This window comes from Prochlorococcus sp. MIT 0801 (assembly GCF_000757865.1).
Taxonomy (GTDB): Bacteria; Cyanobacteriota; Cyanobacteriia; order PCC-6307; family Cyanobiaceae; genus Prochlorococcus_B.
The window spans coordinates 115,344-230,686 of the sequence record NZ_CP007754.1 but is presented as its reverse complement, the minus strand read 5'-3'; the positions used below and the strand labels follow the sequence as shown (position 1 = coordinate 230,686).

Sequence of the window (115,343 nt, the reverse complement as noted above, 5' to 3'; positions counted from 1 at the left end):
ATTAGCTCTAAGCTGTCCATAACGTATGGCAACCCTAAATTCTGAATTTTGATTTTTATCTATCCACCCAATTGGAGAAGCATATGTTTTACGGTCAAATGGTTCTAAAGCTCTCAACCAACTCAAAGATTTATTCAGAGGTAATCCTGCAACAGCAGGGGTTGGATGAAGTGCTTCAACTAAATCAAGAGGAGATTTCTCTTTAACAGAGGCTTGAATAAGAGTATGCAAATGAATTAAATGGTCTTGAGTCATTAATTTTGGTTGAGATGGATAACTTGCTTTAATACCTCTTTTTAAAAGTTGTTCGACAATAGAATTAACTACAAAATGGTGTTCTCTTAAATCTTTAGAGGAAGCAAGCAATTCTCTCCCATCATCACCTTTTTTTGCAGTACCAGCTAAAGCATCGATTAATAACTGATTTTGATTGAGACTTATCAATCTTTCAGGCGATGCACCAAAAAATGACTCATCATGATTTTTTTGCCATAGGAATCGACAACTATTAGTTTGCTGAACTCTTAAACGAGCAAGTAAATGCAGTGGATCTAATGGTTTTCTTAGGGAGAGATGTTGTCTCGTAGCCAATACAAGTTTATCCAAATCACCTGCATTTATTAATTCGATCCCTTTAGCCAACGCATCTCGATATTGCGATTTCCAATCATCTGAGAAATTATCGACTAAGAAATTTTCTTTTTCATCATTGACAATTCGGACTGGTGATTTATTTATCTTTTCTCGAATTGACCATAATTTTTCTATAGCTTCACGAACATCTGAAGGATTTTGGGCAACTGAATTTAAACGTAACCATGTTAATCCATCTTTTGCGGTTAATTGCCACTTAGGCAAAACAGCCTGTAGGGAAAATTTATCATCTATTGATTTTTCATTACTTTTAATTTGATCAAAGAAAGAAAATGAAAATAAAATCCTTGAGGCTGAAAATGCTGGACTTGGAGAAATTTCTATTAATCGAGTAAAAATCTCATCACTAAATCTTTGTGCATTTTCAAACCTCTTTGGTCCAGATAAATCCAAAGATTGACAATGACCTCCGGCAGAAAGGCACAATCCGGGAGAGAGATCCCAAAGAAATCTAAACTGATGTTTTTCAGCAATTAAAGGTAATGTCGTTAAAGGATCTGTTTGACTTACAGGAACAGAAATGCTCAAGATACATTCATCAACTTTTCTTACACTCCATTTCTGAAGAGAACTAACTAAAAGCTCACTAAAGACGGGTTCTAAATTCATAACCAATTAGACCCTTTATAAATAAATAAACCAATGCATGAACTGCTGCCTAGTCTTAAGGGATACACCAAGAAACAAACAGGAAGGATTAGTTTATCAGTGAAGTCTTCTACAACTGACAGAAAACATCTTTGGCAAGCTGCAATTAAGTGGCCATTGTATTCAGTCGCAATAATGCCCGTAATTGTATCTGCAGGATGGGAGCTAGGAAATAGCGGCAATATTCGGCTGGGACAATTCATCGGTTTTCTAATTGCCTCAATCTTGATCTTGCTTTGGGAAAACCTTACCAATGATCTTTTTGACGATGAAACTGGTGTTGACAAATACAAATTCCACTCGGTAGTAGCTTTAACTGGTAGTAAAAGCACTGTAAGTCGAGTTGCATATTTTTCTCTTTTATTAGGTTTATTTATAATATTTATCCTCGCTCTAAAAAGTAAAATAACAGTACTTTTTTTAGTCATAATTTGTTGTTTCCTTGGATATTTATATCAAGGGCCACCATTTAGACTGGGGTATAAGGGGCTGGGAGAACCCCTTTGCTGGATTGCATTTGGACCACTTGCGACAGCTGCAGCACTAATTGTTATTTCTCCAAAATCTAATTTTGATACCACCCCCTGGGGAACTTCACTAATTGTTGGAGCAGGTCCCGCCATGGCGACCACTTTAGTTCTATTCTGTTCGCATTTTCATCAAATCAATCAAGATGCTGCTGTCGGTAAAAAATCACCCTTAGTTATTTTAGGCACTCATCGAGCGGCAGAATTTTTACCGTGGTTCGTTGGTCTAATATTTTTATTAGAATTACTACCTGTACTACTTGGAATATGGCCAATAACTACTCTTATATGTTTAATTAGCCTTCCTTCAGGATTAGATCTTATTAAATTAATTAAAAGACATCACAACCAACCTGAGCGTATTAAAAACAGTAAGTTTTTAGCTTTACGCTTTCAGACAATTAATGGTTTATGCTTGAGTATAGGTTTTGCTATATCCTCATTTTTTTATAATTAATTTTTGATTTTATTGAATCATGAAATTAATAATTAATATCAAGCCATTTTCATTTCAACTAACAAGAAAGTTAATAACCTCGCAAGGAATTATTCATAACAAGGTAGGTTTATTGTTGCAAATAAAAGACTCAAATGGAAATTACGGATGGGGGGAAGTTTCACCTATTGAGAAAAAGGAATTAGAAAAAAGTATCGAAAGTCTTGATTTTATTGGGAAACAAACTACAAAAGATTCAATAGAAAATTATTTATTTGAATTGCCAGGCGCACTTGCTTTCGGATTAGGGTCCTGCTTAGCCGATTTAGAAAGTCTCACTCAAAGGAAGTTAAATCTTGAAGGTTTTGACGTCGCAAAATCAACTTATCTTTTACCTACAGATATTGATCCATTAGAGTCAATACGTAAATATGTAGATGAATCAAATGAGAAGAAAAGTTCTTGTACAATAAAATGGAAAGTATCTCACCTAGAAAATAACTTTAAGGAAGAAAAAACATTACAAAAAATCTTAGACATTTTACCAAATAATTTTAAACTTAGAATTGATCCAAATGGAGGTTGGAGTCGCCAAAAAGCACAAGAATGGATTAACGAACTCAAAAACGAACCTCGTTTGGAATGGATTGAACAGCCACTCCCATCAAAAGATATTGAAGGTTTATTTTCATTGGCCACTCAAATTCCAATCGCACTAGATGAATCTTTGGTTGAATTTCCATATTTACGAAAAACATGGAAAAGTTGGCAAATACGTCGCCCTGCATTAGATGGGGATCCTAGATTACTGTTAAAAGAAATAGAACAAGAAGATAGTCAAACAGTCATAAGCACAGCTTTTGAAACTGGTATTGGGAGAAGGTGGGTTAATCACCTCGCTGCCAGACAAGTCAAAGGGGGAAAGCCTTGTGCACCTGGACTTGCACCTGGATGGTGCCCAAAAGGCCCACTCTTCAACAACAATCCGAAATTAGTCTGGGAAGCCGTATGACCAAAATTGCAGTTGTAGAATGTATTCCTGAAAAAAACCTGGACTGTTCAAAAGAAATTTTAAAGAATTTTGAAAAGCATAACTGGGTATATCTAGCGCCTCCAAAAGATCAAACGAAAATCCCCACATCGTCAACCTTACCTGAAGGAGAAGGAATAATCATTTCAAGCGGGGGCAGCCTTGGAGGGCCAAATCTTTGTTTCCAATCACTTAAAAATCTCACTAATTCGGCTTTATCAACCGGAAAGTGGTTAAAGAATCATGGCCTTAAGCCAAATGAATGCATCATTCTCAATTCACTACCTTTGCATCATATAAGTGGTTTCATGCCTTGGTGGAGACATCAGACTTGGGACTCTGGGTATTACTGGATTTCAAATTCTATAATGCATAAACCACTTCAACTTAAGCAATTTAGTGAAGCATTAACTAATAAACATAGACGTCCATTAATTACATCCCTAGTTCCAACTCAATTATTATCTTTGATAGATAATACTGATGGTTTAAAATGGCTTCAATCCCTTGCTGTGATATGGGTTGGAGGAGCTTCCATCCCTATAGACCTTGCTGAAAAAGCACGCAGAAAGTCTATTAATCTAGCTCCTTGTTATGGGGCCACCGAAACAGTAGCAATGGTGACTTGCCTTAGTCCTAAAGACTTTTTAAATGGAAGTAATAGTGTTGGGTTCCCTCTCGAAGATGTTGAGATAGAAATCAACAAAAGAAATTCACTTAAGATTAAAACCAGTAGAATTGCAACTTCAAAATGGAAGACTAATAAATTCGAATCAATTAAAGACTCAAATGGATGGTGGGAAGCAGGCGATCTAGCGCAATACATCACTCTCGACAATAGAAAAGCAATACAAATCCTAGGTAGAAGAGATTCAGCTATAAATTCGGGCGGTGAAACGATTTTTCCAGAAGATATCGAAATGGAATTAATGAAAATAATCTCAAAAAATCAAATCCCAATTAAAGATATTTTTGTACTAGGAGTTAGTGACAAGAAATGGGGACAACGTTTAGTTGCATTAACAAAATTCAAAGGGAAAGAACTAAACAGATATCCAATCATTTCACTTCTGAATGATCTCATTGAAGACTGGCAACCATCCAAAAAACCACTGAACTGGTACGATTGTCCAAAACTTTCAAGAAATATCAATAAAAAATGGGAAATAAAAAAATGGCAAGATTGGATAGCCTTTAATAAACCTATTAACTAAAAATTCGAACTAGAATCATGAAGCCACAAATTTATTTGTTTAGATAATGCACATTTTTTTCTAGTAATTGGATTTATCGATACATGTTTTATATTTGTCGAACCGATTTGCTCTCCATTCTTTTTAAATTTAAATCTAAGTACAAATGAAGACTCATTTATCTTCTCTGGATACAGTTCGATATTGATAGTATCTCCCACATAAAGTGGTTGAAAGTAATTTGCTTCACAATGAACCACTGGTAAAGCTACATCCAGTTGGCTTGTATTGATTTGGGTTGAAGGGAAAATTTCTTGTAAAACTATTCCAAATTTTTCTAAACTTTCTTCCCAAGTTTCATGACACCATCTGAACAATTCAAGGAAATGCACCACACCAGCAGCATCTGTCTCACCAAAACGAACTGTTCGATTCAAACATAACCATTCTCTAGGATTACGCTTTTCCAAAAGACCTATCTATCAACAGAACCCATAATCACATCGATCGAACCTAATATAGCCATTATGTCAGCGACCTTAGCTCCCTTAAGTATGTGAGGAAGTATCTGCAAATTATTAGAATCAGCTGCTCTAATTTTAAACCGCCAAGGAGTTACATCATTATTACCTTGAATAAATACCCCTATTTCACCTTTGCCAGACTCAAGACGTGTATATAATTCACCATTAGGGATCTTAAAAGTAGGTGCCACTTTCTTCGCTATATATTGATAATCAAACCCCGACAAATCACCTTTTTTTCCCTCAACTGTTCTTTGTGCCTCAAGATTTTCTGTTGGCCCTCCAGGAATCATCTCACAAGCTTGTCTTAATATTTTCAATGACTGTCTCATTTCTTCAATACGAACTCTATATCTTGCATAACAATCTCCCTCTTTCTCCCATGCAATATCCCATTCAAAATCGTCATAACATTCATAGTGATCTACTTTTCTCAAATCCCATGGAACACCCGCTGCCCGAAGCATTGGGCCAGAAAGGCTCCAGTTAATCGCTTGTTCTTTCCCTATGACTCCTAAACCTTCTATACGTCTTCGAAAAATAGGGTTATTGGTTATCAATTTTTCATACTCATCAATTTTGGGACCAAACCAGTCACAAAAATCTTTGCATTTTTCTAACCAGCCCCAAGGTAAATCACATGCAACGCCTCCAATACGGAAATAATTATTATTAATCAATCTTTGACCAGTTGCAGCCTCCCACAAATCGTAAATCATCTCTCTTTCTCTAAAAATATAGAAGAAAGGAGTTTGCGCTCCTACATCAGCCAAAAATGGGCCTAACCATAGTAAATGGTTAGCGATCCTATTCAACTCAAGCATTATCGCTCTGATATAACTTGCTCTCTTGGGTACCTTTATATTTGCTAAACGCTCAGGGGCATTAACAACAATGGCTTCATAAAACATACCAGCCGCATAATCCATACGGCTTACGTATGGAACAAACATGACGTTTGTTCTATTCTCAGCAATTTTCTCCATCCCTCGATGCAAGTAACCAATAACTGGTTCACAATCAACAACATCCTCTCCATCAAGGGTTACGACCAATCGCAACACCCCATGCATTGATGGATGATGTGGCCCAAAGTTGACCACCATTGGCTCCGTACGCGTTTCAAGCTGCGCCATTGGGCCAAAACAAAGCAATGTCTAAATACTAGTGAAAACTTATGAAAGAAGGGCCAATTAGTTCAAGTTCTAACTTTAATCATGTCCCTGTAATGGGGAAAGAAATAATTCAATCACTAAAGGAATTGCCAAGTGAATTGACAAAACAAGGATTAATTATTGACGCCACAATTGGAGGAGGGGGTCATTCAGCTCAAATACTAGAAAATTTCCCAGGAATCAAAATTATTGGGCTTGATCAAGACCCAATGGCAAGAGAAGCAGCATCAAAAAAATTAATAAAATTCGGGACAAGAATAAAAATAATCTCTACGAACTTCGCAGACTTTTCACTTGATGAACAAGCCATTTGCGTCTTAGCGGATCTTGGTGTTAGTAGTCATCAACTGGATGAGCCTTCAAGAGGTTTTAGTTTTCGTTTAAATGGTCCAATAGATATGCGAATGAATCCCGAAGAGGGTTCAAGTGCAGCCGAACTTATTGAAACTCTCTCTGAGCAAAATCTAGCTGATTTAATATATGAATTAGGCGAAGAAAAACGATCTAGGCGTATTGCAAGAAAAATAAAAAATGATCTAGCTGAAAATGGATCATACTCTGGAACTCAAGACCTTTCTTATGCAATTGCAGGCTGCTTCCCCCCCAAGCAAAGATATGGTCGAATTCATCCCTCAACAAGAACTTTTCAGGCTTTAAGAATAGCTGTGAATAATGAATTAGGCTCTCTCGAAAGTTTACTTTTAAAAGCTCCAAACTGGTTGTTAGAGAATGGATTATTTATGGTAATGAGTTTTCATTCACTAGAAGATAGAAGAGTAAAATCGAGCTTTAAGACAGACAATAGATTGAAAGTACTATCTAAAAAGCCTATCAGAGCAAGCCCAGAAGAGATAGAATTAAACCCAAGAAGTAAAAGTGCAAAGTTAAGAATTTCTGCAAAGAAATTCTTAACTTAGGCTTAAATTATTGTCTAAGATTAATCACTATATTCGTAATAATATTAATAGCCTTGTTGATATCTTTCTCCGTAGTATTTCTCCCAATACTCATCCTTATTGACGCCTCAGCATCTTTTTTGCTGAGCCCTATCTCCTGCAGAACATGAGAAGCTTCACCATTACTACAAGCTGAACCACTAGTACAAAAAATAAACCTTCTTAATTGACCATGCAATTGACTTCCCTTCACGCCAGGGAAAGTGATATTGAGATTATGAGGCAATCTTTGATCAATAGATCCATTAACTATCAATCCAGAAATATTCTTTTTTAATCCACTCAACAATAAGTTTCTAAAAAACAAAAGTCTCTTGTTCCTCTCATCCTGATCATTTTTTGTTATTTCGACTGCCTTTGCAAAGCCAACAATTAACGGGACAGGGAGCGTGCCAGATCTTAATCCAAGCTCCTGACCTCCTCCATATTGAGAAGGTTCAAGAGGGAATCCTTCCCTAATCACCAAAGCCCCAATACCTTTAGGTCCATAGATTTTGTGAGCACTCAAACTCATCAAATCAATGCGAAATTTATCGGGATCTAAATCTAAGTATCCAAAGGCTTGAGCGGCATCAGAATGAAAAGCGATTCCCTTTCTCTTACAAAAAGATCCAATGTCACCAATAGGTTGCAAAACCCCTATCTCATTATTTGCAGCCATGACGCTAACCAGAAAAGTATCTTTTTCAAAAGCTTCAGAAAGTTGTTCAATATTGATTAAACCCTCTTTATTCGGTTGCAATTCTGTCAAGCGAAACCCTTCTTTTTGAAGCTGCCTAAGCGGATCAAGGACTGCATGATGTTCAGTTGCAACGGTAATTATGTGTCCAGGTTTTCCAATCAGTTGTGCTTTAGCTCTTGCATGTCCAACTAAACCCAAATTATTCGCTTCTGTTGCCCCACTAGTGAAAATTAATCTTTTCGGATTGATATTCAAATATGAAGCTATTTTTTCACGAGATACTTCAACTGCAGCTGAAGCAAAAACACCGGATCGATTATTAGTATTAGAGGGATTACCCCACAACTCATTCCAATAAGGAGCCATCTCCTCAACAACCTTCGTACAACATGGTGTTGAAGACTGAAAATCAAAAATTAGGTGATTATTATCCATTGATTCATTCGTTAATCTAAATAATAAGAGAGGAATAAAGGTTAATATCCTCCTGAAAGCTCTAGAAGTCCAATTTTATGAGTGACCCCAATCCATCAACACAAGAAATTTCTCAAACTCCAAGGATATTACTTGTCGATGACGAGCCCGGTTTAAGAACTGCTGTTCAGGCCTATCTTGAAGATGAAGGTTTTCAAGTTACAACCGCTGTCGATGGAGAAGAGGGATGGGAAAAAGCTCAAAAAATGATCCCTGATGTAATTATCAGTGACGTCATGATGCCTAGATGTGATGGTTATGGGCTTTTAAACAAAATTAGAGAAGATGAAAGACTTGGAGGTACACCTGTCATTTTCCTTACTGCTAAAGGTATGACTGCTGATAGGACTCAGGGTTATCAAGCAGGTGTAGACGATTACATGCCAAAACCATTTGATCCAGATGAGCTAGTTGCAAGAGTTAAGAATGTAGTTCAGCGGCAAGAGCGACTATTAACTGAAGCAGCCAGATTTGCTAATGCTGATGTTGGCCAAATGGCAAAACAGATTACAGAAATAAAATCAATGCTTAGCCATGGGGATAAAAACCACTCACGCAAAGATGATTCGATTCCTAATTTCACCCCAAGAGAGGCAAGCGTTTTGCAACTAGTAGCGGAAGGTTTAATGAACAAAGAAATTGCAAGACAACTTGAGACTTCTATCCGCAATGTAGAGAAATATGTGAGTCGATTATTTATTAAAACCGGTACTTCCAGTAGAACAGAACTAGTTAGATATGCACTTGAAAATCATTTAGTTACCTAAATATGTTTTGAAAAATTAAAATTTTAGTTCTCTAGGATTTCACAAATTCTATTAATTTCGAAAAATAAAAAGGAGCTTGATTCAACTTGCTTTTGACAACTTTAAAGCCAGATTGCTTTGCAGCTTCGATAATTCCGGACTCCCTTAATGTATATGCCCTAGTAGTTTTACTTGGTCCGGGGAATAGCTGACCAATACCTTTCAAAAGGGCTAGTAAAGGAGTATAGGGGGCAAAGCTAACAATTAATCTCTCATCAGATAATTCACATAGATGTTTCACCATTGCCTCAGCCTCCTGTTGAGGGTAGTGAATGAAAACATCTAAGCAAACAACTGTATTAAATGAACCTTTTAAATTTTCTAAATCAGATGTTCGAAAATTCAGCTTATTGAAGTCCAAACCTTCTTCCTTTGCCCTACTTTTTGTCTCGTTTATCATGGCTTCAGAAATATCACTTAAATGAATTGATTTAGCACCCAATTTTGCCAATGGAATACTTAAACTACCAACACCACAGCCAGCATCACAAAAACTTTTATCCTTGATATTGTCATACTCTTTCAACCAACTAATGACATCATCAACTGTCTTTTGGTGACCTATCCTTATATTTTTTTGCACTTTATTTACATCATCACTTTCGCTATATATTCGATTCCATCTATCAAACCCAGTCCCATTAAAATATTCAGTGACTTCCGCCTTTTCATTTTTCTCAATTTGCGTTGTCATTTAATCAGATAATTACCTCTTACCAATCTTACGCAGCCAACTGCCAAGACAACTGATGATTACAAGAATTCATTTTCCATCTAAGTAAAGACTTAATATTCTTTCCAATAAAAAAAGATTTTGCAGTCATTTTGTTCTGACTTAATACCATACGTGGAGCAAGTGTTGCCATCCAAATAGCAGCAGAGGGATCATTAATCCAATTTGCTATTTTTTTGCATGCGTCTAGTAAAGGCAAAGTGGAACCTGCAATTGTTTCATTTGGAAGTCTACATAAACCATTTTCTACTGTTATCAAGCGTTTATCCCAATTAAACGATCCATCTCCTAAACCATAAGCTGATATTGCATCGCTAACTAAAACAATTTGCTTTGGTGCAAGTATCTTTAAAAGCCTAATCATATCTGAATGAACATGAACACCATCACCTATCAATCCTAGGAAAATATCGTCTCTTCTTGCAGCCGCTCCTATAGGTCCAATAGCTCGATGATGTAAACCTTTCATTGCATTAAAAGTATGCGTAATCATGCTCACACCATTATTAAAAGCTTTTATGGCTGAATCAAAATCAGCTGAAGAATGTCCCAGTGAGACAACGATATTTAATTCTCTTAGACGAGAAATTACATCCAAAGAACCTTTTAATTCTGGAGCCAATGTCATTAGTGCTATGTCGTCCTCAAATCCCTTTATTCTCTCATTTAAGGCAGAAATACTAGGTCTACAAATACTTCCTGTGTCATGTGCTCCAGAATATGTCTCACATAAAAAAGGTCCTTCCATATGGGCGCCAAGTAGTCGACATCGATTTGTTGAAGTATATTTTTTCGTTTCCTTTAAGACCTCCATTCCTAATTGAAATTGATCTAGAGAACAACTAACAAAAGTTGGACAAATTCCTTCAACTCCATCTAGCCAAAGTTGATCAAGCAATGTTAATAATTTAGGTATTTTATTAAAATTTAAATCTGTAAATGAGATCCCTAAACCTCCATTCATTTGAAGATCAATGGCTCTAGGACTTAGCCAATCTCCATGCCAATCTTCGTCATAACTTGATTCCTTCTTGCAAGTTTTATCAATAGAAAGAATAATTCCATGTTCATCTAAAACTAGTGAAAATAAATTCTTTTCATCTTCGCTTTTCTCTGGTTGAGGTACTTTAATGTTTGTAATTTTTCTCATTTCTTAAAAACTAAAAATAATTAATGCAGAATTCTTAAATAATTGGCATTATAAAAATGAGATTTATAGAATTGACAATTGTCTTTAACTGAAGCTAATACATTTAAGCAAGTAGCTGTAGTAATGGGTAGTGATTCAGATCTTAAAACTCTTAAGCCTGCGGTGGCAATTCTAGATCAATTTGGCATATCTAATGAAGTAAGGATTCTGTCTGCTCATAGGACTCCAAAAGAAATGATGGATTTTGCTCAAATGGCAGAATCAAATGGTTTTGGAGTGATAATTGCTGGGGCTGGCGGGGCTGCTCATCTACCAGGAATGATCGCATCTCTTACAACTCTTCCTGTCATAGGCGTTCCCGTCAAGAGCAAGGCACTATCAGGGATAGATTCAATGTATTCAATCTTGCAAATGCCCTCAGGCATCCCCGTAGCAACAGTTGCCATAGAAGGGGGCCTAAATGCTGGCCTTTTAGCTACTCAAATTTTAGCCATCAACAATACTGAATTAAAGAATAAATTAAACGCCTACAGATGTGAGCTGCACGACCTTGTCGTTAAAAAAGATCACACACTTAAAGAGATTGGAGCTATAACTTATCTAGAAAAAATGTAATTAATTTTCCATTAACTTAGAAATTTTTGAAATAATCTTTCTTTCAACAAGCAAATTAATAACTATATCTACACATTGATCAATCTCTAGATTTCCAGTATCAATTTTCAATTCTGGAGACTGAGGTTCTTCATAAGGACTTGAGATTCCAGTAAAATCTTTGATGTCTCCGTTTCTTGCCTTGGCATAAAGCCCTTTTGTATCTCTTGTTTCACAAACCCCTAGATCAGCTGAACAATATATTTCTATAAAATCATTCTCTCCAACTAAAGATCTTGCATTATCGCGATCGACTCTAAATGGAGATACGAATGCAGTTAAAACAATGATTCCAGCGTCAAGAAATAGTTTAGAGACTTCGCCAATTCTTCTGATATTTTCTTCCCTATCAAGATCAGAAAATCCCAAGTCTTTGCATAAACCATGTCTGATGTTGTCACCATCTAAAACATAAGTTGAATAACCATCTTTGTGTAGAGCTACATTTACTGCATTGGCTAGTGTGCTTTTTCCAGAACCAGATAGACCTGTAAACCAAAGTATTGCGCTGCGATGTCCTCTTTGCTGAGATCTAGCTTCTCTATCAACTGAAGATTGGTGCCAAACTATATTGGTGGCTTTTGATAGAGGACTTTGAGAGTTTTGTTCCATGAATGCAGACTAATTGTTTACTATTCTCCATGTTGATCGACACAGTTTATTGTTAACCTCCACTTTGTTTTGGCCTAAAACCCTCCTTTAAAAGAAAATTCTGAGCTTTTGATATTTGATCTCCTTGTAACTCTAAAAAATCACCTTTAACAGCCCCACCTGTTCCGCAAGCTATTTTTAAATTCTTAAGAATTTTTTTTGCCTCTACTTGCTCTAATTCAAGTCCTTTGATGACAGTAACAAGTTTTCCTTTTTTTCCAGATCGAGTTCTTTCTAAACGAACTTGTCGCTTTCCTTTAGGAGTAACACTATTTTGAGTGTTACTCCCTATTGTCTTAAGAGGGTCATTAAACTCACTCCAGCCACCTTTGGACATTTTTTGCTTTTTGGCTGGTAATTATTTTCTTAATCTAAGGTGACAGGTACACTCCCAACACAATTTAAAGATTCGGATTTATCTCCTTTAACAAGGCCAAATGCTCTTGGTCGATTTGGTAAGTATGGGGGGCAATATGTTCCTGAAACTTTAATACCTGCTCTTATTGAATTAGAGCAAGCTGCTAAAGAAGCATGGAAAGATTCTTCATTCAATTCAGAACTAAATCATTTACTAAAAACATACGTAGGAAGATCAACTCCTCTTTATGAAGCCACAAGACTAACTGAACATTACAGAAAAAATACATTAAAAGGTCCAAGGATTTGGCTTAAAAGAGAAGATTTAAATCACACAGGCGCACACAAAATAAATAATGCACTTGGGCAAGCTCTTCTTGCGATTCGGATGGGGAAAAAAAGAATTATTGCTGAAACTGGAGCTGGTCAGCATGGAGTTGCAACTGCGACAGTCTGCGCTCGTTTTGGATTGGAGTGCATTATCTATATGGGCAAAGAAGATATGAGAAGACAAGCCTTAAACGTATTCCGAATGCAATTGCTTGGAGCCTCAGTGAGGCCAGTAACAAGTGGAACAGCAACACTCAAAGATGCAACCAGCGAAGCTATTCGGGATTGGGTTACTAATGTTGAAACGACTCATTATATTCTCGGTTCAGTTGCAGGCCCACATCCATATCCAATGTTGGTCAGAGATTTTCACGCAGTTATTGGAGAAGAAACAAAGCAACAATGTAAACAAGCTTTTGGGCGGTCTCCCGATGTTCTTCTTGCTTGTGTTGGTGGGGGATCGAATGCGATGGGTCTTTTCCATTCTTTTGTTGAAGACAAAAGTGTGAGAATGATTGGAGTTGAAGCTGCGGGAGATGGAGTCGAAACAGGTCGCCATGCAGCGACAATTACTGAAGGAAGAATAGGAGTGCTCCACGGCGCGATGAGTCTCTTACTACAAGACAAAGATGGGCAAGTTGAGGAGGCTCATTCCATTAGCGCAGGTCTTGATTATCCAGGGGTTGGGCCGGAGCATAGTTACTTAAAAGAAATTGGACGTGCTGAATATGCTGCTGTTACTGACACTGAAGCCATAGAAGCGCTGCAATTAGTTAGTAAATTGGAAGGTATTATTCCTGCTCTAGAAACTGCTCATGCATTTGCCTATCTAGAAAAACTTTGCCCAACTCTCAATCATAATTCTGAAATTGTCATTAACTGCTCTGGCAGAGGGGATAAAGACGTGAATACAGTTGCTGAAAAACTAGGATCAGAAATATAAAATAACAGCTTATTAATACCTTGGAACAGATTGATCAACATCTGTGCTCCAAGCATCTATTCCTCCGACAAGATTCCAAACACTTTTAGCTATTCCTTGTTCTAGAAGCCAAATACCAAAATTCAGACTTCTCACACCCGCATGGCAAATAACGACAACAGGCTGATCCTTCGGCAACAGTTCACCTATTTTGTCTGACCAGTTTGCAGCCTTGCTCAAAGGTAGATGTAATACTGAGAATGAAAATGAGGCAATAGCAATTTCATTATCCTCCCTCACATCTACAATAAATGGTTTTTCAGAAGAATCATCTTCTAAAATTTTATTTAACTCTTTTGGAGATATATTTAAAGGAATATTCTGGTTCATATTTGTGATTCTAAGTAAAGATTAAACTTTCTATTATCAAAGCTCAAAAAGGATACAAACGCTCAAATAATGACAAATGAAATCACTTCAATCTTATTTTTTAATATCTGCAATAGTAATTTTATCAATTTTGACTGGGATATTTATCTGGCGCAATAAGCATCTTACGCAAATCCCTAAGTTCAATGAAGAATCATTCAATGCTCCGGTTTCCTCAAAATATATACCAAAGAATACTGATCTCGTATTCCACTGGAAACTGAATCCAGGCTTAATTCCAAAGTACATCGAAAATTATCAAGATAAAGTTAGTAAACACGCCATAAACAAAAAAGTAAGTTTTATCAGAGATTCCTCTTTTCAATTAATTGGCTTTAATTTTGCAAAAGACATCTCAAAATGGGTAGGAGATTATGGGAGCTTTGCAGTATTTGATTCAAACAAAAAAACTATAAATGATTGGTTGATGGTCTTAGCAATAAAAGAAGATGTAAATATTAAACAAGAATTAGAATCTATTTTAGAATCAAAAGTTGTTGATGAGAGTACTAATCAAAGCAATAAAATCAGCACCTCAAAAACAGAAATAATTTCAAAACAAATTAATTTAAACAACTCAATCTACTTTGCAAATGATGAAGATAATCTTTTAATATCATCCAATCCTAATATCATACAATCTTCAATAGAAAAATTAGATAGCAATATAATAAATACAAAAAAAATGTATAAGAATATTCAATTAAAGGATAATCTTAAAGACGGATTGTTATTATTAGAAATGTCTCCAAAAAAGATTTTAAATCTTATTGGTCAAGAAGAAGATTTATTGAATATAAATAATGTAGATAATTTACTATCTTCTGTAAATGTAGATAAAAATAAATTAAATATAGAAGGGATATTAGCTTATAATGTTCAGACTAAAATGCCAGTTAAAGATATTAATTATAATTTAATTGATATAAAAAAAGAATCTGAATTGCCTGAAGATTTCATATTGGTTGACAACCCCAAGCAATATTTCCAGAAAGATTCTTTCCATCCATATCAAAAGCTCATAGCATCTCTTATTAAAGAATCAACAACCTCAGATTATTCTAAGCTCTTTAAAATAATTCTTGAAAACTCTCAAGGAAATTTGATTTGGATAAATGATAAAGACTGGTTAGTTTTAACTAGGAAATCTGATACGAGCAAGGCAGAGATAAATGATATACTAAAAAAAGAAAACTTTTTGAATTCAAGTCTAGATTTTAGAAGCAGAAAGCTAGAAATTTGGTCAAAAATAAGTACAAATGAAAATAAAAAATATGAGCTAAAAGAGAACATTGAGGCAATTGTCGAAGAAGATGACAAGACTTACATTTGGAGTCAAAACTTATCTTCTATTTCAAATTTTGATAATACAGCTTACCTACAGAATTATTCAGATAATGAAAAGAAGATAGAAGAAGTTAATGATTTTAATGATGTACTGAGAATACATTTAGGGGAAAAAAAAACTAAGGCAATTTTAAATAGTTTCTATCCATATATCTTACTTAAAACTATGTTAGGAAATACACTAACCACCCCTCAGAATATTGATATATCTATTGCAGTCCCTACAATTAATTATCCAGACTTCATTAAAGTTAAAATCAACTTAAAAACAAGTTAATAAAAAGTTTAAAGTGCTATATTAAAATCATAGTTTAATTCTATAAAATACAGTTCAAGTTGAAAATTTTTCAATTGAACAGAAAAATTGTTTTGCAGGAGCTAAAGCCATAGATAACGAAAAAAAGACAACTAATTTGGTTCTAAAGCCAGGTTTGGAAGGGGTTCCAGTAACCAACTCAAGGATATGTGAAATCAATGGGACAGATGGAAAGCTTAGTTACAGAGGTTATCCAATATCTGAGCTAGCCCAAAAAAGTAGTTTTTTAGAAACTGCATTTCTTTTGATTTGGGGAGAACTTCCTACTGAAAATGAGCTTGAGAAATTTGAAAAGGACGTTCAAATGCATAGACGAGTCAGCTTTAGGATTAGAGATATGCTCAAGTGTTTTCCAGAGTCTGGGCATCCTATGGATGCTCTTCAAGCAAGTGCTGCATCTCTGGGGCTCTTTTATTCTCGAAGAGCAATTGATGACCCAAAATATATCTACGACGCAGTAGTGAGGTTGATTGCAAAAATTCCAACCATGGTTGCTGCTTTCGAGCAAATAAGAAAAGGAGACGATCCAATTCAACCTCAAGATGATTTACCGTATTCTTCCAATTTCCTTTACATGCTCACCGAGAGGGAGCCAAATCCTATTGCAGCAAGAGTTTTCGACAGATGTTTAATTCTTCATGCCGAGCACAGTCTCAATGCAAGTACTTTTAGCGCAAGAGTAACTGCAAGCACGCTTACTGATCCTTATGCTGTCGTCGCTTCTGCGGTTGGAACATTGGCCGGTCCTCTTCATGGAGGGGCCAATGAAGATGTTATTGCGATGCTAGAAGAAATTGGAAAACCTGATGAAGCTTCTTCATTTCTCAATGATGCAATTGCAAAAAAAAGGAAAATCATGGGCTTTGGGCACAGGGAGTATCGTGTCAAAGACCCTAGAGCAACAATTTTACAAGCCTTCGCAGAAGAACTTTTCTCGGAATTTGGTAAAGATGAAATGTATGAAGTAGCCAAAGCACTTGAAGAAGAGGCTATTTCCAAGCTGGGGCCAAAAGGTATATTCCCAAATGTTGACTTTTATTCCGGACTTGTTTATCGAAAGCTTGGCATTCCTCGAGATTTGTTTACACCAGTTTTTGCTATTTCCAGAGTTGCTGGTTGGTTGGCTCACTGGAGAGAACAACTTGGAGCAAATAGAATTTTCAGGCCATCACAAATTTATGAAGGAGCAAAAATGAGAAATTGGAAGCCTCTTGAAAGCAGATAATTTAAAATTTATATTTTTCGAATTTAAAATTCAATCAAAATTACACTAACCTTGGTAACAGAATATAAATAAGAAGTGGATTCAGGTATAGACCTTGAAATGAGTTTTACTCAAGGTGTTCAAAACCTTGGTTTATCTCATGAATTAGCACATCTTTTATGGATCCCTCTTCCAATGCTTTTAGTATTGGTATCAGCTGTCATTGGTGTATTAGTAACAGTTTGGCTTGAACGAAAAATTTCTGCTGCAGCTCAACAGAGAATTGGGCCTGAATATGCCGGTGCACTTGGTATTCTTCAGCCAATGGCAGACGGTTTGAAACTCCTAGTAAAAGAAGACATTATTCCGGCAAGGGCTGACAATGTTCTTTTTACAGTCGGTCCAATATTAGTTTTAGTGCCGGTTATTCTTTCTTGGCTAATTGTTCCTTTTGGTCAAAATCTTTTAATTAGCAATGTAGGTATAGGAATCTTTTTGTGGATTGCCCTAAGTAGCATTCAACCAATTGGTTTACTGATGAGTGGCTACTCTTCCAATAATAAATATTCATTATTAGGTGGACTAAGAGCTGCAGCTCAATCAATTAGTTATGAAATTCCGCTAGCACTAGCGGTTTTGGCAATAGTTATGATGAGCAATTCACTAAGCACAGTTGACATAGTTGAGCAACAAAATACTGCTGGCTTACTTAGCTGGAATATATGGCGACAACCTGTAGGTTTTATTATTTTTTGGATCTGTGCATTAGCTGAATGCGAGAGACTACCTTTTGATTTACCAGAGGCAGAAGAAGAGCTTGTAGCTGGTTATCAAACTGAGTATTCAGGTATGAAATTTGCTCTGTTTTACTTAGCTGGATACATAAATCTTGTTTTATCTGCTTTACTTGTTTCTGTTCTGTACTTGGGAGGATGGGGTTTCCCAATCTCAATTGATTGGTTTTCATCATTAATAGGTCTTTCAATTGATAATCCATTAGTTCAAATTTTTGCTGCGTCTCTTGGAATTGTAATGACAATCCTTAAGGCTTATTTACTGGTGTTTTTAGCAATCTTATTGAGATGGACTACTCCAAGAGTTCGTATTGATCAACTACTCGATTTAGGCTGGAAGTTTCTTTTACCTATTTCTTTGGTCAATTTACTTGCAACTGCTTCACTTAAATTGGCATTTCCGATGACATTTGGCGGATAAAAGAAAAACAACACAATAGCTAGCTTTTTAAGTAAAAGTACCTACATTTAATTGAAAAAAGCTGTATAATGGTTAGTGTAAATAAAGACCGCCGGCATCTAATTTAATATGCTTGGTTTCCTTGAAAAAGTTGCCGACTACACTAAAGAAGCCATTAGTGCAGCAAAATATTTAGTTGATGGACTAGGAGTTACGTTCGACCACATGCGTCGAAGGCCTGTTACGGTTCAATACCCTTACGAAAAGCTAATTCCCTCTGAGCGTTATAGGGGGAGGATTCACTATGAATTTGATAAATGCATTGCTTGCGAGGTTTGCGTAAGGGTATGCCCAATCAATCTCCCAGTTGTTGATTGGGTAATGAATAAAGAAACCAAGAAAAAAGAATTGAGAAATTATTCTATTGACTTTGGTGCATGTATTTTTTGCGGGAATTGCGTTGAATATTGCCCTACAAATTGTTTATCAATGACAGAAGAATATGAACTGTCTGCATTTGATAGACATAGCCTTAACTACGATAATGTTGCTCTTGGAAGACTACCAACAAGCGTAACTTCAGATCCATCAGTTCGTCCTCTCAGAGAATTACCCTATTTGCCAAAGGGCATAATGGACCCTCATGAATTACCTGCGAACCAACAAAGAGCAGGTAAGCTTCCAAGTCAGATTATAAAAGAACTGCAAGCAGAGAAATCACAAGAAGAAGGTAATAATAATTATTCGGATATGGTTCCAAATAAATTAAATTCTACTAACCAATGAATATCGCTTATTCAACAGAATTAATTTGCTTTTTAATTCTAAGTGCTGTAATAGTTTCTGGAAGTTTGGCGGTTGTTTTATTAGAAAATATTGTTTACTCAGCCTTTTTATTAGGTGGAGTCTTTATGGCTGTAGCAGGTTTATATCTTTTGCTAAATGCTAGTTTTGTCGCTGCAGCTCAAATTCTTGTATATGTAGGAGCTGTAAATGTTTTGATATTATTTGCAATTATGTTAGTTAATAATAAAGAAAAGTTAGAACCAATTAAAGGTCTTAAAACTAGAAAGTTGATATCTGGTGGCGTTTGTGGTGGATTATTAATTCTATTATTGCGGGTTAGCATTACCACCAAATGGAACTTGCCAGGTCCAACCTCTGTTGGCGAAGAAGCAACTGAGAGAATAGGAGAACATCTATTTACAGATTATTTATTACCTTTTGAACTTGCTTCGATTCTATTATTAATGGCTATGATTGGAGCAATTGTATTAGCAAGAAGAGATGTATCCATTTCAACAGCTGATATAAATAATTTAAAGAATCAAAAGTCCTTAAGTGATAAGAAAATTCCTCTTCTTTCCGAAAATAGTATAAAATGAATTTAATTATATACATAACATTTATATACTAAATATGTTAGAAAATTCTATTGTTCCAGTCCCTCTTCAGGCTTATCTCATAATTGCTGCATTCCTTTTCTGTACAGGTGTATGGGGATTAATAAATAGTCGAAATGCTGTTCGTGTTTTAATGAGCATAGAATTAATGTTAAATGCAGTGAATATAAATCTTATGAGTTTTTCATCCTATATAGATGGATCAGTAATTAGAGGGCAAGTATTTTCAATTTTTGTTATTACCGTAGCAGCAGCAGAGGCAGCCGTTGGACTAGCGATACTACTTTCATTGTATAGAAATAGAGTTACTATTGACATGGAAAGTTTCAATCTACTCAAATGGTAGATATTTTTAATGACAACAAGTCTGATCTGGATCTTATATAGATCAGATAGCGATACTGCATACAAAGAAACCTTAAATTGTAAAAAAATAATTGAAGGTTATGGGAAAAAAGTTTTATTTTCCGAAATAAGCACAGAAACCAATAATATTAATCAATTATTTTTAGCATCTGATGTATTGCCAGAGATCACTATTGTTCTGGGAGGTGATGGAACAGTTTTAAGGGCCGCAAGATATTTATCCCCGAAAAACATACCTATTTTGAGTTTTAATGTTGGAGGAAATCTAGGTTTTTTGACCCACGATCGTCATATCTTAAAGCAAGAAACTTTTTGGGAAAGAGTTTCAAATAATAGATTTAATATCCAAAAAAGAATGATGCTTGAAGCAACAGTCTTTAAAGAAAGTAACAACAATGAAACCACAATTAAAAAATCATTTTTTGCTCTAAATGATTTTTATTTACGATCTTGCACAGATGAGATTTCGCCTACTTGCAGCCTCGCACTTGAAATAGATGGTGAAGCTGTAGATAAATACAAGGGCGATGGACTTATCTTCTCTACTCCAACAGGTTCTACTGCTTACTCTATGGCCGCTGGAGGACCCATTATCCATCCATCTTTGGATGGAATTATAGTGAGCGCTATTTGCCCTATGAGCTTAGCCAGTAGGCCAATTGTGGTCCCTCCTGAATCTCGATTAGTAATCAAACCCATAAGAGGTATGAGACAAAAAATAAAGTTATGGTTAGATGGATCCAGTGGATGTTCAATTGAATCTGACGACACATGCTTAATAAAGAAATCTAATCACTCAACCTCAATAATCATTTTAGATGAAAATCATTCTTATTATAAGACAATTACTCAAAAGCTTCATTGGGCAAGTAGCCTGAACGATCCTCACAAATAATTAGTTATGGGCATAGAAATAGAAAGGAGATTCTTAGTTAAAAATGAAGATTGGAAAGATCAGGTAATACTAAGTGAAAGTTTTAGTCAGGCCTACTTAAATGCAAGTGTAGATGAATGGGCTACTCGAGTAAGGATAATAGATAATAATAAAGGGTACATAACATTAAAGTCCTCTTTAAATGAATTAATAAACTATGAGTTTGAATATTCAATTCCTAGAAAAGATGCTATTGAATTAATACAATTATCTAAATATAAAATTGCTAAAACTCGATATCAGCTAAATATAAATAAAAAAAATTGGGTGGTTGATGTTTTTGAAGAGTCAAATTCGTGTTTAAAAATTGCTGAAATTGAATTGAATTCTGAATCAGAAGAAATTCAAGTCCCATCATGGTGTGGACAAGAGATAACTGGGATCAAATCATTGAGCAATGCTGCTCTTGCGAAAGCACCAATTTCTGAATTGTCAGTAAAAGATAGGATAAAAGCCAAAAGCTTCTAAACAAAAAGGCAGCTTGTCCTTTAGATTGTCTTAATAATCGTTAGATGGTTTCCAGCGATTTATGCGTCCTTTGCAAGAGGTATAACTTGTTTGGTCTTTATGACACAGAGGGTATCCTTCGAATCACTTGCTCTGACAAGGAAGCTTGCTTTGCATATGCAAAGTTATTTGAGTTGTCATCTATAGAATTTTCTGTAATGCCCTTATCAGATCTTATTGAGGACGAAAATAATTATAAATTCTAAGAATCTGTTTCATCTGGCAATGAACAACAGTTAAATCCATCTCGGCAGATTTTTCCATGATCCATTGCCCAGTTCAACAAAGCCACTCTGTTTTTCGAACCTGTTTTTGTGAACATATTGCTGACATGATTGTCTACAGTTCTTTTACTAATTGTCAGTTTTTCAGCAATCTCCTGATTAGTCAGGCCATCTGCAACTAATCCAATGATCTCCATCTCCCTGGCTGACAGTCCCATGTGGGACGAATTAGCGATCTCTCCTGTAAACATTCCCCTCACTCACAACTCATTAATTAATACTACTTAGATTAGGGCCTTTAATCACCGATAGTAATTATCTAGTAAAAAATACATGTGAAATCTAAACTTCAAAATCGTCTTGAATCTGGCCTATCAGCTGTTACTGCTGAAATCATGCCTCCTAGAGGAGGTAATACAGCTTTAGCTCTTTCAAAAGCCATCAAATTAAAAGACCTTGTGCATGGTTTTAACGTTACAGATGGCAGCAGGGCAATTATGAGAATGAGTAGCCTAGCCCTATGCAAGCTGCTTTTAGAGGCGAATCTTGAACCAGTCTTACAATTATCATGTAGGGATAGGAATCGAATCGCATTACAAGCTGAATTACTAGGAGCACATGCTCTAGGGATAACAAATATCCTCTGTTTAACAGGCGATCCTGTACGAGTAGGAGACCAATCTCAAGCCAAATCGGTTCAAGATTTCAACTCAATAGAACTTATTAATCAAGTCACATCACTTAACAAAGGAATAGATCCCGTGTCTGATTTATTACCTGATGGCCCAACTGATTTATTCGCTGGAGCTGCAGCTGATCCAAATTGCAGAGGGTTTGATGGCTTACGAAGGAGAATCGAACTCAAAAAAAACGCGGGTGCAAATTTCCTTCAAACTCAAATGGTTATGGACCCAAAAGTACTTGAACGATTTTGCAAGGAAATCACAGAGCCTATGAAAATCCCTGTTTTAGCTGGGGTTTTTCTACTCAAATCTTCCAAAAATGCACAATTCATTAATCGTGTAGTACCAGGAGCATGCATACCCGAATCAATTATTTCCAGACTTGAAAGTTCATCAAATCCTATTGATGAAGGCATATCAATTGCTGCTGAGCAAGTAAAAAGTTTTCTAGGTATTGCTCAAGGAGTTCACATTATGGCCGTTAAAGCAGAACAACAAATACCGATGATTTTAGATAGAGCAAATATTAATTAGTAGAACCAATCAGATCAGTACCTAATAATTCAGCCATTGCTTTTTGTTGGGGTGACGGTTCGCCTAAGTCCTGTCTTCTGGCATCAGTTATCAACCAATCTAAAGCAGCTTCCTGTAAATCAAAGTGATCACCTTCTTTACCAACACAATATCTACCAAAGACTAACTTCTCCACAAGTTGAACTCCTGGCCCAATTAATGAATAATCAAAGATTATTGAATTATCAATTGTTGCTCCTTCACAAATACAACAACTTGGACCAATCATAGAAGGCCCAACGATAGTTACACCATCTTCAATCCTTGTCATTCCACCAACATAGATTGGTCCTTTCACATTTATTTTATCCCAATTAGCTGCAACATTTAAACCAGTATAGATTCCAGGTCTCACTTGCTTTCCGGGTATTTCAACCTGTCTAACATCACCTTTAAGTACATTCCTAATTGCTCTCCAATAATCTGGTACTTTGCCAATATCAACCCACTCAAAATCCATGGCTAAAGCATAGAAAGGTGCTCCTTCTTCTACTAATTTTGGAAACAAATCTGAGCCAATATCAAAGGGTTTTCCAGATGGAATATAATTAAAAATTTCAGGCTCAAATAAATAAATTCCAGTATTAATCTTATCGCCTAGAGCATTCTCAATAGAAGGTTTTTCTTGAAAAGCTTTAACTCGATCTTCTTCATCAGTTACAACAACGCCATAACTACTTACTTGATCTTTTGAGACACGTTTAGTTATCAAACTAGCCAATGCACCTTTTTCTTTATGTCGTTTTACTGCTTCAGATAAATCCAAATCAATTAGTGCATCACCACACAAGACGACAAAAGTATCATCAAAAAACTTTTGAAAATCTTGAATCTTTTTCAGCCCGCCCGCGGATCCAAGTGCATCACCAATTAATTCTCCGTCTTCAATACGACCTTCAAAGCTATATGCAATTTCAACTCCAAATCTTTGTCCATCTCGGAAATAATTTTCTATTTCCTCTGCTAGATGTGAAACATTGACCATAACCTCAGTAAAACCGTGCTCCTTGAGAAGTTCCAACAGAAACTCCATTACAGGTTTCTGAAGGATAGGAATCATTGGCTTTGGAATCACATGTGTGATCGGCTGAACTCGGGTTCCTTTACCAGCGGCCAGGATCATCGCCTTCATAGGCGGTTTAATCTATCTGAACAATGCCAACATAGAATGCTGCCTCCACAAAGAGCTAAGCAGCAGCCGGCGAGACATCTGTCACGTCTAGAGAAGCGATGGGAAGTTGAGCAACCATTCCTGGTTGCAAAAGCCTCTTTAGACTTATAGGAGAGAACAAAGAACCTTTTTGAACAATCTCCACCTTGCCCTGAGAGCATAAAAATAATAAAGCCCAAAAGACCCCTACTCTATCTGTATCCAAATCATCTGAGGCCGAATTTTCTTTCCAACTCTCAACTAATAATTCAAAATCAACCCAATGCAAAGCTTGCTCCCACTTATTTATGAAAATCGCTAGCGCAGCAGTGGTTTCAGGCAATTTTTCTCGATGAGCAAGAGATGAAACCTGAGCAATAACCTCCCTATTACTTAATTTTTTTTGTCGTAACTTTCTACGATTATTCAAATCATCATTTTTCAAAGATTCGGCAATTGTCTCAAGCTGATTTATTAATTCTCCAAGAGTAACTGGCCTTCTAAATGGAGGAGGTGCAACTGGCCTTCTAAAAAGATGTCTCTCTGGTCGAAGAGGTAATTGGAAACTGTCATCTAGCCAACCCTGTTCACCAAAATCGAAGTCTGAATCAGCTTCAACTTCCATATCAACGGTGAACATTTCAGCTTCAAGGACCTCCGCCTTTAAACCAACCAAAACAGAAGCCGCTAAAAAGGCCTCACTACTCTGAGCCAGATCAACCTCATAACTTCCACCATTTTGGCTGAAATGTTGTGAAATCTTTTTTGGAATTTCAATACGCTGTTTAAGTTGGTCCAAAAAACCATCTACAACTGGAATAACATCCACATCCCAAGGATCTATATCTCCTCTTTCAGCAGCATCTTGCAATAAGCGAATAGCAAGTCTCGCGCCAGAATCTGCAGATTGAGTTAAGAAATCAACTGGCAATTAGCACTATTAATCTATAAGCAAGTTATCTCTATATTGGATGTAATGCCAGGTGAAATAATTTTCAATCTAAAAGAGGCGCTTCAATAGTCCCAATTGATAAGTTTGTATTGCTAATAATTGTTGCTCGATCACTTCTAATTCTCTCAACGGCTAACAAATCTCTTTTAACCAATCCATCAATTGATGAAATATAAGTATCAGTCATAATTTTTGGATACAAACCAATTCCAATAATGGGAACTAATAAACAAGCAATAATATAGATCTCTCTAGGTTCAGCATCTACTAACTTTGCTTTAGATATTAACTTTGCATTCTCTTTACCGAAGAAGATTTCTCTGAGCATCGATAATAAATATATAGGTGTCAAAATGACTCCAATTGCTGCTAATGAAGCAACAACAATCCTAAATGGGAGAGTATAAACTTCATCTGTTACGAACCCAACAAAAACCATTAATTCTGAGATAAACCCACTCATTCCAGGTAAAGCAAGAGAAGCGAAAGCACATGCTGTCCATAAAGCAAACATAATCCTCATATTTTGACCAATACCACCCATTTCATCTAATTGAAGGGTGTGAGTTCTGTCGTAAGTTGCACCAACGAGGAAAAACAAGCTTGCTCCTATTAAGCCGTGGCTAACCATTTGCAACATTGCACCACTAGTACCTAAAGAGCTAAAGCTTCCAATACCTATTAAGACAAAACCCATATGACTTATTGAGCTGTAGGCAATTTTTCTTTTTAAATTTCTTTGAGCAAAAGAAGTTAAAGCTGCATAAATAATATTTACTACTCCCAATACAATTAACAATGGAGCAAATTGAGCATGAGCATCTGGCAGTAATTGTGCATTAAATCTAAGGAGAGCATATCCACCCATCTTTAACAAGATGCCTGCTAAAAGCATATGTACTGGAGCAGTGGCCTCTCCATGGGCATCGGGCAACCAAGTATGTAGAGGAACAATAGGAAGTTTGACCCCAAATGCTATTAACAAGCCTGAATAACAAAGCAGTTGAAAACCCCTCCCAAAATCTTGCTGAGCCAAATGGGTATAACCGAAATCTGGTACCCCTCCTCCTTGAAAGAAACCCATCGCAAGACCAGCAAGGAGAATAAATAACGAGCTTCCTGCTGTATAGATAATAAATTTGGTCGCCGCATATTGCCTCTTCTTTCCGCCCCAGATTGCAAGGAATAAATAAACGGGGAACAACTCCAATTCCCAAGCGAGAAAGAAAAGCAACATATCTTGAACTGCAAAGACAGCTATCTGGCCGCCATCCATGGCGAGAATTAAAAAGAAAAATAATTTTGGCTTATAGCTAACTGGCCATGCCGCCAAAACGGCAAGAGAAGTTATAAAGCTTGTAAGCAATATCAATGGCATTGATAAGCCATCTGCGCCAACAGACCAAGTCAATCCAAGATCAGGAAGCCAGCTAACTTTTTCATATAATTGCAGGCCTTCTTGACTTGGATCAAAGCCTTTGAAGTAAGCAGCGACAGTAATTAGAAAAGTAATTAAAGCAATTATTAGTGCATACCATCGAACTTCTTTCCCCTCTCCTCTATCTGGAATAAAAGGAACAATCAATGCTCCAACAATGGGAAACAATATGGATAAACTTAACCAAGGGAAATCGGCTTGAATTGGCTCAGAAATTAACATTGTTCCTAGGTTCAAACTTGTATTGAGAGCGAATTCCAAGACTCGAAATTAATCACCACTTTTTGAGTTTAGAAATTATGAGATTATTGGCACCCTCTAGATAGGGGATGAAACACACACCTAAAAAAATTATGTAAAAATCATGCACCGATAACTCCAAAAAGTGCAACCAGAGCAATTACTCCTCCAAAAACAATCAATGCGTAAAACTGAGCTCTTCCTGTCTCAAAATATTTAAGACCTTCTCCACTACCAAGAGTCAATAATCCTGTCAGATTGACAACTCCATCAACTACTTTTGCGTCTACTTCTAGTACTTCTCTTGCGAGTTTTCTACTGCCTTTTACAAAAATTTTCTCATTAATATCATCTAAGTACCATTTTTCCTGAAGAAATGAATTAATTTGAGGGTACTTCTTGGATAGAGAAACACCAAGATCAAGTCTTTTTAAATAATAAGTTAATACAGCCAATAATATCCCTGCAGATGAGATTGCGACAGAGGCAATTGCAAGTGGAAGGAATTCTCCCCAACTAAACTTTTCTGCAGCTTCAACAGCTTCCACAGGATCTAACAAGTTTGCAAAAATACTGTTCCAGGGAACACCTATAAATCCAATCAAGACAGAAGGAATTGCCAAAACTGCCAAGGGAAATGTCATGGGCCAAGCAGATTCATGTATTTTGCCAATTTTATGATCTTCATGATCTTCATCTTTCTCTTTACCTGCTAAAGAAAGCAATGAAAGCTGCATCTCTTTATTTTCGCCACGAAAGTCTCCCTCAAAAGTTAGAAAATAAAGCCTAAACATGTAGAAAGCTGTCATTCCTGCCGTTAGAAAACCAATAAACCAAAGAATTGGAAAAGCATTAAAGGCTTGACCAAGAATTTCATCTTTACTCCAAAAACCTGCGAGAGGAGGTATGCCACTTATAGCAATGCAACCAATGAAAAAAGTTATTGCTGTAATAGGCATTTTTTTACGTAGGCCCCCCATTAATCGCATGTCTTGAGCAAGAATTGGTTCATGACCAACGACTTCCTCCATGGCATGAATAACTGAGCCTGAACCAAGGAATAACATGGCCTTAAAACAAGCATGAGTGACAAGGTGGAACATTCCTGCAACTGGTGCACCACATCCCATCGCAAGCATCATGTATCCAAGTTGAGAAACTGTGCTATAAGCCAAACCTTTTTTTAAGTCCATTTGAGTCAAGGCGATCGATGCACCTAGGAAACAAGTGACAGTTCCAATAATTGCAATAAATAATCCAACGAAAGGGAACTGGCTAAACAAAGGATCAAGCCTTGCTACTAAAAAAACTCCCGCAGCAACCATTGTTGCTGCATGGATCAGCGCAGATATGGGGGTTGGGCCTTCCATTGCATCGGGCAACCAAACATGCAAAGGAAATTGTGCAGACTTAGCCATGGGCCCCATAAAAACAAGTATGCAAAGAGTCAAGGCCGCCCACATTGGTACTGTCCCAGAATCAACTGCCACTGATAAACCATCAGCGATGCCATGAAAATCAAAACTACCTGTTGCCCAAAAAAGACCCAAAATACCAAGCAACAAGCCAAAGTCACCCACTCTATTTACAATAAAAGCCTTTTGAGCTGCATGGGCAGCACCGTCTCTGTCATACCAAAAGCCAACTAATAAATATGAACACATACCAACCAATTCCCAGAAAACGTATATTTCAAGCAAATTTGGACTAACAATTAGGCCAAGCATTGAGCTGCTGAATAAAGCTAGATAAGTAAAAAAACGAACATACCCAGGATCATGCGCCATATAACCATGGGAATAAATCATTACCAAGAAAGCAATTGTAGTTACAAGAGCGAGCATCACTGCAGCTAGAGGATCAATCACATATCCCATTGGCAACTCAAATGAGCCTGCACTTGCCCAAATAAACAAGTGTTCAACTGGAGGCTGACCTGAGAGTTGTTCAGCTAAAACTGCATAGCTAATAAATGCCGAAGCACCTACGGAAGTCAAAAGGGTTATTGCAACGGGTTTCCTTGAACGATTAAAAAGATCGTTAAAACTAATTAATCCCAACCCAATCAAAACTGCCCCACAAAGAGGAAGAAGTGGAATTAACCAAGCAAAATCTGCAGCCGAGTGCATCCAGCTAAATCATATTGAAATAAGCTTAGGCAATTCTTGCTAGTAATTCAGTTAAATCAAAAGAGAGAAATCTCTGAGCTCCAACAGAAATAAATTTATGGGACCACCAGAAAAAAAATACTGCAATAAGAATCCCCATTTGAGAGGGCCTAAGAAATTCTTTTATTTGTAATTTTTGTCGTCCATCCAACACTGCCAGGAAAGGCACGACTGATGTTTTTTTCTTGATTTCATCAAATTCTTTTCCGAATCTGAGAGTAAGTCTTTTATCACCATGCCAGATAGCAAATAAATGGTGGGCAATCAATCCCATACAAGTTACAAGCATAAAACTTGTGCCAATCCAAAGTAAATGTGCAAAGCACCAAATAATTTGACCAATTGCCTGGGGATGGCGAGTTACTCTAATAATTCCTGATGCGTAAATTCTTACTTTGGGCTTTAAGACAGCCGGGATTTCTAAAAGGTTATAAGTAGCTGGGTACAAAAAAAGAAAACTAACTGCACTTAATATCCAAATCACAGGAATTAGTTCGCTAATCCCTTGAAAGTTCCAAAATCTCACTCCATCGTAACGATGAGCAATAAAGTAACCAACCAAAATGACAGCTGAAGGAATACTTACAAAAGCAAAAATCAATCTCCATGCTCTTGCTCCAATCACCTCTTCTGCTTTCACCCTTAAAGCCGCTCCACCACTATGAATAACAGCAAAACAAAATAAAAGTAATATCATCACAAAACTGGAACCATGAGTATCTGAAAGTGTCATTAGTCGTATAAAAACCTCTTAATAAATTATTAGATCCATACCGGATCAACAGTTGGAGTTGTTTTTCCCTACATTTTATTTTAATAACTGCCATGAAGGCCTGCCACCATGGTTGAGATCCCATTCACTCTTGATCAGTTAAGAATCCTTAAAGCAATCGTTGATGAGGGGAGCTTTAAAAAAGCTGCTGACAGTCTCTTTGTTACGCAACCGGCTGTAAGTTTGCAAGTCCAAAATCTAGAAAAACAACTAGATATTGCCATATTTGACAGAGGTGGAAGGAAAGCCCAACTAACTGAAGCTGGAAAGCTTCTTCTAAATTACTGTGAGAAAATTTTAGGGGAATGCCAAGAAACTTGCAAAGCAGTTGAAGATTTAAATAATCTCAAAGGGGGATCTATCACTATTGGAGCTAGTCAAACTACTGGTACTTACTTGATGCCAAGGATGATTGGACTTTTTAGACAAAAGTACCCAGAAGTTTCAGTTCAACTTCAAATTCATAGCACTAGAAGAACAGGATGGAGTGTTGCGAATGGCCAAATAGATATTGCTATCATCGGAGGCCAACTTCCACTAGAGTTAAATGAATCCCTAGAAGTTATTCCTTTTGCAACTGATGAGTTAGCTCTTGTTTTACCGACTAATCATGCATTATCGAAGTCAAAAGAACTCACAAAAGAAGATCTTTATAGTCTTAGGTTTATTACCTTAGACAATCAATCAACCACAAGAAAAGTCTTAGATCAACTCTTGGTCTCTTCTGGATTGGACGTCCAGAGGTTACATATAGAAATGGAATTAAACTCTCTTGAAGCCATAAAAAATGCTGTTCAATCTGATCTAGGCGCAGCTTTTCTCCCCATAGTGTCAATTGAAAGAGAATTATCCGGAGGAAGTATTCATAGACCAATTGTTGCAGATCTAGAAGTCAAAAGAGAACTAAAAGTAATCACCAATCCTGGCAGATATTCATCTAGAGCTGCCGAAGCCTTCACACAAGACATATTGCCTTTATTTGCTAGTTCATTTTCGCCACTATTTATTCCTCAAAATTAAAATTGTATAGCCTCTTTATTGATACCAACAGCATCTTCTTCAGCACCTCTAATTATAAATTTATTTTCATTAACATCTGCTTGATAAACACAACGCACAATTGGCTGGTCTCTAATTGAACCTATATAGGCAAATGTATTCATTCTCTGCTTGCATTCTCTAACATCTTCATTATTTATAGCTCCTTGCTTTTGCAAAACAGTCCAATTTTCTCTTCTAATGACACAACCTGGTTGAAGAGCAGGTTGTGTCACAAAGCTTGTAGAGGGGTTTAGGGTCGTGTACATTTCAACATCGATAACAAAGGCACTTGCACCGTATTGTCTGCAAAAGTCGGGATCCGGAACTGCCATATCTAGTTGTTGCTGACTTGCAATATTTCCCTGGCCACCTGAAGTTGTGCTTGTGATTAGGCTTCCTATACCCACGCCAATTACCAATACTCCAGCCAAAATAGCAATTGTATTAGAGTTGATTTTTATACCACCACTGCCTCCACCTCCATCTGAGGGACCTGAAGATTTAAATCGACTATCTCTTGATACATATTGATCTCTAACATTTGAATCTCTTCTAGAGTTAAATCTGTTCCCTTCTTTTCTTCTCGCTAAATCTGATCTTCTACGAGATGATGGTCTTCGATTATTAGGACCTTGATTCATAATAAGTCTTTAGTTCGAGGTAATCCCATGGAATAGTTCATTACCTTACTGCTTGGGTTATAACTAAGTTCTCCGTCTTTAAGCAACTTTCTAATAAAATCTTCAAGCAAGGATCCTATTCTTCTCAAGCTGTAATCACTTAATTCTTTATCGGCTTGCAAGTCCACTAATTCACGAAAATAATCTTGAACCTTTTTTATAGATTGATCGCTCCAAAGAAATTCATTATCGGGATCAATATCTAAAGTCAAATGCCCATTATCTAAAATTAAATCATTATTTTCGACTACTGCAGTAAATATTCTGACATGTCTCGTTGTGCATTTGAGAATAGTATCGCTCATGAATTTAAAACAACAAACCAAAATATATACTGCAAATTTAACGACCTAAACCCTTGTTGGGTGGTCTTAATCACTAAAGTTGTTAAATACTCTTTTATTTAGGTATGCGCGTAGCAATCGCTGGAGCCGGATTGGCAGGACTCTCATGTGCAAAATACTTAGCCGATGCTGGTCATACGCCATTTGTTTATGAGTCAAGAAACGTACTTGGTGGAAAAGTTGCTGCTTGGAAAGATGAGGATGGAGACTGGTATGAGACTGGACTACATATATTTTTTGGAGCTTATCCAAACATGCTTCAGCTTTTTAAAGAGCTAAATATTGAAGATCGTCTTCAATGGAAAAGTCACTCAATGATTTTCAACCAACCAGAAGAACCTGGTACATATAGCCGTTTCGACTTCCCTGATCTTCCTGCTCCAATAAACGGAGTGGCAGCGATTTTAAGCAACAATGACATGCTTAGCTGGCCTGAAAAGATTTCGTTTGGAATAGGACTAGTACCAGCCATGTTGCGCGGCCAAGATTATGTAGAAGATTGTGATAAGTACTCTTGGACGGAATGGCTGAAAAAACAAAATATACCCGAAAGAGTAAATGATGAAGTTTTTATAGCAATGAGTAAGGCACTTAATTTCATAGGTCCTGATGAAATTTCCTCAACGGTTTTACTAACTGCATTAAACCGCTTCTTACAAGAAAAAAACGGATCAAAAATGGCATTTCTTGATGGAGCCCCACCAGAAAGGCTTTGTCAACCAATTGTTGATCACATTAGAGCTTTAGGAGGCGACGTTTTTCTAAATAGCCCACTCAAAAAAATCAATTTAAAAGAAGATGGATCTGTTGAAAATTTCTTAATAGGTAGTGCCAAAGAATCTCATGGGAAAGAAATACAAGCGGACGCATATGTCAGCGCAATGCCCGTTGATATTTTTAAAACAATTTTGCCAAATGAATGGGCCTCTCAAGATATTTTCAGAAAACTTGAGGGACTTCAAGGAGTTCCAGTTATCAATATTCATCTTTGGTTTGATCGAAAACTTACAAATATTGATCACCTGCTATTCAGCAGATCTCCACTTTTGAGTGTTTATGCCGACATGAGCATAACTTGTAAAGAATATGAAGATCCAAATCGTTCAATGCTTGAATTAGTTTTTGCTCCTGCAAAAGATTGGATCGGTCGTAAAGACGAGGAAATAATTGACGCAACAATGCAAGAATTGAAGAAACTTTTTCCCATACATTTCTCAGGGGAAGATCAAGCTAAATTGCGAAAATATAAAGTAATAAAAACACCAAAATCAGTCTACAAAGCTGTTCCTGGATGCCAAGATTTAAGGCCAGATCAAAAAACTCCGATAAGCAACTTTTTCTTAACTGGTGATTACACAATGCAAAAATACCTCGCGTCGATGGAAGGTGCAGTGTTAAGTGGAAAAATATGTGCAGAAAAAATCCAAATCTCGACTGACATAGGTTCAGGTTCTTCTTAGTCTTAATGTATAACAATAAGAATTTATTGAAAATTGCAATTCAAGATTTAATGCAAACTAAAAAACTTACAAACTTCTAATTTTGGCGCAACCTTCTTTTAATCTAGAGGATGCCTACGAGGCTTGCAGAAAAGAAACTGCACAATGGGCCAAGACCTTCTACCTTGGCACCATGTTGCTGCCCCCTGCTAAACGCAAAGCAATCTGGGCTATTTATGTTTGGTGCCGTAGAACAGATGAGCTAATGGACAGCATTGAAGCTCAAAAAAAATCTAGAAATGAGTTATCAGATCGACTGAATAAATGGGAAGACAAAACAAAAAATATTTTTGCTGGTAATACCGAAGATGATCTTGATGCTGTCCTATCTGATACTCTTCAAAAATTTCCTCAGTCTATTCAGCCATACATAGACATGATTGAAGGCCAGAGAATGGATTTATATACAACCAGATACAAAACCTTTGAAGAACTTGAACTGTACTGTTATCGAGTCGCTGGAACTGTTGGGTTGATGACACAAGGCGTAATAGGAATTGATGCTGCCTATACACGTAACCCAAATTTGCCACCGCCTAATACTTCACGAGCAGCAATAGCTCTAGGAATCGCGAATCAACTAACAAATATTCTCAGAGATGTTGGAGAAGATAGGTTTAGAGGCCGCATTTATTTGCCATTAGAGGATTTAGAAAAATTTAATTACTCCGAAGAAGATCTAATGAAAGGAATAATCAATGAAAACTGGAAAGCTTTAATGGCTTTTCAATTAGCCAGAGCCAGAGATTGGTTCCAAAAATCTGAAGAAGGTATAAAATGGCTTTCCATAGATGCAAGGTGGCCTATATGGACCTCATTAAGGCTATATAGGGGAATATTAAGTTCAATTGAAAAACTTGATTATGACGTCTTTAGCAATCGAGCTTATGTAAAGGGATGGGTTAAAGCTGTAAACATACCCATCTCATATCTGATAACTATCAACGATGAAAAATATAAACTTAAAACACTAATTAATTGAACTTTTAAGAGGGAGTTTTTTGATTAGCTAAAAGATCCTTTAACTTTGATAGTTCTCCAGCCCATCTTGGATCTGGAGCTTCTTTAATTGGCGCATCGCTATGTACAACTTTCTTAACATCTTTACGATTAGAACCTTTATTTACATTGTTAGCACCAGCTCCTCTTCTTGAATTACTGGAATTTGAGTCTTTTCGTTCAGAACGCTCAACCCTCAATTTGTTGCCGTTAAATTCATAGCCATTAAATTTTTCAATCAGCTCATTTGAGACATTCTCATCTTTGACATTAGCGAAACCAAATCCTCTACAAGCCTTGGTATCTCTATCAAAAACAGCTTTAAATTTGATTCCATCTCCAATGGATGTTAGGAGGGCTTCAAGTTCTTTAACATTGACATTCTGCGGCAAATTACCGACGTAAAGGCGAACACTCATTTAGAAAAAAAGGAAGATAAGAAGACGACGGCATGCGGCCGAGATTACTTTGATTTGTGTAGTTAATCACAAAAAGGGTGAATTCTCTAGGGTCCATTTACGAGCGACCTCCAAAGCCTCGCTGTCAGTGAAGAACCTTCCATAAGCTTTTTCCTTAGAAAGATGTCTAATGAGATCTCCCAAGAGCGGGCCAGGGGGGAGTCGAAATATTTTTTGAAGCACATGGCCGTCAAGGGGGGAAGAAGGGTGAAAGAGGGGGTCAGAGGGGTCTTTCCAGCGTTCCAGCCAAGGGTCTGCATGTATTTGTTTCAAAAAAAGGATGAAAGAAGGCAAATCCTCTTCCAAATCAACGTGAAGTTGAAATCTTTGATCTTCGGAAAAATCATCTAAATCTAAATTATTAATTTTTTGAACCCAAAGCCTCAAGTTCTTGCATCTTTTAATTTCATTTTTACTAAACGTCAATCTGGACAAGCCCTCATCACTGAGTAAAAAGATTAACTTTGCAAAAAAACTTCCAAATAGTGGATTTTTTGAGGCAATATCTTTTCTTTTTAGCTCAGTATAGTCAAGATTATAGTCATTCCAATTTTTCAATAATTGCAGTTCTGAATATGTTTGCCAAACTGAGGAATTCCATTTTGAATGAACAATTTTCAAGATTTCCATTTTTATCCTCTCAGGTGCAACATTATTTAATTTTTCTACATTATTTTTTAGGAACCCTTTAGTTTTTTCTTCTAACTCAAAATCTAATTCACACATTAATCTGAAACCCCTAAGAAGCCTCAAAGGATCATCAAGCAAGTTCTTCTTGCTTATCGCAACAATTTTCTTACTTTTTAAATCATCCATTCCCCCCATCGGGTCATAAATTTCTGGCTTTTCTTTGAGCTTTATAGCTATTGCATTTATTCGAAAATCTCTTCTTAATAAATCATCTTTAAGATTCTCTCCTACTTGTCGAGCAAAATCTAGAGTCCATCCATTAATCACTAATCGAGCAATATCTCTCTTTTCATCTAGCTTTATAAAAGTGGCATTAATCTTTTTAGATAAATTCTCGCTGAACTTAATAGCATTTATTGGAATAACAAAATCCAAATCAGGTTTTGGACTCAATTTGTTCAGCAATGAATCTCTAACAGAACCTCCGACCAGAGCACTTTCAGGAGGCAAATCATCTATGGATATTGGCCAATCTTTTTGGTTTAGATCTCCATAAAGATCATTTGATAGTAAAGTGTGTTTAATTATCAAAATGACACCAAGATTTCATCTGAACAGTTATGTGCATTTGTGTTGATTGTGCTTGGGTAGATAGTTGTAAGACCTACTACACAGTTGAGGAAAATCATGGGGTCAGGCATCTTTCTGAAGATCCAGATTTTCAGGGAAATAATCCAAAAATTCACATCAATATTTTTGATATGCCTGAGAATGAAATAGGAATCGAATGGGATGTTAGAGGATGCGATAGTTTTCAACCAGATCAGGGAAAATGGAGCAGGCTCCGTCCAGGAGAAGAAATTCCAAAATAATACTTATATCAAATTAATTGCAAAATTTCTACACCTCAAAATCAAAATATTTATTAGCCTTACATAGCACATCAGAGTCTTTTGGGATTGCAGTTAAGGATATAGAGAATAAAGAAAAAATAATAAAAAGCGCTGTATTCAATATTGGACGAGCATTATCCAATAAATTATTTAATTGTATAGAAACAATTCTTCCTAGGAAATTTTGGAAGCAAATAATTCGAATTTCAGTAGCAAAAGGGCCTGGAAGTTATACCAGCACAAGATTAACTATCTCAATGGCTAGAACAATTGCTCAGCAAATTGATTGTTCCCTCGATTCGATGAGTTCCTTTCATTTAATGGCTCCAAGACTTTACAAATATCTTGATCAAGATCAAATTTCTAGTCCATTTTGGATAAAAGATATTTTGCCACGAAGAGGCATTGTAGCTGGTAAATATGAATTCATTAAAATTGACCAAGAGTCAGATTTCTATGAATTTAATGAAATAATTCCTCCACAATTGATAAGCAATGAAAAACTAATAAATCCATTTATTAAGCCTTCAAATAATATAGAAAAAGATATTATTTCATTGATCAATTTTTCTGAATATTGTCAGAAATCAAACTTTGATTCTAATTGGAAAACAATCTTACCCATCTATCCAACTTCGCCAACCGATAATCAAAAATAAAAATTCATAAGTCCCAATATTTTCTAATCTTTTAGAGATCACTTAATTTCAGATATTCTGTATTAGGCCTTCATCCAACATTGAATTTATAGATATTTGAATTTCTTTAGTTGTTGATATTAAATCTTCTCTTTTCTTTGTTTCAGGAGGGGGAATTAATTCACCAACTCTTAAGTGAATAGATACAAGTCGGGGCAGAAGAGATCCTTTAGGGAAAGCTCTGTGACTATTAACTATTGCCACAGGAAGGATAGGGGATCCTGTCCTCGCTGCCAGGAGAGCAGCTCCTGGTTTAGGATCATTAACTCTCCCATTTTTTTGTCTGGTTCCATCCAAAAACACACCTGTAGCCCAACCTTCGCTTAATCGATTAGATGCATTTCTAATTGCCTCTCTATCTCCAGCTCCTCTCTTAACTGGATAGGCCCCGCAACCAGAAATTATGAATGACAATATGGGCACCTTGAAAAGTTCAGATTTTGCCATGAAAGCCACCGGTCTACCTAAAGCATGACCCAAAATCGGGGGGTCCAGATGAGAACCATGATTAGAAACAACAACAACTCCACCTGTTTTGGGTAAATTCGAAATCCCTAATGTTTTACCTCTAAACAAAAAGCGAAAGATCGGAAAAGCGAAAAAATAACTGACGCATCCATAAACTAAACTTTGTCTAGGTCTATTTTTATGGATTTTTTCAACTCCCTTCACAACTCTAAATTGTTCCAAAATCAATAACCCAAATCACTTGAATTTGATATTTGACTTGTCAATACACCTTTCATTGATCGTTTAGCAAGACCACTAAGAACATTTCCAGGTCCAATCTCGACCAATGTCGTTATTCCCTCTTTTTGCATTTTATGCATAGTCTCTCGCCACCTAACTCCAGTAGACATTTGTTTTTTGAGGCGATCCTTCAATATGTCACCATTTAGGGTTGGAGTTGGATCCACATTGCTAAGAACTGGAATTTGAGCATCTTGAAAAGTTACTTGATCAAGTTCTTCAGCAAAACTTTGAGATGCTTCAGTCATAAATTTGGAGTGAAAAGCACCTGAAACTTTTAAAGGGATTGCTCTTTTACATTTTAAATTATCAGCCACTTTCCTTACTGCCTCTGGAGAACCAGATAAAACAACTTGAGATTCACTATTGTCATTGGCTATTGCAGCTCCCTCAGTTTCTCTAATCAAATCATCTAATTCATTTCGATCAAAGCCCAAAACAGCAATCATTGCTCCTCCTCCGGCAACTGCCATCAATTCAGATCTTTTCTTTAATAACAATAAAGCCGTCTTCGCATCTAAAACATCTGCTGAATAAAGACCAACTATCTCTCCAAGACTGTGCCCTGCAATTAGTTGAGTCTCCCTTTCTTGTCTTTTTAAATCATCAACCAATAGTGACTCAACAACAAAAAGTGCAGGTTGAGTATTTCTAGTATCGTTTAAATCATATATTTCTTCGTTAGGGATACCCTCGCCACAACAGATTTTCCAAAGATCTCTTCCAAGAATTTGAGATGCCAATTCAAATCTATCTCTCGAACCAGGCAAATCTAGTAAGGAATTTGCCATTCCTAATTTTTGAGAGCCTTGTCCAGGAAAGACCCAGGCGATAGTCATGATTTTCTAGATTAATTGTTAAACAGCTTAATGGGGACCATGCCAATAAAACAAAGCGGCTCCCCAACTCAAGCCAGCACCAAATCCACTACATGCTATTAAGTCTCCGAATTTAATCCTATGATCTCTAACTGCCTCATCAAGCATCAATGGAATCGTTGCTGCTGAGGTATTCCCATAATATTTCAAATTTGAAAGCACTTTTTCGGATGGTATTGAAAATCTTGAGGCTACAGCATCAAGAATTCTTTGATTAGCTTGGTGCAATAAGAGCCAATCTATATTCTCAGACTTAATTTGATATTTTTCTAAGATTTCTCCAAGAATGATTGGAACTTCTTTAACTGCAAACTTATAAACCTCCTTTCCCTCCATTTTGATTGGCAAATATTCACCTTTTTGATGAGTAGCTCCTTTAACTAAATCTAAAAAAATATTTGATTGAGCAAGGTTTAAGCAACCTCCTTTACTTCCATCTGACTTCAAATCGTATCCAATCAAACCACTTTCATCACCAGAATTCTCAAGAGCTACTGCTCCTGCGCCATCTCCAAACAAAACACACGTCTTTCTATCATCCCAATCTACCCATTTTGATAATTGGTCTGCTCCAATCACAACAGCTCTTTTAATAGATCCAGAAGCTAAATATTGTGAGGCAGTTACCAAAGCAAATAAAAAACCACTACAAGCAGCAGTTAAATCAAAAGCGAATGCATTGGAAGCTCCCAAATTTGATTGAATTTTAGGGGCCGAGCCAAATAAATCTTCTGGAGTCGATGTTGCAAGAATTATCAAATCGATAGTTTTCACATCCCAATTAGCCATTTCAACGGCATTCAGTGCTGCATCAGTAGCTAACTCAATCAAAGACTCATGATCTCCAATAATCCTTCTTTCGCTAATACCAGTTCGACTTTGAATCCACTGATCATTAGTATCCACTCTCTGACCAAGTTGATCATTACTAATTACCTTTTGTGGGGTAGCGCTTCCGCACCCCACAAAAGATATTCCTGAGTCCCATTGAGAATTGCTAATCAAATCTAAAAAAAGCTCTCATTTCATAAGTCAATCACATAGTAGGACAGTTCTAATCAGAGCTTAAGACTTCTGGTTTATTCAAATCCGCTAAATCATCCATTACTCCATGACTTGCCGCTGAATGCACAACTCTTAAAGCACTTAAAACAGATAAAGCTTTACTTCCTCCGTGACCAATAACACAAATTCCATTAATTCCTAAAAGCAAAGCCCCACCATGTTCTGCATGATCTAGGCGTTTCTTTATTCGTTTTAAATTATTTCTTAAAAAAGCAGAACCAACTTTGCCTCTTCTTCCTCTCGGCAACTCAGCTCTTAAAACTCCCAAAAGTACGCTTCCTACTGATTCTAAAAATTTAAGCAAAATGTTTCCTGTAAATCCATCACAAACCACAACATCAAAATCGCCTGATAAAACATCTCGCCCTTCACAATTTCCAGAAAAGCAAAAACGTTCTTCCTCGTTTAAAAGTTTGTAAGTTGCTAGAGACAGATCATTACCCTTACAAGATTCTTCGCCAATATTTAATAATCCTATTCTTGGCTTGTCTACCTGCAAAACATCTCGACTGTATATATTTCCAAGAAGGGCAAATTGATGCAAATAGGTTGGTTTGCAATCCATATTTGCTCCAACATCTAAAACCAATACAGGTTGGCCAGGGTCTTTAGTTGGGAATAATGCTCCAATTGCTGGACGATCAATTCCTTTTAAACGTCCCAATTTAAAAATAGCTGAGGCCATCATTGCTCCAGAGTTCCCAGCGGAATAGACACCCATCGCTTTTCCTTCTCTAACCAATTTCATTGCAATATTTATGCTCGCATCCTTTTTTTTACGCACTGCAGTGGCTTCTTCATCCATGCCAACGGAGAGACCACTAGAAATTAATTGAAATTTTCCATCTTCAATCGCTTTGTCTAGAGATTCTTTTAAGCCAAATTCAATCGCTGCTTTTTCTACTTTCTCAATTTCACCTACAAATTTAATTTTCAAAGGAAGTAGAGACAAAGATTTCAAACATCCATCAAGAATTGCTCCAGGTGCATAATCTCCTCCCATTCCATCGACAGCGACCCAAATTCTTTGGGAATCTTGAATTGCATTTTTCTCATCCGTACTTTCTCCACCTTGGAGCCTTCTAAGGGGATCAAACACAAATGGTTCTAATGTACTTCTAGCAATTGATCCAGCATTCGTAACAACGGAACCAGCATTAGAAACAACTGTTCCTGCCACATTACTTGCTGCTGTAGCTGAGCTTGTTGCAGTGTCAACAAGGCTTGTTACAGCTGAGTTTCGGCGATACCAAATCACCAATCGTCTAATTGCTTTAGAACGATTTGTTTTATTATTTAGGTGATTTTTTTCCACTTATTTATGATCCTTCAGGAATCATAGAGTCAACAATTCTTTGAAAAAGATAACCTGTTCCTCTTGCAGTAAGTATCAGTTCTGGATTTGCAGGATCATCTTCAAGTTTTGATCTAAGTCTAGAAATATGAACATCCACTACTCTCGTATCAACATGTCTTTCAGGTGTATATCCCCACACTTCTTTAAGAATTTCACCTCGACTAAAAGGTTCTCCTGAACGACTAACCAACAATTCTAAAAGACTAAATTCCATACCTGTTAATCGAATTCGTTCATCGTTTCTATAAACCTGACGCTTATTTGTATCAATCTTTAAATTCATAACTGCAATGACACCTGAATTAGGTAGTCCTGCTATTTGTTCTTTCTCTACTCTTCTTAATACACATCTAATCCTAGCTTCTAATTCTTTTGGGCTAAATGGTTTAACAACATAATCATCAGCACCTAGCTCTAGACCAGTAATTCTATCTGCAACATCTCCCAAGGCTGTCAGCATGACTATTGGAACATCTGATTCCTTTCTTAGTTCCTGGCAAACTCCATATCCGTCTAATTTAGGCATCATGACATCTAGTACAACCAAATCAGGCTCACAATTCCTGAAAAGATCTAAAGCCTCATTTCCATCACAAGCAGTCACTACCTGATAGCCAATCATGGATAGGCGAGTTTCTAGGATCCTCCTAATACTTGCCTCATCATCAGCTACGAGGATGGTTTCCTTTGAGGGACTTGTGGCCGTCATTTGTTCCTTAGCTTTGGCGGCTGCGACAAGATCTTAAGCGAAGGTTCACCAACATTTAAAGATCACTATCTTTATTCAACTACAGCCAACTTCCTTTTTACAAATAAGTGTCTCGTTCTGTCTCTATTTATGTCTGTCAAAGTTGCGGTGCACAAACCAGGCAATTCTTTGGCCGCTGCAACAATTGTGGAGAATGGAACTCAATAATAGAGGAAAAAATTAATCAAAAATCAGATAAATCTTTTTACACAAAGATTAATTCTTCTAAGGAAAAATCTCCCTATCGTTCAGAACTAATAAGCCAAACAAAAAACCAACTTATTGAACGCATTTCAAGTGGATATGAGGAATTAGACAGGGTACTTGGAGGTGGCTTAGTGCCTGGATCACTTGTACTAATTGGGGGAGATCCAGGTATTGGGAAAAGCACTCTCATTTTGCAAAGTGCGACTGAAATGGCTCGTCAAAGATCAGTCCTTTATGTGGCTGCTGAAGAATCTGCTCAACAAGTAAAACTTAGATGGAATCGAATTGAGGATTCTGAGTCCAATCTTCATTTACTCTCAGAAACAGATCTAGAGCTAGTTATTAAAGAGCTTGATCATTTAAAACCTGACGTTGCAGTGATTGATAGTATTCAAGCTTTGCATGATCAAAATTTATCAAGTTCACCGGGCTCAGTAGCCCAAGTGAGAGAATGTTCAGCAGCTTTGCAGCAAATTGCTAAGCGACAAAACATTTCTCTTTTGATCATCGGGCACGTAACGAAGGATGGAATGTTAGCCGGACCAAAAGTTCTTGAGCATCTTGTGGATGCAGTACTTACTTTTGAGGGAGATCGATTCGCTTCTCACAGACTTCTAAGAGGGGTGAAAAATCGCTTTGGTGCCACTTCTGAGCTTGGAGTATTTGAAATGCAAGCAGATGGATTATCGGAGGTACCTAATCCAAGTGAATTATTTTTAAGCAAAACCTCTGCACCTGGAATTTCAACAATTGTTACTTGTGAGGGAACAAGACCATTAGCCATCGATATACAAGCACTGTTAAATCCCACGAGTTATGCAAGTCCAAGAAGAACCACAACTGGTATTGAGATAAACAGGCTTCATCAAATCTTGGCAGTTCTAGAAAAAAATATGAATCTTTCACTCTCAAGATATGACTGTTATTTAGCTGTAGCTGGGGGATTAGAAGTCGAAGAACCTGGTGCTGATTTAGGAATAGCTGCTGCAATAGTTTCAAGCTATAAAGATATTGAACTTGAGGAAGGTGTAGTTTTTATAGGAGAAATAGGTTTAGCTGGTCAATTAAGATTAGTAAGACAAATGCAACAACGAATTAATGAAGTTATAAGACTTGGATATCACACATTAATTATCCCAGAAGGAATAGATACGAGTGAGTTTGAAACGAATCAAAAATTAAAAATATTAAAAGCTTCGAATATTAATCAAGCTTTAATCTATGCTTTAGATAATAGTTAATCCACGTTTTAATGACTTATAAATAAACATCAACATTTCCTCTGCCAGTAGTCTTCAGCCAATTTTCTATATCTAAATATCCTCCAGGGTATAAACGAACAGCTTTACTCCAAACTTCAGCTGCTTGATCGAACCAGATATCACACTCATCTTGATTACCATTTCTTTGAGCCATTCTTCCTCTTTTTTCATAGATTAATCCCATATTTTTTAAGCAAGATGGCTGTTTGGGATTTTGTCCCAAAGCTTTTTTATATGTATTTAGAGCTCTCTCTTCATCTCCATTACTCATATAAATTATTGCCATGTTTTTTAATGTCTCTCCTCTATCAACTTGATTGTCCTCAAGTTTTAAGCTCTCTTCGTAATACTCCAGAGCCTCTGAGTAATCTCCATCATTTTGAGCTGCCAAACCTTTTCTGTAATAAAGATAGGCTTCTTTTTCTTTGGAGTCGATTGGCATCACTTTCACTATTCCCTCAGCCATCTTCGTGAAGGCCTTATCAAGAAAATTGTCTTTGTTTTGACTTCTAGGCACGATTGAACAAATATCAATACATACAATTCTATCCTGCCTGAAAATAAAAAAAATGTATAGAAATAATGAAACTAATTTTTTTGTATTAATAAATTATTAAATAAATGCAACATGCTTTTTATTTATTAAATTTAGAATAGGTATCCAAAATTTATATTCCCTTGAGCAACAAAAAGATTGCCCAAAGCAAAAATACAATTCTGCTGGATGTAGATGGAATGAAATGCGGAAGTTGCGTACAGGCAGTTGAAAAAATACTTAAAAACCACCCAAACATAAATAGTGCAAGCGTTAATTTAGTTACAAAAACGGCTTTTTTAGAAATTAAAGATCCTAATAATCCCCTTTACGATGTAATACAAACTCTTACCTCCAAGGGTTTTCCATCCAGGGAAAGACCTAATCAAACAATTTTAAAAGATACAGAGTTAGAGAGAAACGAAAATCAAAATTTATGGAATAAATGGCGACAACTAATAATTGCTATTTCATTATTAATCCTTTCAGGGTTGGGACATTTAGTAGAGGGTCAACAAATATCTTTTCCACTTATTGGTTCATTACCTTTTCATGCTGCACTTGCAACATTTGCTTTATTTGGACCGGGTAAAGCGATCCTAAGAGCAGGACTAAAGTCCGCAATCATGCTTACGCCGACTATGGATACCTTAGTTAGTCTTGGTGTGATGAGTGCTTACATAGCAAGCATAATTGCTTTAATTTGGCCGACAGTTGGCTGGCCATGTTTTTTCAATGAACCGGTTATGCTGCTTGGATTTGTTCTATTGGGACGTTTTTTAGAGGAAAGAGCACGAGTCAACACTGGCACAGCGTTAAAACAATTAGCAAAATTACAACCCGAAACAGCCAATCTAATCTTAGACAATGACGAAATTCGTGAAATTAGAATAGGTGCTCTAAGACCAGGAGAAAAAATTCAATTATTAGCTGGGGATAGAATCCCAGTAGATGGCTTAGTTATAAAAGGAAATTCGGCAATAGATATATCTAGTTTAACTGGCGAGTCTTTACCGCTAGAAGCAACACCAGGGGTCGAGCTGCCCTCAGGCAGCCTAAATTTAGAGTCAACAATTACTTTAGAAGTTCAAAGAATTGGAGCTGAAACGGCAATAGCTAAAATAATAAGTTTAGTTGAAGAAGCCCAATCTAGAAAAGCACCAATTCAGGGATTAGCAGACCAGGTGGCAGGTATGTTCTGCTATGGGGTAACAACTCTTGCTTTAATAACTTTTCTTTTTTGGTGGAAAATAGGGACGAGGATATGGCCAGAAGTTTTAGAAGTATCTAATACAGGTTTCATGCATAGCCATAACTTGCATGATCATTTAATGAATATATCTCAAACACCTATTGGACTCTCGTTTCAATTGTCAATAGCTGTTTTAGTTGTGGCCTGTCCATGTGCACTAGGACTTGCCACGCCAACGGTAATAACAGTTGCCTCTGGGGAAGCTGCTAAACGAGGATGGCTGTTCAAGGGTGGAGATGTCATAGAAATGGCATCAAAAATAAGTCAAATTATTTTTGATAAAACAGGTACTCTCACGATTGGAAGGCCTTTAGTTGTTGGCTACTGGAATAACAAGGAGTCAGAAAGAAATTTCATGCTCAAATTGGCGGCAAGCATTGAACAAGAAAGTCGGCATCCGCTGGCCCAAGCAATTATTCAAGAAGCACATAAAAAAGAAATCAAACTAGAAAAAGTGTCAAGGTCATCCACGTATCCAGGTAAAGGCTTAGCTGGCAAACTTAATAATTTAGAAGGACTCATAAGAGTCGGCACTCCGGAATGGATCAAAAGCGAAGGAATTGAATGGAATGAAATGATTGAAAATAATTTCAAGCTTTCAAAAACAAAAGCTCAATCTATAGTTGCAGTTGCTTTGGATAAAAAATTATTAGGTTTTTTCTTGATTGAAGACCAAATAAGAAAAGATGCTTTTCTTTCAATTAATAAATTACGCTCAAGAGGTTTTTCATTAAGTTTGTTTAGTGGTGATAGAGATTCAGCCGTTTTATCTATAGGGGAAAAATTGGGATTTAGTGCAAATCAAATTAGATGGCAAATGTTACCCTCAGACAAGCTTAATAAGTTGAACTTATTAAAGAATAATGGTTTAGTCGCGATGATCGGTGATGGAATTAATGATGCTCCAGCTCTTGCCGCTGCAGACTTGGGAGTAGCGATAGGAACCGGAACTCAAATCGCTCAAGATTCTGCTGATCTTGTTCTACTTGGAGAAAACTTGGAATCTCTTCCAAATGCTTTAAATCTATCCAAGCAAGCAATGCTCAAAATAAAACAAAACCTTGCATGGGCATTTGGATACAACTTAATTGCTTTACCAATTGCTGCAGGATTACTTTTACCGTCTTCTGGCTTATTACTATCTCCTCCCTTAGCGGCTTTACTTATGGCTTTGAGCTCTATAAGTGTTGTACTTAATGCTTTATCTTTGAAGTCAAAATGAAAGGAAAGTTTATTGTTTTTGAAGGTATTGATGGCTCAGGCAAAACTACTCAAATCAATCAATTATCCAAATGGCTTATTAGTACCAACCTCATACCTGAAAACAATAAATTAGTTATCACTAGAGAGCCAGGAGGAACTAAATTAGGAAAATCAATAAGATCGCTTCTACTAGATACTTCTATAGAAAAAAGTCCAGATTCTATTACTGAGCTTTTGCTTTATGCCGCAGATAGATCACAACATATAAATGAAATTATTCGCCCAACTTTGGATAGAGGGGATTGGTTAATAAGCGATAGATTTTGTGGATCAACACTTGCGTATCAAGGTTATGGAAGGAAGTTAGATATCAATTTAATTAAAGATCTCGAAGCCATATCCACACAGGGCATTGCTCCAGATATTACATTTCTATTAGACATACCTATTGAAGAAAGTATAAGAAGAAGAATAAATAGAAAAGATGATCGCATAGAAAAAGAAGGTAGAGAGTTTTTATCAAATGTTTCTCTAGGCTTTCAAGCATTGTCCGAGGACAGTAACTGGAAAAAAATATCTGCTATTAACTCTAAAGAAATTATCATGTCCGAGATTAAATCTGAGATCAAGAAATTAATAAAAGACAAATAAAATGGACGATTTTAAAAATATATATGGGCAAGAGTTAGCAATTAAAATTTTAAAATCTGCTATTTCAAAAGAACATATTTCTCAAGCTTATTTATTTTCTGGTCCAGAGGGAGTTGGAAGAAAAAAAACTGCTAAAATATTCATCAAAGCTATTCTTGACAAAAATCAAGAAAAAGAAAGTACAAAAAGAAGAATAAATAGTAATAATCATCCTGACTTATTATGGGTCGAGCCATCTTACATAGTCCAAGGTCAAAGTATTTCTCAGACAAAAGCAAGGTTAGATGGTATCAATATGAAGTCGCCTCCGCAAATAAGACTAAATCAAATTAAAGAAATAATAGAATTTCTAGGGAAAAAGCCATTTGAATCAGAAAGAAGCATAGTAATAATTGAAGATATTGAAAGAATAAATGAATCTGCATCAAATGCATTATTAAAAACTCTTGAAGAGACATATAAAGGATTATTTATTCTTATCACTCAAAGACCAGAGAAATTATTATCAACCATTAGATCCAGATGTCAAATAGTTCCATTTATACGCCTGGATGATTATCAATTAAAGAAAATTATTGAGAAATCAGAAGTTGTTCAAAAAACAGATGATATTCCTAGTGACAAAATTAGAGAATTAATCAATTTTTCATATGGATCTCCTGGACGCAGTATCGTAAATCTTCAATTTTGGTTATCCTTTTCAACTCCATTAAGACAAAAGTTAGAAATCAAATTAAATAATCCAATTGAGTTATTGAAATTAGCCAAGGAAATCACTGATGAACTTGACATAGAGCAACAACTATGGCTTATTGATTTTCAACAAAATAGGGCTTGGATAAAAGAAAAAAATTCCAGTATTGTCATACAACTTGAAGAACTGAGAAAACAATTATTGAAATTTGTTCAACCTAGACTTGCTTGGGAAGTAACTTTATTAGAAATAAATTTGCTTGATTAAGCAATCACTCTTTCATCCTTATTATTTTTTAAAGAGTTATTTTCTCTCGCCTGAGTTATTAATGGTTGAATTTCCCTTATTTTTTCCCCTGTTGGTAACTCCAAGCAATATCCAGCACCATAAACAGTTTTGATGAATTTTGGTTTTCTTGGGTCAGGTTCAAGCTTGGTTCTTAAATGTCTTACATGGACTCTAATAGTCTCAATATCATCGTCAGGCTCGTAACCCCACACTTCTTTTAGGATTAATGAAGGGGCAACTGTCTGACCATGCCTTTGCATTAAACAATGGAGCAATTCAAATTCTAAATGAGTCAAACGAACTGGAGATTCGAACCATATCGCCTCAAATCTTTCAGGAACAAGTGTAAGAGGGCCGTAATTGAGTATTTCTTGCTGATTATTACTTCCTAATGGTGCTCGATTAGTTCTTCTTAATAACGCCTTTATCCTTACTTGTAATTCCTCGAGTTCAAATGGTTTTGTGATGTAATCATCTGCACCAGAATTAAAACCCGTAACTTTGTCTTTGATTCCACCTAAAGCTGTAATCATAAGAATAGGTATTGCGGATGTTCTCTCATCTCTTCTTAAACGCTGACAAAGAGTTAAACCATCAACTTTAGGAAGCATCAAATCAAGAAGAATTAAATCAGGAGCGTATTGCAAAGCGAGAGCTTGACCCTTGATTCCGTCCTCAGCTTTTTGGACATCAAAACCAGTGTGCTCAAGATGCCCTGCAACCAGATCTCTCATGTCTTGGTCGTCTTCAATGAGTAAAATGCAAGGCTTCATTAATAATTGCCCAAATTAAAAAGTACCCGCAGTTGCGACTACTCAAGATTCATATGATTCTCTCAAAATTTTGTTTTTATTGCAGAATTCGACAAACTTGGTTTTCCATAGGTTAATCAGCAACTATAACTAGTATCACTGGTTTTTTATCCCTGAAAAGGCGAAAAGTCATTGCACTGTCTTTAGAAAGTCTTCCGATTCCAAGGCTTTACTGTTAAGGAATTCTCAAAACTTTCATAAAAAATCTAAAAAAATTCTATAAAAAATTTTAAATTAAAGATAAAGAAACTTTTTTTTCAAACTTAAAAATCAACAAATTTATTCTTATGTAAAAACAAATTTACATTTACCTTTAAAAACTCCCCGGGCGGGATTCGAACCTGCGACCAATCGGTTAACAGCCGATCGCTCTACCGCTGAGCTACCGAGGATTACAACATTAAGAACTTACCCTTGCCAGCTACCTAAGGGCAAGTGATTTTATTTCTTGGAACACTTTTGAACCAGAATTCCAACTGCTGATAGCTCCATTTTTAAGAATTGCCGCTCCATCACAAAAATATAATTCTTCCAATCGATGAGTAACCCATATTGCTGTAATTGGATCAGCAGAGGAACTTGTCAATTTTTTCATAACTTTCAAAACTGAATTTTGACTTTGAGGGTCCAATAGAGCTGTGGGCTCATCAAGTAAAAGTAAATTTGAATTGCTAACAATTGCTCCAGCAAGAGCTAAACGCTGCTTTTGGCCACCACTTAAAGTATGAATAGGCCTATCCAACATTTCACACAAGTCCACTTTTTCAAGAGCAGAATGAATTAAGTCCAATAGATTAGTTTTGGGAATGGTTTTAGGAACGCTAAGCATCAACTCACTTTTACATGTTGGCATAAGCAATTGGTGATCTGGATTTTGATAAACCATTGTTGGGCTGAGAGAACAGAAAATTTTTCCGCTCTTAGGTCGAATCCCTCCATTTATCAAGCGAAACAAGGTGCTTTTACCGCTTCCGTTTTCACCAACCAGCATCCACAAACCAGGTTTTACAATTGAAAAAGAGCATTGATCTATGACTTTGACTCCATTGGGCCAAGAAAAAGAGACTTGATCAAATTCCAAATAGCCAGACGAATTGGTTCGTTCCAAAATTGAATGACTCCTATTGTTTCTTAATTCTGGAGTGAAAATCCAGGCCGTTTGCTAGTGCTGCTACTAGTCTTTTCATAAATTTGTACAGCTGTAATTTCGCTTACAAGAAAAGTAATTCTTTTATCTTCTACTTTTTCACAAGTCAATTCTAGGAGCCTTGGATTACCATTTTTGATAGAATCTATTACTTCAGAATAAAGCCTCTTTGCATCTCCATGCTCTTTTCTCTGAACCACCAAAGGCATAGGACTTAGTTTAATAGTAAGCTCAATACAATACACTTTTCAGAAGAACGTTATTACTAATTTATTCTTACAAATAAAAGCAGAAGAAGAGAAAAATATGTTAATAATAATATTTTATTTAATCATTACATGTATATAGATCCCAATCATTAGTTTTCTTAATTACTTTGCATTTACTTTTATTTTCTTCGTCGAAACTTTTGATTTGTTTTCCTGAATACCAATTTAAACTTGGACGCTCAAAGCTATTTCTAATAAAAATTTTTTGATTAGGAAAGTCATGTATAAATTCAGCTACAGGTCTTACATCCCAGTTTTCATTTATTTCCCATAACCAAAATTTAGAACTCACAAAAAAGAATAAACCTATTATGCTTCCAAAAATCAAACCAATAAAACCCATCTTTCTAATATTCTTTCTTGAATTAGATAATGATAATCCCCCAAAAAACCAAGCTAAACTAATAAAAAAAATTGCATAAAAGTAACCTTCTCCAACGTTGAGAATCTTTAACTTAATTAATAAAGAAAAAGCAAATAAGCATAGTCCAATCAAAGAAAGTATGTACGGAATCTTTCTTAATATTTTTTTAGTGAAAAAATAACCATTCTCTTCTCTTTGAATTAACCAAGAGACGGGGGGGCCGCAGACCAAAGCAAAAGGCAACCAAAATGGATGTATATACCAAGGAAGTTGCATCTTTAGAGGTAAAATACTTCCTGCAATAATTATCTGAGTACTAAAAGCCCAAACTCCCCAACGAGTATTAAGGCTAAAGCATGCCCACAAAAAACCAATTGGCCATACAAGAATCCAAGGCCATCCCCCTTCAAATATTTCAATTATTGGTACCAAAACTCCTAGCTCACTACCTGAGCCTTTTTCAAATAAAACTCTTCCTGCTCCATCTCCCCACCACAACCAGAAAGCTCCTGAACCATAGGAAACGAAATTCCATAAATGCCAAGCAAAACCAGGAATTAATCCATAGAAGAACCAGGCCCATGAAAGATTATTTGAATAATTTTTTGATTTATATTCCCAAATCAAAGGTAACAAAGATGCAAATAGTGCAGGGATAATTACAGGGGCTTTAAGTAAAAGCATGAAACTGCAGGCAAATCCAGCTCCTAAAAAATTAAATTTAGTAGACCTATTATTTTTTATAGATGACAAGCAAAACCATAAAAGTGCAATGGCACTAAGCTGAGTACCATCTAACATTGCCATTCGCCCGTATCTAATAATTGGCAATAAAGTCAATAAAATTGCTGATGTGGTTAAACATGCTATTCGATCTTTAGGGCGCAAGTTCCACTGAATCAGACCACCCAATGGAATAACAAAAGTCGAAAAAAGTGCTGGAAAAAATCTTATACAAAACTCCGAGGGTAAAAAATCAAAATTATTTTGGAAATTTCGACTTATTCCAATTGCAAAAGAGATTATCCAATGTAATCCAGGAGGTTTATTCAAATAAGGCTTATCCCAGATAGAAGGAAGCAATCGCTCAAGTCCACTTTTTTGGTTTAATTCCAATGCAACTCTTGCAACAGTTGCTTCATCAAAATCTCTTAAAGGCAAATTTCCCAGAGAGACAATTGCAATTCCGCAAGCTATGGTCCAAAAAAGAAAAATCCATAAAATTGGAGGCTTACAGTTATGGGAAATGCTCTCGGTCAATATCAAAAAATTATTCCATCTATTTATATCTCTAAAAGGCCAATAAAGCTTTTGAATAACAAAATTTCAAGCATTATTAAAAGAGAATTGAATTATTAAATAACTTTTACCTCGCAATTGATTCAAGTTTTTAAAATAAGATCATGCCAATTGCTAATGACATAACATCTTTAGTTGGCCAAACACCTTTGGTCAAACTGAATCGATTACCTAATGAATTTAATTGTAGATCAGAGATCATCGCAAAATTAGAAAGTTTCAACCCAACAGCATCCGTAAAAGACCGAATAGCTGGCGCAATGGTGAAATCAGCGGAAAAGGAGGGAACAATCAAACCAGGACATACTGTACTGATTGAACCAACTAGCGGGAACACAGGAATTGCATTAGCCATGGTTGCGGCAGCAAAAGGTTATCGGCTCATACTTACAATGCCTGACACAATGAGTACTGAAAGACGCTCAATGTTAAGAGCTTTTGGAGCAGAGCTTCAACTAACCCCTGGCAAAGAAGGAATCCAAGGCGCCATTCAGCTCGCAAAGGAATTGGTAGTTTCTATACCTAATGCATATTTGCTTCAGCAATTCGATAATTTATCCAATCCTGAAATTCATGAAAAAACGACCGCTGAAGAAATTTGGGAAGATTGCGAAGGCAAACTTGATGCATTAATTGCAGGAGTAGGAACAGGGGGAACAATCACAGGTTGTGCAAGATTTTTAAAACAAAAAAATCCAAAAATAAAAGTTTTTGCGGTAGAACCTTCATCCAGCCCAGTTCTGTCAGGAGGGAATCCTGGATCTCATGCGATACAAGGCATTGGTGCTGGTTTCATTCCTAACGTATTAGATATGAATCAAATTGATGAAATCATAAGAATCAATGATAATGAAGCAATGGACATAGGAAGAAGACTTGCCAAAGAAGAGGGATTACTTAGTGGTGTCAGCAGTGGTGCTGCAGTCGCCGCTGCTTTAAAAGTAGGAAATCAACCTGAGTTTGCTCATAAGCGATTGGTTGTTATCCTTCCTAGCTTTGGTGAAAGATATCTATCAACAACAATGTTTACTGGCATCCCCGCAAACCCAGTAAAAGGGAAAGAGTACCTCTAAAAAAGAAATAATCATTCAACAATGAGAAACGACCCATATCAAATATTGAAAGTTCATCCCAGCGCAAAACTTGAAGAGATTAAAAAAGCATATAGGAAACTTGTAAAAATACATCACCCAGACAAAGGAGGAGATTCAGCAGTAATGCTCGAAATAAACTCAGCATGGGAAATATTAAAGAAAAAACATAAAGATCTAAATTTCAAAAAAATTAATAACTCAAAAGTTTATAGGCAGGATGAATACAAAAGAGAAACTAATAATTACTCTAATTCTGAAGATTTAAAAAAATGGTTTCAGAATATATACCTCCCTATTGATAAATTATTAGGACAAATAATTAATCCTTTAGGTTCAAAAATAAGAGATTTATCAGCTGATCCTTATGATGAAATATTAATGGATTCCTTCTGTCTATATCTAGAGCAAAGTAAAAATAAAATAACTAAGATAAAAAAAATTTATACATCCTTTGCTTGTCCCTCAATCATAAGAGATTTCAGCTTAGATCTATATCATTGTTTATCTCATGTTGAGGATGGTATTAATGAATTAGAGCGTTATACAATGGGTTATGTAGACAATTATCTTTATGACGGTAAGGCAATGATTGCTCTTGCTAAGAGAAAACGAAAATTTTTACAAAGCAATAAAAAAGAATGGCTTATACTATAGTTCAAATTTTTGTTATGTATTGATAATTAATATGAGACTATATGATCAGAATTTATCCAAACATCAGGGACTGGTCTTCTCCATCTGACTTGACAGTAATCACCTTTAATCAATAAGACTTCTCCGGGCCCTTGAAATATATATTCAGGTAAACTAGTGTCGCTCGCCTTAGATTCTAAGCTATTAGAATATTTTTCACGATCAACTTTTATAAGATCTCCTTTTCTGAGTTTCTTTTGTACCTTTGGAGGTGATTGTGAATCATCTATTTTTCCGGTTTGTTCAGACATTTTAAATAATTAATAAAAAAGATTAATGACTTAATTCAAATATTTAAATGAAGAATAGCAGTTAAAACAAAATGATAAAAATCGCTTCATTAATTAATTGCAAATTCCATAACGCAAATATTCTTGATGGATCAACACCATAAGTCAATCAAAATCCCTCTAAGCTGATCAAAACTGATTAGAGAAATCATGAAATTACTACTTACTGGATGTACTGGTTTTATCGGAAGAGAATTAATTCCTTTGCTCATTAAGGAGGGACATAGCCTCACAATCATATCGAGACAATCAAAAGAAAAACTTAAAACCATAGCTAATCACCAAAACACCAATTTCATACAAATGAATCCAGCTGAGTCCTCGTCTTGGGATAAAGAAGCAATTCAAAGCTCTCTTAAAAACTGCGAAGGGGTCATCAATCTTGCTGGCGAACCGATTGCTGAAAAAAGATGGACTACCGACCATTGTAAAGAAATTACAAATAGTCGCATAGAGACAACAAAGAATCTGATTAAAAGCCTACGGAATCTAAGAAAACCCCCAAAAGTTCTTATTAATGCCTCAGCTATTGGTTTCTATGGTTCACATCCTCAAACTGAATTCACTGAAGAGAATATTCAAGGTGATGATTTTCTAGCAAATCTATGCAAAGAATGGGAATCTAGTGCAAAAAACAAACCTAGAGCGACTCGTCTTTTAATTGTGAGAATTGGAATCGTATTAGCTAAAGATGGCGGAGCACTTGGGAAAATGCTCCCCATTTTTAGAGCTGGTCTTGGAGGTCCTATAGGAGATGGAAAACAATGGATGAGCTGGATACATAGAACAGATCTTTGTAATCTTATTAACGAAAGTGTGAAAAATTCTGCTTGGTCAGGTGTCGTGAATGGTGTTGCACCAAATCCTGTACGAATGAATGAGTTCTCTAATTCACTTGGTCAAGTACTCGGCAGACCAAGTCTTTTCGCAGTTCCTGGGCCAATATTGAAGTTAATTTTAGGAGATGGAGCTCGTGTAGTTTTAGAGGGACAAAACGTACAAACTCAAAGATTAAATAAACTCAAATTTAAATTCAATTTCCCCACAATTAATGAGGCTTTCAAATCAACATTAGCTTAAAATTTTTATTGGAATCTAATTAGAAATCAAAGGTCTAACCAATTTTTTATTTTCAGTAACGTTTTCCAATCAGGCTTTCGTGAAAGACCATCTTCAAATGATTCTTTTAATTCTTTTTCTAATTCAGGAAGAACTAGCATAGCTCTTTTGACATAATCAATATGATCTCTAACTCCTTTAGAATTAGTTTCTAACAAAGCAAGACTCAAATTTATCCTTGACTGCGGATCTTGACCGTTAAGTTTCACTGCATACCGAGCAGAGCGCAAGGCTTCCTGAGGCGAGTCACATAACAATTGCAACCAAGACAAGCATGTCCATGCAGCAGCATTATTTGGAGTAGTAGAGGCTATTTTCTGAAAATCTTCAATCAATTCATCTGCTGGTGAACCAGCCTTATATCGATTTAGGGCTTCTTCAAAAAGGCTTTCATCTGGTTGATCCATTGTTATTTAAAAATTCTTTTAATTAAAGTTAAACTGCAAAGGAACTTCCACAGCCGCAAGTTTGTGACGCATTGGGATTAGTAAAGTTAAAACCTCCACCAATTAAATCTGTACTGAAATCTAACTGCATACCATATATATACAAAAGACTCTTTGGATCACAAATCACTTTAAAAGAACTTGTGCCTACTGAATATTCATAGACTTCATCATCTTTCTGAATATCATCATCAGACACAAAGTCCATTGTGTAACTCATACCACTGCATCCTCCAGAACGTACTCCTACTCTCAGTAATTTCCCTGAGCCTTGTTCTTTGCAAAGTCTAGACAACTGATCCAAAGCAGGAGTGGTAATAAGAACTCCTTTGCCACCTTGAGCTTTATGAATTGTGGGCGGTGCGTTTGATTCACTCATTGTTTTTTCTGAACTTTAATAACACTCTATTAATTATATTCGATTTTAAAAGTGCCAAAAAAGAGTTTTTATTCATAGAGTTAGTGTATCCATCTAATTAAACGAGTGAAAATCGCAATAATAGGTGCAGGTTTAGCAGGATTAACTGCTGCAGTTGACCTTGTTGATGAAGGACATGACGTCGACCTATACGAAGCAAAACCTTTTATGGGAGGCAAAGTTGGAAGCTGGGAAGATTCCGATGGCAATCACATAGAGATGGGTTTGCATGTCTTCTTTTTCAACTATGCAAATCTGTTTGAATTAATGAGAAAAGTAGGCGCGTTTGAAAATCTTTTACCAAAAGACCACACTCACCTTTTTGTTAATAAGGGCGGTGACATTAAATCACTTGATTTTAGATTTTTTGCGGGAGCTCCTTTTAACGGCTTAAAAGCCTTCTTCACTACACCTCAATTAAATTGGATTGACAAACTAAGGAATGCTCTTGCACTTGGAACAAGTCCGATAGTAAGAGGGCTGATTGACTACGAGGGTGCGATGAAAACAATACGATCACTAGATTCTATAAGCTTTCAACAATGGTTTCTGAACCATGGAGGAAGCATAAATAGTATCAAAAGGATGTGGAATCCGATTGCATATGCGCTGGGATTCATTGATTGTGAAGCCATTTCTGCAAGATGCATGCTTACCATCTTTATGATGTTCGCTTCTAAGACAGAGGCATCCAAGCTCAACCTATTGAAGGGATCACCCCACAAATGGCTAACTAAGCCAATACTTGATTACATTGAACAAAGAGGCGGAAGACTTCACTTAGAAAATATTGTTAAAGAAATTCATTCAGATGACTCTGATCATCCATCTGTTACTGGAATAACTCTCCAAACTCCCGAGGGTGAAAAAAAAATTCAAGCAGACAAATATCTAGCTGCATGCGATGTGTCTGGTATAAAAAGAATAATTCCTAGATCATGGAGACGTTTTAAAGAGTTCGACTTACTTTTTAAGCTTGATGCTGTCCCAGTCGCGACTGTACAACTTAGATATGATGGCTGGGTAACAGAGATCAATAATAAACAAGCTCAAAAAAACCTAAACAATCCATCTGGTTTAGACAACTTGTTATACACAGCCGATGCTGATTTTAGTTGTTTTGCAGATTTAGCCTTATCAAGCCCAGAAGACTATAAGAAAGAAGGTCAGGGCTCTTTACTGCAATGCGTTTTAACCCCTGGAGATCCATGGATCACCAAATCCTCTGATGAACTTGTAAAACATACTGATTTACAAGTTAGGTCACTTTTCCCTTCTTCAAGAGATTTAAAGCTTTTGTGGAGCAATGTGGTCAAGGTTTCTCATTCTCTCTACAGAGAGGCTCCTGGAATGGAGCCATATAGACCAGATCAAAAAACTTCTTTTAGTAATTTCTTCTTAGCAGGCAGTTACACAAAACAGGACTACATTGACTCTATGGAAGGAGCAACAATGAGCGGACATCTTGCTGCTTCAGCAATGCTCTCAAAGTCTGTTTCACTAGCAAAAAATTCTTCGGTTGCTTAAGAAATGGGAAAGTGGCTTGATCACACAGTGATAAGTGAAATTCATGCTCCAGTTGAACTTGTTTGGAAGTTTTGGAGTGATTTAGATTCGATGCCTTTGTGGATGACTTGGATTGAGTCGGTTAAGGCAGTCGATCAAAAAACCTCTACACTTCCTGATTTAACAGAGTGGACACTTGCAGCTAATGGCTTTCGTTTTAAATGGAAAGCTCAAATCATGGAAAGAGTAGAAGCAGAGAAATTGGAATGGAAATCAGTTGGTGGTTTACCTACTAAGGGTTCAGTACGGTTTTATAATGAAGAGAGCTCTAAAACTGTAGTTAAATTAAAAATATCTTATGAATTGCCTCAAGTTTTAGCAAATCTAATGAAAGCAAATATTCTTGGAGGGATGGTCACAAAAGAATTACAGAAAAATCTTGACGGGTTTAAAGAACTCGTAGAAAAATCAGCTTGAATTTAATTAAATTTTAGCTCTAAGCAAGCTTTTAATAATCCTTCTAGATCATGTGGTTCAGCCTCTTCATCAGGTTTTCTAATAAGTTTTTTACAACTAATAGTTGTTTGAGGTCCAATCGAAACAAGTTTGATCTTTTCAATCAATTTAAACCAATTTCCACCAAAGTATTTATTAAATAAGCTAACAGTATTTATTACTGTTTTACCACTAGTAAAAGCAATAATATCTATTTCTCCACTCTTCAAAGCTTCTATAGTCTTTTGAGGTATATATTTAGGACAAGAAGATTCATAAGCAGCTACTTCAGTAACCTCTGCTCCTTTTAATCTGAAAGAGTCAGATAATATTGATCTGCCGCCGGTTTGTACTCTAGGAATAAATAATTTTAAACCTTTTTGATTCTGAGGGAAATAGTCAAGCAAGCTATCTGCAACAAAACTAGGAGGAACAAAACTAATCTCTGCATCCATATCTGATAACAAAGAAGCTGTTTTTCTTCCTACAGCAGCAATTTGAATAGTCTTAGAAATTTTCGACAAAGATAATCCAATTTCTCTCATTCTATCTTCAACATTTCTAACACCATTTGCGCTAGAAAAGATAATCCAATCAAAGGTTGAGATTTTCTTTAAAGCATCATCCAAAGGAGCCCAGTCATCAGGAGGTCCAATAACTAATGAAGGAAGATCGAATACCTCAGCCCCAATCTCCCTAAAGATCTCACGAGCCTCTGAAGTCTGTTCTTGGGCACGAGTAATAATTATCTTCTTGTCGGTTAAAGCCATTTTTGTATGCTTCATTCGTAAGAAGTCTAAAGAAAAACGATGCAGTCATTTAAACAATAATAGGATTTTTCTTAAATACAAAATTCTCAATTAAAGAATTTTCAATCAGTAAATTCTATGCTTGATTCTTTATCAATTTCCTTTTGAGTTGTTTTTGATTGTAAAATACGACTTAAAATTTCATTTTGTGCTTCTTCTGTTTGGCTAGGACTGTAAGCCAAAGGAGTAGTATATTGAATATTTTTTTTTATTTTATCATATAAATATGGACATCCGTATATAATAATTCCCGATAATCTTTTCTCAATTTCCAAATTTTTTAAAGCGTCTATCCAATGATCATTATGATAATCTAATCCAACAAATGGTTTACCTCTCACAAAAAGCTGAGCAAGAATTTTACTATTACCAAATTGTCCCGATTCTAAAAATCTTTTATTAGTTTTTCCCCACGGACTGATACCAAGTGGATGTATAATTAAATTTTTAAAACCTACTGCCTTAGGTAAATCTAATGCAGGAAAAAATTTGTTAGACACTTGATCAAAATTATCAATTTGTATAAGATTTATATCATTAAATTCAGCTTTTATAGTACTTTCTTCTCGTACAAAAATTGAACTTTTTATTATAGAATTACTAAACTTAGAGGCATCCAATAAAAATTTATTTTTAATATCTTCATTGTTCAAATCTTCTTTTTTAAAATCCTCCTCATTTCTAACTAAATCAAGTTGTTTTTTTCTTCTTTCTCTAGATACATTTAACCTTTCTAAAGAAATTTTTCCTGAATAAAAAGCATCGGTAAGAGAATCAATTGCCTCATCAATATCTTTTGGCATCATAATCAAATCAATTCCTGCATCAAATGCCATAACTGCAGCCTTACCACTACTATATTTATTTGTAATTGCATTCATAACTAAGGCATCACTGACTACTAAACCATCGAATTTAAATTTGATACGTAACAAATCAGTAACCACTCTTTTTGAAAGTGTTGCAGGAAAAATAGGATCAATCTTTGGAAAAAGTAAATGCCCGATCATGACACTATTTACTCCTTGATTGATTAAAGACTTAAATGGAATTAACTCAAATTTCTCTAATTTAGATAAGTCATTATGTATTTCTGGCAGATCCAAGTGAGAGTCAACTTCGGAATTTCCATGCCCAGGAAAATGTTTTGCACAAGTTAGCATTTTTGATCTAGAAACACCCCGCTGAAAAGCACAAGTTAAACTTTTTACTGTTTCAGGCTCTTCCCCCCAAGCTCTTAGATTTATAACTGGGTTATTTGGATTGTTATTGATATCACAGACTGGGGCTAATAGCCAATTTAAACCAATTTTTTTTGCTTCTTTACCAGTAAAATAACCAATCTTCTCAGCAATAGAAATTGCTAAAGTTTGATCTTTTTTATAAATCTGAGCAATACCCATTGGAGGAACAAACTTTGTTCCTCCATAAAATCTTTGACCAACACCTTCCTCAATATCAGCACATAAAAGAAGAGGTTTACCAGACCATTTTTTCAAGATATTGCAACGAATTTCTAATTCTTTTACAGTTCCTCCTAGAAGAATAACTCCACCAACACCTTCTTCTAAAAGTCTTTTTAGATTTGAATTAGATTCCTCTAAGTTAGGGTATAGACGTTGCGAATCAAGATTAAATCCACTTGCTCGAACTACAAATAATTCAGCTACTTGTCTTCTAAGATCAGATTTATTCATCAAGAATTTGGATTGATCTATAAGTCTTTACTTTTACGTTCAAGTTCTAATGCATTGAGAAGATCTAAAACTGCAGGACCTTTTGTCATACCTTTATCAATCTTAAATACAAGCTCAGGAGATCTTCTCATTTGAAGTCTTTGAGCAAGCTCAGCACGAATAAATCCCTTTGCTTCCTCTAAACCAACTAATACTTCATCCTTTTTTTTCTCTTCACCAAAAAGACTGATAAAAATTCTTGCATGCTGTAAATCACCTGAAACTTCAACAGATGTAATGGTAATCATAGCTTGATGAATTCTTTCATCTCTAATCCCATTAACTAAAAGCTCACTAACTTCTCTTTTTAGTAAAGCTGCTAATTTTTCAACCCTTCTTGAATTAGCCATAACTAAGTAATTGCCTCAGGGAAAGCCATAGCCTTTAATAAGAAAACTATTGTCAGAAGTCCGCTTAACATCGCCCCAACGAGAGCAATCGCTGTGATCGGATTACTACCTCTTTTAATTAATGGAGAAATTGCAGCGGTGAAAACCCCCAAGATTATCGTGATGAGATATTTTGGATATCTAGAAACATTAGAAAAAAACTCACCCATTTTTCACCACCAAAAGACTGAATTAATAGCTACTCTGCTAACCATTTGAAGGCACCTAAAATGTTGGAACTTCATCAATTTAGGCACTCACCTTATTGCTTGAAAGTAAGAATGGCTTTGGCTGCAAAAAAGCTTGAATATCGAACCGTTGAGATAACTCCAGCCGTTGGGCAAATAGATATCTTTCAAAAAACAGGACAAAAGAAATTACCCGTGCTTTTTGATAACGAAACAATAATCCATGATTCAAGCTCAATAATACGACACTTAGAGAAAATTGAAATAGAACCAAAATTAATTCCAGAGGGTCTAAAGGAAGCCTCTCAAGTCCAAATAATTGAGAATTGGGCAGATACAACTTTGGCAAAATCTATAAAAATTGTCTTTTTGGAAGAGCTGTCGAAGAATCCAAAATTGATTTCCTCTTTATTCTCCAACAAAATTTGGGATTCTATGCAAAAACCTCTTTTTAATATTCCTACAAAGATTGCTAGTCAAATTTCTGGATTAATAAACCAGAAAGAAAAAGAATCTCTAAAATTAAATCTAGAAAACCTATCAAATTTAATTAATCAAGAAAACTTTCTTATTGGAGACAAGCTTTCTGTTGCTGATATTTCTGTAGCATCACACTTATCATTACTCAAATTCCCAAATTCATCTGGAGAAAATCTAACTGGCCAAGGTTGTTCTATATATGTAAACGATCCAAGTCTGCAAAATCTTTTTAAATGGAGAGACTTCATTGAAGATCAATTAGCAATAACTAATCATCATTAGTCTTTCTAAGTATTAATTTGGATTTCTCTGTTTTAATTGGCAAAGAAATCAGATTTTGCCCAGGTTGATTATAAATCGCCTGAAATTGTTCTCCACAAATATTAAAATCACTCATATTTATTTTATTATTTTGAATAGATCCACATTTTTTAAATTCAGTTAATGTTTCGACCTGGCTAACCCTGCTAAATTCTGGTGTATGAAGGATTTGTAAAATTAATTCATCAGTAATAAAAATATTATTGTCTATTTTTTCTTGCAGTCTTCCTATAATCTTTGTCTCTAAATACCTATCTTCCGTTAATTTAGCAAACTGACGATTAGGAGATTTAGGATCATTCTTTACTGATAAAAAACCACCAGTCTTTGTGCTCAAAGCATAAGACTTAGTGTTGTATTCACGGTCAGCTATTAAATCACCAGAAGTATTGTGAATAAATTTAGCGGAATGAATAATAGGTTCTTGATTCTGATCACTTTCTATCTCGCTAGTAACATCCCATACACCTTCAAACCAATCAGGGTAAATTAAATCATCTTTCAATCCTGGGCGCTTAATGGAAGATGGAAGGCGCCAATCAGGCCAGATTGATTTGCGTTCATAAAGCTTAGATGGTTGAAAATTATTTATTTCAAGGCTACTTTCAGCAAGTGCAGGAACTGTGTAAGTAAAAACAATTAAAATAGAAATTAAAAAAAAGAAAAATTTCTGTCTCATGTCTGATCCTTTAATTAGAGAAATGGATAATTATGTTGTGTTGGTTCCTGGCGAAAGTGAACAATTCCTGGATAAAGAACAAACTCTTTTATGGCTTCAATCTTGGTTAAATAAATTCGATTCATTACCATTGGATCTTGACTGTAAGTCTTCCATAGCAGAAGCGGCTCAACATTTACTTGATACAGCCTGCGACCTAGAAATCAAAACAGGTTTTACAATTCAGTGGTATGCCGTTCGGCTTGAGTCTCCGGGTCAATAAGGATGCTTGGCAAATGTTCAGCAACCATAGTAGCGACCTCATATGGTGATTGATCCTCAACTTCTATTCTCAAATCTGACTCTAAATATATTGGTTTTCTACTTTCATAAATCTGACTAAAATTCTCAGCTAAATTATCCCCAAGTAGTAAAGGGCGTCTCTTTTGATCACTTTCTAATCGTTTAAGTGAACGTTTCAAATCAAGATCTAACCAAATAACTATTCCTTGATGAAGAACGCCCCAGTTTTCAGGCAAGGTAACTAAACCACCTCCGGTAGCAATTACAAGAGAATGATGTTGACTAATTTCTTTTAAAACTTTTTTTTCAACATCCCTAAAGACTTTTTCTCCATCTTTTTCAAAAATAGATGAAATAGATTCTTTAGATGCTTTTTCTATAACATCATCAGTATCAACAAAAGCATAATTGATCATTTTTGCTAGAACTGGACCCGTTTGACTTTTGCCAGAACCCATCATTCCTATCAAAAATATATTTCTACCACCTAACTTTTCTTTAAGAGTTTTAGGGGTTGATTGGACAGCCATAAAGACAGAAGTAACTAAAAGTTATTAAGATGTATGTTGATGTGAAAAATTTATGGAAGCAATCACATCGAATTTCCCTCACGGAGAGGGGAGAACCTGTGTAATCACAAGGCGAGCCTGCTTTAGCGCAAGCCACCTTTATAGGCTTCCTGAATTATCTGATGATGATAATTCAGCTTTGTTTGGCCCATGCTCAATAGCTCCTGGCCACGGACATAATTACGAGTTAATCGTAACCATGGAAGGAGATCTTAATAAATATGGCATGGTCTTAAACCTTTCAGATGTAAAACATGCCATAAAAAATGAAGTAACAAGTCAGCTTGACTTTCGTTTTTTAAATGACACATGGCCTGAGTTTGACCTTTCTAAACCCGAAGGTTGCTTGCCCACAACTGAAAGTTTAGTTCGTATTATATGGGAGCGCCTTAAATCTCACTTACCCCTAAAATCTCTTCGTCTTTACGAAAACCCAAAACTCTGGGCTGACTATCAAGGAAATGCTATGGATGCTTATTTAACAGTTCAAACACACTTCTCAGCCGCTCATCGCTTAGCCAGAGAAGACCTACCTCAAACCGAAAACGAAAAAATATTCGGAAAATGTGCTCGACCTAATGGACATGGTCACAATTACTTAGTAGATATAACTGTCAAAGGAAAGATTAATCCTAGAACTGGAATGATATGTGATTTATCTGCATTAAATAGTTTAATAAATGATTTAGTTGTAGAACCTTTTGATCATACCTTTTTAAATAAAGACATTCCTTATTTTGCAAATTGTGTACCTACAGCTGAAAATATTGCATTACACATTTCAGATAAATTAACTAATCCAATTAATGCGATTGGGGCTAATTTATATAAGATAAAACTACAGGAAAGTCCTAATAATGCTGCAGAAGTTTATGCAAACGTACCTGAATCAACAAGCGATACCAAAGACTCTAAGAATCAGGTTGGTTTGCTGAGATAATTGAAAAAAAAATGGGTTAAATTAGTTTTAGCTTCTAGTATTGATGGACGTATCGCATATCCAGAAGGAGGGAAAACTCAATTAGGTCAATCTGGTGATCGTTTGGTTTTAGAAGAATCACTTGCTTGGTCAGATGGGATTTTAATGGGAGGGCAAACACTGAGAGATCATCAATCAATTTGTTTAATTAAAAATAAAAGCTTACTAAAAAAAAGAACTTCAGAAGGCAAGAACGAACAGCCAATTGCTCTTATAGCAAGCAATCAAATAGATTTTCCAGGAAATTGGCTTTTTTTTCAACAACCTCTTCAAAGATGGTTGCTCCAAATGCAAGATAAGAAAAATGAGATTATGCTTCCTGATGGATTCGATAAAAGAATAAATTTAAAAATCACATGGCGTGATTCTCTTGATGATTTGTATCAGAAAGGAATTGCGAAAATTGTATTACTTGGAGGTGCAAATCTTATTTCAGCTTTTCTTTTAGAGAATCTAATAGATGAATTACAAATCACAATTACACCTCATCTTATAGGAGGAGATTACTGCTGGGTTTCATCTGAATTAAGGAACTTAAATACAATCATGAATAAAAAGAATAGCTGGATTCTAAAAGAAAGTAAAAAGATAGGTAATAACGAATTACTTATTAGATACTTTAGAAATCATTTATCCTGAATATAGATTGAGTATAAAATAAATGAACAATATAAAAATCAAATGGCATGCCACAATCCAAGAAATTCCGAAAATTATTTGGAATAATTTCTTAAAAGGAAATTCAACTCCTTTTTATAAATGGGATTGGTTGAATGCATTAGAAAGATCAAACAGTGTTAGTAGAAAATATGGATGGCAACCATTATTTCTCTCTGCGTGGAGTGAAAATGATTTAATTGCATGTGCACCTCTCTATCTTAAATCTCATAGTTATGGAGAATTTATTTTTGATAATGCCTTTGTTCAACTAGCTCAAGATATGGGACTTCAATATTATCCCAAGCTAATAGGAATGAGTCCATTAAGTCCAATAGAAGGTTATCGCTTTCTTTTTGCAGAAGGAGTTAATGATAGAGACCTCACACAAATATTAATCTCTGAAATTGATAGTTTTGCCAAACAAAATGGAATTCTTAGTTGTAATTTTTTGTATGTAGATCCTAAATGGATGAATGTAGCTGAATCTCTAAATTGCGCTAAGTGGGTCAACCAACAAAGTCTGTTGACATTGAATGAAGAAAAAAGTTTTTCTGATTTTTTACAAAAATTCAATTCCAATCAACGTAGAAATATTAAGAGAGAAAGAGAAAGCATAAGAAAGTGTGGAGTAAAAGTTGAAGCTCTTAGTGGGTCTCAAATAAATGTAATCAATTTAAAAAAAATGCATTATTTTTATCAGCTTCATTGTTCAAGATGGGGAGTATGGGGAAGTAAATACCTCACGGAATCATTTTTCACTGAACTTAGATCAACAGAACTCAAAGAAAATATTGTTTTATTTGACGCAAAAGAAGAAGGAATTGATAAAACAATTGGAATGTCCTTATGCGTGAAAAACGAAAATATGCTTTGGGGACGATATTGGGGTGCAGAAAAAAATATAGATAATTTACATTTTGAAGCTTGTTATTACTCCCCGATTGAGTGGGCAATAGCAAATAAAATAAAATATTTTGACCCTGGAGCAGGAGGTAGTCACAAAAAACGAAGAGGTTTTATTGCTAAACCCAATGCAAGTCTTCATAGATGGTACAACTTACCTATGGATTCATTAATTAGAGAATGGCTACCAAGAGCAAATAAGTTAATGCTTGATCAAATAAACGCTACAAATAATGAAGTACCTTTTAAGTTTGAAGAGCCAAAACTATCAAATACATAGTAACTTCAGACAAATTAAAGACTGAATCTCAATGACAGATAACAATTTACTAGATTCTCCTGAGACCAATAAGTCACTTTCCACCGAGAAAGATACAGTCGATTCTAATGAAGAAAAACCTTTCTTTGCTCAAGGGATTTTTAGTTATAAAGATAAAGGGACTCAAGGTGTTATTACTCTTTTTGGCTATGAACTAACAGCACCAGCAGGCCTGAAAAATCCAGGTATAGTTTATTTATCTTTTATTTTTATTAACCTGCTTATATTTTTAATCTTAAAAAGTTTTATTTCAGGATAATTTGTTGCAGGAAATCTAAAAATTTAATGACTACAGAATAAGTGACTTGTGTATCTTCTTTTTAATTTGTAAATTAAAGAAATGAACAATCTAGATCTTCAAGCAGACTTAATTAACTCAATAAAGCTTATAGACGCTAAATTATCCAAGCGGCAAATAGAGCTTGACCCAAAAGGTTATTTCTTAATAAAAATTGAACCCAAAACGAATGAGTTAATACTTGAACATTATTTAAATGATATCGATCAAAAAGGTCGCGCTATTGATCCAAAGTCTGGAGAACCAATTGGGTGTAAAACAAAAAGTAGCAATCAACCAAACAATATTTATAGAGGGAAGAGTGCCAAGCAATTAGGTATTCAAATCTCCGAGGGTAATGGTTCATTCCCCATCAGTCATTTAGATCATGCGATTTACATTGGTCGTGAACTACAGCGAGCAGAGCAATGCCTGATCACTGGTAAACAATATATTCAAGATTAAAATTAATAAATTCAAACGATAAAGCACTGATGTTCTATTATTAGTGGAGAAATTTAAATCAAATGGGAATTCTTTTTTACTTAGTTTTTGTTGGAGCAGGCCTTTCTGCAGCATTCTTGATTCAAAAAGCCCTTAAAGCTATCAAATTAATCTGAATAAATTAATCACTATTACTAGTATTGGATTAGTTAAAGAGGTTTATATTTAATACTCAGTCAGATATGTATGGTTCTGAAAATATAAAGAACATTAGAATTGATTTAAATTATTCAGACTTAAAAGGAATTCTTCATTAGAATAAAAGAATATTCAATTATTAAAAATCCACCTGCATGGGACCTTCAAGACTAAAGAGTCGTAGACGCCAAGATCTAGGTTCCAAATGGGCGAGAGTTGCAATAGCTATATTATCAACAGTTGGTGTTATAGATACAGGATCTATAACACTAAATAAATGGGGGATTATAGGAAATTTAAACTGTCCAGGTGGATTAGGAGGCTGCGATAAAGTTTTAAATAGCCCTTGGGGGACTTTCTTTCAAACAAATAATTTCTCTATTCCATTATCATTAATAGGTTTAATTAGTTATTTATTAATATTACTAATGGCAATATTCCCATTAATACCTATTCTCAAAAACCAAAAAAATAATATCTCAAAAGTTGCATGGTGGGGATCTTTTTATATATCTACATCTACTTTTATTTTCAGCTTAATTTTAATATCAGTAATGATATTCAAAATTAAAGCTTTCTGTTTTTTCTGTCTTCTTTCTTTTCTTATATCACTTTCAGTCCTATTATTAAATATAATTGGAGGCAGTTGGGAAGATTATGGTAAATTATTTTTTAGAGGTTTTCTTATGTCAGTAGCAGTTCTTTTAGCAGGGCTAATATGGTCATCATCAGTTGATCCTGCTATCAAGGAAGTTTCAAATAATATTTCAGGCATGCCACCTGCGGTAATAGCTATAAGTTCTCCTGACAAAATAAAACTCGCTGAACATTTAACAAAAGAAGGAGCAGTCATGTATAACGCATATTGGTGTCCACATTGTCATGATCAAAAAGAAATGTTCGGGAAAGAAGCTGCAGAAAAATTAAATTTAGTTGAGTGTGCAAAAGATGGTTTTAACAATAAAAGAGAACTTTGTGAAGCTAAAGGGATAACTGGTTTCCCCTCGTGGGAAATTAATGGCTCAATTGATTCAGGAGTGAAAAGCCTAGAAGAATTAGCTGACCTTACCAATTACAAAGAATCTAATGATTTTTAGGGAAGCCAGCTTTATCGACAATGGGTCTTGTATGAATGTTCTTTCCCTTCATTTGTCTAGTATGACATTGCCAAAAAGGAACTGAGGTAGGGAAATCATCTCTAAAATGGCCTCCTCTACTTTCTTCACGAAACAAACAAGCTTCCAACATAAGCAAACTTGACATTTGTCGATTACTCAAATCAAGTAGCAAATTAAGGTCTCTCCTAGCAAGTTCCTCGAATTCATGAATTTCATATTTTGACTGAGAAAAAACCAAATTTAATAAGGGCTCGTTTAAAAGATTTTGATAATCTTGTTTAACTTTTACAAGAGCAGAATTCATTCCTTTTCGTGATCGATCAACTCCAGCTTCACGCCAGCATAATTGTCTAAGTTTTTCAATTTCTTTTGATAAATAACTAGTTCCTTGCTCCTTAGAAAAGCGAAGATCTGATTTGTTAAAACTTAAATTATTTCCTGAAATATCGGAAGTTATAAAATCAGTTAATTCAATATTTCTCATTTGATTTGCAAAGACCAAACATTCCATTAATGAATTACTTGCAAGTCTGTTGGCACCATGCAGGCCAGTACATGCCACCTCACCAATCGCGAAAAGTCCTTTGACATTTGTTTGTGCTTTCAAGTTTGTAGCGACACCACCCATCCAATAATGGGCAGAGGGAGCCACGGGGATTGCTTCTTTTAAAGGTTCTAAGCCAAGCTCTCTGCACCTTTGGAAAATTGACGGAAAGCGCGCTTCTACATCCTCAACAGAAATGGATTTAACATCAAGACCAATGTGATCAACTTTTTGCTTTTGCATCGCTTGAAACAATGCCCTGCTGACTTGATCTCTTGATGCAAGATCTTTCCCTTCAAGATGAGCTACGGGACTCTCGCCGAATGAATCCACTAAAACTGCACCCTCTCCTCTTACCGCTTCAGAAATCAAAAACGAAGGCGCATTATCCAATTTCAGAGCAGTTGGGTGAAACTGAAAAAATTCGAGATCTTCTATGCAAGCCCCAGCTTTCCACGCTAGAGCAATTCCCTCACCTGCTGCTTGAGTTGGATTTGTAGTATTGGCAAATAAATGGCCTCCGCCGCCAGTAGCTAAAACAACTGCCTTTGCTTGGATCCAACGCAAAGCTGGTCCATCTAGAACTTGTACCCCACCACATTTTCCTTTTTCAACCCAAATCTGAGTAACTCTTATTCCTCTTTGATGCAGAACATTACTTCTTTGATCAACTTGCTCATTAAGGACATCAACCAATGCCTTGCCAGTTCTATCTTTTACGTGAAGTACTCTTCTATGAGTGTGAGCAGCTTCAAGAGTTGTAGATAATTTTCCAGAGGTTCTATCAAATTCCATTCCTAGTTTCAAAAGTCTATCTACCAATCTCGGAGCACTATGAACAAACATCTGAACTGCTTCTGAATCACAAAGGCCTGCCCCAGCTTTGATTGTGTCATTAGCATGAATATCCTCGCTATCTTCAATTCGAGTAACAGCAGCCATTCCTCCTTGTGCCCATCTACTGGAAGAACGCTTACTGGTATTGCGGTTTAAAAGTAAAATTTTCAGATTTGATGGCAATTCAAGAGATGACATCAAACCTGCAGCTCCTGCTCCAATAACAATTACATCCCAATTAGTTGAGTAAATATCATTTTTATTAAACCCAGTATTTAAATCCATAAAAGATTAGTTTTCAGATCAATCCACTTAATTGAGGCTGAATCAATGTGGTCGCAAAAAATAAGCCATCAACCCACAAGGTTGTTGTCAAAGCTGAACTTGATACAAGCCAAGCATCAGAAGACAAAGGCTCACTTTTTGATTTTTGATGCATCCAGTTTGCTATCAAAATTATTAAAAGTGCCGCTATTAAAATGGCAAATAATGAAAAAGGTTCTAATAATTGTTCTGCAGTGAAACTCAACATTTTGGAAGCTTCTGAAAAAGGCGCATCTACAACTTCAGGCCAAGCCTTCATGACACCAGTTAAAACAATCATTACGTCAGTAAAAGCAGTTCCTAATAGAGATGCCAAATAAAAACTGGCCCCGATTTTCCATTGAGTCTGTAAGAGGCTTACTGCTATTGGTAAAGCTATTGACTCAACAGGCAAATGCCACACAGGATGAGCTCTTAACCATCCCCAAAAAAGACATCCTCCTAACCAGCTCCAACTCACACCAACCAATAGCGAACCAATAGAGGACCATCTATTACTACAAAATTTAAGTAAATAAAATCCAAGAAAAAAAATTATGAAACTAAATAAAAAAGCTGAGAAAGGGAACACATGAACCCATGGAGCCTGAACAAAAACCGGCAGGACAACCATTGTGCTAGCCCAAAATTGCAATGTCCTTGGCTTTGACAGGTAGGACGTCTCTTGATTTATGGGATTGGTGGGATTGTTTGAGTAAATCAGAATTAATAAAACTGAGTTGGTTTTCAGCTCAACCTTCTATGAATTTACATTCAAGTAGATACCCATACCAAACAGTCTTCGGAATACAAATAATAAAGTTTAAAAAAAAATCTTTAAAATTGCTTAATTGCCATGATTACAATGCTTTTCAAGGTCAAGTTTTAAAAATACTCATAAAAAAAGATGATTCAAAAAAATCTTTTTAATTACTTTTTGTTGAAAATTTACTAATATTAAAAAATAAATGATTCTTCAAGATCAATTTAATTTTTTCAAACCACCCGAGAAGTATAAAAAATTCATTTTCTTGTTTAGGAGCCTAAATGAGCACATTAAAGATAACTCAAAACAAAATTAAACCTGCTGTTGTTGCCTCCATCGAAGAAGGTTCTATAGGCGAGGAGCTTGGATTTGAAGTTGGAGATCGATTAATTAGTATTAATGGTGTAAAGCCAAGAGATCTTATTGATTACAAATTTCTTATGGCTGAAGAAAATATTCAACTAATAATATTAGATGAAAAAGATAACCAACATACAATTGACATTGAAAAAGATTACGACGATGAGTTAGGACTTGCTTTTACTGAAGCTTTATTTGATGGATTAAAACAATGCAATAATCAATGTCCATTTTGTTTTATTGACCAACAACCCCCAGGGAAAAGAAAAAGCCTATACCTAAAAGATGATGACTACAGGCTAAGTTTTTTATATGGTTCTTACTTAACACTTACAAATCTTTCCGAAAAAGACTGGGAGAGAATTGATCAACAAAGACTCACTCCTTTATTTGTATCAGTGCATGCAACAGAACCTTCTTTAAGGTCGAAATTACTAAGAAATCCTAAAGCTATTGACCTTTTTAATCAGTTAGCTTGGTTCTCAAAAAAAAGAATACAAATTCATGCTCAAATTGTTGTTTGCCCTGAAATAAATGATGGAAAAGCTTTAGAACGAACCATCAATGATCTATATAGTTTTGCGCAAGGAGATTTCCCCGTAGTCCTCTCAGCAGCTGTAGTTCCAGTTGGACTAACAAGGTTTCGACCCAGTAATGACGGGCTGATACCCGTGGATCCTGATTGTGCGACAAAAGTAATCAATCAAGTTGAGCCAATGCAAAGAATATTTTATAAATCAACAGGGTCCCGTTTTGCTTGGTTATCTGACGAATGGTATTTAATAGCGAAGAAGGCTTTACCCACTCTTAATTCTTACGAAGATTTACCTCAAAAAGAGAATGGAGTAGGAAGTATTCGCAGTTTTCTTAGAGCAATGGATGAAGCCACAAGAGATCTGCCAACCAAACTTGATCAAAAGAAAACCTGCAGCTGGGTTGTTGGCAAACTTGTTGAAAATGAATTACAGAAGCCTTGCAAGCGAATAAATAAAATAAATAATTTCGCACTCCATCTTTATGGGCTTCCAAGTCCTTATTGGGGGCAAGAACAAATAGTTACTGGCCTACTCACAGGCCAAGACCTCATAAAAGGACTGCGAGGCAAGGAATTAGGCGATGAATTACTTATACCATCTGTCATGCTAAGGCAAGGTGAAAAAATCTTTCTTGATGACATGACACTTCAAGAGCTCTCTTTGTCACTTAATGTATCTGTAAGAATTGTCCATGATGCACAAGACATCGTGAACAAAGCACTTGGTAAAGCATAATTGCTTTACCAAATCCATCTCAGTTTTTCTTATAACTATGAGGAGAGTGAAGAGAAAGTTTCTAATTGTTGCAGGTTTATTTATATCTGGGCTAAATCCTTTGTGGGCTACAAGTTCGCAAAAAATAACTTCAAATATAAAGGTAAAAGGAGACTCAAGGAAAAGCCTAAGTCAAAGTCAAAAACAACAAGGAGTCTTATATGAATTAAATTCGCCTGAAGATCTTTTTTTACCCTCTAGATCGCGCGAAGTATTAGTAAAAACTTATCAAAAAGTTAAGCTTGATCAGTTAGAAAATATACTTATAAATAATAACCGAACAATTAAAATCTACTTAGAAAAAGTTGACCAAGCTAAATCAATATTAAGAAGTTCATTATCATCCTGGTACCCAACATTAAACCTAACAGCTAATGGCATTCCTCAATATTTTGAATCTAATAATTATAATGAATCAAATTTAATACCAGACACTTCAAGTAAACAATGGAGTTCATCTATCTCAGCTCAAATCAAATGGGATTTAATTAATCCTGCGAGAGTCCCAGAGATAGCTTCAGCTAGAGATAGTTTGGAAAAGTCAAAATATTCCTATTCAATAGTTTTAAGAGACTTAAAATTAGAGGCAAAAAAACGTTACTTCAATTTGCAAAAAGCCAATGAAGAAATAGAGGTAGCAAAGAAATCAATTGAATCATCAACTCTTGGTTTAAAAGACGCCGAAATTAGATTTGAATCAGGAATTGGTACAAAATTAGAAGTTCTAGAGGCGAAAACACAATTAGCTAGAGATCAGCAATTATTTAATATTAAATTCGGAGATCAAAAAATTGGTCAAAGATCTCTTGCTGAGATACTGAATTTTCCAGAAGATGTAACGCCGTTGATTGGTTCAAAAACTCAAGTTACAGGTATATGGGATTTATCGTTAGAAGAAAGTATTATAGCTGCTTATAATTCACGAGAAGAACTTGAAAGTATTCTCTTGGATATATCAATTAATAATAACAATGCCAATGCTGCACTAGCTGCTAGCAAACCAAAATTAAGCATCGTAAATACATCGACCTCTTCGTTTGCAAAAGGTGAGTTAAATCAGATATCCCCAAACACCAATAATAAATCTTCCAATTTCTCCAACACCATTGGGCTAAATGCATCATGGTTTATTTTTGATGGAGGCAATTCAAGATCTTTGTATAATTACAATAAAAGTAAAGCAAAAGAAGCAAAACTGGATTTTGCTGCAAGAAGAGCTCAAATCAGAAAAGAAGTTGAAGAATTATTCTTCAAACTAGAGTCGGCCAAACTAAACATTTCTGCTTCATATACAGAAGTTTTATCTGCGAGAGAGTCTCTAAGACTTGCCAAGCTTAGATACAAATCAGGTATTACTACACAACGAGAAGTTGTAAATAACCAAAGAGATTTAACTGATTCCGAGGTTCGTTATATTATTTCGGTAACTAGCTACAACACTTTATTAGCTGATTTAAGTAGACAAACAGGTTTAGATAACATCAAGCCATGTGATATCAAAGTCAATCAACAAAATCAAAGCGACATAGACAGCGAATCAAACCTCTATGAATCGAATTTAATTCCTTTATGTCAGCTATAGCTTCTAACTAAATAAAAATGAATCAAAACCCAATATCTAAACCTCTGAGCAAAGCTCAACTTATATCAATTCATCATTTAGTTGATGAAGTTGGAACACGTCAACTTCAAGATTTTGGACAAATCAACTCTGATATAAAAGCTGATGGAACACTTATTACAGAATGTGATAGGTGGAGTGATAAAACAATAGTTCAAGGGTTATCAAAAATTGCTCCAGGAGAAGGCGTTCTGAGTGAAGAAGGTAAGAAGTCAATTCCTAGCTCCAGTGAATATTGGGTGGTTGACCCACTCGATGGCACAACTAATTTTGCAGCAGGCATTCCTTACTGGGCTATATCAATAGCACGTTTCACAAATGGTGAACCTGAGACAGCCTTCCTGGACATACCAGCCCTGAGAAAAAGAATTTTCGCCATAAAAGGAAAAGGAGTTTGGCTAAATGACAAGCCACTTAAGCCTGAATCACGTTTCAAAAAAAATAGTGACTGCATTTCTCTTTGTAGCCGCTCAATTAAAGTTTTACAAATGAAACCAGAGCAGCCTTTTCCAGGAAAAATAAGACTACTTGGGGTATCCAGTTTAAATATGACTAGTGTTGCCATAGGTCAAACAATTGCTGCTTTAGAGGCAACACCAAAAATATGGGATATTGCAGCTGCATGGCTAATACTCGAGGAACTTAATTGTCTTATCAACTGGTTGGAAACTAATCCAAAAGATATTCTCTCTGGTACAGATCTTACTTCTGTGAATTTTCCATTACTAACAGCATCCTCTGAAGATCAATTAAACAACATGCTGCCATGGGCTACCGCCTTGATTCATGATAGTTAATTCACTTTGTGCTTTGTTTTTTTCATTAAATAAAATTAGCTTCATTAAAAAATTTATGATTTTAAATCTACTGATTCAACTAAGAAAAATCTTCTCCTTAGGAGTTAGCGTGATAACAAATGCTTTATAAATAAAGTGGGCCTGAACTGGAATAAAAAAGCAAGATGGTTTTTTAGCAGTCTCTGGAGAGCTTATGAAAGATGGTCTAAGTGTGATTGCGTCGATTTAAGCGCAGCATTTGCTTACTACACTCTTCAGTCCTTCTTTCCAATATTACTAATCTCCCTATCAGTTGCATCATGGTTTTTAGGAAAACAGCAAGGTATAGAGCAAAGAATAATTGAATTAACTGCTGAAGTTTTACCGTCTGAAGTAATAGCTTTGGTCTCTTCAACTTTAGAACAATTAATTAATCAGGGTTTTGGAGCAGGAATTCTTGGGGCAATGTTTTTAATGATCACTGCTGGCAATGCATATCTAACATTACAAAGAGGAGCCGATCGATTATGGGAAGACGTACTACCAGTTAAATCAAAGCCGGATCCATTAAAAATTCAAGCGTTTCGATTTATCAGAAATCGTATTGAAGCTTTTTTTGTCGTTCTTTTAGTTGGGATTTTGATGGTTATCGATCAAATCAGTGCAAATATTCGTCTGATTCCCGAAGCAGTTTTGGAAGACTTAGCCAACACAACCCCTTGGATTGAAAATGCAATTACAAAAATACCTGTACTTCAAGTAGGTCAATTTATACTTCCTCTAATAGGTTTTTCAACCATGGCACTACTTTTACAAGGTTTACTCCCAAGTAGAAGAGTACCTTTAAAACCACTAATACCAGGAGCTTTGATGATTGGAACTTTGCTAACAATTCTAAATTTGGCAGTTAGTAGAAGTATCCTTTCGTTGGGATCAAGATTTCAAGCTTATGGATTCATTGGCGGAGTACTAGTATTAACTCTTTGGGTTTGGATGGTAGGAGTAATTATTTATTTTGGTCAATGTTGGAGTGTTGTCATTGCAAGCATGCGTCGTAAACGATACGTTTAAACATCATTGAAACAAGCATCTAAATTTAAATTATAATATTTAAATAAATCTCTAAATTACTTATGAATAAGCCATCTTCATTGATTTGGATGGTATTTATTTTAATTATTATTTTACCTACACCAGCTGGGAAATTTATTATTGATTTAGCAGGTGGAATATTCCTTATTATTACAATAATACCATTAATCTTAGGAGGAATTGGATGGTTTACATGGAAAAGAATCCAATCAAAAGTACAAACCTGTGAAGCTTGTGGCTCAACCTTTCTAAATAATCAGACGATTTGTCCAATATGTGGAAAAACCATAACAAAAAACGCAGATATTCTAGAAAACATTCCAGCAAGTGCCGCAACAATTGACATAAAATCCGAAAAGTTAGATTTATAAATTAATCTAATTCTAAAAATTCTGGATTGATTTCATTAATTTCTTGTTCACAACAGTGCAAGAGCTCTTCGCAATGTTTAAGAAGTAGATGACCTTTAATATAATTAATCTGTATTTCATCCAGTGAAATATTTTCATCTTGTACATTATTTAAGATAGTTTCCAGTTCGGATATAGATTCTTCGTAACTTAATCTATTAATATCTTTCTTAAAAATCTCAATATTTTTTTTGTTAGTAGCTTTGTTAGACATTAGTAAATGATTTGGGATGAATTAATCTGCAATTGACATAATAACAAATTTGATTCGATGAATTTATATTTGATCATAATCAATAGTATCAACCTCAACAGTAATTTTTCCATCAAAAAATTGAACTATTAACTTATCATTTTCCTTAACATTTTTGATACTATACATCGAATCACCTGACTCGTTAGTAATTAGAGCAAAACCTCTTTTTAACAATTTTCTTGGAGAAAGTGCATTCAAAATATCGTACATATAATTTATTCTTGTTCTTTTATTTTTAATTAATAGACGAGGAGAATGAGATTTAAAAAAAGATTTCTTTGTAATTAATGATTTCTTGGTATTCTGAAAAAACAATTTCAAATAATCTTTAAGTATTTTTTTATTTTGCAAAAACTTATTTTTTTCAATTTCTCTTGATGGTAAAAGATCAACAATAGCAGCAGTTGGAGTAGCAGATCTATGGTCTGCAACAAGATCAGAAACAGTTAAATCATCTTCATGACCTATTCCTGTAATTACTGGTATTGATAATGTTGCGATTTCTCTGGCTATGATTTCACTATCGAACAACATTAAATCTTCTCTGCTGCCTCCTCCTCTAGCTATAATTAAAGCGTCTAATTTTAACTTATTTATTTTTAATTTACTTAAAATTGATATCAATTTATTTTCATTATTTCCTTGAACAGGAATAGGAATTATATGCAGTTTCGTTAATGGCCATCTCTCCTTAGATGTTCTAAGCATGTCAGCTAAAGCAGAGCTTGGAACACTTGTAAGAATACCAATTGAATTGGGGTATTTTGGCAATTTTTTTCGTAAAGAATCGTCTATCAAACCTTCTTTAAAAAGTTTTGATTTGACTATTTCGAACTTCTTAAGAACAGTAGAAATACTTGGTCGAATATCAAAAACTTGTACCGATACTCTTGCTTTAGATTCCCAGAAATTTAATTTACCAACAATGACAACACCATCATCTTGCTTTGGTAAAAATTTTAAAGACTTTATTGTTGATGACCACGCAACTCCATCTATACTTGCTTTCCCGTCCGTGAAAGTTAACCATAAATGACCTTTTTTAATTTGCGATTTAGAAACTGTGGCTTTAAGTATAAATTTTGGTGCAAAGCCTCTTGCTAGTAATAAACCTATAGATTCGTTTAACTCGTTAACACTATATGTACTTAAAGATTTTCTAGCGTTTTTGAGATCAGTCAAACTATTAAAAATAAAAAACTAACAATTAGTTTTTCAACCGATTCCCATCTGAGTTAAAATTCCTTGCCCTGTTAAAAGTTCTGTTGTTAAACCTATTAAAATACCCATCATGGCCAAACGTCCATTCCATATCTCAGCAAAATTTACAAATCCATAACGAGGTTCGAAGTTATCTTTCATTTGTTAATCGAAATCAACTCAATAATACTAAACAAAAGCTCAAAATGAGAAAACATATATTTTGACTCTTGAAATTAATTTATTCTTTAGAGTTTTCAATATCTATCTAACATGTCTTGCACCATCAACTGGATGATAGTCCTCTCCAGTTAGTTCCTCGTAAATAATTGCTGGTAATCCCGTTTCGAACATCGTTTGCAGAGCTTCTTTTAGATAAGGATTCCATCCACCAGTACTAACTTCTCCATGTCTTACAGTCCAATCCCATGTCCCTTGTAAATCTCTAGGCATTCTTCCCTCTCTGTCTCTTCTAGCAACCAAATCAAGGGACTCTACCAACCCAACTTGAATCGGATCTTTTCCATAAGCTGGAGTAAGACTTAATTCAAGCCTTACTGGATCTTCCTTTAATAATCTGATACGAAACCTTGGAGGTAACTTCATGTTTTTCAAGACTGCAGCGACTATGCGCGTTCTTTGTTCCAAAATTAAAAACCTCTTAGATAACTATGTAATGTCAAACCCAAAAAATCTAATGAAAATTATTCAGAAGGCTTTTCAGATGATTGTGGATGATCAGTGTCCTTAGAAAAACGAACTGTGAGCAAATCTTCATCAGTAATGCTTCCATTTTTATCTAAAAGCTCAGGATGAACAGTAACCAAACCTGTTCGATCATCGACTTTTTTCTTTGAAAATGAATCTTGAGTCTTAAATGATGCTTGACCTGAGAAAAAACCATTTAGCATTATCCTGGCAGCCAAAATCAACAAAACAACAACTGAAAAGCCATATACAAAAGGTAGAAAATTGCTCAACATTTGCAAAAAATGATAAATCAAAAACTGAATGCATTAATTCAGATTAAGTTTTGAAGTCGTTCTAGTTTCATTGTCAATCACAGAATAAATCAGATTATTATTCTAGAGGAAAGAAAGTTCAAAAAAAGTTATTTAGTAAAAATCTAGGGTAATAAAATTAGAGGGCGTTTCAATTTCCAAATTAGCTATAATTATTTTGATAATAAGAACTAATCCCTTTCCGAAAACCATGCATGGATTAGATGAAAACAGCATATTATATGGATCCCTAAAATTACGCCAAAAAAAGTATTTTAAAATTTTTGTTTTAATTGTTCTTATTTTTTTTAACTTCCGATATGAAACTCCTCTTCATTCAAGCGAAGCTTCACTGTTATCCACACAAAATCACAATCAACAATCTTTCGTCTCACAAGCATTAAATCTCAGTGGAGATGCAGTGGTCACAATTGAAACACAGCGTCAGGTTTTATCTTCAAGTGAAGGTGTTTTTCCTCCTGGGATCTTGAATGATCGATATCTTGAACGATTCTTTGGTCTAAGAGGCCTTCAAGTTCCACGATCTCGAATTGAAAAAGGGCAAGGTAGTGGCGTGATTTTTTCTAAAGAAGGTCTAATACTGACAAATGCTCATGTAATAGAAAAAACCGATCAACTAATAGTGGGTTTATCAGATGGAAGAAGAGTGGTTGGAAATGTTGTGGGAGAAGATTCTTTAACAGATCTTGCAGTTATTAAACTCAAAGCAAAAGGTCCTTGGCCCACTGCCCAATTAGGAAACTCCGATAACTTAAAAGTTGGTGATTGGGCAATTGCAGTTGGAAACCCTTTTGGACTTGAAAATACGGTTACTCTTGGAATAATTAGTAATCTCAACAGAGATGTTGCTCAATTAGGTATATCCGACAAAAGAATAGATCTAATTCAAACTGACGCAGCTATTAATCCTGGTAATTCTGGTGGACCATTATTAAATTCTTCTGGAGAAGTGATTGGTATTAATACTCTTGTTCGCTCAGGACCAGGAGCAGGATTAGGTTTCGCAATACCAATAAATAGAGCTAGAAAAATCGCCAAAGATTTAATCACCAGTGGCAGAGCCAAGCATCCCATGATAGGAGTAACACTTTCAACCAATATCAAACAAAAAAGTAATTTTCTTTCCCAAACAGAAAATGGAGCAATTATTACATATTTGATGCCAAATGGTCCTGCTGAAAAAGGTGGATTAAAAGTAAATGATCTAATAATTTCAATCAACGATGAAAAAATTTCAACTCCAGCCGATGTCGTAAAAAAAATCAATAAAAATAATTTACAGTCGACATTAAGAATTAAAATACTTAGAGAGAATATAGAGTCTATAAAAATCATCAAACCAGTTGATATTTATGATCTTCAAGTATAAGTTGAAAAATTTAATGTAATAATTACTTTTATTTATTTTTTTTCTTTTTTCTCTGTTTTTCTCGATTAGCCAACCTTTTTCTTTCACGTTCAGCTAATTGTAATTCTTTTTCCTTTTCCTTTGCTTCTTCCATTTTTTTCTCTTTATAGTATTTATAATCACCTTGATATTTAATTAATTGACCATCTCTTATTTCTACAATCTTGTTTGCAACTTTTGAAATAAAATATCGATCATGAGAAACTATTAATGCACTGCCATCATAATTAGACAATGCCTGCTCTAGCATTTGCTTTGAAGGTATATCTAAATGGTTTGTCGGTTCATCAAGAATAAGCAAATTTGATGGCTTAATAATCATTAAAGCTAAAGCAAGTCTTGCCTTCTCTCCTCCACTTATCTGGCTGACCTCCTTAAAAACGGAATCATTAGTTAAACCAAAACTACCAAGTAAAGAGCGAATTTCTGTTTGAGTCCAATTCGGTACAGATTGAGAAATTGTCTCAATTACTGTTTTTCCTAATTCTAAGGCCTCTGCTTGATTTTGTTCGAAATAACTAGGTATAATATTATATTTCCCTATCATAATAGAACCTTCATCAGGTTCTTCTAAACCCATAATAAGTCGCAGTAAAGTAGATTTACCAGAGCCATTTGGGCCTAAAAATGCTATTTTTTCTCCAGGTTCAAGCTCTAAGAAAGCTCCTAAAAACAAAATATTATCTTCATAACTATGGGTTAAATCCTTAATACTTAATACATCCCTACCAGTTCGGGGTGCATTCAAAAATTTAAAATTAGGTCCTTTCAAGTTTTTTTCAGGAGCTTCTATTTTTTCAACTTTGTCTAATAACTTTTCCCTGCTTTTAGCTTGTGTACTTCTTGTAGCACTTGCTCGAAATCTTTCTATATATGCCTTTTGAACTTGTATATCTTTCTGTTGTTTCTCATATGCAACTTTTGTTGAATCCAATTCAAAATCTCTCTGTTGAAGATATGACGTATAATTTCCAAGATAGCTTTTAGATTGACCTCTCTCGGTATTAACAATTCTAGTACAAACTTTGTCTAAGAAAGATCTATCATGGCTTACAATTACCATGGCAACTTTCTGATTAAGTAAATAGTTCTCCAGCCATTCAATCGTTTCTAAATCTAAATGATTAGTTGGTTCATCGAGTAACAATAAATCAGGGCTTTGCAATAGAATTTTTCCTAAAGCTATTCTCATCTGCCAGCCACCTGAGAAGTCTCCGACTAGCCTGTCTGCTTCATTTTGGTTAAAACCAATAGTGGGTAATAACTTTTCAACTTTAGATTCTAAATCATACCCATTTATTGATTCAAATTTGCTTTGAATCACGCTTAATTCTTTGATTAATAAATCCAGGTAATCTAAATCTTTTGAAGCCAATTCAGATTCCATATTTTCTTGAATTGCTTTTTGATTGCGAAGTAAGTCAGATGCTTCTTTAAATGCCTCAAATAACTCTTCTCTAACAGTTCTTGAAAGATCAACATCAAATTCCTGTTTTAAATATGCAATAGATGGATCCCCTTCACTAATCAAAGTTCCATCTGTTGCTTCTTCTAATCCAGCAATAATTTTTAATTGTGTTGATTTACCTGCTCCATTGACTCCAACCAAACCAATTCTTTCTCCATTTCTGATTTCCCAACTGACATCCTTCAAGACTTCGCCAGTGGGATAAATTTTACAAATCTTCTCTAGTCGCAACACTTCAATAAGACCTCAAGTGAATTATCTTGAATCATTTAGCTTTAAAAAAATGCTAACTGATTTAAATTACATTACCTAAGTAAGCCATGTTAAGACTCGAACAAATTGCTGCCTTAGTTCTAGCTGCAGCACTTGCAATTCCCAGTTATTGGTTTTTTTGGACAATGGCAGGCGGAGGCGGCTATGAAAGAAGAGGAGTTAGAGAAAATAGTCAAAATGCAGAAATACACTCTTCATTCAAAAATTGATTACAGCCCACCTCTAGCCTTTAAAAGCCATTGTTTTGTATCAAAATCATCAACTGTAGTCAAATACTCTTTTACCTCTTCTGAGGTAACTGGCAAATTCTTTTCAATCCCAAATGCACATATAGCTTGCATAGCACCTTTTGGGTTTTGAAGTGCTTGACGAAAAAGATCTTGTTTTTTATTTGGATCTGCATTAATAAGCTTATAAAGCTCTGCAGCATTGCCGCTCATGAGAAAAACATCGAGTTATTAAAGAATATGCAATTATGCAGCTTTTGTCTCTAAACCAGTAGATTCATTGCATGCATCTAAATCACTTTCCTTCAAACCTAATGCAGACGCATCTTTCATGCTTCTAGCATCCATGCAAAGGACTTTACGGAGTTGAGCAAAGTTTGCAGCATGAGAGGATCTTCCTTCTTTGCTAGCCCCATATTCCGCTCTTTGCAAAACATGATGTAAATGAGTCAATAAATAAGAACTCACAACAGCGGAAATTAGAACATCTCCATTCTTACCGTTACTACGACTTTTCCTTCTTTGTCGTTTTACAGTTCCTTTATCGGCAACAACATTCGCAGAAAGAGCTTTGGATGTTTGAGGAAGAGATGGCTTAGACATGAAATACTCCTTTAAAATCAAAAAATTTTTAAGTAAAGGTTAATGAGGCAAAACCAGCCAGATTAGTAAGCATCATACACAAGGATACTACCCTTGCGTACAAGTGTACACTATTTACTACTTAGTAGTTCTTTGTACGCATGGCTACTCGTCAAAACTCATCTAACGGGAAGCAAAAATCGCCCCGCATACAAGTAGTTCTGCCAGAAGAGTTATGTGAAAGGTTGTCAGAATTAGCCGAAAGAGAATCTAGAACTGTGAGTAATATGGCAAAAGTTTTAATTCAAGAAGGAGTCAAGTATCACGAATTGAAAGAAAGTTCAGCATCTAAAGAATTAGAAACAAAAGAAACTAAAACAAAAAATTTTATAAAAGCATTAGAAAAACAAAAAACACAAAGATTAAAAGGCATTCCGAAAAGATTAAAATTCAAAAGAAATTAACTATTAAATCAGTCAACTCAAGGATCAACTCGTAGTCCATATAAAATAGGTTTATTTGCTCCAGTGATGTACTTCGGGTTAACTTTTTTTCCTAAAAAGTTCCACCAAGATAAAGTCGCAAAAACTAGTGCCTCTCTGTATTGTGATGGAATACCAATTTCATCTATTTGACGAACATGAACACCAGAACATTGTTTTTGTAGTTGCCTCATTAAAAATAGATTTTTACTTCCACCTCCAGCAACCAAAAGCTCAATTAAACGTATCTTTTTAAGCTTAAAAAGATTATCTAAATCTTGAGAGATAATTGATGCGGTAAATCTAGTTAATGTTGATATTAAATCTTCTATTGATATATCACCCAATTCCTTTTTTCTTTTTTGTAAATCTTGAAAACCGAATTGTTCTCTACCTGTAGATCGTGGAGGTTCTAGATGAAAGAAAGGATCCCTCAACCACTTTTCAATGATTTCTAATTTAGGAATCCCTAGCGATGCTAATGATCCATCCTTATCAAAAGTTAAAGATGAATTTGTACTTTCTTTAATAGCTAAATCAATTAAAGAGTTAGCCGGTCCACAATCCCAACCTAAGCATTCAGAAGTTTTATCAATGCCAGTTTTAGGTGGAATAATTGTAAGATTAGCAATGCCACCAAGGTTTAGGATTCCTCTCCATCCATACAACCTTCCAACTAAGGCTTCATCGACTAAAGCTACTAAAGGAGCACCATGACCACCTGAAGCAATATCCTTAGATCTAAAATCATAAATAACAATTTGATCTAAAAGATGTGCAAGTAAAGGTCCTAAAAGAATTTGAAGGCTTCCTCCTCTTTTAGATTTTTTTACACTTCTATGAAATAAAGTTTGGCCGTGACATCCAACAAGCTCTGCGGTTGAATCAGGGTCACAAGTTTTTGCAGCAAACGCATTTAATTCAGTAATTTCCTCAGCCAACTCGAGCCAATCTTTGCTATTGATTTTTAATCCTTGACCTACTTGTATTATTTTTTCTCTAGTTGATGAAGGATATGCATAAGAGCGTGTGTTTAAAATTTTCCATTTTGGCTGTGAAGGATCCCCTTGAAAATCAACTAAAACTGCATCTATTCCATCCGCACTAGTACCACTCATCAAACCCAATACACGCATAGATTAAGTTTGAGGCAGCTTTTGAAGATCTTCCATTGAACCCATAACTACAAGGACATGATCTTTCTCCAAAATATATTTCGCTGGAGGATTAACAGTTAATAGTTGAGCAGGGCCAGCGGCTAAGACATTGACAAAATAATTTTTTCTAAGATTCAAATCTCGTAAAGAACGTCCTACAAACACCTCAGGCACTTTAATCTCATCAATGCCGGTTTTATCATCGAGTTCTAATCTTTCAATCAAATTAGGTCTAACCAATTCAAGACCCAATCTTTCTCCTTGCATTCTTGAAGGGAATACAACCCGATCAGCACCAACCCTTTTCAGCATTTTTTCATGCAGATCACTTGTTGCTCTAGCAATAACCTGCTTCACTAAACTCCCCTCTGTATCTTTAGCAATAAGAGTTGTAGTAATACTTGCCTCAATTGGCTCACTAATGCCTACTACTACAGTCCCCATTTCTAGAACACCTGCCTCTTTCATAGACTCTTCATCGGTTGAGTCAACCACCCTCGCTTCAATTGTTGGCTCAAGTTGACGTAATTCCTCTATTGCCTTCTCTGAGAAATCTACAGCCAAAACATCAGCACCATTTCTCAGTAGCTCTCTACAAACTGCGCTTCCAAAACGCCCAATTCCAACTACAGCAAACCCGAGTTTTTGGTTCGCTTTTATGGGAGACCATTGCCACCAATCACTCATGATTTGTCCTCCTTAAACATAGAGATCCTCCCTCGGATAGCCAATTCGATTGCGATGTTGAAGCTTACTTTTATTAAAAGCTTGCCACACAGCGCTCAAGAATAAAAGGATTCCCAATCTGCCAACAAACATTCCAATAATAAGAATTAATTGACCTACATGTCCTAGCTTAGAGGTCACGCCCAGATCAAAACCTACAGTTGCAAAAGCAGAAATACAAGTGAAAAGCATTTCTAAAAATGAAAAATTCTCTGTACTATTAAATCCATTACTCAAACTTAATAATAGAGCCATAACTAAAACAAATAAAAATGAACCAACAGTTATGCCAACAGCTTTAAGAATTACTTTGTCAGATATCTGACGATTACGAATAATAATTTCATTTTGACCACGTAGAGTTGCTCTTGTGGCTGCCATTAATGCAGCAATAGTCGTCGTCTTAATTCCTCCTCCAGTACCGCCTGGACTTGCCCCAATAAACATAAGAAACATTATCAATAGAAGACCAGAGTCAGAGACATTCTCAATTGATATAGGTAAATTCGTAAAGCCTGCTGTTCGCGCACTAACTGAAGTAAATAAAGCGGTTAAAATACGATTATCGAAATTCATGAACGAAAAGAAGCTACCCCTAGCTAACGATTCAGTAAAAAGCAATCCGAAGAATCCCAGAGAAATTAATATAAAAGATGATCTAATTACTAAACGTGTATGAAGACTTAAATTTCTCAATTTTAAAGATCTACGATTTATCCAAATATCATTAGTTACCCTCCATCCAAAACCACCTAATATAATTAAAGTAATTAAAACAAAATTCACTACCCCATTACTTCTATAATCTTGTAAACTATTAGACCATAAACTAAATCCAGCATTATTATAAGCAGATATACTATGAAAAATTGATACCCAAATCCTCTCACTTGAGCTAGTTATATTATTGAAACCAAAAAAATATAAAGTAATAGCACCAAGACAAATAAGAATAGATGCTGTAATTGCAATCCCTCTAAAGGTTCTTCCCACACCACCGACTCCAAATTCATCAAGAGTTTTCCCTCTATCAAGACGTGTTTTTAATTCTGTTCCACTAACAATAAAGCCCTGCAAAAATGTAGTAATAGCCATTAAACCAAGGCCCCCAGTTAATAACATAATAGCTAAAATTACTTGTCCAAAAAATGTTAAATCTAGTCCTATATCAATAATAGATAATCCAGTAACTGTGACAGCAGAAGTTGCCGTGAAAAATGCCTCCCACAAGCCTATATTTGCATGAGAACATAAAGGTGTAGCTAATAATAATGTTCCAAAAGTAATCACAAGTAAACCCGTTACCACTGTAAATTGTGGGACCGTAAGCCTTCTATAAGTTTCTTGCCTAATACTCACTTTTTTCGACAATAAATGGAGACTAATTCTGAAAAGATTAAACAATCAAAATCAAATCTAAACGTTGGATTTTTTTCTAAATTAACAATCATATCCATCATATTTAGGAAATGCCATACTTTAGCAAAATTAAACCAGGAACAAGAAACGTCATCAATATGGTCAACCCAGCGCCGTATCTAGTGACATCTAAAAACTGATAACGCCCAGGTCCAAATACCATAAGATTTGTTTGGTAACCCATAGGAGTAAGAAAAGATTGACTAGCACCAAAAAGAACTGTTATCAATAAAGCCAAAGGAGGTAGACCCATATTTGGCGCCAATTGAACAGCAATTGGCGCCAAAAGAGCTACTGAGGCGGCGTTACTGACAAATTGAGTAAATATTGTTGTCGAGAGAAAAATTACTAGCAAAGCGGAATAAGTAGATAGGTCTTTCAATATAAAAATTAAAATATTCGCAAAAGCATCTGCAAGGCCTGTGTTTTGCATTGCGACACTAAAACTAGAGAGAGATCCAAGCAAAAGAATGACATCCAGTCGAATTGATCTTTGAACCTCTGCGGGCCTTAAACATCCACCCCAAACCATTCCAACTACTGCCAATAAAACCGAAGCAACCAAAGGCAAATCAGTAAGTGAAGGAAGAATCAACATAGCAATTGCGATACCAATTGCTATGGGTTTTCTTGTAACAGTTGGTAGATCATTATCAAATTGATCTAAAACGAGTAGATCATTACTATCTTGCAATCCTCTAATTGAATCTCTGGGTGCTTGGAGAAGTAGTACATCCCCCTCTCTTAAAATTGCTTGTCCCAATCGTTCTTGAACAGTTTGCTGCCCTCGTCTTAAAGCTAAAACAGTTGCATTATGCCTTTGCCTAAATCTTAGTTCTCGCAAACTCGCGCCAGCCAAGGTTGAGCCAGCTGGCAAAAGGACCTCTACAGTTTGTTGGCCTTCATCAGTATTGGATAGAAAAAAGAATTTTTCAGTCTTTAAATTTTTAGTTAATTGAACTGTATGTTCTTGTTTTAAACGCAAAAGATCTGAGCGTGTAATTCTTATCAACAAGCGATCTCCAGATTGAATTATTCGATCTGCCAAAGGTGGTAAAAGTTTCTCATTCTCTCGCTGTATTTCTAAAACATCGACATCAAATCTTCTTTGTAAGCGACTATTCCTCAAGGAATTTCCAACTAATTCAGAACCAGAAGGTATTGTGACTTCCGTAAAATAACCAGTTTGATCCGAACTACCTCCGTACTCTGAACTAATTCTTCCTCTATCAGGTAGTAGAGATTGAGGGGCTAACAACATATATGCTGTCCCAAGCAACCATATAGGTATACCTATTGCAGTAAAAGTAAAAAGATCAAAAGAACCATATCCAAGTTGATCGCTAATATCGCTCACTAACAAATTTACTGAACTCCCCAAAAGAGTTAAAGTGCCACCTAAAACTGTAGCGAAAGATAGTGGCAGCAAAACTCTAGAAGGAGATAATTTTCGCTTTACACACCAAGCCTCAATAACTGGTAAAAGCGAAGCAACCACTGGAGTATTAGGAACAACGCCTGAAACAGGAGCAACAACCAATCCAAGTAAAGCTATTAACCTACGCGGAGTTCGAATACTTTCAGAAGCTATTAACTCTCTTAAACGATCAAGCGCTCCACTTTTAAAAAGTGCAGCAGAGACAGCAAATAAGCCCATCAATGTAATCAACGCAGGGCTTCCAAACCCAGCCAATGCTTTTTGAGGAGAAAGAACTCCTGTTGCCATTAATAATGCAACACTCAAAAGTCCAGTAAGTTCAGGAGCTAGAGCACTACTTACGAATAAACAAACTGCACTAATTAACACTGCCAAAGTTATGACAGCTTTTGGATTTTCAAAAACAGTTAATATTTCATTCATATTATTAAATTAATAACCTTTTCAACTGACTCTGTCCAAGTATTAATTTTAAGACTACTGCGTAAAGGAGCTAAGCAGATTGGGAAAATAAACGATTAATTATTTTTTTACTAAATAGCCATGAACCAGAGGATTTAAACGATAGAAGAAACCCTGGCATTCTCATTAAATATGCAAAACGCCTAATTTCAAACGCAAGTGATCCTGCCAAGGTAATTCCATATCCAGTAATAGATGCATTACCAATACCAAGACTCAACATTTCTCCAAGATCTTCGAATTTGAATGGTTGAAGTTCATTTCCATTCCTTAAAGAAATAATATTTTTAGCCACTAAAGAACCTTGCTGCATTGCAACTTGAGCGGAAGAAGGGAAGGGGGCATTTTCACAAAATGTGATATCTCCAACGAAAAAAATATTTTTATATTCATCCATTTGCATAAATTCATTTACTTTAATCTTCTGATTCTCATTCAAAAAATGATCCAAAAATTTTGATTTAGAAGGTTTTAATCCTGCAGTCCATAATAAAGTAGAATAATCAATTTTAATGAAATTTTTTGTTTCATTATCAGTGCTGTAAAGTTCTAAAAAAGTTTTACCAACAGATTTTATACAATAGTCTAAATAAACTCTAATATTTCTCTTACCTATTGATTCAATTGCTTTTTCTCTATTAAATGATTTACAATTAGGTAGAATTTTATTTCCTTTATCAACTAAATATATCTCAACCCGATCTTTTATTAAATCAGAAATTTTACATGCAAGCTCAACACCGGTTGGACCAGCTCCAGCAATGACTATAGGATTGGTATATTCCGAAGAATTATTTATTTTAATTATTAAATTTTTAATGATTCGAAAATCATTTAAATTAGAAAAGCCACAAGCATAGTCCTGTAAATTGTCTAGGAAGGAATAATTAGTTGTCACTCCAGTGCTAATTACAAGTTGAGAATAAGTAATTTCAATCTCAGATGAAGTGATTACCTTTTTTGCTTCTTCATCAATCTCAACTACACATTCTTGTAAAAAAATAAATCCTAATTCTGAAGCTAAATCAGAATACTGAGGTGCCACCTCCCATAATTGAAGCTCACCGCTTAATAACTCATAAAGCAATGGCTTAAAAACAAATCTATTGCCTTCATCAATCAAAATCACTGAAGTGCCATCTGACTTGGCTAACAAAGCTTGAACAGTAGCCAGTCCTCCGAAGCCACCACCTACAACAACTATTGGTTCAGATTTCAAATTGTTCAAGTCCATAGGGACTAGATTTAAGATGATTTAAAAGACCCTAAACAAACTTTGACCGATTCGGCATTTCATTCTCAAATATGCAGAAAGAATCCCAAGACAATTACACCGGTGATTTGAGAGAATCAACAAACTTTGCTCAACCTTTTCTGGTGGAATCAGTAGATGAAACAAGTAAATATCTTGAAAAACTTGCTGCTCAAGATCAGCTTCATTGGGCCTATGAGAAATTTGATGAGAAATTTGTTTTAACAACCAGTTTTGGAATCCAATCTGCTGTTTTACTTCATATGACAGTGGCTTTAAAATCTAGAAAAAAACCAAAGGTAATTTGGATAGATACTGGTTATCTACCTGCAGAAACTTATAACTATGCAGAAGAACTAACAAAACTATTCGAATTAGATTTATACGTAGTCCAAAGCTCTATCTCACCAGCCAGGATGGAAGCATTGTATGGAAAACTTTGGGAAACTGGCGAACTAACAGATCTAAATAAATATCACCAAATACGAAAAATTGAACCTTTAGAAAACGCCTTATCAGAACTTGACGCTCTTTGTTGGGCTAGTGGTGTTCGTAAAGGGCAAACCAAAAACAGAGAATCCATGTCACATATTGATTACATCAGAGACCGTTTAACTCTACGACCACTCCTAAACTGGACTAAGAAAGATATTTTCTATTACATGGAAAATAATAATTTACCTCAACACCCTTTATTTGAAAAAGGCTATTCTACTGTTGGAGATTGGCATTCAAGCGTAGCAGAAAATAACAATTCCAAAGGAAGAACAACTAGATTTGGAGGGGTCAGTGAAGAGTGTGGAATTCATGTTGATGAAAATAATTTTTTGGGAGAAGGAATATAGCTAGTGTTTTTAGAAAAAAATTACTTAATGATTGGGAATACAAGATGGCATTGGGCAAGCAAGAGAAAAAAAAATTGGAAATATTTTCATACCTCGCCAAATCCTATCGAATTTCAAAATAATGATTATTCACAGTTAATTTGGGCCTCAGTTGGTTCCGTCCCTGAGAACATTAAATTATGCCCTTCAAAAAAAATAAATTTAGATGATGTTCCGCTCATCAATCTTCCATCTAATTTAGGGATTGATAGAGCTCTAGCTTCATGGAGTGCTTATAAAAAGCAATCATCTTTCAAAAGCAAAGAGCAAGACTTAATTGTTATTGATGCAGGCACAATCATGAGCGTCACAAAAATAACAAAAAAAGGTGTATTCGCTGGGGGGGAATTAATTTCTGGATTAAGACTTCAATTATCTTCTATGGCAAATGGTTCATTAAATTTAGAAAATCCAATCATCAAGACAATCCCAATAGAGACATTTCAACATGAAACTAAAAATGCAATGGTCAGAGGGGCAATGAATGGCTTATTAGGGTTAATCTTAAAAATATTCGAGGAAACAAAATTACCAATATGGATGTGCGGAGGTGATGCTCCACTGATATTAAATGAACTTAAAAATACACATATTAATATCAATCATTGTCCTAATCTAGTTCTAGAAGGAATGATTGATGTAGACCAGAAAATTAATTCAATTTAAGATCATTTAAAATTTGATTAGCCATATTTGCTGATTTTACTTTTAAATAGATTAATTCTATTTTCCCATTTTTATCTATAACAAAAGTATGTCTTATCATTCCATAATACTCTCTACCCATAAATTTCTTCAAGCCATAACTTTCGTATAATGTCGCAACAGGACATGGGTCACTATCGGTTAAAAGTGTAAAAGGTAATTTATGTTTATCAATGAATTTTATATGCGATTTTGAGGCATCCTTACTAATTCCTAAAACCTGAATATTGTTTGATTTGAAAAGCTCCCAATTATCTCTAAAGCTGCAAGCTTCTTTAGTGCAACCAGGAGTATCATCCTTTGGATAAAAATAAATTACTACTCTCGAACCTTTGAATGATGAGAGACTGATATCAACACCATCTTGATTAGGAAGAGTGAAATCTGGTGCAGAATCACCTATACAGAGAGTCATGATTACAACTCAAAGAAACAATAAAAGAGTACTAGGTCTTTGGCTTTTTTTGATGCCATCAAAACTTTTACCAATAAGCAGCGAAGAAAAAGAATGGGTTCAAAAGTTAACACCAAGAAGAGGTTTGCTTTATCACTTTTCTAGAGGCTGCCTAAGACATGTAATGTCCAACCTTACAGGCTTAGACCCTTTAGATATACCTCTCAAAGCCGATCCTGGAGAACCGCCTTTATTGGCTGCAGGATGGGGTCATATCAGCATGAGTCACTGTGCTGATGCCTTATTAATAGGATGGTCCTCAGGAAAAATTGGGGTTGATATTGAAAGAAAGGATAGAGAGTTTCAAGCTTATAAATTGTCAAAACGTTTTTTCACTCAATATGAGAATTGCGAAATAGAAAATTTATCTCCAAGACAAGCAAAAGAACTAGTACTAAAAAGATGGGTAATAATAGAAGCCGCAGTTAAATGGCAGAGAGGAAAAATAGCAAATAATATCAATCAATGGATTTGGAAGAATAAATCATCATTTGCACATCATAAAAAACTTGGTCACAAAGTAAAAATTTACCAACAAAATTATGATCAATGGACGTATGCAATTGCATTAGATGAAGATTCAACAATATATAAGCCAATAATTTGCCTAGATTAATTATTATTCTTAGCAAGAAATTTAGTGTGAATAAGCTTTTGTTTTATAATCTGGCCATCCAATCTTTGAAATAACTCTTGCAATCTAATTAATGTTTCTTCCTCACAATTTTTTAGAATAATTTTTCGATACTCACTTCCTTTATTAAGCCACCTTTTAATTATACTAGCATCAACTTTTTGATATACAAACTCAGTCCATTCTTCAGAAGAAATATTCCAGCCTAATTTTTCTAATTGTAGAATAAATTTCTTTTTATATTCTTGCTTATTTAACCACTTCTCTTCTTTACAAATCAAATCACTCAATAATGAAAAATCAGGATTTTTCTTATTACTATACAACTCTAAGCTTTCCTTTAAAGAAAAAGCAGGGCCAGAACATGGGTTACTTATAATCAAACTTAATTCTGTATTCACCACACATTTTTCAGTAAGAATCGGCCACAATTCAAAGAAATTTGTTTCAGAAAAAACTCTCCAAGGAATCCTTCCTCCAATTACCTCAAACTTGAGATTGTCTTCTAATTTTCTAATTGATTCAACTTTTGAATCAATTAAGGTTGGTCTCTCCATAGGCGCTAAAGTTTCCATTTCAGCTAATAGCCTTGGATGATTATCTTCTGATACAGCCAAAACAACGCCCCCTTCAGATGTCTCTCTTAAAGGCTTTAATGACCAAAGCAAAGAACTAGGTGCTAAAACTAAAACTCTATGATTTTTTTTCCAAGAAATACCTAACCATAATTTAGAAATCAAATTTTTTAATCGTTTCTCCTCTTTCAAAACTTGACGAGATAACCATTTTTCCAAATCATTATCAGCTTTGCCAGATGTAATAGTTAAAGGATTTTGTTGCTCAACTTCAATTAATGAAGCCAACTGTTCAGATCTTCTCTCATTCAAAAGAGATCGTCTTTTTCCTTCCCATCCATTTTCAGTTGGCTCCCAAAAAATCTCGTTTAGCAAAGTATCTGGCAAATATTGCTGTGGAACCCAATTTTTTGAAAATGCATGGGGATACCTATAACCAATGCCATCTCCAAAAGCTTCTTGATCTCGATTTGCATCTTTAAGGTGAGATGGAACATTTTGCTTGTGGGAATCTTTAACTTTCTGAACTGCCTTAAAAATAGCCTTCACACTATTGCTTTTCTCCGTTGCAGCCAAGTACAAAGTTGCCTGAGCCAGTGGGTAAATGCCCTCTGGCAAACCTATTCGATCAAAAGCCGCAGCGCATGACTCAACTACGACAATTGCATTGGGATCAGCAAGACCAATATCTTCTCCTGCTGAGATGAGCATACGCCTAAAAATGAATCGTGGACTTTCTCCAGCCTCCAACATTCGAGCAAGCCAAAACAATGCCGCATCAGGATCCGAACCTCTTAATGACTTAATAAAAGCGCTGATGGTATCAAAATGGGCATCACCTTTTTTGTCGTATAAAACCGCTCGTTCTTGAATTGAATCCTCAGCAATCTTGAGATCAATACTGATTGAACTATCTTGATTTGCAATAGTGCTCTCTACAGCAAGCTCAAGCGCATTAAGCAAAATGCGTGCATCGCCATTACACACATCAACCAAATGATCCTCAGCTTCACTAGCTAAATTGATTAATTTCAACCCATATCCCCTTTCTTTATCATTCAAAGCTCGTTGCAGCAATTGATGTAATGCTTTTGAATTCAGACTATTTAAACGAAATAATCTAGATCTACTTACCAAAGCTTTATTTACTTCAAAATATGGATTTTCCGTTGTAGCCCCAATCAGGGTCAAAGTTCCATTTTCAACCCAAGGTAATAAGGCATCTTGTTGAGCAGTATTAAATCTATGAACCTCATCAATAAATAAAATTGTGCGTTTACCAAATTTATTTAATCTATCGATTGCCGACTCTATCTCAGATTTCAAATCCTTGATGCCAGCCAATGCTGCATTTACAACACTAAAGTGAGATAAAGTATTGAATGCGATAATCCTAGCCAAAGTAGTCTTACCAACTCCAGGAGGTCCATAAAGCAATAAATTGCCTACTTTGTCAGCAACAATTGAACGTCTCAATAAACGTCCTTGAGCAAGAATGTGATCTTGACCAACAAATTCATCCAGTGTTTGAGGCCGTAAGCGATCAGCTAAAGGAGCATTTTTCTGTATTAGCTGTTCACCATTAAAAGCAAACAGATCTTTGGCCAAAGCTAATAAACAAACATTTTTGATACTCTAAAAGCAAAAAAAAACTTATAAAGTTGTTTTGATGATTTCAAATTGAAGGTTTTTGATCTATGTAATAACTGTCGGAGCGGACATCCCTGTTCGTTTTGCAATCTCAGCTAGAGCATCAATACTTTTAATTAAGGGATCCAAAGCTAACTGAGGATCTTGAGTGATATCACCATCGCTTGGAACAAAGCTTTCAAAGTAAACTCTTAAGGTAGCTCCTTGAGTACCAGTACCAGACAGTCTCACTAACACTCGACTACCATCATCCAATAAAATTCTTAAACCCTGATTAAGCGTAATTGAACCATCAACTGGATCTGTATAGCTAAAATTATCAGCATTTTCAACCGTCCTTCCAGCAAAAGATTCACCTATCAAAGCGGGAAGCATATTGCTCAATCTAGAATAAAGAGAATTTGCAACTTCAGATGGAATAGATTCATAATCATGTCGAGAATAGTAATGACGACCAAAAAATAGCCAATGATTTTTCATTATCTCAGAAACAGACTTTTTCTTTGACGCAAGTATCTGCAACCAAAAGAGAACAGCCCACAATCCATCTTTCTCTCTTACATGATCACTTCCAGTCCCAAAGCTCTCCTCTCCACACAGAGTGATTTGATTAGCGTCCAAAAGATTACCAAAGAATTTCCAGCCAGTAGGCGTTTCAAAGCAATTTATCCCCAAATGTTTTGCCACAACATCTACAGCTGAGCTCGTAGGCATGGAACGAGCCACACCCGATAAACCTTTGGCATAACCTGGTACACAGTCGTAATTAGCAGCTAAAATTGCAAGACTATCACTAGGATTTACAAAGCAACCACGTCCTAAAATCATATTTCTATCTCCATCCCCATCACATGCTGCTCCAAAGGAAAATAAATTCCCTTTTAAAAGCAAATCAGCAAGATCTTTTGCATAAGTCAAATTTGGATCAGGATGCAGACCTCCAAAATCTTCCAAAGGTTTTCCATTTCTTACTGTTTCTGCAGTAGCTCCTAAATGATCAACAAAAAGACGCTTTGCATATGGACCTGTAACAGCATTTAATGCATCAAAAACGATCGGAAAATCATTGTTGATATAGGAACTAATCAAATCAAAATCAAATATTTTTTTCATTAAATCTAAGTAATCGTCTATTCCATCAATGATCTCGACAATCATTGAAGCTAATTTATATTTACCGAGTGAAAAAGAATTATTTGATTGACATTTTATGATCTTATATTCTTTAAGATTCTTGGAGTAATTATAAATTTCATCAGTTAAAGATTCTGAGGCAGGTCCACCATTTGAGCCATTTAGCTTGACTCCAAAATCACCTTCGAGTCCACCTGGGTTATGACTAGCAGATAAAATAATTCCACCTATTGCTTTATTGATTCGAATTAAATTAGAAGCCGCAGGGGTCGATAAAATCCCATCTACAGTTGTTATGACTTTTTGAATTCCATGAGCAGCTGCCATCCGAATAATAATATCAATTGCTCTTTTATTGCCATATCTACCATCACCTCCCACAACCAAAACCCCTCCTTTTACCCCAGGAAGGGAACACAAGATTGATTCAATAAAACTCTCAAGGTAATGTGCCTCTTCAAACTGCAAAGTACTTTTTCTTAATCCAGAAGTACCTGGTTTCTGATCAGTAAAAGGCGAGTTTAACTTGACTGTAAGTTGGCTAAATTCTGAAGAAAACACTTTGAAAATAAATTAATGAATGATCTAAAAAATGAATCGAAAATGAAATGACAACTATTTGAATTTAGTGAGGCATTTCAGAAGTACGAAGCATTGCGATAAACCAAAGAGTACTTAATATCAACGCACCTAAAACGCCAGGACCAAGACCAAAACGCTCAATCGTAGTAGGAATTAATAAAGGAAAAACAATAGCCCCTACTAATGGAGTAAAAGCAACAATTAAGCGAACCATTAATTAAGTGGGCTTAGATTTAAAACCATTCTGATTCAGCTTTGGAATTTGGATTTGTGTTATCCACTGGAGTAACTCTTTCGAATTTCATTGTTATGTTTCTTGAATCAACGCCATCTTTATCTATAGCTTTAATTGAATAATTCTGAATACCATCTCTGAATGGGACTTGCAATCTAAAAGTTCCATCATTTGCTAACGGGACCTGTTCATCTTCTATAAACAATTTAGCTGAGGGATCAGTAGCTCCATACACAATTAATTCAGCATCAGCTACCAACCAAAAAGAACGTGCTTGAGGAACACCTCCAATACCAGACTCACTCAAGCCACTAGCCCAAAGACCACTACCAGATTCATTATTTGAATTTAGATCTCTTGGAACACCCTCTTGGAATTCTTCTGAACCAACTCTTCGAGTTCTAAATTTTGTAGTCGCTGATTGATACAGGCGCTCATGCAAACCACTGTCTGGGTCTGGTTGTTCTGATGCAATAGTATCTATCGCAGGATCAGGGGAGGTAACTGGGGCTTCCAAGCTAAAAGGAACAAATTGATCAAGAATTTGTTCACTTGGATGAAGTGAGGGTACTTTGGCTGAGGATGAATGCGCAAGTGACATCCATTTATGACCAATTCGATAACCGAGTTCAACCTTATAATCTCTTCCACCTAAGGGAATAGGTAAGTACCACTCGGTACTGTGACTATCAACAACAACTTCTTGAAGAGTTCCAGGATTAGCTTCTCCATTATTTTTATTGGTGACATCAACTAAACGCAAACAAAGCCTAATAGCACCTTCTTTTTGAGCATTGGAACGATCAGAATCTGATATCTCCCAAAATACATATGCCCAATCAGGATCACGAGGAAGAAAAACGACTTTAGTCTCTGAATAACTTGTATATGTGTTTTCGCTAGATGGTTCGGCTTTAGTATTGAGAACCTGTTTTTCTAATTCCTTTTGTTCTTCGTAGAGCAAAACACCCTTAATTAAATCAGCCTTTGATTTTCTACTATAAAGGGGAATACCTAATTCACTAGCTTTAATACGTAGCTGACGAAGTGTTAAACGTGACAGGGATTCTTGATCAAAAGTCACGCTCATAAACCTCCATTTTTTGTTTGGGATCAGTGCGGTAAGTATGTGATAAAACTTGCTCTTCTCGTTGGTGTGGTCAGCATCTACTGACCCCAAGAAAAGATCAACAAGTGGTATCTACAGTCAAAAAGCGTTGCTATAACTAAAAATCAGGAGTTCATTATTAATCGACGAATTTCAAAGTCAACCCAAAAAATTAAACCAAATTTTGAATATTTCTATGACTTTTTTCTTTGGGATCACCCTCTCAAAATAAATTTCTCCTCATCTAGTAACCAGAAGGATTTCAAACTTCATCTTCATATGCGTCGATTAAATTTCTCAATGACAAATCCAAAGGAGCAACTTTTAAATCATTTGACAATCTTTCCAGCTGGCTAGCTGCTCCAGAAAATTGCTCGAACATAACCTGCACAAACTCGTCATCTTTCATCATGATGGGATTCTTCAAACACCATTCAAGCCATTCTTCCTTTGCTGGGATCAATCCTCTTGTATTGTCCTCACTCATAGATTTAAAACATTGCAAACAATGTGCAAGCATCCTTAAATGATGCTTTTCAGTAGCTGAAAGGTTAGTAAAGCCAATCAAATTTATATCCTCTTTACTCAAGGGACTATTTTTCGAGTTATCGACAAAGCTAGATTCCATCATCTGGCAGCGGGAGCATCTCTTTCTAAAAAGTTTAAAAGAATATTTATCTTTTAATAGATTTTATCTTATTTTTTTCCACTTACAAGCAAGATATAGATAGTCATTCATTAACTATTGCAAGTTCAAAAAAGGAATGAATAAGCAAGAACAATAGTATTAATAAGGATTTATGTATCTATTTGAATTTATTCAAAATCTCTTCTAAGAATTTCAAAAAGATTAAGAATTTTTTTAAGCACAATTAAAGCTTGAACCGATTGCAAGCATTTTGCCTTAAGGTGATATCTGATTAAAACTACTTTCTTAACACTAGGTTTTCCCTCTTGATTTGACTTAGAATGATTATTTAGATCCAACTATCAAAACACTCTGATCTAATAATGAGCCCCAAATGTCATAATTGAAGATTATCTTGGGACTTGAAAGCCAAACTTTTCATAAATAAAAACTACTACGACTTGATTTAATCAAAATAAAATGACCCAAACTAATACCGTCGAAGAAATTGTTGCCCAACCTTACAAATATGGTTTTACAACTGAAATAGAAACAGAAAAGATCCCAAAAGGGTTGAATGAAGATGTTATTAGGTTGATTTCCGCAAAAAAGAATGAGCCAGATTTTTTATTAAAATTTCGTCTAAGAGCTTATGAGCAATGGTTAAAGATGAAAGAGCCTGATTGGTCCGGACTAACTTATTCAAAAGTAGATTACCAGGATCTAGTTTATTACGCAGCTCCAAAACAAGATATTAAGAAGAAGAGTTTAGATGAAGTAGACCCTAAGTTACTTGAAACTTTTGAAAAGCTTGGCATCCCACTTAGCGAACAAAAAAGATTATCTAATGTGGCTGTAGATGCAGTATTTGACAGTGTTTCCATAGCAACCACATACAAGGAAAAACTTGCTGAGCATGGAGTCATATTCTGTTCTATTAGTGAAGCAATTATTGAACATCCAGATTTAATTAAAAAATATATGGGCACAGTTGTTCCTACAAATGATAACTTTTTTGCAGCTCTAAACTCCGCTGTTTTTAGTGATGGATCATTTGTATATGTACCTAAAGGGGTCGAATGTCCCATGGAATTATCATCTTATTTTCGAATAAATTCTGGAGATACTGGCCAATTCGAAAGAACTTTAATTATCGCAGAAGAATCTGCCTCTGTTAGTTATTTAGAGGGTTGTACAGCTCCTATGTTTGATACAAATACCTTACATGCTGCTGTAGTTGAGCTCGTCACGCTAGATGATGCATCTATTAAATATTCAACTGTGCAAAATTGGTATGCAGGCAATGAAAAAGGTGTTGGAGGAATATATAACTTCGTCACTAAAAGAGGTGAATGTAGAGGGAAGAGAAGCAAAATAAGCTGGTCTCAAGTCGAAACAGGATCTGCTGTTACGTGGAAATATCCAAGTTGCGTACTTCAAGGAGACAGTTCAATTGGAGAATTTTATTCAATTGCACTAACAAACAATTTCCAGAAAGCTGATACTGGAACAAAAATGATTCACATAGGAAAAAATACAAAGTCAAAAATCGTGAGCAAAGGTATTAGTGCTGGACAATCTAAGAATAGTTATCGAGGTCTTGTATCCATCAGCCCGAATGCTGAGGGCGCTCGAAATTACAGTCAATGTGATTCTATGTTAATCGGTGACAAAGCCAGTGCAAATACATACCCATATATTCAATCCAAGCAACCTCAGTCTAATATTGAACATGAAGCTAGCACTTGTAGAATTTCAGAAGATCAACTTTTTTACTTACAAAGTCGAGGTATTGATTTTGAAGAATCTGTTTCAATGTTAATTAGTGGATTTTGTAGTGATGTTTTCAATGAATTACCTATGGAATTTGCATCTGAGGCAGATAAACTACTAGCGCTAAAATTGGAGGGTTCAGTTGGATAAATTGAAATTAAAATCATACTTTTTACCTTTACAAATTTCCCTCTAATTTAGTGATTCTATCAACTTCAGAAACAATCCTATCTATCAAAGATCTTCATGCGAGTGTTGAAGATCAAGAGATACTTCATGGAGTCAATCTATTAGTAAAAGAAGGAGAAATACACGCAATTATGGGTCGAAATGGGAGCGGTAAAAGTACACTTTCAAAAGTTATAGCTGGGCATCCATCTTATAAAGTTCTATCAGGTTCAATACAATTTAAAGGCACAAATATTCTCGAGCTCGCCCCTGAGGAAAGAGCAAGAATTGGAATTTTCCTTGGTTTCCAATACCCAGTAGAAATTCCTGGTGTTAGTAATTTAGAGTTTCTAAGAGTTGCCACAAATTCAAGAAGAAAAGAATTAGTTCAAAGTGAATTAGACACTTTTGAATTCGAAGATCTAGTCAAAGAAAGAATGAAAATAGTAGAAATGGACCCTTCCTTTCTTGGAAGAAGCGTCAATGAGGGCTTTTCTGGCGGAGAGAAAAAACGCAACGAAATTCTTCAAATGGCTCTCTTGGAGCCATTGATATCAATACTCGATGAAACTGACTCAGGTCTTGATATTGACGCTCTAAGAATTGTGGCATCTGGGATCAATAAACTATCGAAACCAAGTTCGGCAACGATTTTAATAACACATTATCAAAGACTGCTCGATGAAATAACTCCTGACTTTGTACACATCATGGCTGATGGGAAAATAATAAAAACTGGCAACAAAGAACTAGCAATTGACCTTGAAAAATCTGGGTATGACTTCGTCGACAAAAATAAGAAAGATAAGGAGATGGTAAATTGAAATCATCGACTCTTTGCCAAGAATGGCTTAATTCTCTCCCTCCAACACAAGGTTGTTTAAAAAAAGAACAATCATTAGGGAGAGAATTACTCTTAGAGAATGGAATGCCCTCCAATAAAGATGAAGCCTGGCGATTATGCAACTTCAATAGATTATATAGTTTTTTGTCTTTACCAACAATTATTAAAAGCGAAGATGTTAAATCTAAATTTCCTGAGAAGGAAGAAAATAGCGAAAGAATTATAATTAATTCTAATAGAAATCAATTTATAAATATTAATTTATCCAATGGAATTGAGAAACTAAATGATAAAGAAATTGAAGAGAATCTTGGAAAAATAGTTAAGTCAACTCAAGTAAAAAATGACTTATCAGTATGTCTTAATCAGGCATCAAGCTCAGAACTTTTAGCTTTGAAAGTTAAACGTAATTTCAATAAATCATTAGAGATAGTAATTCCATCGATAAAGAAAAAGTCAATCTCAACTAGAATCTTTCTGCTTTTAGAAGAGGGAGCAAAATTAGATCTGTTACAAGTTTTTCTAGGTAATAATAATTCGGCACAGAATCACTTAATCGAAATAAAACTAGAATCAAAAGTCGAGTTATCTCATGGAATAATTTCTTTAGGTGAAGAGAAAGAATCCTCTTCAATTTGCACTGTAGCCGTAGAACAATCAAAAAATAGTCAATACTCTCTTCATTCAATACATCATGGTTGGGATTATGCCCGATTCGAACCAAGAATAATTCAAAGTGAAGGAGAAGCTTCAACAACTATAAAAAATCTTCAAGTCACAAAATCAAACGAACAAATAGCTACCCACTCTCTAATAAGATTTGAAGGCCCAAATGGAAAGCTTGATCAATTACAAAAAGCCGTGGCATCTGAATATTCCCATTGCATCTTTAATGGTTCAATTGAAGTCCCGCAACAGGCTCAAAAGACAGAAGCTGCGCAGCTAAGTAGAAATTTACTACTTTCTAAACGCGCTAGAATCGATACAAAGCCAGAATTGGAAATAGTTGCTGATGATGTTAAATGTACCCATGGGGCAACTGTAAGCCAACTTCAAGATGAGGAATTATTTTATCTTCTTAGTAGAGGGATAGATAATGAACATGCTAATTCTTTATTATTAAAAGGATATTATGATGAAGTTATTTCACACTTACCTAAAAGTTCTGAAAAATGGAACTTTGTTAAGAAATTAATGAAAGACATAAAATAGTGAAAAACTTAGTAAAAAATATTGCTGAAAAAAGTAGAGCAGATTTTCCAATATTTAACGGAAATCAAAATAATTTAATATATTTAGACCACGCAGCTACCAGTCAAAAGCCACGAAAAGTTATAGATTCTTTAAATAAATACTATAGCTTTCAAAATGCAAATGTTCATAGAGGTGCTCATCAGCTAAGTGCAATTGCAACAGAAAAGTTTGAAAACTCAAGAAAATTAACAGCCAATTTTATTAATAGTAATAATGAAAAAGAGATTATTTTCACCAGAAATGCTACGGAAGCTATTAACCTTGTAGCTTATACATGGGGAAATTATGAACTTCAGGAAAACGATGAAATATTAATAAGTTTAATGGAGCACCATAGTAATATCGTTCCTTGGCAATTAATCGCCAAAGCAAGAAAGTGCAAGCTTATTTATATCGATATTAACAAAAATGGAGAACTAGATCTTGATGATTTTAGAAAAAAATTGAGTAATAAAACCAAAATAGTCAGTCTTGTTCACGTAAGCAATACACTAGGTTGTTGTAACCCTATCGAGGAAATTACTAATCTTGCACATCAAAAAGGTAGCTTAGTTCTTTTAGATGCTTGTCAAAGTCTTGCTCATAAGCCTGTAGATATTAAAAAACTAGGTATTGATTTTCTAGCAGGATCTTCTCATAAACTTTGCGGTCCCACTGGGATAGGTTTTTTATGGGGTAGAGAAGAAATTTTAGAAAAAATTCCTCCTTTCCTTGGTGGAGGAGAAATGATTAATGAAGTTTTCAAGGATAAAAGCACTTGGGCAGACTTACCTCACAAATTCGAAGCGGGTACTCCAGCCATAGGAGAAGCAATCGGTATGGGAACTGCACTTAATTACTTACAATCAATTGGATTAAACGAAATCAATAATTACGAGAAAGAATTAACAAAATATCTTTTTGAAAAATTAGAGGAGATAGATAATTTAAATATTCTTGGACCTAGCCCTCAAATTCAGCCTGATCGAGGACCATTAGCAACATTTTACATAAATGGAATTCACTCCAATGATCTCGCGGAGTTACTTGATAACAACAATATTTGCATAAGGAGTGGTCATCATTGCTGCCAACCACTCCATCGATTCTATGGGATAAAGAGCACAGCCAGGGCAAGCTTGAGCTTTACATCTACTCCATCAGAAATCGATACTCTTACTGAAGAACTAAAATCAGTAATTTCTTTTTTAAAGAAAAATTCTTAAATATTTAAATTTGTATTAAAAAAAGCCTCTATTTTTTTTAATACATCAACTTTTATTTTACCATCCTTAAATCCATGACCTTCATTCTCATATAAATTAATTTGCACTGGAATTTTACGTTTTAATAATTCATCTTTAATTGCAATAGATTGATCAGAGAGTATAACTTTATCTTTTAATCCATGAAACAAAATCAATGGCATATCGATACACTGCACATTTTCTATTGGTGATCTTCTCAGATATTTCTCATAATCAGTTTCTATATTACCTATTAAATAATCTAAGTAAAATTCTTCGAATCTATGCGTTGAATTAGCCATGCCAATCAAATCAGTTACAGCATATTTACATGCACCAATACTAAAAATGTCAGCAGATATCAAACAACCTAAAGCTGTAAAACCTGATGCGCTACTCCCCATAATAGCTATACGGTTCTTATTAGCCTTACCAGATGCAATCAATGACTGAGCTGCCTTAGTGCAATCCATAACATCGATTACTCCCCAATTACCTCTTAATCGATCTCTATATTCCCTGCCAAAACCAGAAGAGCCCCCATAATTAACATCTACGACCGCCCAACCTCTTGATGTCCAAAATTGCACCTCAAGATCCAATCCACAACGAGCCATACCAGTAGGTCCGCTATGACTTTTCACCAACAATGGAGGTAACAATATTTGTTTATTAAGAGGAGGGTAATACCAAGCATGAACTTTCTCTTCATTCGATCCGATAAACCAAAAAGATTCGCCAATACTTATTTCCTTTGGATCCAAGCTAAATGAAGAGGCAGGAGTATGTTCCCAACTTTTATTCAATAAATCCATTTCAAAAATCCCTTCAGCAATTTCTGCACTACTGGCAATTGCAACAAGTCGATTTTGATGGGAATGAAGACCAGAAAACTCAATAAAAGGCTGCTCAAAAGTCTTGATAGATCCATTTTTTTGAAATAGAGCTAAAGTCCAAATTCCTTCCTGAGCAAAAGCCCCAACGACATCATCCCCCACACAGGAAAAGCTCGACATCCCAAGGAGCCATTGTGGAAAAGCAATTTCAGCCTCAATAGTCCATTGATTCTGGGAAATAGTAATTGAATTATTATTAAAATCAGTTTTAATCTGCGTTATATTCCACCAGCCACTACTATCTTCAGCAACCAAAAGGTCACCTGTCTCGGACCAAATGGGATTAAAAAATGATATTTTATCTGTACAGTTTAAATATTTATTATTCAAAGTTACTAGATTAATTATGTTTTCTTTCTCGTCCAATTTAGCAACTTTTAATTCATTTAAATCCCAAGGCATTGAAGTATTTTTCCACTCAATCCATGCCAACTTTCTATCTTTAAAATTTAGGGCGAGATAACCTAATAATTCCTGAGATGAATAAATAAATTTTGGATATTGCTCAGTTTTTTTCAGAGAGTAAGAAACTATATGATCCCCTTCTTCATCCTCCATCAAACCAATCCAAATATTTTTTTCAAGGTCAATCACGCCACCTGCAAGAAAATAATTATGTTTTTTTGTAAGACAAGTTGATTTTATTTTAGGTATGAATTTAAAAGAGGAAGATTTTTCATTTTCTTCATCATAAAACCAAGTTCTCATCCATAAGCTGTTGTCTTTATTGTCGACCCAAGTCAATATTAGATCTGATCCATCAAGAGTAGCTGTTAACGGAGCACCACCATATCCATGAATTTTTGTTCTTAAATCACTTGGATAAGGTGTTAACTCCTGAGGTGATAGGTCTTTTCGTCCCCAAGGTCTAATTAAAGCTGTAGTTCTTCCCTTTTCGTTTGGTCTTTGTTCCAACCATAAAACCCAATCACCTATTATTCGAGGCTCTTTAAATATTGGGGCTTCTCCATAAACTTTTTCAGCATCCAAGATTCTCATTGTTTTGTTCTTCATTGATGTTGAGAGTCAATGATTAATGCACTCATTGAACTTAAAACAAAGTAAAGTGTAAAAGTTGTTGTCTTAAGACTCATTTGGCTGGCAGTTTTGCTCAACTTGCAAAAAATGCAGAAAAAAAGAAGCCCTCAATTTCAGTTTCTAAAGAACCTGTCAAGAATCCCCCTTTGAAGGTGTATCAACTGGGAGACGAGGCCTTAAGAACTCCTGCTAATCGTATCGTCAAAGTTGATGATTCAATTAGAAAGTTAGCGAAAGATATGCTCATAACTATGTATTCTTCAAAAGGTATTGGTTTAGCAGCACCTCAAGTAGGAATACAAAAGAGATTGTTAGTTATTGATTTAAATTTTGAAGATCCAAATTCCCCACCGATGGTATTTATAAATCCTGAGATAATTTCATCTAGTGCAAGCTTAGATACATATGAAGAAGGTTGTCTAAGTATCCCTGGAGTTTACCTCAATGTTTTAAGACCCTCCTCAATCAAATTAAGTTATAGAGATGAAATGGGTAGACCAAAAAAAATGAATGCAGACGGTCTAATGGCAAGATGCATTCAGCACGAAATAGACCACTTAAATGGTGTCTGTTTTGTTGATAAAGTAACTGATGAAGAAGAGCTGAAAAAACAATTAAATGAGAATAACTTCAATCAAAGCGATGTAATAAAAGAAACGAGTTGAAAGAATCTTTTCAATTCAAGTTATAAAGAATCGAATTAGATTCTTATTATTGCTCTCTCCTAAAATTCAATGACAACAATTTTCGATAAAATTCTTAGTGGTGAAATTCCATGTGATGAGGTTTTTAGTGATAGCAAATGTCTAGCTTTCAAAGATATTACCCCTCAAGCACCTACTCACATTTTAATAATTCCTAGAAAACCTATTCCAAGTCTGCAAAATATACAAAAAGAAGATCAAGAATTACTAGGGCACTTAATTCTAAAAGGGACCGAAATTGCCAACGCTGCTGGTTTAAAAAGTTGGAGAACCATCATTAATACAGGTGAAGAAGCAGGTCAAACAGTCTTTCACTTACATATTCATATCATTGGAGGAAGGAAATTAAGTTGGCCACCTGGATAAATAATTGATTTTTCATGATTTTCTTGATCTATCAGCACGATTACCTTACTGGCTTAGTTGATGACTCATCTCCACCCATTCATGCGCTATAAGATAGTTAATTAATATTGTTCGATGGATTCCCAAACTGCTAAAAATAAAAACGGCATTATTACTAAAGCAAACACAAATTTACAAGATTTATGGTCAAATCTTAGTGAGAACCAACAATCTATTTTAAAAAAAATATGGTCAATTCTAACTTACAAATGGCAATGGCAGATAATCCTGAATGCCCCTTTTTTGCTCATTTGGGTATTAGATCAAACTATTCCTGGGGTTCATTCTTTTGATATGCAGCTTATTTCCTCGCTACCAATACCAAAAATAATAAAAACATATTTGGGCTTTAGCTAAGATATAGAAATAAATGAATTTGATGAGTTTTTGCTCTAAAAAGTATCAAATTTAAATTTGAAAAACAATTTATCCTTATTGCAAATCAAGTATTTATTGAATTTGAAATAATCAAAATAATATGACCTCATCAATTTCTAAAGCTCAAAAAGGACTAGTAAGCCAACTAATTAAATTAAGAAAGCTTACTCAGCCATATTTTCTACCTTATACAAATAACAATGGTTGGCTATTTTTCTATTTATTAATAGCTTTATTATTTTGCGTAGGCGGAACAGTTCTATTTTTACTCACAGGTTTAATGAGCCTGTTAACGAGTTTAGCTCCAGAGGTAACCAACCAATTTTTAGGAGGAGTTCAAAATTCCTTAAAAGTGATTTGGAATGGTCCTTCGGGAATAATAATTTCGAGCTTGTTTGCCTTAGGAATTTTTTCATTTATCACAGTTCGTGGTCAGTTAAGGCAAAAAGGGTGGCTTCCCTGGCTTTTGCTAGGAGTAATTATTTTAATGCTATTATCTGTTAATGGAATTAACGCTGGAATTACATTTCTTGTTAGAGATATAACTAATGCCTTAATTCAAAAGGATGAAAGTGAAAGTTATAAAAATTTGTGGATTCTTGGAATTTGTTTTATTGCAGCACTTCCAATAAGAAGCTTTCAATTTTATTTTTCAGCAAAACTACAGCTCTTATGGAGAGAGTGGTTATCCAAAAGCCTAATAACAGACTATTTAGATGATAGAACATATTATATACTAAATCCCAACGATGAATCTGACACGAATGTCGATAATCCGGATCAGAGAATTACAGAAGACGCAAGAGACTTTACTGCTCAAACAATTGATCTATCGTTAAATATCTTTGATTCTTTATTAGTATTTTCACTAAATATTTTTATCTTGCTAAGTATAAGTAAAGAACTCACACTTGCCCTAATTGTTTATGCCACATTAGTTTCATCTTTACTACTCTTTGCTAGTAGAAAACTATTTAAATTAAATTACGATCAACTACGTTTTGAAGCTGATTTTCGTTACGGTCTTGTCCACGTAAGAAACAACGCAGAATCAATTGCTTTTTATTCTGGTGAAAATCAAGAAGAAAAAGAAGTAAGTAGAAGACTAAAGTCTGTAGTTGATAACTTTAATCTTTTAATAATATGGGAAGCATTATTAAGAGTGCTCCAACGCTCAGGAATTTATGGAAGTGTCTTTATTCCTTTCATTATTCTCGCAGGACCAATTCTTAGCGGCCAAATGGACTATGGAAGCTTTCAACAAGCCAATTTGAACTACAACCTTCTTGAAGGTTCATTATTTTTTATTATTTACAAAATAGAGGCTTTAGCTAGATTCTCAGCTTCGATAGGAAGACTTGAAGGATTTCAATCAAACATGAATGAGATTAGAAACAACCAATTTGATGACTTTAAAGTTGAAATTAAAACCAAGGATTCTATTCTTCTCAAGAATGTAAGTATTAAAACCCCTGGGAAAGATAATTACCTAATTAATAACTTAAATCTAAGTCTTGAGACAGGTCAAAGTTTACTTGTAGTAGGGCCTTCTGGTTGCGGTAAGACGTCTTTACTTAGAGCCATTAGCGGTCTATGGGCAATACAATCTGGTGAGATAGAAACCCCCTCAAATGGTGATTTACTTTTTATTCCACAAAAACCATACATGACTCTTGGCTCATTGAGAGAACAGCTTTGTTACCCATTAGATAAAAACAGATTCAGTGACGATCATCTAAAAGCCGTTTTAGAAGAAGTCAAGTTACCTCAAATTATCCAAAGGTATCCTGACCTAGACATCAAACAAGATTGGCAAAGACTATTATCTTTGGGAGAGCAACAAAGGCTTGCTTTCGCAAGACTTTTGCTGAATTCCCCGAAATATGTTGTTTTAGATGAAGCAACAAGTGCATTAGATGTAAATACAGAAAAACATCTTTATGAACTTCTTAACAAACGCGAGATGGCTTGCATTAGCGTCGGTCATAGGCCAACCTTGAAGAACTATCATGAAAATGTGCTTGAAATAACTGAGAACAAAGGTTGGCGATTATTGCCTGCTGAAAGTTACCAATTTACTGAAAACTAGTTTTTTTCTATGAACTCAAATACTGAAAAAACCCAAGAACGTCAGTCAACTGAGCCAGAAAAAACTGATTCAGAAATTAAAAATCTTTCACCTAGCGCAACCACAAATGATATTCCTGAATTTGGTTGGACTGGCTATGCAGAGAGAATAAATGGAAGATTTGCAATGATAGGTCTAATGGCAGTTCTACTTGTTGAAGGACTTAGCAGAATCTCTTTTTTGGAATGGGCTGGAATAATTAGTAGATAATTATTATCGTATTAATCATCAAATCTTGAACTGTTATCTCTTGGTCTCGCCTTTCTTGTGGATGATGAATAAGAACTTTTAGAAGATCGTCTTTCACTAGCAGGGTTTGAACCAGAATTTTTTGCACTTCTTCTACTAGCTCGTCTTACGCCTTTTTCAGCACTAGAAAAAGCAGCATCTTCAACGTTGTTAGTTTTAGAAAACCTATTAGATCCCGCAGAGGGCCTAGTTGAATTATCAGAATTTAGCCTTGAAGATGATGTTTGAGAGAAATTAGGAGGTGCCCCATTTCTTCTACGAGTTGATGTTTGGCCACTGGCAGAAGGACGTGTCCCTTGCCTAGTTTCTTGTCGGCTAGTTCTCCTATCTCCAAAGCTTGATGATCTATCTGAGGAAGATTCGGAATTAAATCGTTCCATTCTCCTGTCTCTCTCAGCTCCTCGAGAATTGATTTCTGAAGAACTAATATTTCTTGGCCTTCGACTTACAGCCTGCTCAGGGATTGCCGCCCTCGATGGCCGTCTTCCATAATTTTCATCATCTGAATATTCTTCTTGATAATCATCTCTACCTGAAAATCTTCTATTGATGGGTTGAGATTGCTCAAATCGATCATAATTCCTATCAGAGTCTCCATCAGACAAACCTCCTCTTGAAGATCTGGGCAACTCTGGTTCTTCATCAAAATATGAAGATCTTCGTGCTTGATCTGTTGCAATACCTCTCAGCCGAACACTTTCATAAGCGAAGAAAACAGTGGTCCCAGCAAGCAAAAACTGTCCAAACTGAAGAATGGGATCTAAACGCCACCCTTGAAAAAACAAAATTCCGCCGCAGAGCAAACCAATAGCGGCAAAAAAGACATCATAATCCCTTGCCAATGCTGGCTTAAAAGATCTAAGAAAATATAAGCCAGCTCCGCATACAGCAAGAACTATGCCAACAATGCTGGCCCAATTGAGACTGGCATTGACCAAGTTTGCCCTCTTAAATAAACATTTTCAGGTTGAAACCAACCTTATTGTGATCAGTCTATGGCATAAATAGGTGATTGCTAGGGCTATCTACTCAATGCATCTTTTTGGCTAACCCAGATCAATGCAGCCGCAGCAGGTGCAACTATCAAAGCTCCAGCCGCAAGAAAACTCCCAATCATTCCAACAGCAGAACTTGTAGCAGCTTCACTAGAAGTTCCAGCACTAAGGAACAAATTTAATAAATGAAAAGCCATTTCAGCTAATTCTTATGCAAGACCGAGTAATCTTAAGCAATAAAAGATGATTTAGACCATCTATTCAAGAATGCTTTGAGCTTTGTGATGCCTCTGTTAATTAAAAGTCTTCCAACCCTACATTTTTTAATGGTTTTTTTAATAGGTGCACTTACCCTTGCCTTCCTCCTAAGAATTATTTTGACATGGTATCCAAAAATAGATTTAAGAACTGGTTTTTGGCCAATTATCTTTTTACCAACTGAACCTATATTGGTGTTTACTCGAAAAATTGTTGCTCCGATAGGAGGCGTTGATGTTACTCCGATTATTTGGGTAGGTCTCTTAAGTCTTTTTCGCGAATTGTTTCTTGGTCAACAAGGTTTATTAACTCAAATTATATTTTGATCTTCATAGCTATTTACAACATTTCTTGTTCCACATACTTTGTATGAACATCTCCATCTATGAATTCTTTTCTTTTAAGTAATTTCAAATGAAAATCGATTGTAGTAGTAATTCCTGTGACTGCACATTCATTTAAAGCTCTTTCCATCCTTTTTAGTGCAGCTTCTCTATCTTTCCCCCAAACAATTAATTTTCCTATTAGGGAATCATAAAAAGGAGGAATATCGTAACCGGTATAAACATGGCTATCTACCCTGACACCAGGCCCACCAGGAGGTAACCAACCTGTAATTTTTCCTGGAGAAGGTCGAAAGTTATGACTTGGATCTTCTGCGTTAATTCTACATTCAATTGCATGTCCCTCCAGCTTGATCTCTGCTTGAGCAAATTGTAATTTTTCTCCTCCCGCGATACGTAATTGTTCTGAAATTAAATCCATACCAGTCACTAACTCAGTAACAGGGTGTTCCACCTGTATTCGAGTATTCATTTCCATAAAATAAAAACTTCCATTCCTATCAAGAAGGAATTCAACCGTTCCAGCGCCTTCATAGTTGATGCTTTTTGCTGCTGCAACAGCTGCTTCTCCCATTCTTATTCTTAGGTGATCATCTAAAGCTGGACTTGGCGATTCCTCTAACAATTTCTGATGCCGTCTTTGAATTGAGCAATCTCTTTCTCCGAGGTGAACAACGTTACCAAATCGATCAGCAAGAATCTGAACCTCTACATGCCTTGGGCGATCAATAAATTTCTCCATATATAATCCTGGGTTGCCAAATGCAGCCTCTGCTTCCCCCTGCGCAGCTTTAAAAAGATTCTCTAATTCATCAGCATGAGTTACTAAACGCATGCCTCTTCCACCGCCTCCCGCAGTTGCTTTAATCATTACTGGATAACCCATTTCAGAGGCAAGCTTGGATGCATCTGAAACACTATCAAGCAAGCCTTCACTTCCAGGGACGGTAGGCACTCCAACATTTTGCATAGTCGATTTAGCTGTCGACTTATCACCCATGGAACGAATTGCATGAGGAGATGGGCCGACAAAAATAAGTCCGTGGTCACCGCAAATCTCTGCAAATCGATCATTCTCAGCTAAAAATCCATAACCAGGGTGAATAGCATCTACTCCTCTTGAAGTTGCTGCAGCAAGTATGTTTGGAACATTTAGATAACTTTTACTGCTAGGCGAATCTCCAACGCATACAGCTTCATCAGCTAATTGAACATGTAAGGCATTTTTATCAACAGTACTGTAAACAGCAACCGTAGCTATCCCCATCTCACGACAGCTTCGGAGAATTCTTAAAGCTATTTCGCCACGATTAGCTATGAGCAGTTTGCCTATGGGCATTCAAAATTATCAAGTCCTCAGCCGGATAGTATCAGGATTGGTGCCCAAGATTGAAACCCATTAAGTAGAAGCTTAATAGGTTAAGCATTATGATCAGAGTAACTTAGTGCTTAACTGAGTTAACTTGCGGATGTGGCGGAATTGGTATACGCGCATGTCTAAGGAACATGTGGCTTCGGCCTTGCGAGTTCAAGTCTCGCCATCCGCATTCTTAAAAACTGATGCTCATCAATAAATGAGTCCTAATTCTTTAGCAATTATTTTTGTCTCAAATGGACCTGGTGAACTAGCGACTTGGGTGAAGCCACTTGCTAAAGAACTTCATAATCAAATCAATCTAAAACCAAGAGTACATCACTCTTCAATATCTTTAAATTTGGTACTTGTTCCATGCCCTAATGCAACTGGTAATGAAATTATTGCTGCCAAAAAATGGTTGCAATTTGAAAAAATAATAAAAGCAAAAAATTTCTGGGAGCTTCTTTTAAACCCTAAAAAATTTGGTTCATGGCCATCCAACGGGTTAGTAATTTTTTTAGGAGGTGATCAATTTTGGAGCGTTTTACTTTCAGCAAGATTGGGATATTTACATATGACATATGCGGAGTGGGTAGTCAGATGGCCTTTTTGGAATAATAGAATTGTTGCGATGTCTGAAAGGATTGTTGATAAATTACCAAAACGAATTCAACCTCGTTGTTCAGTAATAGGAGACCTGACAGCTGACTTAACTGATAGTGCAAAAGTTGATGATCCACTCCCCTCTGGAAAGTGGATTGCCTTATTACCAGGTTCAAAAAGTGCCAAACTAAAAGTTGGAATTCCTTTTTTTCTTGATGTGGCAGATAAAATATCAAAATCAATGCCAGATTGTAAGTTTCTAATACCTCTTGCTCCTACCACAAATATCAATGAAATTAAATACTTTGGTAGTAGAAAAAATCCAATTTCAAAACAATATAAATCTGGAATAAAATCAATTACTAAAGCCAAAAAAAAAGAAGGAAGAGGAATTTTGACAACTAATAATTCAACAGCCATTGTAATACAAGAAAATCATCCAGCATATAGTGATCTAAGCCAGTGTGATATAGCACTAACAACAGTAGGAGCAAATACTGCTGAGCTGGGATCATTAAATATTCCAATGATAGTTATTGTTCCTACTCAACACATTTTAGTTATGGAAGCATGGGATGGATTTCTAGGTTTAATAGCTAGATTACCAATTTTAAAAAGGTGCCTAGGGCTATTAATTAGCTTTATAAAACTGAAAAAAAGAGGATATATGGCTTGGCCAAATATATATGCAAAAAAGATGATTGTCCCAGAAAGAGTTGGCAATATAACCCCCAAACAAATAGCTGAAGAAACTATTGACTGGCTAAATTCACCTAAAAGGCTTTCTGGCCAAAAAGAAGATTTACAATCACTAAGAGGTAGTAAAGGAGCAATAAAAAAATTTTGTTATCAAATTATTGATCTTCTTAAAGAAAAAAAGCTTTTAGATTAATCACCAGGGATCTTCAATATCTATAAGTTCTTTATCATTAGAAATCATATCTTGAGAATTATTTCTCGATAATTTTTCTAAAGGTTCGACATCCATAGGTTCTTCTTCTATTGAAATTTTGGATTTATTCTGTGTATTTTGAGAGGTCATTTTAGCCTGAAATTTATCAGATCTGTTTTTAAATTTTGATCCACTATAATTTACTTCATCTTCATCAATTTCAGAATAAATTGAAGACTGATTAGGTTCATCTAAATATCTTAATTCTTTATCATATTGTTGTTCTTCTGAATCTTCTAATTCTACGTATTCCATCTCTTCTTCTTCTTCAAACATTTCCTCTGATTGTTCTAGAAGTCTTTGATCATCATTTGCACTCTCACCAGAAGTTAATTGATTTTCAACTGGGACAAGGTTAACTCTGTACCTTTCTCGTTCACTTTCTTCCCATCCCGAATTACCTACACCAAGCTTTTCAAGGAAACCGCTATTTAATTGTTTTAATTTCTCTTCAGCTCCCTCATAAACAATTATTCGATCTGGACCACTACTAACAATTTCATCAACAGGCATCTCCCAAGTACTGAGGACCCCCTCGCCTAATAAAGGGACACCTAGTGCTCCCATAACTAAAGTAAGTAATTCTCCAGTTTCAATATCAAAAGAAAATCCAAGTACTCTCCCCAACTGATCTCCAGATTCAGTAATAACCTGGCAATTAATAACTTTATTGAATCTTTCAGGAACAAAGTTTTCGCTTAAGGAATCAATTGTATCAACTAAAATCACATCACCTACTTGACGAATCTGATCAAGAGGAAGCCATCTTGGCAAGCCAGGTAAAAAACGTGTTAAGGGATTATCTCGTAGTCCCAAAGCAACAACCTCTCTACGATCAATATCAACAACAACTTCTCCTACAAGACCCAATCTACGTCCAGTATCACGTGTAATAACCTGAGTACCCATCAACTCAGAACGAAGCCATAATCTGTCACTGGGGACAGCAGATGTTGATTCTTGTGGGGCTTGCGTGTTGGTCAACTCAAATATGCAGAAATGAGATTAGTAGAACCATATTGAATCATCTTAGTAAATTCAATCAAGCTGCGATTGGCAACCCAACAACTTGAGTATGATTTCCCCTTGCTTGCGTAACCCCAATAGTCCGCATTGATGCTCCAATCATAGGTCTTCTATGACTTACTACAAGAAATTGTGCCTGTTCAGCTTGTTTAGCAATTAAGGCCGCTAACCTTTCAACATTGACTCCATCCAAGAAACTATCTACTTCATCAAGGGCGTAAAAAGGGGAAGGTCTAAAACGTTGCAAAGCAAAAAGAAAACTCAAAGCTGTTAAAGATTTTTCTCCACCTGACATAGCGGCAAGACGTCTTACAGGCTTACCTTTTGGATGAGCGACCAAAGTCAAGCCACCTTCCAAAGGTTCGTCAGGATTTTCAAGCTGCAAATGTCCATCTCCTTCAGAGAGACTTGCAAAAATTTCACGAAAATGTATATCAACCTCTTTAAAAGCCTCCATAAAGGCCTCCTGTCGCAAAGTTGCAACTGTCTCTATTCGAAGCAATAACTGAGATCTTTCATCAGTAAGAA

127 protein-coding genes and 2 tRNA genes (2 of these 129 cut by a window edge) are annotated in these 115,343 nt (G+C 35.5%); 63 read left to right on the top strand and 66 right to left on the bottom strand.

Annotated features, from left to right (window positions below):
• On the bottom strand, positions 1–1,263 hold the 5' portion of the coding sequence (locus EW15_RS01185) for an isochorismate synthase MenF (protein ID WP_038650944.1). It extends 138 nt beyond the left edge of the window; 1,263 of the gene's 1,401 nt are visible here — the first part of the coding sequence; it begins with the start codon at positions 1,261–1,263; the stop codon falls past the left edge of the window.
• A gap of 33 nt (positions 1,264–1,296) precedes the next feature.
• Here EW15_RS01185 and menA point away from each other — a divergent pair, with 33 nt between their 5' ends.
• Genes menA through EW15_RS01170 form a run of 3 tightly spaced genes read left to right on the top strand, consistent with a single transcriptional unit; the run spans position 1,297 to position 4,509 of the window.
• Entirely contained in the window at positions 1,297–2,286 is a 990-nt protein-coding gene (gene menA, locus EW15_RS01180) for a 2-carboxy-1,4-naphthoquinone phytyltransferase (protein WP_052041144.1), read from the top strand.
• 19 nt (positions 2,287–2,305) lie between these two features.
• The gene (gene menC / locus EW15_RS01175) at positions 2,306–3,277 is read left to right on the top strand and encodes an o-succinylbenzoate synthase (protein WP_038650941.1); all 972 of its coding nucleotides are present in this window, start codon (positions 2,306–2,308) and stop codon (positions 3,275–3,277) included.
• Positions 3,274–4,509: an AMP-binding protein gene (locus EW15_RS01170; protein WP_038650938.1), complete on the top strand. Its 1,236-nt coding sequence runs from the start codon at positions 3,274–3,276 to the stop codon at positions 4,507–4,509. The genes menC and EW15_RS01170 overlap by 4 nt, the downstream gene beginning before the upstream one ends.
• Here EW15_RS01170 and EW15_RS01165 read toward each other — a convergent pair.
• Both EW15_RS01165 and EW15_RS01160 read right to left on the bottom strand, forming a co-directional pair.
• Positions 4,506–4,958 carry an acyl-CoA thioesterase gene (locus EW15_RS01165; protein WP_038650935.1) on the bottom strand — a complete coding sequence of 151 codons (453 nt, stop codon included), beginning with the start codon at positions 4,956–4,958 and terminating at the stop codon, positions 4,506–4,508. The two genes, EW15_RS01170 and EW15_RS01165, sit on opposite strands and share 4 nt — an antisense overlap.
• Positions 4,959–4,963: 5 nt before the next feature.
• On the bottom strand, positions 4,964–6,148 hold the full coding sequence (locus tag EW15_RS01160; protein WP_038654961.1) for an NAD(P)H-quinone oxidoreductase subunit H: 1,185 nt from the start codon (positions 6,146–6,148) through the stop codon (positions 4,964–4,966).
• A 41-nt stretch (positions 6,149–6,189) separates the two neighbouring features.
• Here EW15_RS01160 and rsmH point away from each other — a divergent pair, with 41 nt between their 5' ends.
• Positions 6,190–7,104: a 16S rRNA (cytosine(1402)-N(4))-methyltransferase RsmH gene (gene rsmH, locus EW15_RS01155; protein ID WP_038650932.1), complete on the top strand. Its 915-nt coding sequence runs from the start codon at positions 6,190–6,192 to the stop codon at positions 7,102–7,104.
• A 7-nt stretch (positions 7,105–7,111) separates the two neighbouring features.
• Here rsmH and EW15_RS01150 read toward each other — a convergent pair whose 3' ends face one another.
• On the bottom strand, positions 7,112–8,260 hold the full coding sequence (locus tag EW15_RS01150) for a cysteine desulfurase family protein (protein WP_038650929.1): 1,149 nt from the start codon (positions 8,258–8,260) through the stop codon (positions 7,112–7,114).
• Between the two features lie 77 nt (positions 8,261–8,337).
• On the opposite strand from EW15_RS01150, the gene EW15_RS01145 reads away from it, so the two are divergent.
• On the top strand, positions 8,338–9,066 hold the full coding sequence (locus tag EW15_RS01145) for a response regulator transcription factor (protein WP_038650926.1): 729 nt from the start codon (positions 8,338–8,340) through the stop codon (positions 9,064–9,066).
• Between the two features lie 31 nt (positions 9,067–9,097).
• On the opposite strand, the gene bchM is transcribed toward EW15_RS01145, so the two are convergent.
• Positions 9,098–9,799 carry a magnesium protoporphyrin IX methyltransferase gene (gene bchM, locus EW15_RS01140; RefSeq protein ID WP_036904679.1) on the bottom strand — a complete coding sequence of 234 codons (702 nt, stop codon included), beginning with the start codon at positions 9,797–9,799 and terminating at the stop codon, positions 9,098–9,100.
• A 28-nt stretch (positions 9,800–9,827) separates the two neighbouring features.
• Complete coding sequence (locus EW15_RS01135; protein ID WP_011823026.1) at positions 9,828–10,988, bottom strand: N-acetylglucosamine-6-phosphate deacetylase; 1,161 nt, start codon at positions 10,986–10,988, stop codon at positions 9,828–9,830.
• A gap of 78 nt (positions 10,989–11,066) precedes the next feature.
• Between EW15_RS01135 and purE the strand changes: the two genes are divergently transcribed.
• Positions 11,067–11,603, top strand: coding sequence for a 5-(carboxyamino)imidazole ribonucleotide mutase (gene purE / locus EW15_RS01130; RefSeq protein ID WP_011294167.1), 537 nt, complete (start codon positions 11,067–11,069; stop codon positions 11,601–11,603).
• On the opposite strand, the gene cysC is transcribed toward purE, so the two are convergent.
• Both cysC and EW15_RS01120 read right to left on the bottom strand, forming a co-directional pair.
• Complete coding sequence (cysC, locus tag EW15_RS01125; RefSeq protein ID WP_038650923.1) at positions 11,604–12,254, bottom strand: adenylyl-sulfate kinase; 651 nt, start codon at positions 12,252–12,254, stop codon at positions 11,604–11,606.
• 52 nt (positions 12,255–12,306) lie between these two features.
• Complete coding sequence (locus tag EW15_RS01120; RefSeq protein WP_011294165.1) at positions 12,307–12,630, bottom strand: translation initiation factor; 324 nt, start codon at positions 12,628–12,630, stop codon at positions 12,307–12,309.
• A gap of 39 nt (positions 12,631–12,669) precedes the next feature.
• On the opposite strand from EW15_RS01120, the gene trpB reads away from it, so the two are divergent.
• On the top strand, positions 12,670–13,923 hold the full coding sequence (gene trpB, locus EW15_RS01115) for a tryptophan synthase subunit beta (protein WP_038650920.1): 1,254 nt from the start codon (positions 12,670–12,672) through the stop codon (positions 13,921–13,923).
• A gap of 12 nt (positions 13,924–13,935) precedes the next feature.
• Here the strand turns inward: trpB and EW15_RS01110 are convergent, their stop codons facing one another.
• Positions 13,936–14,292 (bottom strand): rhodanese-like domain-containing protein, encoded by a 357-nt coding sequence (locus tag EW15_RS01110; RefSeq protein ID WP_011823023.1) that lies wholly within the window; start codon positions 14,290–14,292, stop codon positions 13,936–13,938.
• Positions 14,293–14,368: 76 nt separating this feature from the next.
• Here EW15_RS01110 and EW15_RS01105 point away from each other — a divergent pair, with 76 nt between their 5' ends.
• From EW15_RS01105 to EW15_RS01070, 8 genes are all read left to right on the top strand, one after another.
• A complete protein-coding gene (locus EW15_RS01105; RefSeq protein WP_038650916.1) occupies positions 14,369–15,955 on the top strand; it encodes a DUF3352 domain-containing protein in 1,587 nt (528 codons plus the stop codon).
• A gap of 136 nt (positions 15,956–16,091) precedes the next feature.
• Positions 16,092–17,219, top strand: coding sequence for a citrate synthase (locus EW15_RS01100; RefSeq protein WP_052041143.1), 1,128 nt, complete (start codon positions 16,092–16,094; stop codon positions 17,217–17,219).
• 75 nt (positions 17,220–17,294) lie between these two features.
• Positions 17,295–18,413, top strand: coding sequence for an NADH-quinone oxidoreductase subunit NuoH (gene nuoH, locus EW15_RS01095; protein ID WP_038650910.1), 1,119 nt, complete (start codon positions 17,295–17,297; stop codon positions 18,411–18,413).
• Positions 18,414–18,521: 108 nt separating this feature from the next.
• Positions 18,522–19,178, top strand: a complete 657-nt coding sequence (ndhI, locus tag EW15_RS01090; protein WP_038650907.1) for an NAD(P)H-quinone oxidoreductase subunit I — start codon at positions 18,522–18,524, stop codon at positions 19,176–19,178.
• Positions 19,175–19,777: an NADH-quinone oxidoreductase subunit J gene (locus tag EW15_RS01085; RefSeq protein ID WP_038650904.1), complete on the top strand. Its 603-nt coding sequence runs from the start codon at positions 19,175–19,177 to the stop codon at positions 19,775–19,777. The genes ndhI and EW15_RS01085 overlap by 4 nt, the downstream gene beginning before the upstream one ends.
• A gap of 34 nt (positions 19,778–19,811) precedes the next feature.
• Complete coding sequence (gene nuoK, locus EW15_RS01080) at positions 19,812–20,141, top strand: NADH-quinone oxidoreductase subunit NuoK (protein WP_038650902.1); 330 nt, start codon at positions 19,812–19,814, stop codon at positions 20,139–20,141.
• 9 nt (positions 20,142–20,150) lie between these two features.
• Positions 20,151–21,056: an NAD(+) kinase gene (locus tag EW15_RS01075; RefSeq protein ID WP_038650898.1), complete on the top strand. Its 906-nt coding sequence runs from the start codon at positions 20,151–20,153 to the stop codon at positions 21,054–21,056.
• A gap of 6 nt (positions 21,057–21,062) precedes the next feature.
• Positions 21,063–21,563, top strand: coding sequence for a CYTH domain-containing protein (locus EW15_RS01070; protein ID WP_038650895.1), 501 nt, complete (start codon positions 21,063–21,065; stop codon positions 21,561–21,563).
• 241 nt (positions 21,564–21,804) lie between these two features.
• Here EW15_RS01070 and EW15_RS01065 read toward each other — a convergent pair whose 3' ends face one another.
• Entirely contained in the window at positions 21,805–22,077 is a 273-nt protein-coding gene (locus tag EW15_RS01065) for a response regulator transcription factor (protein ID WP_038650892.1), read from the bottom strand.
• An 84-nt stretch (positions 22,078–22,161) separates the two neighbouring features.
• Between EW15_RS01065 and EW15_RS01060 the strand changes: the two genes are divergently transcribed.
• Entirely contained in the window at positions 22,162–23,043 is an 882-nt protein-coding gene (locus EW15_RS01060; protein WP_038650889.1) for a methylenetetrahydrofolate reductase, read from the top strand.
• Here the strand turns inward: EW15_RS01060 and EW15_RS01055 are convergent.
• From EW15_RS01055 to EW15_RS01035, 5 genes are all read right to left on the bottom strand, one after another.
• Positions 23,036–24,214, bottom strand: coding sequence for an NDP-sugar synthase (locus EW15_RS01055; protein WP_038650886.1), 1,179 nt, complete (start codon positions 24,212–24,214; stop codon positions 23,036–23,038). The two genes, EW15_RS01060 and EW15_RS01055, sit on opposite strands and share 8 nt — an antisense overlap.
• A gap of 55 nt (positions 24,215–24,269) precedes the next feature.
• A complete protein-coding gene (locus EW15_RS01050) occupies positions 24,270–25,163 on the bottom strand; it encodes a segregation/condensation protein A (protein ID WP_038650884.1) in 894 nt (297 codons plus the stop codon).
• Positions 25,164–25,227: 64 nt separating this feature from the next.
• Complete coding sequence (locus EW15_RS01045; RefSeq protein ID WP_038650882.1) at positions 25,228–26,844, bottom strand: NAD(P)H-quinone oxidoreductase subunit 4; 1,617 nt, start codon at positions 26,842–26,844, stop codon at positions 25,228–25,230.
• A gap of 140 nt (positions 26,845–26,984) precedes the next feature.
• Positions 26,985–28,991, bottom strand: coding sequence for an NAD(P)H-quinone oxidoreductase subunit 5 (locus EW15_RS01040; protein ID WP_038650879.1), 2,007 nt, complete (start codon positions 28,989–28,991; stop codon positions 26,985–26,987).
• 25 nt (positions 28,992–29,016) lie between these two features.
• Positions 29,017–29,763: an NnrU family protein gene (locus EW15_RS01035; RefSeq protein WP_038650877.1), complete on the bottom strand. Its 747-nt coding sequence runs from the start codon at positions 29,761–29,763 to the stop codon at positions 29,017–29,019.
• A gap of 108 nt (positions 29,764–29,871) precedes the next feature.
• On the opposite strand from EW15_RS01035, the gene EW15_RS01030 reads away from it, so the two are divergent.
• The gene (locus EW15_RS01030; RefSeq protein ID WP_038650874.1) at positions 29,872–30,822 is read left to right on the top strand and encodes a LysR family transcriptional regulator; all 951 of its coding nucleotides are present in this window, start codon (positions 29,872–29,874) and stop codon (positions 30,820–30,822) included.
• Here the strand turns inward: EW15_RS01030 and EW15_RS01025 are convergent.
• Positions 30,819–31,484: a DUF3172 domain-containing protein gene (locus tag EW15_RS01025; RefSeq protein WP_038650871.1), complete on the bottom strand. Its 666-nt coding sequence runs from the start codon at positions 31,482–31,484 to the stop codon at positions 30,819–30,821. The genes EW15_RS01030 and EW15_RS01025 overlap by 4 nt on opposite strands.
• The gene (locus EW15_RS01020) at positions 31,481–31,828 is read right to left on the bottom strand and encodes an NAD(P)H-quinone oxidoreductase subunit M (protein ID WP_038650868.1); all 348 of its coding nucleotides are present in this window, start codon (positions 31,826–31,828) and stop codon (positions 31,481–31,483) included. Before EW15_RS01020 ends, EW15_RS01025 begins: the two co-directional genes overlap by 4 nt.
• A 104-nt stretch (positions 31,829–31,932) precedes the next feature.
• Here EW15_RS01020 and pds point away from each other — a divergent pair, with 104 nt between their 5' ends.
• Both pds and EW15_RS01010 read left to right on the top strand, forming a co-directional pair.
• The gene (pds, locus tag EW15_RS01015; protein WP_038650865.1) at positions 31,933–33,327 is read left to right on the top strand and encodes a 15-cis-phytoene desaturase; all 1,395 of its coding nucleotides are present in this window, start codon (positions 31,933–31,935) and stop codon (positions 33,325–33,327) included.
• Positions 33,328–33,409: 82 nt separating this feature from the next.
• Complete coding sequence (locus tag EW15_RS01010) at positions 33,410–34,348, top strand: phytoene synthase (protein WP_038650862.1); 939 nt, start codon at positions 33,410–33,412, stop codon at positions 34,346–34,348.
• Between the two features lie 4 nt (positions 34,349–34,352).
• Here EW15_RS01010 and EW15_RS01005 read toward each other — a convergent pair whose 3' ends face one another.
• Together EW15_RS01005 and EW15_RS01000 are read right to left on the bottom strand one after the other, a co-directional pair.
• Positions 34,353–34,784 (bottom strand): RNA-binding protein, encoded by a 432-nt coding sequence (locus tag EW15_RS01005; protein ID WP_038650859.1) that lies wholly within the window; start codon positions 34,782–34,784, stop codon positions 34,353–34,355.
• 66 nt (positions 34,785–34,850) lie between these two features.
• Complete coding sequence (locus EW15_RS01000; RefSeq protein WP_038650856.1) at positions 34,851–36,044, bottom strand: CCA tRNA nucleotidyltransferase; 1,194 nt, start codon at positions 36,042–36,044, stop codon at positions 34,851–34,853.
• Between the two features lie 29 nt (positions 36,045–36,073).
• On the opposite strand from EW15_RS01000, the gene EW15_RS00995 reads away from it, so the two are divergent.
• The gene (locus EW15_RS00995) at positions 36,074–36,325 is read left to right on the top strand and encodes a Ycf34 family protein (protein ID WP_038650853.1); all 252 of its coding nucleotides are present in this window, start codon (positions 36,074–36,076) and stop codon (positions 36,323–36,325) included.
• Positions 36,326–36,342: 17 nt separating this feature from the next.
• The gene (gene tsaB, locus EW15_RS00990) at positions 36,343–37,005 is read left to right on the top strand and encodes a tRNA (adenosine(37)-N6)-threonylcarbamoyltransferase complex dimerization subunit type 1 TsaB (protein WP_038650850.1); all 663 of its coding nucleotides are present in this window, start codon (positions 36,343–36,345) and stop codon (positions 37,003–37,005) included.
• 48 nt (positions 37,006–37,053) lie between these two features.
• Here the strand turns inward: tsaB and EW15_RS00985 are convergent, their stop codons facing one another.
• Genes EW15_RS00985 through rpaB form a run of 5 tightly spaced genes read right to left on the bottom strand, consistent with a single transcriptional unit; the run spans position 37,054 to position 41,803 of the window.
• A complete protein-coding gene (locus tag EW15_RS00985) occupies positions 37,054–37,734 on the bottom strand; it encodes a 1-acyl-sn-glycerol-3-phosphate acyltransferase (RefSeq protein ID WP_052041223.1) in 681 nt (226 codons plus the stop codon).
• Positions 37,735–37,736: 2 nt separating this feature from the next.
• The gene (gene fabD / locus EW15_RS00980) at positions 37,737–38,633 is read right to left on the bottom strand and encodes an ACP S-malonyltransferase (RefSeq protein ID WP_038650847.1); all 897 of its coding nucleotides are present in this window, start codon (positions 38,631–38,633) and stop codon (positions 37,737–37,739) included.
• Between the two features lie 27 nt (positions 38,634–38,660).
• A complete protein-coding gene (locus tag EW15_RS00975) occupies positions 38,661–39,677 on the bottom strand; it encodes a beta-ketoacyl-ACP synthase III (protein WP_038650844.1) in 1,017 nt (338 codons plus the stop codon).
• Between the two features lie 49 nt (positions 39,678–39,726).
• On the bottom strand, positions 39,727–41,052 hold the full coding sequence (gene plsX / locus EW15_RS00970; RefSeq protein ID WP_038650840.1) for a phosphate acyltransferase PlsX: 1,326 nt from the start codon (positions 41,050–41,052) through the stop codon (positions 39,727–39,729).
• Positions 41,053–41,056: 4 nt separating this feature from the next.
• On the bottom strand, positions 41,057–41,803 hold the full coding sequence (gene rpaB, locus EW15_RS00965; protein WP_011294133.1) for a response regulator transcription factor RpaB: 747 nt from the start codon (positions 41,801–41,803) through the stop codon (positions 41,057–41,059).
• Between the two features lie 107 nt (positions 41,804–41,910).
• On the opposite strand from rpaB, the gene radA reads away from it, so the two are divergent.
• Complete coding sequence (radA, locus tag EW15_RS00960) at positions 41,911–43,290, top strand: DNA repair protein RadA (protein ID WP_038650835.1); 1,380 nt, start codon at positions 41,911–41,913, stop codon at positions 43,288–43,290.
• Between the two features lie 16 nt (positions 43,291–43,306).
• On the opposite strand, the gene EW15_RS00955 is transcribed toward radA, so the two are convergent.
• Complete coding sequence (locus EW15_RS00955) at positions 43,307–43,828, bottom strand: photosystem I assembly protein Ycf3 (protein WP_011822992.1); 522 nt, start codon at positions 43,826–43,828, stop codon at positions 43,307–43,309.
• A 161-nt stretch (positions 43,829–43,989) separates the two neighbouring features.
• Between EW15_RS00955 and EW15_RS00950 the strand changes: the two genes are divergently transcribed.
• Genes EW15_RS00950 through EW15_RS00940 form a run of 3 tightly spaced genes read left to right on the top strand, consistent with a single transcriptional unit; the run spans position 43,990 to position 47,913 of the window.
• Positions 43,990–46,320 carry a cation-translocating P-type ATPase gene (locus EW15_RS00950; RefSeq protein ID WP_038650830.1) on the top strand — a complete coding sequence of 777 codons (2,331 nt, stop codon included), beginning with the start codon at positions 43,990–43,992 and terminating at the stop codon, positions 46,318–46,320.
• Positions 46,317–46,952 carry a dTMP kinase gene (gene tmk, locus EW15_RS00945; RefSeq protein ID WP_038650827.1) on the top strand — a complete coding sequence of 212 codons (636 nt, stop codon included), beginning with the start codon at positions 46,317–46,319 and terminating at the stop codon, positions 46,950–46,952. Before EW15_RS00950 ends, tmk begins: the two co-directional genes overlap by 4 nt.
• 1 nt (position 46,953) lies before the next feature.
• A complete protein-coding gene (locus EW15_RS00940; RefSeq protein WP_038650824.1) occupies positions 46,954–47,913 on the top strand; it encodes a DNA polymerase III subunit delta' in 960 nt (319 codons plus the stop codon).
• Here the strand turns inward: EW15_RS00940 and EW15_RS00935 are convergent.
• The 5 genes from EW15_RS00935 to EW15_RS00915 all read right to left on the bottom strand — a co-directional run bounded on the left by EW15_RS00935 (position 47,910) and on the right by EW15_RS00915 (position 51,786).
• Positions 47,910–48,707 carry a response regulator transcription factor gene (locus EW15_RS00935; protein ID WP_038650821.1) on the bottom strand — a complete coding sequence of 266 codons (798 nt, stop codon included), beginning with the start codon at positions 48,705–48,707 and terminating at the stop codon, positions 47,910–47,912. The two genes, EW15_RS00940 and EW15_RS00935, sit on opposite strands and share 4 nt — an antisense overlap.
• 359 nt (positions 48,708–49,066) lie before the next feature.
• Positions 49,067–49,138, bottom strand: a tRNA-Asn gene (locus tag EW15_RS00930).
• Between the two features lie 29 nt (positions 49,139–49,167).
• Entirely contained in the window at positions 49,168–49,854 is a 687-nt protein-coding gene (locus EW15_RS00925) for an ABC transporter ATP-binding protein (RefSeq protein WP_038650818.1), read from the bottom strand.
• Positions 49,855–49,877: 23 nt separating this feature from the next.
• The gene (locus EW15_RS00920; protein ID WP_038650815.1) at positions 49,878–50,138 is read right to left on the bottom strand and encodes a hypothetical protein; all 261 of its coding nucleotides are present in this window, start codon (positions 50,136–50,138) and stop codon (positions 49,878–49,880) included.
• Positions 50,139–50,220: 82 nt separating this feature from the next.
• Positions 50,221–51,786: a glycosyltransferase family 39 protein gene (locus EW15_RS00915; protein ID WP_225866579.1), complete on the bottom strand. Its 1,566-nt coding sequence runs from the start codon at positions 51,784–51,786 to the stop codon at positions 50,221–50,223.
• 143 nt (positions 51,787–51,929) lie between these two features.
• Here EW15_RS00915 and cysK point away from each other — a divergent pair, with 143 nt between their 5' ends.
• Positions 51,930–52,898 carry a cysteine synthase A gene (gene cysK, locus EW15_RS00910; protein WP_038650809.1) on the top strand — a complete coding sequence of 323 codons (969 nt, stop codon included), beginning with the start codon at positions 51,930–51,932 and terminating at the stop codon, positions 52,896–52,898.
• Between the two features lie 21 nt (positions 52,899–52,919).
• The gene (locus tag EW15_RS00905) at positions 52,920–53,573 is read left to right on the top strand and encodes a J domain-containing protein (protein ID WP_038650806.1); all 654 of its coding nucleotides are present in this window, start codon (positions 52,920–52,922) and stop codon (positions 53,571–53,573) included.
• A gap of 26 nt (positions 53,574–53,599) precedes the next feature.
• Here the strand turns inward: EW15_RS00905 and EW15_RS00900 are convergent, their stop codons facing one another.
• A complete protein-coding gene (locus tag EW15_RS00900; RefSeq protein WP_038650804.1) occupies positions 53,600–53,863 on the bottom strand; it encodes an NAD(P)H-quinone oxidoreductase subunit O in 264 nt (87 codons plus the stop codon).
• 189 nt (positions 53,864–54,052) lie between these two features.
• Between EW15_RS00900 and EW15_RS00895 the strand changes: the two genes are divergently transcribed.
• Positions 54,053–54,982 carry a TIGR01777 family oxidoreductase gene (locus EW15_RS00895; RefSeq protein ID WP_038650801.1) on the top strand — a complete coding sequence of 310 codons (930 nt, stop codon included), beginning with the start codon at positions 54,053–54,055 and terminating at the stop codon, positions 54,980–54,982.
• A 26-nt stretch (positions 54,983–55,008) separates the two neighbouring features.
• Here EW15_RS00895 and EW15_RS00890 read toward each other — a convergent pair whose 3' ends face one another.
• Positions 55,009–55,428 carry a tetratricopeptide repeat protein gene (locus EW15_RS00890; protein ID WP_038650798.1) on the bottom strand — a complete coding sequence of 140 codons (420 nt, stop codon included), beginning with the start codon at positions 55,426–55,428 and terminating at the stop codon, positions 55,009–55,011.
• Between the two features lie 28 nt (positions 55,429–55,456).
• Positions 55,457–55,846, bottom strand: coding sequence for an iron-sulfur cluster assembly accessory protein (locus tag EW15_RS00885; protein ID WP_038650795.1), 390 nt, complete (start codon positions 55,844–55,846; stop codon positions 55,457–55,459).
• 105 nt (positions 55,847–55,951) lie between these two features.
• On the opposite strand from EW15_RS00885, the gene zds reads away from it, so the two are divergent.
• Both zds and EW15_RS00875 read left to right on the top strand, forming a co-directional pair.
• Entirely contained in the window at positions 55,952–57,412 is a 1,461-nt protein-coding gene (gene zds, locus EW15_RS00880) for a 9,9'-di-cis-zeta-carotene desaturase (RefSeq protein WP_038650792.1), read from the top strand.
• A 3-nt stretch (positions 57,413–57,415) separates the two neighbouring features.
• A complete protein-coding gene (locus EW15_RS00875; RefSeq protein ID WP_038650789.1) occupies positions 57,416–57,868 on the top strand; it encodes an SRPBCC family protein in 453 nt (150 codons plus the stop codon).
• Between the two features lie 2 nt (positions 57,869–57,870).
• On the opposite strand, the gene EW15_RS00870 is transcribed toward EW15_RS00875, so the two are convergent.
• From EW15_RS00870 to EW15_RS00855, 4 genes are all read right to left on the bottom strand, one after another.
• Positions 57,871–58,671 carry a uroporphyrinogen-III synthase gene (locus EW15_RS00870; protein WP_038650786.1) on the bottom strand — a complete coding sequence of 267 codons (801 nt, stop codon included), beginning with the start codon at positions 58,669–58,671 and terminating at the stop codon, positions 57,871–57,873.
• Positions 58,672–58,757: 86 nt separating this feature from the next.
• Positions 58,758–60,392 carry a glycoside hydrolase family 3 N-terminal domain-containing protein gene (locus EW15_RS00865; RefSeq protein ID WP_038650783.1) on the bottom strand — a complete coding sequence of 545 codons (1,635 nt, stop codon included), beginning with the start codon at positions 60,390–60,392 and terminating at the stop codon, positions 58,758–58,760.
• 17 nt (positions 60,393–60,409) lie between these two features.
• Complete coding sequence (gene rbfA / locus EW15_RS00860; protein WP_038650780.1) at positions 60,410–60,781, bottom strand: 30S ribosome-binding factor RbfA; 372 nt, start codon at positions 60,779–60,781, stop codon at positions 60,410–60,412.
• 2 nt (positions 60,782–60,783) lie between these two features.
• A complete protein-coding gene (locus tag EW15_RS00855; protein ID WP_038650777.1) occupies positions 60,784–60,990 on the bottom strand; it encodes a DUF751 family protein in 207 nt (68 codons plus the stop codon).
• A 45-nt stretch (positions 60,991–61,035) separates the two neighbouring features.
• Between EW15_RS00855 and EW15_RS00850 the strand changes: the two genes are divergently transcribed.
• The gene (locus EW15_RS00850) at positions 61,036–61,770 is read left to right on the top strand and encodes a glutathione S-transferase N-terminal domain-containing protein (protein WP_225866578.1); all 735 of its coding nucleotides are present in this window, start codon (positions 61,036–61,038) and stop codon (positions 61,768–61,770) included.
• Here the strand turns inward: EW15_RS00850 and EW15_RS00845 are convergent.
• Positions 61,757–62,488 (bottom strand): DUF6816 family protein, encoded by a 732-nt coding sequence (locus EW15_RS00845; protein ID WP_038650774.1) that lies wholly within the window; start codon positions 62,486–62,488, stop codon positions 61,757–61,759. The genes EW15_RS00850 and EW15_RS00845 overlap by 14 nt on opposite strands.
• Here EW15_RS00845 and EW15_RS00840 point away from each other — a divergent pair.
• The gene (locus tag EW15_RS00840; protein WP_011822969.1) at positions 62,487–62,750 is read left to right on the top strand and encodes a chlororespiratory reduction protein 7; all 264 of its coding nucleotides are present in this window, start codon (positions 62,487–62,489) and stop codon (positions 62,748–62,750) included. The genes EW15_RS00845 and EW15_RS00840 overlap by 2 nt on opposite strands.
• On the opposite strand, the gene EW15_RS00835 is transcribed toward EW15_RS00840, so the two are convergent.
• Entirely contained in the window at positions 62,704–63,300 is a 597-nt protein-coding gene (locus tag EW15_RS00835; RefSeq protein ID WP_038650768.1) for a shikimate kinase, read from the bottom strand. The genes EW15_RS00840 and EW15_RS00835 overlap by 47 nt on opposite strands.
• Before the next feature lie 52 nt (positions 63,301–63,352).
• Between EW15_RS00835 and EW15_RS00830 the strand changes: the two genes are divergently transcribed.
• The 7 genes from EW15_RS00830 (at position 63,353) to EW15_RS00800 (ending at position 68,216) form a co-directional block, all read left to right on the top strand.
• Positions 63,353–64,279 carry a 6-carboxytetrahydropterin synthase gene (locus tag EW15_RS00830; RefSeq protein ID WP_038650765.1) on the top strand — a complete coding sequence of 309 codons (927 nt, stop codon included), beginning with the start codon at positions 63,353–63,355 and terminating at the stop codon, positions 64,277–64,279.
• Complete coding sequence (locus EW15_RS00825) at positions 64,280–64,957, top strand: RibD family protein (protein WP_038650762.1); 678 nt, start codon at positions 64,280–64,282, stop codon at positions 64,955–64,957.
• A 22-nt stretch (positions 64,958–64,979) separates the two neighbouring features.
• Positions 64,980–66,161, top strand: coding sequence for a GNAT family N-acetyltransferase (locus tag EW15_RS00820; RefSeq protein WP_038650759.1), 1,182 nt, complete (start codon positions 64,980–64,982; stop codon positions 66,159–66,161).
• A gap of 31 nt (positions 66,162–66,192) precedes the next feature.
• On the top strand, positions 66,193–66,459 hold the full coding sequence (locus EW15_RS00815) for a hypothetical protein (RefSeq protein WP_011294104.1): 267 nt from the start codon (positions 66,193–66,195) through the stop codon (positions 66,457–66,459).
• An 81-nt stretch (positions 66,460–66,540) separates the two neighbouring features.
• Positions 66,541–66,942, top strand: a complete 402-nt coding sequence (locus EW15_RS00810; RefSeq protein WP_038650756.1) for a DUF4346 domain-containing protein — start codon at positions 66,541–66,543, stop codon at positions 66,940–66,942.
• A 62-nt stretch (positions 66,943–67,004) separates the two neighbouring features.
• Positions 67,005–67,097 (top strand): cytochrome b6-f complex subunit PetL, encoded by a 93-nt coding sequence (petL, locus tag EW15_RS00805; RefSeq protein ID WP_011294102.1) that lies wholly within the window; start codon positions 67,005–67,007, stop codon positions 67,095–67,097.
• Positions 67,098–67,274: 177 nt separating this feature from the next.
• On the top strand, positions 67,275–68,216 hold the full coding sequence (locus tag EW15_RS00800) for a vitamin K epoxide reductase family protein (RefSeq protein WP_038650753.1): 942 nt from the start codon (positions 67,275–67,277) through the stop codon (positions 68,214–68,216).
• Here EW15_RS00800 and nadB read toward each other — a convergent pair.
• Together nadB and EW15_RS00790 are read right to left on the bottom strand one after the other, a co-directional pair.
• Entirely contained in the window at positions 68,203–69,903 is a 1,701-nt protein-coding gene (gene nadB / locus EW15_RS00795; RefSeq protein WP_038650750.1) for an L-aspartate oxidase, read from the bottom strand. The two genes, EW15_RS00800 and nadB, sit on opposite strands and share 14 nt — an antisense overlap.
• Before the next feature lie 13 nt (positions 69,904–69,916).
• Positions 69,917–70,576: a DUF3120 domain-containing protein gene (locus EW15_RS00790; protein WP_038650747.1), complete on the bottom strand. Its 660-nt coding sequence runs from the start codon at positions 70,574–70,576 to the stop codon at positions 69,917–69,919.
• Between EW15_RS00790 and EW15_RS00785 the strand changes: the two genes are divergently transcribed.
• From EW15_RS00785 to EW15_RS00760, 6 genes are all read left to right on the top strand, one after another.
• Positions 70,576–70,851: a hypothetical protein gene (locus EW15_RS00785; RefSeq protein ID WP_225866576.1), complete on the top strand. Its 276-nt coding sequence runs from the start codon at positions 70,576–70,578 to the stop codon at positions 70,849–70,851. The two genes, EW15_RS00790 and EW15_RS00785, sit on opposite strands and share 1 nt — an antisense overlap.
• Positions 70,852–70,968: 117 nt before the next feature.
• The gene (locus tag EW15_RS00780; protein ID WP_038650743.1) at positions 70,969–72,318 is read left to right on the top strand and encodes a TIGR03279 family radical SAM protein; all 1,350 of its coding nucleotides are present in this window, start codon (positions 70,969–70,971) and stop codon (positions 72,316–72,318) included.
• A gap of 37 nt (positions 72,319–72,355) precedes the next feature.
• Positions 72,356–73,939 (top strand): TolC family protein, encoded by a 1,584-nt coding sequence (locus EW15_RS00775; protein WP_038650740.1) that lies wholly within the window; start codon positions 72,356–72,358, stop codon positions 73,937–73,939.
• A 17-nt stretch (positions 73,940–73,956) separates the two neighbouring features.
• Positions 73,957–74,775 carry an inositol monophosphatase family protein gene (locus EW15_RS00770; protein WP_038650737.1) on the top strand — a complete coding sequence of 273 codons (819 nt, stop codon included), beginning with the start codon at positions 73,957–73,959 and terminating at the stop codon, positions 74,773–74,775.
• Positions 74,776–74,910: 135 nt separating this feature from the next.
• Positions 74,911–75,825 carry a YihY/virulence factor BrkB family protein gene (locus EW15_RS00765; protein ID WP_038650734.1) on the top strand — a complete coding sequence of 305 codons (915 nt, stop codon included), beginning with the start codon at positions 74,911–74,913 and terminating at the stop codon, positions 75,823–75,825.
• 62 nt (positions 75,826–75,887) lie between these two features.
• Positions 75,888–76,217, top strand: a complete 330-nt coding sequence (locus EW15_RS00760) for a hypothetical protein (RefSeq protein ID WP_038650731.1) — start codon at positions 75,888–75,890, stop codon at positions 76,215–76,217.
• 1 nt (position 76,218) lies between these two features.
• On the opposite strand, the gene xseB is transcribed toward EW15_RS00760, so the two are convergent.
• The 5 genes from xseB to EW15_RS00735 form a co-directional block, all read right to left on the bottom strand.
• On the bottom strand, positions 76,219–76,470 hold the full coding sequence (gene xseB, locus EW15_RS00755) for an exodeoxyribonuclease VII small subunit (RefSeq protein WP_038650728.1): 252 nt from the start codon (positions 76,468–76,470) through the stop codon (positions 76,219–76,221).
• A gap of 63 nt (positions 76,471–76,533) precedes the next feature.
• Positions 76,534–77,694, bottom strand: coding sequence for an exodeoxyribonuclease VII large subunit (gene xseA, locus EW15_RS00750; RefSeq protein ID WP_038650725.1), 1,161 nt, complete (start codon positions 77,692–77,694; stop codon positions 76,534–76,536).
• Between the two features lie 33 nt (positions 77,695–77,727).
• Positions 77,728–77,874 (bottom strand): chlorophyll a/b-binding protein, encoded by a 147-nt coding sequence (locus tag EW15_RS00745; RefSeq protein ID WP_011294091.1) that lies wholly within the window; start codon positions 77,872–77,874, stop codon positions 77,728–77,730.
• Between the two features lie 102 nt (positions 77,875–77,976).
• Positions 77,977–78,360, bottom strand: a complete 384-nt coding sequence (locus EW15_RS00740) for a hypothetical protein (protein ID WP_038650721.1) — start codon at positions 78,358–78,360, stop codon at positions 77,977–77,979.
• A 56-nt stretch (positions 78,361–78,416) separates the two neighbouring features.
• On the bottom strand, positions 78,417–78,695 hold the full coding sequence (locus EW15_RS00735) for a DUF2973 domain-containing protein (RefSeq protein WP_038654949.1): 279 nt from the start codon (positions 78,693–78,695) through the stop codon (positions 78,417–78,419).
• A gap of 229 nt (positions 78,696–78,924) precedes the next feature.
• Here EW15_RS00735 and EW15_RS00730 point away from each other — a divergent pair, with 229 nt between their 5' ends.
• Positions 78,925–80,103 carry a trypsin-like peptidase domain-containing protein gene (locus EW15_RS00730; protein WP_038650718.1) on the top strand — a complete coding sequence of 393 codons (1,179 nt, stop codon included), beginning with the start codon at positions 78,925–78,927 and terminating at the stop codon, positions 80,101–80,103.
• Between the two features lie 28 nt (positions 80,104–80,131).
• Here the strand turns inward: EW15_RS00730 and EW15_RS00725 are convergent, their stop codons facing one another.
• Entirely contained in the window at positions 80,132–81,844 is a 1,713-nt protein-coding gene (locus tag EW15_RS00725) for an ABC-F family ATP-binding cassette domain-containing protein (protein WP_038650715.1), read from the bottom strand.
• 86 nt (positions 81,845–81,930) lie between these two features.
• Between EW15_RS00725 and EW15_RS11000 the strand changes: the two genes are divergently transcribed.
• Positions 81,931–82,092, top strand: a complete 162-nt coding sequence (locus tag EW15_RS11000; RefSeq protein ID WP_197049690.1) for a hypothetical protein — start codon at positions 81,931–81,933, stop codon at positions 82,090–82,092.
• Here EW15_RS11000 and EW15_RS00720 read toward each other — a convergent pair whose 3' ends face one another.
• Positions 82,093–82,323 carry a hypothetical protein gene (locus EW15_RS00720; protein WP_038650712.1) on the bottom strand — a complete coding sequence of 77 codons (231 nt, stop codon included), beginning with the start codon at positions 82,321–82,323 and terminating at the stop codon, positions 82,093–82,095.
• Positions 82,324–82,356: 33 nt separating this feature from the next.
• Entirely contained in the window at positions 82,357–82,713 is a 357-nt protein-coding gene (locus tag EW15_RS00715; RefSeq protein WP_038650709.1) for a hypothetical protein, read from the bottom strand.
• A gap of 140 nt (positions 82,714–82,853) precedes the next feature.
• Here EW15_RS00715 and EW15_RS00710 point away from each other — a divergent pair, with 140 nt between their 5' ends.
• Complete coding sequence (locus EW15_RS00710; protein ID WP_038650706.1) at positions 82,854–83,156, top strand: ribbon-helix-helix protein, CopG family; 303 nt, start codon at positions 82,854–82,856, stop codon at positions 83,154–83,156.
• A 17-nt stretch (positions 83,157–83,173) separates the two neighbouring features.
• On the opposite strand, the gene EW15_RS00705 is transcribed toward EW15_RS00710, so the two are convergent.
• The 5 genes from EW15_RS00705 to EW15_RS00685 all read right to left on the bottom strand — a co-directional run bounded on the left by EW15_RS00705 (position 83,174) and on the right by EW15_RS00685 (position 89,610).
• Positions 83,174–84,310 (bottom strand): anhydro-N-acetylmuramic acid kinase, encoded by a 1,137-nt coding sequence (locus EW15_RS00705; protein WP_038650703.1) that lies wholly within the window; start codon positions 84,308–84,310, stop codon positions 83,174–83,176.
• 3 nt (positions 84,311–84,313) lie between these two features.
• Positions 84,314–85,018, bottom strand: a complete 705-nt coding sequence (locus EW15_RS00700) for a TrkA family potassium uptake protein (protein WP_011294081.1) — start codon at positions 85,016–85,018, stop codon at positions 84,314–84,316.
• 12 nt (positions 85,019–85,030) lie between these two features.
• Positions 85,031–86,416, bottom strand: coding sequence for a TrkH family potassium uptake protein (locus EW15_RS00695; protein ID WP_038650698.1), 1,386 nt, complete (start codon positions 86,414–86,416; stop codon positions 85,031–85,033).
• Positions 86,417–86,519: 103 nt separating this feature from the next.
• The gene (locus tag EW15_RS00690) at positions 86,520–88,337 is read right to left on the bottom strand and encodes an SLC13 family permease (protein WP_038650695.1); all 1,818 of its coding nucleotides are present in this window, start codon (positions 88,335–88,337) and stop codon (positions 86,520–86,522) included.
• 70 nt (positions 88,338–88,407) lie between these two features.
• Positions 88,408–89,610, bottom strand: coding sequence for an NAD(P)/FAD-dependent oxidoreductase (locus EW15_RS00685; RefSeq protein WP_038650693.1), 1,203 nt, complete (start codon positions 89,608–89,610; stop codon positions 88,408–88,410).
• A gap of 71 nt (positions 89,611–89,681) precedes the next feature.
• Here EW15_RS00685 and EW15_RS00680 point away from each other — a divergent pair, with 71 nt between their 5' ends.
• Complete coding sequence (locus tag EW15_RS00680) at positions 89,682–90,473, top strand: phosphoadenylyl-sulfate reductase (protein ID WP_081930450.1); 792 nt, start codon at positions 89,682–89,684, stop codon at positions 90,471–90,473.
• Between the two features lie 3 nt (positions 90,474–90,476).
• Positions 90,477–91,178: a type III pantothenate kinase gene (locus EW15_RS00675; RefSeq protein WP_052041142.1), complete on the top strand. Its 702-nt coding sequence runs from the start codon at positions 90,477–90,479 to the stop codon at positions 91,176–91,178.
• On the opposite strand, the gene bcp is transcribed toward EW15_RS00675, so the two are convergent.
• Complete coding sequence (bcp, locus tag EW15_RS00670) at positions 91,165–91,632, bottom strand: thioredoxin-dependent thiol peroxidase (protein WP_038650687.1); 468 nt, start codon at positions 91,630–91,632, stop codon at positions 91,165–91,167. The two genes, EW15_RS00675 and bcp, sit on opposite strands and share 14 nt — an antisense overlap.
• On the opposite strand from bcp, the gene EW15_RS00665 reads away from it, so the two are divergent.
• On the top strand, positions 91,631–92,287 hold the full coding sequence (locus tag EW15_RS00665; RefSeq protein ID WP_038650684.1) for a 4'-phosphopantetheinyl transferase superfamily protein: 657 nt from the start codon (positions 91,631–91,633) through the stop codon (positions 92,285–92,287). The two genes, bcp and EW15_RS00665, sit on opposite strands and share 2 nt — an antisense overlap.
• On the opposite strand, the gene EW15_RS00660 is transcribed toward EW15_RS00665, so the two are convergent.
• The 5 genes from EW15_RS00660 to EW15_RS00640 form a co-directional block, all read right to left on the bottom strand.
• Positions 92,284–94,488, bottom strand: coding sequence for an AAA family ATPase (locus tag EW15_RS00660; RefSeq protein ID WP_038650681.1), 2,205 nt, complete (start codon positions 94,486–94,488; stop codon positions 92,284–92,286). The two genes, EW15_RS00665 and EW15_RS00660, sit on opposite strands and share 4 nt — an antisense overlap.
• 87 nt (positions 94,489–94,575) lie before the next feature.
• On the bottom strand, positions 94,576–96,225 hold the full coding sequence (locus EW15_RS00655) for an alpha-D-glucose phosphate-specific phosphoglucomutase (protein WP_038650678.1): 1,650 nt from the start codon (positions 96,223–96,225) through the stop codon (positions 94,576–94,578).
• 64 nt (positions 96,226–96,289) lie between these two features.
• Positions 96,290–96,460 (bottom strand): hypothetical protein, encoded by a 171-nt coding sequence (locus EW15_RS10995; protein ID WP_038650676.1) that lies wholly within the window; start codon positions 96,458–96,460, stop codon positions 96,290–96,292.
• Positions 96,461–96,479: 19 nt separating this feature from the next.
• The gene (locus tag EW15_RS00645) at positions 96,480–97,571 is read right to left on the bottom strand and encodes a DUF4912 domain-containing protein (RefSeq protein ID WP_038650674.1); all 1,092 of its coding nucleotides are present in this window, start codon (positions 97,569–97,571) and stop codon (positions 96,480–96,482) included.
• 280 nt (positions 97,572–97,851) lie between these two features.
• Positions 97,852–98,220: a hypothetical protein gene (locus tag EW15_RS00640; protein WP_038650671.1), complete on the bottom strand. Its 369-nt coding sequence runs from the start codon at positions 98,218–98,220 to the stop codon at positions 97,852–97,854.
• Positions 98,221–98,697: 477 nt separating this feature from the next.
• On the opposite strand from EW15_RS00640, the gene sufB reads away from it, so the two are divergent.
• Genes sufB through EW15_RS00620 form a run of 4 tightly spaced genes read left to right on the top strand, consistent with a single transcriptional unit; the run spans position 98,698 to position 103,461 of the window.
• Positions 98,698–100,140, top strand: coding sequence for a Fe-S cluster assembly protein SufB (gene sufB, locus EW15_RS00635; protein WP_038650668.1), 1,443 nt, complete (start codon positions 98,698–98,700; stop codon positions 100,138–100,140).
• 50 nt (positions 100,141–100,190) lie between these two features.
• The gene (gene sufC, locus EW15_RS00630; RefSeq protein WP_038650665.1) at positions 100,191–100,982 is read left to right on the top strand and encodes a Fe-S cluster assembly ATPase SufC; all 792 of its coding nucleotides are present in this window, start codon (positions 100,191–100,193) and stop codon (positions 100,980–100,982) included.
• The gene (gene sufD / locus EW15_RS00625) at positions 100,979–102,214 is read left to right on the top strand and encodes a Fe-S cluster assembly protein SufD (RefSeq protein ID WP_038650662.1); all 1,236 of its coding nucleotides are present in this window, start codon (positions 100,979–100,981) and stop codon (positions 102,212–102,214) included. Before sufC ends, sufD begins: the two co-directional genes overlap by 4 nt.
• Positions 102,214–103,461, top strand: coding sequence for an aminotransferase class V-fold PLP-dependent enzyme (locus EW15_RS00620; RefSeq protein WP_038650660.1), 1,248 nt, complete (start codon positions 102,214–102,216; stop codon positions 103,459–103,461). The genes sufD and EW15_RS00620 overlap by 1 nt, the downstream gene beginning before the upstream one ends.
• Here EW15_RS00620 and EW15_RS00615 read toward each other — a convergent pair.
• The gene (locus EW15_RS00615; protein ID WP_038650657.1) at positions 103,458–105,392 is read right to left on the bottom strand and encodes a S9 family peptidase; all 1,935 of its coding nucleotides are present in this window, start codon (positions 105,390–105,392) and stop codon (positions 103,458–103,460) included. The two genes, EW15_RS00620 and EW15_RS00615, sit on opposite strands and share 4 nt — an antisense overlap.
• A gap of 80 nt (positions 105,393–105,472) precedes the next feature.
• On the opposite strand from EW15_RS00615, the gene def reads away from it, so the two are divergent.
• The 5 genes from def (at position 105,473) to EW15_RS00590 (ending at position 109,241) form a co-directional block, all read left to right on the top strand.
• The gene (gene def / locus EW15_RS00610) at positions 105,473–106,081 is read left to right on the top strand and encodes a peptide deformylase (RefSeq protein ID WP_038650654.1); all 609 of its coding nucleotides are present in this window, start codon (positions 105,473–105,475) and stop codon (positions 106,079–106,081) included.
• 69 nt (positions 106,082–106,150) lie between these two features.
• The gene (locus EW15_RS00605; RefSeq protein WP_038650651.1) at positions 106,151–106,486 is read left to right on the top strand and encodes a histidine triad nucleotide-binding protein; all 336 of its coding nucleotides are present in this window, start codon (positions 106,151–106,153) and stop codon (positions 106,484–106,486) included.
• Between the two features lie 114 nt (positions 106,487–106,600).
• Positions 106,601–106,882, top strand: a complete 282-nt coding sequence (locus EW15_RS00600) for a hypothetical protein (protein ID WP_038650648.1) — start codon at positions 106,601–106,603, stop codon at positions 106,880–106,882.
• A 121-nt stretch (positions 106,883–107,003) separates the two neighbouring features.
• On the top strand, positions 107,004–108,992 hold the full coding sequence (locus EW15_RS00595; RefSeq protein WP_038650646.1) for an ABC transporter ATP-binding protein/permease: 1,989 nt from the start codon (positions 107,004–107,006) through the stop codon (positions 108,990–108,992).
• Positions 108,993–109,001: 9 nt separating this feature from the next.
• Positions 109,002–109,241 carry a chlorophyll a/b-binding protein gene (locus EW15_RS00590; RefSeq protein WP_038650643.1) on the top strand — a complete coding sequence of 80 codons (240 nt, stop codon included), beginning with the start codon at positions 109,002–109,004 and terminating at the stop codon, positions 109,239–109,241.
• Between the two features lie 11 nt (positions 109,242–109,252).
• On the opposite strand, the gene EW15_RS00585 is transcribed toward EW15_RS00590, so the two are convergent.
• Both EW15_RS00585 and EW15_RS00580 read right to left on the bottom strand, forming a co-directional pair.
• Positions 109,253–110,218, bottom strand: a complete 966-nt coding sequence (locus EW15_RS00585; protein ID WP_038650641.1) for a Ycf66 family protein — start codon at positions 110,216–110,218, stop codon at positions 109,253–109,255.
• Positions 110,219–110,301: 83 nt separating this feature from the next.
• Positions 110,302–110,472 carry a photosystem II reaction center X protein gene (locus tag EW15_RS00580; protein WP_011294057.1) on the bottom strand — a complete coding sequence of 57 codons (171 nt, stop codon included), beginning with the start codon at positions 110,470–110,472 and terminating at the stop codon, positions 110,302–110,304.
• 87 nt (positions 110,473–110,559) lie between these two features.
• On the opposite strand from EW15_RS00580, the gene EW15_RS00575 reads away from it, so the two are divergent.
• Complete coding sequence (locus EW15_RS00575; protein ID WP_038650635.1) at positions 110,560–110,859, top strand: YggT family protein; 300 nt, start codon at positions 110,560–110,562, stop codon at positions 110,857–110,859.
• A 13-nt stretch (positions 110,860–110,872) separates the two neighbouring features.
• Here the strand turns inward: EW15_RS00575 and accC are convergent, their stop codons facing one another.
• A complete protein-coding gene (accC, locus tag EW15_RS00570; protein ID WP_038650632.1) occupies positions 110,873–112,216 on the bottom strand; it encodes an acetyl-CoA carboxylase biotin carboxylase subunit in 1,344 nt (447 codons plus the stop codon).
• Positions 112,217–112,342: 126 nt separating this feature from the next.
• Here accC and EW15_RS00565 point away from each other — a divergent pair.
• Positions 112,343–112,424: transfer RNA gene (locus EW15_RS00565), tRNA-Leu, on the top strand.
• A 27-nt stretch (positions 112,425–112,451) separates the two neighbouring features.
• Positions 112,452–113,729, top strand: coding sequence for a hypothetical protein (locus EW15_RS00560; RefSeq protein WP_038650629.1), 1,278 nt, complete (start codon positions 112,452–112,454; stop codon positions 113,727–113,729).
• Here EW15_RS00560 and EW15_RS00555 read toward each other — a convergent pair whose 3' ends face one another.
• The gene (locus EW15_RS00555; protein ID WP_038650626.1) at positions 113,730–114,773 is read right to left on the bottom strand and encodes a PRC-barrel domain-containing protein; all 1,044 of its coding nucleotides are present in this window, start codon (positions 114,771–114,773) and stop codon (positions 113,730–113,732) included.
• 58 nt (positions 114,774–114,831) lie between these two features.
• Positions 114,832–115,343, bottom strand: partial view of a chromosome segregation protein SMC gene (smc, locus tag EW15_RS00550; protein WP_038650623.1) — the end only. The gene runs 3,094 nt beyond the window's last position; 512 of the gene's 3,606 nt are visible here — the last part of the coding sequence; the start codon falls outside the window, past its right edge — the gene reads right to left on this strand; the stop codon is at positions 114,832–114,834.

Bases quoted from the DNA above. Each gene is read 5' to 3' on its own strand.
- menA (WP_052041144.1), top strand. From the start codon at position 1,297: ATGCATGAACTGCTGCCTAGTCTTAAGGGATACACCAAGAAACAAACA.
- menC (WP_038650941.1), top strand. From the start codon at position 2,306: ATGAAATTAATAATTAATATCAAGCCATTTTCATTTCAACTAACAAGA.
- EW15_RS01170 (WP_038650938.1), top strand. From the start codon at position 3,274: ATGACCAAAATTGCAGTTGTAGAATGTATTCCTGAAAAAAACCTGGAC.
- EW15_RS01160 (WP_038654961.1), bottom strand. From the start codon at position 6,148: ATGGCGCAGCTTGAAACGCGTACGGAGCCAATGGTGGTCAACTTTGGG.
- rsmH (WP_038650932.1), top strand. From the start codon at position 6,190: ATGAAAGAAGGGCCAATTAGTTCAAGTTCTAACTTTAATCATGTCCCT.
- EW15_RS01150 (WP_038650929.1), bottom strand. From the start codon at position 8,260: ATGGATAATAATCACCTAATTTTTGATTTTCAGTCTTCAACACCATGT.
- EW15_RS01145 (WP_038650926.1), top strand. From the start codon at position 8,338: ATGAGTGACCCCAATCCATCAACACAAGAAATTTCTCAAACTCCAAGG.
- bchM (WP_036904679.1), bottom strand. From the start codon at position 9,799: ATGACAACGCAAATTGAGAAAAATGAAAAGGCGGAAGTCACTGAATAT.
- EW15_RS01135 (WP_011823026.1), bottom strand. From the start codon at position 10,988: ATGAGAAAAATTACAAACATTAAAGTACCTCAACCAGAGAAAAGCGAA.
- cysC (WP_038650923.1), bottom strand. From the start codon at position 12,254: ATGGAACAAAACTCTCAAAGTCCTCTATCAAAAGCCACCAATATAGTT.
- EW15_RS01120 (WP_011294165.1), bottom strand. From the start codon at position 12,630: ATGTCCAAAGGTGGCTGGAGTGAGTTTAATGACCCTCTTAAGACAATA.
- EW15_RS01110 (WP_011823023.1), bottom strand. From the start codon at position 14,292: ATGAACCAGAATATTCCTTTAAATATATCTCCAAAAGAGTTAAATAAA.
- EW15_RS01105 (WP_038650916.1), top strand. From the start codon at position 14,369: ATGAAATCACTTCAATCTTATTTTTTAATATCTGCAATAGTAATTTTA.
- ndhI (WP_038650907.1), top strand. From the start codon at position 18,522: ATGCTTGGTTTCCTTGAAAAAGTTGCCGACTACACTAAAGAAGCCATT.
- EW15_RS01085 (WP_038650904.1), top strand. From the start codon at position 19,175: ATGAATATCGCTTATTCAACAGAATTAATTTGCTTTTTAATTCTAAGT.
- nuoK (WP_038650902.1), top strand. From the start codon at position 19,812: ATGTTAGAAAATTCTATTGTTCCAGTCCCTCTTCAGGCTTATCTCATA.
- EW15_RS01075 (WP_038650898.1), top strand. From the start codon at position 20,151: ATGACAACAAGTCTGATCTGGATCTTATATAGATCAGATAGCGATACT.
- EW15_RS01070 (WP_038650895.1), top strand. From the start codon at position 21,063: ATGGGCATAGAAATAGAAAGGAGATTCTTAGTTAAAAATGAAGATTGG.
- EW15_RS01065 (WP_038650892.1), bottom strand. From the start codon at position 22,077: ATGTTTACAGGAGAGATCGCTAATTCGTCCCACATGGGACTGTCAGCC.
- EW15_RS01055 (WP_038650886.1), bottom strand. From the start codon at position 24,214: ATGAAGGCGATGATCCTGGCCGCTGGTAAAGGAACCCGAGTTCAGCCG.
- EW15_RS01045 (WP_038650882.1), bottom strand. From the start codon at position 26,844: ATGTTAATTTCTGAGCCAATTCAAGCCGATTTCCCTTGGTTAAGTTTA.
- EW15_RS01040 (WP_038650879.1), bottom strand. From the start codon at position 28,991: ATGCACTCGGCTGCAGATTTTGCTTGGTTAATTCCACTTCTTCCTCTT.
- EW15_RS01035 (WP_038650877.1), bottom strand. From the start codon at position 29,763: ATGACACTTTCAGATACTCATGGTTCCAGTTTTGTGATGATATTACTT.
- EW15_RS01030 (WP_038650874.1), top strand. From the start codon at position 29,872: ATGGTTGAGATCCCATTCACTCTTGATCAGTTAAGAATCCTTAAAGCA.
- EW15_RS01025 (WP_038650871.1), bottom strand. From the start codon at position 31,484: ATGAATCAAGGTCCTAATAATCGAAGACCATCATCTCGTAGAAGATCA.
- EW15_RS01020 (WP_038650868.1), bottom strand. From the start codon at position 31,828: ATGAGCGATACTATTCTCAAATGCACAACGAGACATGTCAGAATATTT.
- pds (WP_038650865.1), top strand. From the start codon at position 31,933: ATGCGCGTAGCAATCGCTGGAGCCGGATTGGCAGGACTCTCATGTGCA.
- EW15_RS01005 (WP_038650859.1), bottom strand. From the start codon at position 34,784: ATGAGTGTTCGCCTTTACGTCGGTAATTTGCCGCAGAATGTCAATGTT.
- EW15_RS00995 (WP_038650853.1), top strand. From the start codon at position 36,074: ATGTGCATTTGTGTTGATTGTGCTTGGGTAGATAGTTGTAAGACCTAC.
- fabD (WP_038650847.1), bottom strand. From the start codon at position 38,633: ATGACTATCGCCTGGGTCTTTCCTGGACAAGGCTCTCAAAAATTAGGA.
- rpaB (WP_011294133.1), bottom strand. From the start codon at position 41,803: ATGACGGCCACAAGTCCCTCAAAGGAAACCATCCTCGTAGCTGATGAT.
- tmk (WP_038650827.1), top strand. From the start codon at position 46,317: ATGAAAGGAAAGTTTATTGTTTTTGAAGGTATTGATGGCTCAGGCAAA.
- EW15_RS00940 (WP_038650824.1), top strand. From the start codon at position 46,954: ATGGACGATTTTAAAAATATATATGGGCAAGAGTTAGCAATTAAAATT.
- EW15_RS00935 (WP_038650821.1), bottom strand. From the start codon at position 48,707: ATGAAGCCTTGCATTTTACTCATTGAAGACGACCAAGACATGAGAGAT.
- cysK (WP_038650809.1), top strand. From the start codon at position 51,930: ATGCCAATTGCTAATGACATAACATCTTTAGTTGGCCAAACACCTTTG.
- EW15_RS00905 (WP_038650806.1), top strand. From the start codon at position 52,920: ATGAGAAACGACCCATATCAAATATTGAAAGTTCATCCCAGCGCAAAA.
- EW15_RS00900 (WP_038650804.1), bottom strand. From the start codon at position 53,863: ATGTCTGAACAAACCGGAAAAATAGATGATTCACAATCACCTCCAAAG.
- EW15_RS00895 (WP_038650801.1), top strand. From the start codon at position 54,053: ATGAAATTACTACTTACTGGATGTACTGGTTTTATCGGAAGAGAATTA.
- EW15_RS00890 (WP_038650798.1), bottom strand. From the start codon at position 55,428: ATGGATCAACCAGATGAAAGCCTTTTTGAAGAAGCCCTAAATCGATAT.
- EW15_RS00885 (WP_038650795.1), bottom strand. From the start codon at position 55,846: ATGAGTGAATCAAACGCACCGCCCACAATTCATAAAGCTCAAGGTGGC.
- EW15_RS00875 (WP_038650789.1), top strand. From the start codon at position 57,416: ATGGGAAAGTGGCTTGATCACACAGTGATAAGTGAAATTCATGCTCCA.
- EW15_RS00870 (WP_038650786.1), bottom strand. From the start codon at position 58,671: ATGAAGCATACAAAAATGGCTTTAACCGACAAGAAGATAATTATTACT.
- EW15_RS00865 (WP_038650783.1), bottom strand. From the start codon at position 60,392: ATGAATAAATCTGATCTTAGAAGACAAGTAGCTGAATTATTTGTAGTT.
- rbfA (WP_038650780.1), bottom strand. From the start codon at position 60,781: ATGGCTAATTCAAGAAGGGTTGAAAAATTAGCAGCTTTACTAAAAAGA.
- EW15_RS00855 (WP_038650777.1), bottom strand. From the start codon at position 60,990: ATGGGTGAGTTTTTTTCTAATGTTTCTAGATATCCAAAATATCTCATC.
- EW15_RS00840 (WP_011822969.1), top strand. From the start codon at position 62,487: ATGTCTGATCCTTTAATTAGAGAAATGGATAATTATGTTGTGTTGGTT.
- EW15_RS00845 (WP_038650774.1), bottom strand. From the start codon at position 62,488: ATGAGACAGAAATTTTTCTTTTTTTTAATTTCTATTTTAATTGTTTTT.
- EW15_RS00835 (WP_038650768.1), bottom strand. From the start codon at position 63,300: ATGGCTGTCCAATCAACCCCTAAAACTCTTAAAGAAAAGTTAGGTGGT.
- EW15_RS00830 (WP_038650765.1), top strand. From the start codon at position 63,353: ATGGAAGCAATCACATCGAATTTCCCTCACGGAGAGGGGAGAACCTGT.
- EW15_RS00820 (WP_038650759.1), top strand. From the start codon at position 64,980: ATGAACAATATAAAAATCAAATGGCATGCCACAATCCAAGAAATTCCG.
- EW15_RS00815 (WP_011294104.1), top strand. From the start codon at position 66,193: ATGACAGATAACAATTTACTAGATTCTCCTGAGACCAATAAGTCACTT.
- EW15_RS00810 (WP_038650756.1), top strand. From the start codon at position 66,541: ATGAACAATCTAGATCTTCAAGCAGACTTAATTAACTCAATAAAGCTT.
- petL (WP_011294102.1), top strand. From the start codon at position 67,005: ATGGGAATTCTTTTTTACTTAGTTTTTGTTGGAGCAGGCCTTTCTGCA.
- EW15_RS00800 (WP_038650753.1), top strand. From the start codon at position 67,275: ATGGGACCTTCAAGACTAAAGAGTCGTAGACGCCAAGATCTAGGTTCC.
- nadB (WP_038650750.1), bottom strand. From the start codon at position 69,903: ATGGATTTAAATACTGGGTTTAATAAAAATGATATTTACTCAACTAAT.
- EW15_RS00785 (WP_225866576.1), top strand. From the start codon at position 70,576: ATGTCCTTGGCTTTGACAGGTAGGACGTCTCTTGATTTATGGGATTGG.
- EW15_RS00780 (WP_038650743.1), top strand. From the start codon at position 70,969: ATGAGCACATTAAAGATAACTCAAAACAAAATTAAACCTGCTGTTGTT.
- EW15_RS00775 (WP_038650740.1), top strand. From the start codon at position 72,356: ATGAGGAGAGTGAAGAGAAAGTTTCTAATTGTTGCAGGTTTATTTATA.
- EW15_RS00770 (WP_038650737.1), top strand. From the start codon at position 73,957: ATGAATCAAAACCCAATATCTAAACCTCTGAGCAAAGCTCAACTTATA.
- EW15_RS00760 (WP_038650731.1), top strand. From the start codon at position 75,888: ATGAATAAGCCATCTTCATTGATTTGGATGGTATTTATTTTAATTATT.
- xseB (WP_038650728.1), bottom strand. From the start codon at position 76,470: ATGTCTAACAAAGCTACTAACAAAAAAAATATTGAGATTTTTAAGAAA.
- EW15_RS00745 (WP_011294091.1), bottom strand. From the start codon at position 77,874: ATGAAAGATAACTTCGAACCTCGTTATGGATTTGTAAATTTTGCTGAG.
- EW15_RS00735 (WP_038654949.1), bottom strand. From the start codon at position 78,695: ATGTTGAGCAATTTTCTACCTTTTGTATATGGCTTTTCAGTTGTTGTT.
- EW15_RS00730 (WP_038650718.1), top strand. From the start codon at position 78,925: ATGCATGGATTAGATGAAAACAGCATATTATATGGATCCCTAAAATTA.
- EW15_RS11000 (WP_197049690.1), top strand. From the start codon at position 81,931: ATGTTAAGACTCGAACAAATTGCTGCCTTAGTTCTAGCTGCAGCACTT.
- EW15_RS00720 (WP_038650712.1), bottom strand. From the start codon at position 82,323: ATGAGCGGCAATGCTGCAGAGCTTTATAAGCTTATTAATGCAGATCCA.
- EW15_RS00715 (WP_038650709.1), bottom strand. From the start codon at position 82,713: ATGTCTAAGCCATCTCTTCCTCAAACATCCAAAGCTCTTTCTGCGAAT.
- EW15_RS00710 (WP_038650706.1), top strand. From the start codon at position 82,854: ATGGCTACTCGTCAAAACTCATCTAACGGGAAGCAAAAATCGCCCCGC.
- EW15_RS00705 (WP_038650703.1), bottom strand. From the start codon at position 84,310: ATGCGTGTATTGGGTTTGATGAGTGGTACTAGTGCGGATGGAATAGAT.
- EW15_RS00700 (WP_011294081.1), bottom strand. From the start codon at position 85,018: ATGAGTGATTGGTGGCAATGGTCTCCCATAAAAGCGAACCAAAAACTC.
- EW15_RS00690 (WP_038650695.1), bottom strand. From the start codon at position 88,337: ATGAATGAAATATTAACTGTTTTTGAAAATCCAAAAGCTGTCATAACT.
- EW15_RS00685 (WP_038650693.1), bottom strand. From the start codon at position 89,610: ATGGACTTGAACAATTTGAAATCTGAACCAATAGTTGTTGTAGGTGGT.
- EW15_RS00680 (WP_081930450.1), top strand. From the start codon at position 89,682: ATGCAGAAAGAATCCCAAGACAATTACACCGGTGATTTGAGAGAATCA.
- EW15_RS00665 (WP_038650684.1), top strand. From the start codon at position 91,631: ATGATTACAACTCAAAGAAACAATAAAAGAGTACTAGGTCTTTGGCTT.
- bcp (WP_038650687.1), bottom strand. From the start codon at position 91,632: ATGACTCTCTGTATAGGTGATTCTGCACCAGATTTCACTCTTCCTAAT.
- EW15_RS10995 (WP_038650676.1), bottom strand. From the start codon at position 96,460: ATGGTTCGCTTAATTGTTGCTTTTACTCCATTAGTAGGGGCTATTGTT.
- EW15_RS00645 (WP_038650674.1), bottom strand. From the start codon at position 97,571: ATGAGCGTGACTTTTGATCAAGAATCCCTGTCACGTTTAACACTTCGT.
- EW15_RS00640 (WP_038650671.1), bottom strand. From the start codon at position 98,220: ATGATGGAATCTAGCTTTGTCGATAACTCGAAAAATAGTCCCTTGAGT.
- sufB (WP_038650668.1), top strand. From the start codon at position 98,698: ATGACCCAAACTAATACCGTCGAAGAAATTGTTGCCCAACCTTACAAA.
- EW15_RS00615 (WP_038650657.1), bottom strand. From the start codon at position 105,392: ATGAAGAACAAAACAATGAGAATCTTGGATGCTGAAAAAGTTTATGGA.
- EW15_RS00605 (WP_038650651.1), top strand. From the start codon at position 106,151: ATGACAACAATTTTCGATAAAATTCTTAGTGGTGAAATTCCATGTGAT.
- EW15_RS00600 (WP_038650648.1), top strand. From the start codon at position 106,601: ATGGATTCCCAAACTGCTAAAAATAAAAACGGCATTATTACTAAAGCA.
- EW15_RS00595 (WP_038650646.1), top strand. From the start codon at position 107,004: ATGACCTCATCAATTTCTAAAGCTCAAAAAGGACTAGTAAGCCAACTA.
- EW15_RS00590 (WP_038650643.1), top strand. From the start codon at position 109,002: ATGAACTCAAATACTGAAAAAACCCAAGAACGTCAGTCAACTGAGCCA.
- EW15_RS00580 (WP_011294057.1), bottom strand. From the start codon at position 110,472: ATGGCTTTTCATTTATTAAATTTGTTCCTTAGTGCTGGAACTTCTAGT.
- EW15_RS00575 (WP_038650635.1), top strand. From the start codon at position 110,560: ATGCCTCTGTTAATTAAAAGTCTTCCAACCCTACATTTTTTAATGGTT.
- accC (WP_038650632.1), bottom strand. From the start codon at position 112,216: ATGCCCATAGGCAAACTGCTCATAGCTAATCGTGGCGAAATAGCTTTA.
- EW15_RS00560 (WP_038650629.1), top strand. From the start codon at position 112,452: ATGAGTCCTAATTCTTTAGCAATTATTTTTGTCTCAAATGGACCTGGT.